The 96,101-nt window shown below is 52.0% G+C and carries 109 protein-coding genes, 10 tRNA genes and 3 pseudogenes; 72 read left to right on the top strand and 50 right to left on the bottom strand.

The window, feature by feature from the left end:
• Nucleotides 1–181: 181 nt before the first annotated feature.
• Nucleotides 182–592 carry a translation initiation factor IF-5A gene (locus MV421_RS05395; RefSeq protein WP_297419803.1) on the bottom strand — a complete coding sequence of 137 codons (411 nt, stop codon included), beginning with the start codon at nt 590–592 and terminating at the stop codon, nt 182–184.
• Nucleotides 593–662: 70 nt separating this feature from the next.
• Complete coding sequence (locus MV421_RS05390; RefSeq protein WP_297503284.1) at nt 663–2,042, bottom strand: sodium-dependent transporter; 1,380 nt, start codon at nt 2,040–2,042, stop codon at nt 663–665.
• A 204-nt stretch (nt 2,043–2,246) separates the two neighbouring features.
• Here MV421_RS05390 and MV421_RS05385 point away from each other — a divergent pair.
• Nucleotides 2,247–3,559, top strand: a pseudogene (locus MV421_RS05385) (RNA-guided endonuclease InsQ/TnpB family protein).
• 20 nt (nt 3,560–3,579) lie between these two features.
• Here the strand turns inward: MV421_RS05385 and MV421_RS05380 are convergent.
• Together MV421_RS05380 and MV421_RS05375 are read right to left on the bottom strand one after the other, a co-directional pair.
• Nucleotides 3,580–4,251, bottom strand: coding sequence for a 16S rRNA methyltransferase (locus tag MV421_RS05380; RefSeq protein WP_297419798.1), 672 nt, complete (start codon nt 4,249–4,251; stop codon nt 3,580–3,582).
• A complete protein-coding gene (locus tag MV421_RS05375) occupies nt 4,229–5,317 on the bottom strand; it encodes a saccharopine dehydrogenase family protein (RefSeq protein ID WP_297419844.1) in 1,089 nt (362 codons plus the stop codon). The genes MV421_RS05380 and MV421_RS05375 overlap by 23 nt, the downstream gene beginning before the upstream one ends.
• A gap of 45 nt (nt 5,318–5,362) precedes the next feature.
• Here MV421_RS05375 and MV421_RS05370 point away from each other — a divergent pair, with 45 nt between their 5' ends.
• Both MV421_RS05370 and MV421_RS05365 read left to right on the top strand, forming a co-directional pair.
• Nucleotides 5,363–5,983 carry a metallophosphoesterase gene (locus MV421_RS05370; RefSeq protein ID WP_297503286.1) on the top strand — a complete coding sequence of 207 codons (621 nt, stop codon included), beginning with the start codon at nt 5,363–5,365 and terminating at the stop codon, nt 5,981–5,983.
• Entirely contained in the window at nt 5,983–6,948 is a 966-nt protein-coding gene (locus tag MV421_RS05365) for a hypothetical protein (protein ID WP_297419795.1), read from the top strand. Before MV421_RS05370 ends, MV421_RS05365 begins: the two co-directional genes overlap by 1 nt.
• On the opposite strand, the gene MV421_RS05360 is transcribed toward MV421_RS05365, so the two are convergent.
• Nucleotides 6,945–7,874, bottom strand: a complete 930-nt coding sequence (locus tag MV421_RS05360) for an RsmB/NOP family class I SAM-dependent RNA methyltransferase (protein WP_297419792.1) — start codon at nt 7,872–7,874, stop codon at nt 6,945–6,947. The genes MV421_RS05365 and MV421_RS05360 overlap by 4 nt on opposite strands.
• Nucleotides 7,875–7,974: 100 nt before the next feature.
• Here MV421_RS05360 and MV421_RS05355 point away from each other — a divergent pair, with 100 nt between their 5' ends.
• Complete coding sequence (locus MV421_RS05355; protein WP_297517975.1) at nt 7,975–8,292, top strand: PH domain-containing protein; 318 nt, start codon at nt 7,975–7,977, stop codon at nt 8,290–8,292.
• Between the two features lie 341 nt (nt 8,293–8,633).
• Here MV421_RS05355 and argF read toward each other — a convergent pair whose 3' ends face one another.
• From argF to MV421_RS05330, 5 genes are all read right to left on the bottom strand, one after another.
• The gene (gene argF / locus MV421_RS05350; RefSeq protein ID WP_297419838.1) at nt 8,634–9,581 is read right to left on the bottom strand and encodes an ornithine carbamoyltransferase; all 948 of its coding nucleotides are present in this window, start codon (nt 9,579–9,581) and stop codon (nt 8,634–8,636) included.
• Nucleotides 9,582–9,856: 275 nt separating this feature from the next.
• Nucleotides 9,857–10,459 (bottom strand): 30S ribosomal protein S3ae, encoded by a 603-nt coding sequence (locus MV421_RS05345; protein WP_297419786.1) that lies wholly within the window; start codon nt 10,457–10,459, stop codon nt 9,857–9,859.
• 15 nt (nt 10,460–10,474) lie between these two features.
• Complete coding sequence (locus MV421_RS05340; protein ID WP_297419784.1) at nt 10,475–10,732, bottom strand: KEOPS complex subunit Pcc1; 258 nt, start codon at nt 10,730–10,732, stop codon at nt 10,475–10,477.
• The gene (locus tag MV421_RS05335) at nt 10,722–12,152 is read right to left on the bottom strand and encodes a DHH family phosphoesterase (protein ID WP_297419781.1); all 1,431 of its coding nucleotides are present in this window, start codon (nt 12,150–12,152) and stop codon (nt 10,722–10,724) included. The genes MV421_RS05340 and MV421_RS05335 overlap by 11 nt, the downstream gene beginning before the upstream one ends.
• A 30-nt stretch (nt 12,153–12,182) precedes the next feature.
• A complete protein-coding gene (locus tag MV421_RS05330; protein WP_297419779.1) occupies nt 12,183–12,638 on the bottom strand; it encodes a 30S ribosomal protein S15 in 456 nt (151 codons plus the stop codon).
• Between the two features lie 148 nt (nt 12,639–12,786).
• Here MV421_RS05330 and MV421_RS05325 point away from each other — a divergent pair, with 148 nt between their 5' ends.
• On the top strand, nt 12,787–12,987 hold the full coding sequence (locus MV421_RS05325; RefSeq protein WP_297419776.1) for a hypothetical protein: 201 nt from the start codon (nt 12,787–12,789) through the stop codon (nt 12,985–12,987).
• A gap of 529 nt (nt 12,988–13,516) precedes the next feature.
• Nucleotides 13,517–13,858 carry an LAGLIDADG family homing endonuclease gene (locus tag MV421_RS11045; RefSeq protein WP_367271114.1) on the top strand — a complete coding sequence of 114 codons (342 nt, stop codon included), beginning with the start codon at nt 13,517–13,519 and terminating at the stop codon, nt 13,856–13,858.
• A gap of 43 nt (nt 13,859–13,901) precedes the next feature.
• On the opposite strand, the gene MV421_RS05320 is transcribed toward MV421_RS11045, so the two are convergent.
• Nucleotides 13,902–13,976: transfer RNA gene (locus MV421_RS05320), tRNA-Met, on the bottom strand.
• A 91-nt stretch (nt 13,977–14,067) separates the two neighbouring features.
• Between MV421_RS05320 and MV421_RS05315 the strand changes: the two genes are divergently transcribed.
• From MV421_RS05315 to MV421_RS05305, 3 genes are read left to right on the top strand one after another with little or no spacing between them, the layout of a single operon-like run.
• Entirely contained in the window at nt 14,068–15,228 is a 1,161-nt protein-coding gene (locus tag MV421_RS05315; RefSeq protein WP_297419773.1) for an aconitase X catalytic domain-containing protein, read from the top strand.
• Between the two features lie 9 nt (nt 15,229–15,237).
• A complete protein-coding gene (locus MV421_RS05310) occupies nt 15,238–15,639 on the top strand; it encodes a DUF126 domain-containing protein (protein WP_297419770.1) in 402 nt (133 codons plus the stop codon).
• Between the two features lie 41 nt (nt 15,640–15,680).
• Nucleotides 15,681–16,949: a site-2 protease family protein gene (locus MV421_RS05305; protein WP_297419768.1), complete on the top strand. Its 1,269-nt coding sequence runs from the start codon at nt 15,681–15,683 to the stop codon at nt 16,947–16,949.
• A gap of 5 nt (nt 16,950–16,954) precedes the next feature.
• Here the strand turns inward: MV421_RS05305 and MV421_RS05300 are convergent, their stop codons facing one another.
• Nucleotides 16,955–17,518, bottom strand: a complete 564-nt coding sequence (locus tag MV421_RS05300; RefSeq protein WP_297419765.1) for a hypothetical protein — start codon at nt 17,516–17,518, stop codon at nt 16,955–16,957.
• A 115-nt stretch (nt 17,519–17,633) separates the two neighbouring features.
• Here MV421_RS05300 and MV421_RS05295 point away from each other — a divergent pair, with 115 nt between their 5' ends.
• The 5 genes from MV421_RS05295 (at nt 17,634) to prf1 (ending at nt 20,326) form a co-directional block, all read left to right on the top strand.
• Nucleotides 17,634–17,810 carry a class III signal peptide-containing protein gene (locus MV421_RS05295; protein WP_297419762.1) on the top strand — a complete coding sequence of 59 codons (177 nt, stop codon included), beginning with the start codon at nt 17,634–17,636 and terminating at the stop codon, nt 17,808–17,810.
• A 72-nt stretch (nt 17,811–17,882) separates the two neighbouring features.
• Complete coding sequence (locus MV421_RS05290) at nt 17,883–18,077, top strand: hypothetical protein (RefSeq protein ID WP_297419759.1); 195 nt, start codon at nt 17,883–17,885, stop codon at nt 18,075–18,077.
• 33 nt (nt 18,078–18,110) lie between these two features.
• A complete protein-coding gene (locus MV421_RS05285) occupies nt 18,111–18,671 on the top strand; it encodes a hypothetical protein (protein WP_297419757.1) in 561 nt (186 codons plus the stop codon).
• 95 nt (nt 18,672–18,766) lie between these two features.
• On the top strand, nt 18,767–19,003 hold the full coding sequence (locus MV421_RS05280) for a pro-sigmaK processing inhibitor BofA family protein (protein WP_297419754.1): 237 nt from the start codon (nt 18,767–18,769) through the stop codon (nt 19,001–19,003).
• Nucleotides 19,004–19,078: 75 nt separating this feature from the next.
• A complete protein-coding gene (gene prf1, locus MV421_RS05275; protein ID WP_297517979.1) occupies nt 19,079–20,326 on the top strand; it encodes a peptide chain release factor aRF-1 in 1,248 nt (415 codons plus the stop codon).
• A 2-nt stretch (nt 20,327–20,328) separates the two neighbouring features.
• Here the strand turns inward: prf1 and MV421_RS05270 are convergent.
• Nucleotides 20,329–20,586, bottom strand: a pseudogene (locus tag MV421_RS05270) (dihydrodipicolinate synthase family protein); the annotation flags it as partial.
• A gap of 138 nt (nt 20,587–20,724) precedes the next feature.
• Between MV421_RS05270 and MV421_RS05265 the strand changes: the two are divergent.
• Nucleotides 20,725–21,120 carry an ATP-binding protein gene (locus MV421_RS05265; protein WP_366938854.1) on the top strand — a complete coding sequence of 132 codons (396 nt, stop codon included), beginning with the start codon at nt 20,725–20,727 and terminating at the stop codon, nt 21,118–21,120.
• Here MV421_RS05265 and MV421_RS05260 read toward each other — a convergent pair whose 3' ends face one another.
• The gene (locus MV421_RS05260) at nt 21,121–23,049 is read right to left on the bottom strand and encodes an arginine--tRNA ligase (protein ID WP_297419748.1); all 1,929 of its coding nucleotides are present in this window, start codon (nt 23,047–23,049) and stop codon (nt 21,121–21,123) included.
• 70 nt (nt 23,050–23,119) lie between these two features.
• On the opposite strand from MV421_RS05260, the gene MV421_RS05255 reads away from it, so the two are divergent.
• Nucleotides 23,120–23,398 (top strand): lipoate protein ligase C-terminal domain-containing protein, encoded by a 279-nt coding sequence (locus MV421_RS05255; RefSeq protein WP_297419745.1) that lies wholly within the window; start codon nt 23,120–23,122, stop codon nt 23,396–23,398.
• Nucleotides 23,399–23,403: 5 nt separating this feature from the next.
• On the top strand, nt 23,404–23,976 hold the full coding sequence (locus MV421_RS05250; RefSeq protein ID WP_297419741.1) for a stage II sporulation protein M: 573 nt from the start codon (nt 23,404–23,406) through the stop codon (nt 23,974–23,976).
• Here the strand turns inward: MV421_RS05250 and MV421_RS05245 are convergent.
• Entirely contained in the window at nt 23,908–25,038 is a 1,131-nt protein-coding gene (locus tag MV421_RS05245) for a DUF354 domain-containing protein (protein ID WP_297419832.1), read from the bottom strand. The genes MV421_RS05250 and MV421_RS05245 overlap by 69 nt on opposite strands.
• 283 nt (nt 25,039–25,321) lie before the next feature.
• Between MV421_RS05245 and MV421_RS05240 the strand changes: the two genes are divergently transcribed.
• Both MV421_RS05240 and wecB read left to right on the top strand, forming a co-directional pair.
• Nucleotides 25,322–26,614 carry a UDP-N-acetyl-D-mannosamine dehydrogenase gene (locus tag MV421_RS05240; protein ID WP_297419829.1) on the top strand — a complete coding sequence of 431 codons (1,293 nt, stop codon included), beginning with the start codon at nt 25,322–25,324 and terminating at the stop codon, nt 26,612–26,614.
• Nucleotides 26,611–27,744 carry a non-hydrolyzing UDP-N-acetylglucosamine 2-epimerase gene (gene wecB / locus MV421_RS05235; RefSeq protein WP_297419737.1) on the top strand — a complete coding sequence of 378 codons (1,134 nt, stop codon included), beginning with the start codon at nt 26,611–26,613 and terminating at the stop codon, nt 27,742–27,744. Before MV421_RS05240 ends, wecB begins: the two co-directional genes overlap by 4 nt.
• On the opposite strand, the gene MV421_RS05230 is transcribed toward wecB, so the two are convergent.
• Nucleotides 27,730–28,287, bottom strand: coding sequence for a hypothetical protein (locus MV421_RS05230; protein WP_297419734.1), 558 nt, complete (start codon nt 28,285–28,287; stop codon nt 27,730–27,732). The genes wecB and MV421_RS05230 overlap by 15 nt on opposite strands.
• A gap of 138 nt (nt 28,288–28,425) precedes the next feature.
• Entirely contained in the window at nt 28,426–29,685 is a 1,260-nt protein-coding gene (locus MV421_RS05225; RefSeq protein ID WP_297419732.1) for a radical SAM protein, read from the bottom strand.
• A 185-nt stretch (nt 29,686–29,870) separates the two neighbouring features.
• On the opposite strand from MV421_RS05225, the gene MV421_RS05220 reads away from it, so the two are divergent.
• The 16 genes from MV421_RS05220 (at nt 29,871) to MV421_RS05145 (ending at nt 41,822) form a co-directional block, all read left to right on the top strand.
• Nucleotides 29,871–30,371, top strand: coding sequence for a regulator (locus MV421_RS05220; protein WP_297419826.1), 501 nt, complete (start codon nt 29,871–29,873; stop codon nt 30,369–30,371).
• 285 nt (nt 30,372–30,656) lie between these two features.
• Entirely contained in the window at nt 30,657–31,187 is a 531-nt protein-coding gene (locus tag MV421_RS05215; protein WP_297419729.1) for a Na+/H+ antiporter subunit E, read from the top strand.
• Nucleotides 31,184–31,438, top strand: a complete 255-nt coding sequence (locus MV421_RS05210; RefSeq protein WP_297419727.1) for a monovalent cation/H+ antiporter complex subunit F — start codon at nt 31,184–31,186, stop codon at nt 31,436–31,438. Before MV421_RS05215 ends, MV421_RS05210 begins: the two co-directional genes overlap by 4 nt.
• Complete coding sequence (mnhG, locus tag MV421_RS05205; RefSeq protein ID WP_297419724.1) at nt 31,435–31,839, top strand: monovalent cation/H(+) antiporter subunit G; 405 nt, start codon at nt 31,435–31,437, stop codon at nt 31,837–31,839. The genes MV421_RS05210 and mnhG overlap by 4 nt, the downstream gene beginning before the upstream one ends.
• On the top strand, nt 31,836–32,120 hold the full coding sequence (locus MV421_RS05200; protein WP_297419721.1) for a DUF4040 domain-containing protein: 285 nt from the start codon (nt 31,836–31,838) through the stop codon (nt 32,118–32,120). Before mnhG ends, MV421_RS05200 begins: the two co-directional genes overlap by 4 nt.
• A gap of 2 nt (nt 32,121–32,122) precedes the next feature.
• Complete coding sequence (locus tag MV421_RS05195; RefSeq protein ID WP_297419822.1) at nt 32,123–32,830, top strand: Na(+)/H(+) antiporter subunit B; 708 nt, start codon at nt 32,123–32,125, stop codon at nt 32,828–32,830.
• A complete protein-coding gene (locus MV421_RS05190; RefSeq protein ID WP_297419718.1) occupies nt 32,827–33,171 on the top strand; it encodes an NADH-quinone oxidoreductase subunit K in 345 nt (114 codons plus the stop codon). The genes MV421_RS05195 and MV421_RS05190 overlap by 4 nt, the downstream gene beginning before the upstream one ends.
• Nucleotides 33,168–34,655 (top strand): proton-conducting transporter membrane subunit, encoded by a 1,488-nt coding sequence (locus MV421_RS05185; RefSeq protein WP_297419715.1) that lies wholly within the window; start codon nt 33,168–33,170, stop codon nt 34,653–34,655. The genes MV421_RS05190 and MV421_RS05185 overlap by 4 nt, the downstream gene beginning before the upstream one ends.
• Nucleotides 34,652–36,493 carry a proton-conducting transporter membrane subunit gene (locus MV421_RS05180; RefSeq protein ID WP_297419712.1) on the top strand — a complete coding sequence of 614 codons (1,842 nt, stop codon included), beginning with the start codon at nt 34,652–34,654 and terminating at the stop codon, nt 36,491–36,493. The genes MV421_RS05185 and MV421_RS05180 overlap by 4 nt, the downstream gene beginning before the upstream one ends.
• Complete coding sequence (locus MV421_RS05175) at nt 36,494–37,387, top strand: respiratory chain complex I subunit 1 family protein (protein ID WP_297503288.1); 894 nt, start codon at nt 36,494–36,496, stop codon at nt 37,385–37,387. It abuts the gene before it with no gap.
• Nucleotides 37,388–37,397: 10 nt separating this feature from the next.
• Nucleotides 37,398–38,000 (top strand): NADH-quinone oxidoreductase subunit B family protein, encoded by a 603-nt coding sequence (locus MV421_RS05170; RefSeq protein ID WP_297419706.1) that lies wholly within the window; start codon nt 37,398–37,400, stop codon nt 37,998–38,000.
• The gene (locus tag MV421_RS05165) at nt 37,991–38,578 is read left to right on the top strand and encodes an NADH-quinone oxidoreductase subunit C (protein WP_297419703.1); all 588 of its coding nucleotides are present in this window, start codon (nt 37,991–37,993) and stop codon (nt 38,576–38,578) included. The genes MV421_RS05170 and MV421_RS05165 overlap by 10 nt, the downstream gene beginning before the upstream one ends.
• 10 nt (nt 38,579–38,588) lie before the next feature.
• Complete coding sequence (locus tag MV421_RS05160) at nt 38,589–39,773, top strand: NADH-quinone oxidoreductase subunit D (protein WP_297419819.1); 1,185 nt, start codon at nt 38,589–38,591, stop codon at nt 39,771–39,773.
• Entirely contained in the window at nt 39,773–40,456 is a 684-nt protein-coding gene (gene nuoI / locus MV421_RS05155; RefSeq protein ID WP_366938850.1) for an NADH-quinone oxidoreductase subunit NuoI, read from the top strand. Before MV421_RS05160 ends, nuoI begins: the two co-directional genes overlap by 1 nt.
• Before the next feature lie 81 nt (nt 40,457–40,537).
• Nucleotides 40,538–41,122, top strand: a complete 585-nt coding sequence (locus tag MV421_RS05150; protein WP_297419699.1) for a DUF996 domain-containing protein — start codon at nt 40,538–40,540, stop codon at nt 41,120–41,122.
• 61 nt (nt 41,123–41,183) lie between these two features.
• Entirely contained in the window at nt 41,184–41,822 is a 639-nt protein-coding gene (locus MV421_RS05145) for a DUF996 domain-containing protein (RefSeq protein ID WP_297419813.1), read from the top strand.
• Here MV421_RS05145 and MV421_RS05140 read toward each other — a convergent pair whose 3' ends face one another.
• Nucleotides 41,823–43,166 carry a leucine/methionine racemase gene (locus tag MV421_RS05140; protein ID WP_297419696.1) on the bottom strand — a complete coding sequence of 448 codons (1,344 nt, stop codon included), beginning with the start codon at nt 43,164–43,166 and terminating at the stop codon, nt 41,823–41,825.
• A 118-nt stretch (nt 43,167–43,284) separates the two neighbouring features.
• Between MV421_RS05140 and MV421_RS05135 the strand changes: the two genes are divergently transcribed.
• Nucleotides 43,285–43,746: an Lrp/AsnC family transcriptional regulator gene (locus MV421_RS05135; RefSeq protein WP_297419693.1), complete on the top strand. Its 462-nt coding sequence runs from the start codon at nt 43,285–43,287 to the stop codon at nt 43,744–43,746.
• On the opposite strand, the gene MV421_RS05130 is transcribed toward MV421_RS05135, so the two are convergent.
• The gene (locus MV421_RS05130; RefSeq protein ID WP_297419690.1) at nt 43,728–44,462 is read right to left on the bottom strand and encodes a cytochrome c biogenesis protein CcdA; all 735 of its coding nucleotides are present in this window, start codon (nt 44,460–44,462) and stop codon (nt 43,728–43,730) included. The genes MV421_RS05135 and MV421_RS05130 overlap by 19 nt on opposite strands.
• Nucleotides 44,463–44,532: 70 nt before the next feature.
• Nucleotides 44,533–45,114, bottom strand: a complete 582-nt coding sequence (locus MV421_RS05125; protein ID WP_297419687.1) for a glutaredoxin — start codon at nt 45,112–45,114, stop codon at nt 44,533–44,535.
• Between the two features lie 201 nt (nt 45,115–45,315).
• On the opposite strand from MV421_RS05125, the gene MV421_RS05120 reads away from it, so the two are divergent.
• Together MV421_RS05120 and MV421_RS05115 are read left to right on the top strand one after the other, a co-directional pair.
• Nucleotides 45,316–45,696, top strand: coding sequence for a hypothetical protein (locus MV421_RS05120; protein ID WP_367271112.1), 381 nt, complete (start codon nt 45,316–45,318; stop codon nt 45,694–45,696).
• Nucleotides 45,697–45,795: 99 nt separating this feature from the next.
• Nucleotides 45,796–46,062, top strand: coding sequence for a hypothetical protein (locus MV421_RS05115; RefSeq protein WP_297419684.1), 267 nt, complete (start codon nt 45,796–45,798; stop codon nt 46,060–46,062).
• 16 nt (nt 46,063–46,078) lie between these two features.
• Here MV421_RS05115 and MV421_RS05110 read toward each other — a convergent pair whose 3' ends face one another.
• Nucleotides 46,079–46,558, bottom strand: coding sequence for a YbhB/YbcL family Raf kinase inhibitor-like protein (locus MV421_RS05110; RefSeq protein WP_297503290.1), 480 nt, complete (start codon nt 46,556–46,558; stop codon nt 46,079–46,081).
• Between the two features lie 143 nt (nt 46,559–46,701).
• On the opposite strand from MV421_RS05110, the gene MV421_RS05105 reads away from it, so the two are divergent.
• Genes MV421_RS05105 through MV421_RS05095 form a run of 3 tightly spaced genes read left to right on the top strand, consistent with a single transcriptional unit; the run spans nt 46,702 to nt 48,637 of the window.
• The gene (locus MV421_RS05105) at nt 46,702–47,163 is read left to right on the top strand and encodes a DUF2284 domain-containing protein (RefSeq protein ID WP_297419678.1); all 462 of its coding nucleotides are present in this window, start codon (nt 46,702–46,704) and stop codon (nt 47,161–47,163) included.
• A 9-nt stretch (nt 47,164–47,172) separates the two neighbouring features.
• Nucleotides 47,173–47,655, top strand: a complete 483-nt coding sequence (locus MV421_RS05100) for a hypothetical protein (RefSeq protein ID WP_297419675.1) — start codon at nt 47,173–47,175, stop codon at nt 47,653–47,655.
• On the top strand, nt 47,642–48,637 hold the full coding sequence (locus tag MV421_RS05095) for a PIN domain-containing protein (protein ID WP_297419672.1): 996 nt from the start codon (nt 47,642–47,644) through the stop codon (nt 48,635–48,637). Before MV421_RS05100 ends, MV421_RS05095 begins: the two co-directional genes overlap by 14 nt.
• Here the strand turns inward: MV421_RS05095 and MV421_RS05090 are convergent.
• The 3 genes from MV421_RS05090 to MV421_RS05080 all read right to left on the bottom strand — a co-directional run bounded on the left by MV421_RS05090 (nt 48,634) and on the right by MV421_RS05080 (nt 50,986).
• Nucleotides 48,634–48,927 carry a hypothetical protein gene (locus tag MV421_RS05090; protein ID WP_297419670.1) on the bottom strand — a complete coding sequence of 98 codons (294 nt, stop codon included), beginning with the start codon at nt 48,925–48,927 and terminating at the stop codon, nt 48,634–48,636. The two genes, MV421_RS05095 and MV421_RS05090, sit on opposite strands and share 4 nt — an antisense overlap.
• The gene (locus tag MV421_RS05085) at nt 48,927–49,595 is read right to left on the bottom strand and encodes a hypothetical protein (RefSeq protein WP_297419668.1); all 669 of its coding nucleotides are present in this window, start codon (nt 49,593–49,595) and stop codon (nt 48,927–48,929) included. The genes MV421_RS05090 and MV421_RS05085 overlap by 1 nt, the downstream gene beginning before the upstream one ends.
• Before the next feature lie 68 nt (nt 49,596–49,663).
• The gene (locus tag MV421_RS05080; RefSeq protein ID WP_297419664.1) at nt 49,664–50,986 is read right to left on the bottom strand and encodes a RuvB-like helicase; all 1,323 of its coding nucleotides are present in this window, start codon (nt 50,984–50,986) and stop codon (nt 49,664–49,666) included.
• A 170-nt stretch (nt 50,987–51,156) separates the two neighbouring features.
• Between MV421_RS05080 and MV421_RS05075 the strand changes: the two genes are divergently transcribed.
• Nucleotides 51,157–52,899: a hypothetical protein gene (locus tag MV421_RS05075; protein WP_297419661.1), complete on the top strand. Its 1,743-nt coding sequence runs from the start codon at nt 51,157–51,159 to the stop codon at nt 52,897–52,899.
• On the opposite strand, the gene MV421_RS05070 is transcribed toward MV421_RS05075, so the two are convergent.
• The 3 genes from MV421_RS05070 to MV421_RS05060 are packed head-to-tail and all read right to left on the bottom strand — an operon-like array spanning nt 52,886 to nt 54,468.
• Nucleotides 52,886–53,647 (bottom strand): 7-carboxy-7-deazaguanine synthase QueE, encoded by a 762-nt coding sequence (locus tag MV421_RS05070; protein ID WP_297419658.1) that lies wholly within the window; start codon nt 53,645–53,647, stop codon nt 52,886–52,888. The genes MV421_RS05075 and MV421_RS05070 overlap by 14 nt on opposite strands.
• A 4-nt stretch (nt 53,648–53,651) precedes the next feature.
• Nucleotides 53,652–53,912: a hypothetical protein gene (locus MV421_RS05065; protein WP_297419655.1), complete on the bottom strand. Its 261-nt coding sequence runs from the start codon at nt 53,910–53,912 to the stop codon at nt 53,652–53,654.
• 55 nt (nt 53,913–53,967) lie between these two features.
• Nucleotides 53,968–54,468, bottom strand: a complete 501-nt coding sequence (locus MV421_RS05060) for a hypothetical protein (RefSeq protein WP_297419810.1) — start codon at nt 54,466–54,468, stop codon at nt 53,968–53,970.
• A 553-nt stretch (nt 54,469–55,021) separates the two neighbouring features.
• Here MV421_RS05060 and MV421_RS05055 point away from each other — a divergent pair.
• Nucleotides 55,022–55,099, top strand: a tRNA-Pro gene (locus MV421_RS05055).
• A gap of 339 nt (nt 55,100–55,438) precedes the next feature.
• On the opposite strand, the gene MV421_RS05050 is transcribed toward MV421_RS05055, so the two are convergent.
• The 3 genes from MV421_RS05050 to MV421_RS05040 all read right to left on the bottom strand — a co-directional run bounded on the left by MV421_RS05050 (nt 55,439) and on the right by MV421_RS05040 (nt 56,202).
• Nucleotides 55,439–55,516 (bottom strand) — tRNA-Ile (locus MV421_RS05050).
• Nucleotides 55,517–55,521: 5 nt separating this feature from the next.
• Nucleotides 55,522–55,597: transfer RNA gene (locus MV421_RS05045), tRNA-Asn, on the bottom strand.
• 527 nt (nt 55,598–56,124) lie between these two features.
• Nucleotides 56,125–56,202: transfer RNA gene (locus MV421_RS05040), tRNA-Arg, on the bottom strand.
• 69 nt (nt 56,203–56,271) lie between these two features.
• On the opposite strand from MV421_RS05040, the gene MV421_RS05035 reads away from it, so the two are divergent.
• Entirely contained in the window at nt 56,272–56,718 is a 447-nt protein-coding gene (locus MV421_RS05035; protein ID WP_297419652.1) for an Lrp/AsnC family transcriptional regulator, read from the top strand.
• On the opposite strand, the gene MV421_RS05030 is transcribed toward MV421_RS05035, so the two are convergent.
• From MV421_RS05030 to MV421_RS05010, 5 genes are read right to left on the bottom strand one after another with little or no spacing between them, the layout of a single operon-like run.
• Complete coding sequence (locus MV421_RS05030) at nt 56,701–57,036, bottom strand: hypothetical protein (RefSeq protein WP_366938848.1); 336 nt, start codon at nt 57,034–57,036, stop codon at nt 56,701–56,703. The two genes, MV421_RS05035 and MV421_RS05030, sit on opposite strands and share 18 nt — an antisense overlap.
• Complete coding sequence (locus MV421_RS05025) at nt 57,036–57,752, bottom strand: phosphoribosyltransferase family protein (protein ID WP_297419650.1); 717 nt, start codon at nt 57,750–57,752, stop codon at nt 57,036–57,038. The genes MV421_RS05030 and MV421_RS05025 overlap by 1 nt, the downstream gene beginning before the upstream one ends.
• Before the next feature lie 54 nt (nt 57,753–57,806).
• Nucleotides 57,807–58,307, bottom strand: a complete 501-nt coding sequence (locus MV421_RS05020) for a YkgJ family cysteine cluster protein (protein WP_297419647.1) — start codon at nt 58,305–58,307, stop codon at nt 57,807–57,809.
• 4 nt (nt 58,308–58,311) lie between these two features.
• Nucleotides 58,312–58,551, bottom strand: coding sequence for an Lrp/AsnC ligand binding domain-containing protein (locus MV421_RS05015; RefSeq protein ID WP_297419644.1), 240 nt, complete (start codon nt 58,549–58,551; stop codon nt 58,312–58,314).
• A complete protein-coding gene (locus MV421_RS05010; protein ID WP_297419641.1) occupies nt 58,548–59,894 on the bottom strand; it encodes a signal recognition particle protein Srp54 in 1,347 nt (448 codons plus the stop codon). The genes MV421_RS05015 and MV421_RS05010 overlap by 4 nt, the downstream gene beginning before the upstream one ends.
• A 484-nt stretch (nt 59,895–60,378) precedes the next feature.
• Here MV421_RS05010 and MV421_RS05005 point away from each other — a divergent pair, with 484 nt between their 5' ends.
• From MV421_RS05005 to rpsG, 15 genes are all read left to right on the top strand, one after another.
• Nucleotides 60,379–60,588 (top strand): hypothetical protein, encoded by a 210-nt coding sequence (locus MV421_RS05005; RefSeq protein WP_297419806.1) that lies wholly within the window; start codon nt 60,379–60,381, stop codon nt 60,586–60,588.
• A 180-nt stretch (nt 60,589–60,768) separates the two neighbouring features.
• Entirely contained in the window at nt 60,769–62,070 is a 1,302-nt protein-coding gene (locus tag MV421_RS05000) for a hypothetical protein (protein ID WP_297503297.1), read from the top strand.
• Nucleotides 62,071–62,110: 40 nt separating this feature from the next.
• Entirely contained in the window at nt 62,111–62,914 is an 804-nt protein-coding gene (gene mtnP / locus MV421_RS04995) for an S-methyl-5'-thioadenosine phosphorylase (protein WP_297517971.1), read from the top strand.
• Between the two features lie 103 nt (nt 62,915–63,017).
• The gene (locus tag MV421_RS04990) at nt 63,018–64,355 is read left to right on the top strand and encodes an FAD-dependent oxidoreductase (RefSeq protein WP_297503301.1); all 1,338 of its coding nucleotides are present in this window, start codon (nt 63,018–63,020) and stop codon (nt 64,353–64,355) included.
• A gap of 741 nt (nt 64,356–65,096) precedes the next feature.
• Nucleotides 65,097–65,173: transfer RNA gene (locus MV421_RS04985), tRNA-Thr, on the top strand.
• Between the two features lie 322 nt (nt 65,174–65,495).
• Nucleotides 65,496–65,966 (top strand): dCTP deaminase, encoded by a 471-nt coding sequence (gene dcd / locus MV421_RS04980; RefSeq protein WP_297418414.1) that lies wholly within the window; start codon nt 65,496–65,498, stop codon nt 65,964–65,966.
• A gap of 84 nt (nt 65,967–66,050) precedes the next feature.
• Entirely contained in the window at nt 66,051–66,719 is a 669-nt protein-coding gene (gene upp, locus MV421_RS04975) for a uracil phosphoribosyltransferase (protein WP_297418338.1), read from the top strand.
• A gap of 358 nt (nt 66,720–67,077) precedes the next feature.
• The gene (locus tag MV421_RS04970) at nt 67,078–67,326 is read left to right on the top strand and encodes a DNA-directed RNA polymerase subunit H (RefSeq protein WP_297418341.1); all 249 of its coding nucleotides are present in this window, start codon (nt 67,078–67,080) and stop codon (nt 67,324–67,326) included.
• 15 nt (nt 67,327–67,341) lie between these two features.
• Nucleotides 67,342–70,710 carry a DNA-directed RNA polymerase subunit B gene (locus MV421_RS04965; RefSeq protein WP_297418344.1) on the top strand — a complete coding sequence of 1,123 codons (3,369 nt, stop codon included), beginning with the start codon at nt 67,342–67,344 and terminating at the stop codon, nt 70,708–70,710.
• Between the two features lie 4 nt (nt 70,711–70,714).
• Nucleotides 70,715–73,429: a DNA-directed RNA polymerase subunit A' gene (locus MV421_RS04960; RefSeq protein ID WP_297503303.1), complete on the top strand. Its 2,715-nt coding sequence runs from the start codon at nt 70,715–70,717 to the stop codon at nt 73,427–73,429.
• A gap of 1 nt (nt 73,430) precedes the next feature.
• Complete coding sequence (gene rpoA2, locus MV421_RS04955; RefSeq protein WP_297418350.1) at nt 73,431–74,606, top strand: DNA-directed RNA polymerase subunit A''; 1,176 nt, start codon at nt 73,431–73,433, stop codon at nt 74,604–74,606.
• A gap of 14 nt (nt 74,607–74,620) precedes the next feature.
• Nucleotides 74,621–74,926 carry a 50S ribosomal protein L30e gene (locus MV421_RS04950; protein ID WP_297418353.1) on the top strand — a complete coding sequence of 102 codons (306 nt, stop codon included), beginning with the start codon at nt 74,621–74,623 and terminating at the stop codon, nt 74,924–74,926.
• Complete coding sequence (locus MV421_RS04945; protein ID WP_297418356.1) at nt 74,926–75,363, top strand: NusA-like transcription termination signal-binding factor; 438 nt, start codon at nt 74,926–74,928, stop codon at nt 75,361–75,363. Before MV421_RS04950 ends, MV421_RS04945 begins: the two co-directional genes overlap by 1 nt.
• 10 nt (nt 75,364–75,373) lie before the next feature.
• A complete protein-coding gene (locus tag MV421_RS04940) occupies nt 75,374–75,817 on the top strand; it encodes a 30S ribosomal protein S12 (RefSeq protein WP_297418359.1) in 444 nt (147 codons plus the stop codon).
• A 5-nt stretch (nt 75,818–75,822) separates the two neighbouring features.
• Complete coding sequence (rpsG, locus tag MV421_RS04935) at nt 75,823–76,470, top strand: 30S ribosomal protein S7 (protein ID WP_297418362.1); 648 nt, start codon at nt 75,823–75,825, stop codon at nt 76,468–76,470.
• Nucleotides 76,471–76,564: 94 nt separating this feature from the next.
• On the opposite strand, the gene MV421_RS04930 is transcribed toward rpsG, so the two are convergent.
• The 4 genes and pseudogenes from MV421_RS04930 to MV421_RS04915 form a co-directional block, all read right to left on the bottom strand.
• The gene (locus MV421_RS04930) at nt 76,565–77,683 is read right to left on the bottom strand and encodes an alkaline phosphatase family protein (RefSeq protein ID WP_297418364.1); all 1,119 of its coding nucleotides are present in this window, start codon (nt 77,681–77,683) and stop codon (nt 76,565–76,567) included.
• Between the two features lie 60 nt (nt 77,684–77,743).
• Entirely contained in the window at nt 77,744–79,012 is a 1,269-nt protein-coding gene (locus tag MV421_RS04925; protein WP_297517968.1) for an Nre family DNA repair protein, read from the bottom strand.
• A gap of 216 nt (nt 79,013–79,228) precedes the next feature.
• Nucleotides 79,229–80,522: pseudogene (locus MV421_RS04920) on the bottom strand (RNA-guided endonuclease InsQ/TnpB family protein).
• A gap of 229 nt (nt 80,523–80,751) precedes the next feature.
• Nucleotides 80,752–80,829: transfer RNA gene (locus MV421_RS04915), tRNA-Arg, on the bottom strand.
• Nucleotides 80,830–80,932: 103 nt separating this feature from the next.
• On the opposite strand from MV421_RS04915, the gene MV421_RS04910 reads away from it, so the two are divergent.
• A tRNA-Gly gene (locus MV421_RS04910) sits at nt 80,933–81,010 on the top strand.
• Nucleotides 81,011–81,338: 328 nt separating this feature from the next.
• On the opposite strand, the gene MV421_RS04905 is transcribed toward MV421_RS04910, so the two are convergent.
• Both MV421_RS04905 and MV421_RS04900 read right to left on the bottom strand, forming a co-directional pair.
• Nucleotides 81,339–81,413: transfer RNA gene (locus tag MV421_RS04905), tRNA-Cys, on the bottom strand.
• 19 nt (nt 81,414–81,432) lie between these two features.
• Nucleotides 81,433–81,518 (bottom strand) — tRNA-Ser (locus tag MV421_RS04900).
• A 104-nt stretch (nt 81,519–81,622) separates the two neighbouring features.
• Here MV421_RS04900 and MV421_RS04895 point away from each other — a divergent pair.
• Nucleotides 81,623–81,826 carry a MoaD/ThiS family protein gene (locus MV421_RS04895; protein WP_297418417.1) on the top strand — a complete coding sequence of 68 codons (204 nt, stop codon included), beginning with the start codon at nt 81,623–81,625 and terminating at the stop codon, nt 81,824–81,826.
• Nucleotides 81,827–81,871: 45 nt separating this feature from the next.
• Here the strand turns inward: MV421_RS04895 and MV421_RS04890 are convergent, their stop codons facing one another.
• The gene (locus MV421_RS04890; RefSeq protein WP_297418420.1) at nt 81,872–83,071 is read right to left on the bottom strand and encodes a pyridoxal phosphate-dependent aminotransferase; all 1,200 of its coding nucleotides are present in this window, start codon (nt 83,069–83,071) and stop codon (nt 81,872–81,874) included.
• A 184-nt stretch (nt 83,072–83,255) separates the two neighbouring features.
• Here MV421_RS04890 and MV421_RS04885 point away from each other — a divergent pair, with 184 nt between their 5' ends.
• From MV421_RS04885 to MV421_RS04835, 11 genes are all read left to right on the top strand, one after another.
• Nucleotides 83,256–83,501, top strand: a complete 246-nt coding sequence (locus tag MV421_RS04885) for a hypothetical protein (protein ID WP_297418370.1) — start codon at nt 83,256–83,258, stop codon at nt 83,499–83,501.
• Nucleotides 83,498–84,079: a lysine exporter LysO family protein gene (locus tag MV421_RS04880; RefSeq protein ID WP_297418373.1), complete on the top strand. Its 582-nt coding sequence runs from the start codon at nt 83,498–83,500 to the stop codon at nt 84,077–84,079. Before MV421_RS04885 ends, MV421_RS04880 begins: the two co-directional genes overlap by 4 nt.
• Before the next feature lie 119 nt (nt 84,080–84,198).
• The gene (locus MV421_RS04875) at nt 84,199–84,483 is read left to right on the top strand and encodes a 50S ribosomal protein L44e (protein ID WP_088858315.1); all 285 of its coding nucleotides are present in this window, start codon (nt 84,199–84,201) and stop codon (nt 84,481–84,483) included.
• A 3-nt stretch (nt 84,484–84,486) separates the two neighbouring features.
• Complete coding sequence (locus MV421_RS04870; protein WP_297418379.1) at nt 84,487–84,684, top strand: 30S ribosomal protein S27e; 198 nt, start codon at nt 84,487–84,489, stop codon at nt 84,682–84,684.
• An 83-nt stretch (nt 84,685–84,767) separates the two neighbouring features.
• Entirely contained in the window at nt 84,768–85,595 is an 828-nt protein-coding gene (locus MV421_RS04865; RefSeq protein WP_297418382.1) for a translation initiation factor IF-2 subunit alpha, read from the top strand.
• On the top strand, nt 85,595–85,771 hold the full coding sequence (locus MV421_RS04860; RefSeq protein WP_297418385.1) for an RNA-protein complex protein Nop10: 177 nt from the start codon (nt 85,595–85,597) through the stop codon (nt 85,769–85,771). The genes MV421_RS04865 and MV421_RS04860 overlap by 1 nt, the downstream gene beginning before the upstream one ends.
• Before the next feature lies 1 nt (nt 85,772).
• Nucleotides 85,773–86,573: a proteasome assembly chaperone family protein gene (locus MV421_RS04855; protein WP_297418389.1), complete on the top strand. Its 801-nt coding sequence runs from the start codon at nt 85,773–85,775 to the stop codon at nt 86,571–86,573.
• Between the two features lie 131 nt (nt 86,574–86,704).
• Complete coding sequence (gene cbiM, locus MV421_RS04850) at nt 86,705–87,376, top strand: cobalt transporter CbiM (protein ID WP_297503310.1); 672 nt, start codon at nt 86,705–86,707, stop codon at nt 87,374–87,376.
• A 4-nt stretch (nt 87,377–87,380) separates the two neighbouring features.
• A complete protein-coding gene (locus MV421_RS04845) occupies nt 87,381–87,713 on the top strand; it encodes a PDGLE domain-containing protein (RefSeq protein WP_297418395.1) in 333 nt (110 codons plus the stop codon).
• 19 nt (nt 87,714–87,732) lie between these two features.
• The gene (gene cbiQ / locus MV421_RS04840; protein ID WP_297418398.1) at nt 87,733–88,551 is read left to right on the top strand and encodes a cobalt ECF transporter T component CbiQ; all 819 of its coding nucleotides are present in this window, start codon (nt 87,733–87,735) and stop codon (nt 88,549–88,551) included.
• Nucleotides 88,548–89,366 (top strand): energy-coupling factor ABC transporter ATP-binding protein, encoded by an 819-nt coding sequence (locus MV421_RS04835; protein WP_297418400.1) that lies wholly within the window; start codon nt 88,548–88,550, stop codon nt 89,364–89,366. The genes cbiQ and MV421_RS04835 overlap by 4 nt, the downstream gene beginning before the upstream one ends.
• On the opposite strand, the gene MV421_RS04830 is transcribed toward MV421_RS04835, so the two are convergent.
• From MV421_RS04830 to MV421_RS04795, 8 genes are all read right to left on the bottom strand, one after another.
• On the bottom strand, nt 89,349–90,026 hold the full coding sequence (locus MV421_RS04830; RefSeq protein WP_297503312.1) for an ABC transporter ATP-binding protein: 678 nt from the start codon (nt 90,024–90,026) through the stop codon (nt 89,349–89,351). The two genes, MV421_RS04835 and MV421_RS04830, sit on opposite strands and share 18 nt — an antisense overlap.
• Entirely contained in the window at nt 90,023–90,463 is a 441-nt protein-coding gene (locus tag MV421_RS04825) for a hypothetical protein (RefSeq protein ID WP_297503314.1), read from the bottom strand. The genes MV421_RS04830 and MV421_RS04825 overlap by 4 nt, the downstream gene beginning before the upstream one ends.
• Nucleotides 90,460–91,233, bottom strand: coding sequence for a hypothetical protein (locus tag MV421_RS04820; RefSeq protein WP_297503316.1), 774 nt, complete (start codon nt 91,231–91,233; stop codon nt 90,460–90,462). Before MV421_RS04820 ends, MV421_RS04825 begins: the two co-directional genes overlap by 4 nt.
• 4 nt (nt 91,234–91,237) lie before the next feature.
• Entirely contained in the window at nt 91,238–92,260 is a 1,023-nt protein-coding gene (locus MV421_RS04815) for a hypothetical protein (protein WP_297418408.1), read from the bottom strand.
• A gap of 7 nt (nt 92,261–92,267) precedes the next feature.
• Nucleotides 92,268–92,669, bottom strand: a complete 402-nt coding sequence (locus MV421_RS04810) for a hypothetical protein (protein WP_297503318.1) — start codon at nt 92,667–92,669, stop codon at nt 92,268–92,270.
• Between the two features lie 108 nt (nt 92,670–92,777).
• Nucleotides 92,778–94,148, bottom strand: coding sequence for a phosphoglucosamine mutase (gene glmM, locus MV421_RS04805; protein ID WP_297418811.1), 1,371 nt, complete (start codon nt 94,146–94,148; stop codon nt 92,778–92,780).
• Between the two features lie 10 nt (nt 94,149–94,158).
• Nucleotides 94,159–94,569 carry a hypothetical protein gene (locus MV421_RS04800; RefSeq protein WP_297517965.1) on the bottom strand — a complete coding sequence of 137 codons (411 nt, stop codon included), beginning with the start codon at nt 94,567–94,569 and terminating at the stop codon, nt 94,159–94,161.
• 1 nt (nt 94,570) lies between these two features.
• Nucleotides 94,571–95,965: a mannose-1-phosphate guanylyltransferase/mannose-6-phosphate isomerase gene (locus MV421_RS04795; protein WP_297503325.1), complete on the bottom strand. Its 1,395-nt coding sequence runs from the start codon at nt 95,963–95,965 to the stop codon at nt 94,571–94,573.
• Nucleotides 95,966–96,101: the final 136 nt, after the last annotated feature.

The raw sequence follows: 96,101 nt of genomic DNA, 5'->3' as shown, positions 1-96,101 counted from the left end.
GCTTTGGCCGGTAGGGGTAACGGGCCCAAGACCGGGCCTTCGGGCTGAACCGAAACCGGCAACGGGAGTAGGTGATGGGCCCGTAAACCGAACCACCCTTAGCGAGGGGTTAACTCGAACCCTCGCCGTTCACGACGAGGAGGAAGTCAGCCCACCAGGACAGAAGAGCAAAAGAAAGGGCTCACTCGCCCTTGAGTTTCATTATCTTTATCCTGCCTAAGGTCTCCCAGTACTCGACGTTTATGCCCTCCCTGAGCTGGTCCTTGATCTCGTCCGCGACGCCACCTTCAAGGGGCACGTCGTAGAGCTCGTAGGTCTCCATGTCCATAATCTGGACTGTGTCCGGGGTCATAGCTATAATCTGAGCCGTTCTCTTGTCAATGATCGGAACCTCAACCTCGGCGCTCGTCGGCTTAACAATACTCCTGACCTTCTTGTCGAAGATTCCAACTGCCTCAATCCTCGCCTTGGCCGAACCATGCTTGCCAGGTGAGGAAACGGTTATGTTGCCTATTCTGCACGGCTCGCCGTCGATGAGGATGTACCTTCCCGGCTTGAGCTTGCTGACCTGGACCTTGGTCTTGTCTCCCATTTCTCAAACCTCCTATAAGCGTTCTAAGACCGATTGGGAAGGGTCTTTAAAAAATTTTTGAAGATGGAAATCAGCGACGGGATTTAAGTAGCATGCCATTCATGGTCAGTGGGACGAAGAGGACGAGTCCGAGCAGGGCACCGACCTTTACCGCCGCCGAAGGAGAGGTGAAAGCATAGTAAAGGGTCAATAATCCAGTTCCAAGGAGGATAATCACCGAGACCCAGACCCCAGCCTTACTGTAGGCAAGCTCCGAGGAAAGCAACGGATATGCCTCAGCGGCTGCAACGAGGGCACCCACCGCAAAGGGAACCACGAGGAACATCACCCTGATGTCCTTAATGGCCATCGCCCCCGAGACCACCATACCAAAGAGAGAAACAAAGCCGAGGCTCTGGGTTCTGCCGATTTGCACTACCTCTGAGAGCATCTGGTTGCCCATCTCCATGAGGACGATTATTGTCGTTAGACCCGCAAGGTAAAGTGAGAGCATTAGGAGGACTATCAGGGTTACATCACCGTGGACATTACCGTGGAGAACCTGTGGAATAGCATAGAAGACGTTTATCGAGTGGATTGGACTCTGGGTGCTGTTGGTGGTGTATGCTTTGAGGTCACCGAAGAGGATGGAGAGCTGTATCGTTTCCTCCGCCGAGATGTTCGGACTGTGGAATGCCCTCTGGACAGCTTCATGGGCAACGCCGATGGAGTAAGCAACAGTAAACGCGGCCGCAAAACTCAGGATTATCTGGAGGATAAAAACCCCCGCTAGAACCTTTTTGAGATTGAGATCCTCCGGTGTGAAGCTTCCGATAACGTAGTAAACGCCTGCACCGAGGCCAAAGGAGACAAACGTCGAAATTAGAAGGTATAGGATTCCCTTCAAGCTGAGAGGCTGACTGAAGGAGGTTATGGACGATACTGCCTCGTGCATGTAGTGGAGTGCCTGCTCGGACGTAACCGTGGTGAGGGCCTGTTCTCTGACAAGGAAAACAGCCGCGATTGCAAAGAGGACGAAGAGGATCGAAACGACAGATATGAACTCCAGTGTGTGTCCTTTGGCCATAACGAGAAGGAGCATCACGAGGAGAATCGTTGCAACCGCCACAACGGGGGTATAGGAACCACTGAGTCCCAGCATGAGGGTGAGGCCGTAGGACGCGTAGTATGTTGTGATGCCAAGAATGATCATCAGAAACATCAGCAGAACGAAGGTCAGAGCGGGAATCCTAGCGACCTTGAACAGGAGTTCGTGTATAAGGTAGCGCGTCCGCTTGGTGCTCTCAGCCTCGCTGTATATGATGAATATGGCTACAATCGATGGAACGAGGGATATTAGAAAGCCCTTTAGGCCGAACGTTATGTAATACTTGGGTAGTATCAGGAAGTTCCAAATGCCTAGGATGTACCCAGTTATCAAAAAAGCCATAAGGAAGCTTACCCTTCTCATTTTCACCACCTAGTGATTACTCGGGTGGTGTTCTTAGGAATGAGAAATATAAAAGCATTGTGTGACTAAGTTGATCCTAAGAAATTACCTTTTTCTCTTTCGAAAGCCTCGCCCTTTAGGGCGGGGGTGCAGTAAACCAATCAATAAGCCATTAAGCGGAAAAGCAAACCATTTTAAAGCCTAAGAACAATACCATACTTTGAAATGAAGCGGACAATGACGGTAAAACTCCAACCCTCAAAAACCCAAGAAAAAACCCTTTCCGAGTTAGCCAACCTCGTGGCTAAAGTCTGGAACCGGGTGAATTATCTAAGACGACAAGAATTCTTTGAGGGCAAACCAGTGGACTTCAACAAAACCGAAAAGATAGTCTATGAGGAATTCAAAAAGGAAATCGGCTCCGCAACAGTCCAGCAAATAGCCAGAAAAAACACTGAAGCATGGCGCTCATTCTTCTCCCTCCTTCGGAGCAAAAGAAACGGAGAATTGCCAGAATGGCTCAAACCAAAACCACCAAACTACTTGAAAGACGATGGGAAGAGAAAACCCTTAATCGTCCTCAGGAACGACCAATACGAAATCAAAAACAACAAGCTAATCCTCAAAGGCCTTGGAAAATTCAAACGCCTTGAAGTCCAGTTTAAAGGCAGAATACACTTGAGAGGCAAGCAAGGAAGATTAGAAATAACCTATGACGACGTTAAGCGAAAATGGTATGCCCACATCTCATACACGGTTAAGGAGAAGCTAACCAATGGTGAATGGGTTGAAGTTCCAAGGAAACCATTGGGCGATTTTTCAGCGGGCATAGACTTGGGAGTAAACAATTTAATGGCCGTTTACGTGGAAAACGGTGAGAGTTTCTTAGTCAATGGGAGACCGTTAAAAGCCATTGCCTTCTACTTTAGAAAGGTTATCGCTGATTACCAGTCCAAACTCAACAAGAACGGAGTTAGAACGAGTAGGAAACTCAGAAGACTGCACGAGAAGGCTAAACTCCAAGCGAGGTACTACATCAACATGGCAGTAAGACAAACTGTGGAGAAACTTTACCGTCTCGGAGTTTCGAGGATTATCGTGGGTTATCCGAAAGGAATAGCGAGAAACTCTGATAAGGGCAGAAAGCAGAATTTTATTCTCTCTCACGTCTGGCGGTTAAATTACGTTATTAAGCGTCTCAAGGAAGTCTCGGAAGAGTATGGTGTTGAGGTTGTGGTTGTGGATGAGGCTTTCACTTCGAAGACGTGTCCCGTTTGCGGGAAGCCCCACTATGGGGCGAGGCTTGTTAGGGGTTTGTTTAAGTGTCCCGCAATGGGGCTTGTGTTTAACGCTGACCTTGTTGGTGCTTTTAACATTTTGAAGAAGGTTGTGAAAACCATAACCCCAAATCTGAGCGGTCTTTACGCTCAGAGGAGGGGTAACTGGCCGAAGACCCGGCCAGAGGGGTCGAAGACCCGCGCTTTATTTTGGGTCTAAATGAGACCCCTCAAACCTCCCCGCACTTGGCAGGGGGTTAACTCGTTGGAACCCTCGCCGTTCACGGCGGGAAGGAGGTCAGCCATTGCTCAAAACTTGCCGTTATCTCGTTAACAACTGCCCAAGCAACCAATGGCTCCTTGTAAATACTTATTTTCTCCCATGGTACTCTACTTTTGAAGTCCCCATGCGGAAAGCCGCCGATTATCACCACTGAATTCTCGAGATCTACCAGCCTCCTCCCGAGGTCCATGGGTCGGGTGAGCTCCCCCAGTTCATGCATTACGAAAACTCCATCAGGCCCAATTTCATCCACGAGCTCGGCTAGGCCCTTCTCCTCGAGCCTCAGGAGCTTTAGGTCCTTCGGCACAGCCCTGTTCTGGAAGAGGCTCTCCATAAGGCCAACGAAGCGGTTGTAATTCCTTGGAAGCCGCGTCTCAGGTTTAACGTATATTACCCCATTGTTTCTCGTGTGAACATATACCCGGAGCAGGCCTTCTTTGTTAGCTATGCTCTCCAGTGCGTTCAGAAGGCAGAGATGAACTATGTCGGGTCGCCCACGCCTCTCCCCATCCTGGAGCCTTTTGAGAGCCGCATGGTGGTAGGTGCTGTCGAGGAGCATCTCCTCCGGCTTCTTCTTCCTCCGTCTCGCGTAGTTGATAACTGCGGGATGATCAGCTATCTCAGGAGGAATGGTCTCAAGCTCCGCATCAGCTATCACCAGATGGAGCATTCTCCCACCCCTCTATCTTTATTCCCCTGTCGGCCAGCTCGTCGCTTATCCTTGTGAAGGTATCTATCCTCATGCCCAGTATCTCCGGAGGTATGACGCCGTATATGCAGGTCTGCTCCGCCACAAGCCTCGCCACTATCGCCGCCGTGAATCCTGTGACGCGCGCCATTGAAGTGAGACCGTCCCTCTCTTCGTCGTAGAGTAGATAACCTACCTCCCTTGGTTTCCCATCGATGGTTCCCCTTCCAAAGACCTGCATTATCGAAAAGTCTGGGCTGTCGTAGGTCATCAGTGGGGTTACCACCTCGAGAGTATTGTCCACGTGCTCTGGCTTGAAGAAGCCGAGTTCCCTTAGAACCCTCATCTTCTCAAGGTGCCCGGGCCAGCGAAGTGTCCATTCCTCCAGTGTATCAGCCCTGACACTCTCCAGCAAGCTTCTGAGACCATCACTCAGGAAGGCTTCGAACTCAAAGCCTCTGATTTCAACTCTTTCTATACTCTCCAGAGGATCAACGGTTTTGATTTCACCGTTCAGTATTGCCCTCGCGGGTCTGATGTACTCTTCAATTAGGTCTTTAGGTGACCATGTAATTCTGTAATAAAGTGGCGGCTTGGGTTCCTTCGGCAGGCCCCCGACGTAAATCCTGCCCAAGGCCATCGTGTCAAGCTCATTCCAGATTCTACCCATGAGGATGTGGCTCAGCCCAGGGGCAAAGCCGGCGTCGAAAATAACGGTTACCTGTGCTTTTTCTGCTTCCTCGCGAAGCTCAAGGGGATTCTCGGGCATGAAGGATACGTCGACCATATCCACCCCCGCCTTTATCGCCGCCTTGACCACTTGGTAGCCGAACCTGCCGGGCAGTGCCCCCACGACCATCTCAAAACCCGTCATGACCTCAATGAGTTCGTCAAAGTTGGACGCGTCCACCCTAACCGGTGTGGCAAACTCAGAAACGACCTTCAACCTTTCTTCGCTGACGTCGCCGACGTAGACCTCAAACTCGTCCTTCAAATCCCACGCCACAGCCCTCCCAACGTTTCCGGCACCGAGAACGAGAACCTTCATCGCCAACACCGAAGTGATTAGGTGTAAGGCCTTTTAAGCGCTCCCATGCCAAAGGTAATATACACCTTTTACCAAGATAACCTAGTGGGTTCCATGCTCGGTTTCCTTCGAAGGAGAAAGCTCAGAGAGCTCCGCGAGTCCTTGAACGAAGAGCTCCTCATGCATATAGGGGATACACCGGAGAGCGTTTATGGCTTCTTGGAGGGGCTTATAGACAGATATCGGCCGGACTTTATAGTCCACACCGGTGACCTAGTTGACAACGTGAAGCTGGAAAGGCGGTCTGATTTAAGCCCACTCTACCTCTCGGGACTTAGGAGGCTTGCCAAGATTCTAAAAAATTCTAGAGCAAGGCTTTTTATCGTCCCTGGAAACGAGGATGACCCCAAACTCCTGCGGGAGTTCTTTGGAGATTCCGTTGTGGAGCCGGGAACAGTCGTTGAGATAGGTGGCAGGAGGTTCGCCCTCGGGCACACTTGGAAGGAAGTGAGAGGTCTGAAGGTGGACTTCAGGCTCTACGGCCATAACTTCAAGGAGATTCCCAACGGGTTGAATGCAGTTCTCGGTGTTAACTTCGTCTTTCTGCCGAGTGGTAGGGTTGTTAGGGTTGGTTATCCGGTTGGAACCGACACAATGAGGGGATACAAACTTTGGAGGGGTCTGTGATGAGACTGATTCGTTTTGGACCTTCCATGGTCTTCCTGATGGGGGACGTGGAAGCGATAAAAAAAGGCATCGAAGAAGCCTTTAACGTGGAGGAGATTTCCACTAATGAAGCTATAAGGCTTAGCAATGAGTTCGAGACAGTCCTCTTCGTTACGCCTCTGAGCGAGACGACCGTGCCCTCCAATACGGGCTTCTTGATATGCAAGGACGCGAAGGTTGTTATGTCAGAGATTGTGAACAAAAAACTCCCAATTGAGAGGGTCAAAGCGGAGAGCACGATAATCCTGCTCCATGTCCCTGAAAAGGTCGAAGACGCACTAAAGCTGATTGCGGATAGATTCGGCGGCCAGGTAATGGGGCAGATGGACGCTCTAAAAGTGGGGAAAGCCGGGGACACCGTTGTATCCCTGACCAGAAAGAAGTTGAACTCCCCAATAGGCCCAGAGGACATTGAGGGGGCAGTCCTCGTCAGGAGGTACTTCTTGGACGTCTACAGAGAGCTTCTCATCGACCTACCGGCCATGCTCTTCAAGCTCCTACCGGAATGGAACGAACTGACGATAAAGGTTTACGATATTGAAAAGCGCTACGAGGAGAACATAGAGCGGCTGATGACGGTAATTGAGGACCTTGACCTCGGCTTCATCGTTGGAGAGGGCTGGGACTGGGACTATCCAAGACCCTTCATGCGCGTCCCGGTCTACAAGCTCAAGCTCTTAACGTGGGAGAAGCCCGAGCGCGTGAAGTTCCTACTGAAAGGCATTGAATACGTCGGATACAAGCGTCTGTGCGACATAGACGTCTTCGTCGGCGGGAAGAAGATAGACTGGGTCGAGCTGGGAAAGTACAAGTCAAAGTTCGACCTTGCCAAGGCTGCGAGGGAGGAACTTGAGAAGCACTTAAGTGAGGACGTTTTGAGAAGGCTGGAGGAAACGGAGAGGAGGCTCGTTCCCAAGGAGGGTTAGGTCTTCCGAATCTTCGCTACAAAAAAGCCGCTCGTGCCGTGCCGGTCCGGGTAGAAGCGCCTTGCGTTCCCTACCTCTTCACTTAGTTCGATTCCAAAGGGCTTGATAAGGGCAGGCTCGCCGTAGCGGAGAGGGAGCAGCTCCACCTCAAAGTTGTCAATGACCCACTGGACTACGAACTCGTTCTCCTCGGGCTCGAGGGAGCAGGTGGAATAGACGAGGATTCCGCCCTTCTTGAGGACACTTAAGCCTTTCTCAATGAGCTTTATCTGTAAACCTTGGCAGAACTTGACATCATCCATCGTTCTGCTGGTTTTCCTCTCCGGATTCTTGTGTATCGTTCCAGAACCGGTGCACGGCGCATCGAGGAGTATCCCGTCGAACTCAACACCGAGCTCATCTATGTGGAGGGATGAGTCATGAATTAGAACGGTGTTCGTAACGCCAAGGCGGGAGAGGTTAAGGCGAGTTTCCTTTAAGCGTTCCTCGCCAACGTCGAAGGCATAAATAATGCCCCCGTTCTCCATCAGCTGGGCGAGGTAGCTCGTCTTCCCGCCTGGTGCCGCCGCCATGTCTGCAACGGTCTCGCCGGGCTTCGGCTCAAGGATAACCGGGGGATACATTGAGCTTGCCTCCTGGATGTAGAGGAGGCCACTGAGATACTCGGGCGTTGAGGTTATCGAGAAAGGCTCCCTTGTGAGACAGAAGCCTTCCCTCGCCCAGGGAACACGTTTAAATTGAAAGCCCTTCTTGTTGAGGAGCTTTGTGAGCTTTGAAACCTCTATCCTGAGCGTGTTTGCGCGAAAGCACCTCGGTAGCGGTTTTTCCATTGCTTTGGCTATGGTTAATGCCCTCTCGCCCCAGAGCTGGTAATACCTTTCGGCGAAGGTCCTGGAGTAGCCGAGGCTGAAGAGCTTTTCGAGCATGGTTGGGAGTTTGGGGAGGGGTTTAAAACAATTTGCTGGGGGTTGCCGTGATACTCTCTGACTTACCTACAGCGAAAGGTATTTAAGGGGGGTTGCCATGGTGGGGCTGGATGACTATCTTCTTCCAAAAGAGGAAGTTAAATTCCAGAGCAAAAACAATGTTCAGTATGGTGGAAAGAACTATCAAGTGATAGTTACAGACAGAAGGATAATCCTATATGCTAGGAGGGGAGCTATTTTCAAGAGTGATGACGTAGTCACGTTTAAGCTCTCGGATGTAGAGGGTATCAAATACAAAGAAGAGGGACTCATAGGAAAGAGGGGCATAATCGAAATACAGGGAAAGACCAAAGCTAAACTTATGGGTTCTACTTCGGAGATGAAAACACTCTACCAGCAACTTTTGCAATTCTTGTAATTGTGTAAAACCTCCAGTTTTCTTTTTATTCATTCATGGTAGATGATAGAGGTTTCCGCGTTAGGTAGATGCCTCTCTTTGCCATGTATCTATCTAAACTGAGTTGTTCTTATTGGTAGTTCGTGGGTTTTGAGCTAAATCAGCTGAGAAAAACAACCTTTCGAGCATGGTTACGAGGGGGAGAGAGGTTTAGAAGGTTCTTTGTCTGTGAAACCCTACTTTCACAAAAGGGCCGATTTGTGAAAATTTAAATGGACTTTCATAAACCGGACCCTCTATGAAAGTAGGCTTTCACATCAAGCCCGATGTTGGAAGGAAAACAAAGTGAAGGGGAAAGATCCTCAAACCTTTATCCCGCCCATAACGAGCGCTAGCAGGGCTTTCTGAGCGTGTAGGCGGTTCTCAGCCTCGTCGAAAACAACGCTGTTCGGGCTGTCGACCACATCGTCCGTGACCTCTTCACCTCTGTGGGCCGGGAGGCAGTGCATGAAGATGTAGTCCGGCTTGGCGTGCTTGACGAGTTCCCTGTTGACCTGGAAGGGTCTAAAGATCTTCCTTCTCTCCTCGGCTTCTGCTTCCTGTCCCATGCTGGCCCAGACATCGGTGTATATGACATCGGCATCCTTGACAGCTTTAACAGGATCGTGGAGGAGTTCAAAGCTTCCGCCACTCTCGGCCGCGTTTTCCTCCGCCCACTTGATGACCCTCTCGTCCGGCTCGTAGCCTTCCGGTGTGGCAACGACAACGTTTGCACCGAGCTTAGTTCCGGCTATCATGAGTGAGTGTGCCACGTTGTTACCATCGCCTACGTAGGCGATTTTAATGCCGGCAATCCTGCCCTTCTTCTCGAGTATTGTCTGGTAATCAGCGAGGGCCTGACATGGGTGGCTGAAGTCGCTGAGGGCGTTTATCACCGGAACGCTGCCATACTTGGCTAGATCCTCAACGTCCTTGTGGGTGTATACCCTCGCGACGATTCCGTCAACGTATCTGCTCAGAACGCGCGCGGTGTCCGCTATCGTCTCCCCCCTCCTCAGCTGGAGGTCGTTGGCGCTGAAGTAGAGTCCAAGGCCGCCGAGCTGGTAAATCCCAACTTCAAAGGAGACCCTAGTCCTAGTTGACGGCTTCTGGAATATCATTCCGAGAGTCTTCCCTTCAAGAACGCGGTGCGGATTTCCAATCTTGTTCCATACCTTCATCATCTCGGCCGTTTTGAGGATGGTCTCAATCTCCTCCCTCGTGTAGTTCTGGAGGCAGAGCATATCCCTTCCTGCAAGGCTAACCACCATGTGCATCACCGAAAATTTCTCGACGGCGGTTTTAATAACCCTTTCGTCGGAACCGGACGATGAAAAGCGAAGGCTTTTGAGGGTTGGGAGGAACGGACTTTCTAAACGTAATGCTCATCCATGAACCTTTTTATACTAATTTGAACAAGTTTGTGTTGCAATAACATGGACAGAGGGGGATGAGTTCCCACGTCATGATACGCGTTATCAATTTTGGATTCTGCATGTTTATAAAACTCCACGGAAACTCCAACAGAATAGGAACTGAGAGGCCGTCAGGCCTCCGGCTCGGCGAGGACCTTTATCTTCCTTATCTCGGCCCTCTTGATCGGGTATACCTTCCTGGCTTCCTTGGCTATCTCCGCGCCCATCTTGCCACTGACTGCCTCAAGGACGAAGTCCTTGTAGCTGAGCTCCCCGGCCTTCTTGTAGATGATTTCCTTGATTATCTCGCGGATAGCCCTTTCTTGGCTGGTCTGTATCCTTCTGTAGGCGATGACCATGCCCATGACGCGGAGCTTGTAGCCGTCCTTGGTGGTGACGTTGAATATGCCGTCTATCCTCGTGGTCCTTCTCCTGACGAGGGAGCGGATGTAGCTCCTCGCGAGGGTGTGCCCCTTAAACTTGGTGTAGGCGTTCTGACCCTTGACATCATATATCTTGAAGTAGAGCTTGACCTGACCCTTGGTGAAGTCGCCGGTGACGTCCTTCAAGGTCGTCTCGATAACCCTCCCAGTAACTTTCTCCGGTTCGTCAGCCGGCGTGAGGCCTATCTCCTTGCTCCCGAAGAAGTCCGGAGCGTAAACGATGTACCACTCCTTGCTCTTCCACTTATCCTTGGTAGCGGCAGCCCTCTTTCTCGGATTACCTTTCGCCATCTTAACACCTCCAGTTCACACGTTCAACGCTTCTTCAGCGATTTTGACCGCAAACACCAAATCGTCCAGCGCTTTGATGAGTGTTTCAATCTCACCCGAGTATTTAACCTTTGTTATGAGGTTCCCATCTTCCGATAGGGACACTACATTTAAACTTTTCTTAAGACCCGGCGGGATGCCCTCGTTGTCCACCTGAATGGAGCGGGCGATCGCCTCGGCAACTCCATTGTCCTCGTAGTGCCAGACTATCTCAGCCCTAGCCTTAATCCTCACCGCTCTTATCCTCCTTCACCTGTATTTCTAGCGCCTCATTGAAGAGCCTGATGAACTCCTCTATCTTATCCTTTGGAAAGCGGATTCCGGCCGCTATTGCGTGTCCGCCACCTTCCCCACCGACTTTCTCCGCTACTTCCCTCAAAGCCTCGCCGAGGTGGTAACCCTTTGCAAGGGCTTTCTCCGTAGTCCTTGCGGAGCCTTTGACAAGGTTTTCATCCTCCTCGCTGTCCGCTATAACCACGACCGGTTTCTCGGGGTTAGCGAGGCCGGTGTTTATGGCTATGTTCGCCGCTATGCCCACGAGCGTGTCGCGGATGTTCTTCCCAGCATAGAACACATAGGCGTGCTCACCCTCATCCACCATGCTCCAGTTCTGGACTATGAACTTCCTTGCCTCGATCTGCTCCCTCTTGTAGTTGTCTAGCATCTTCCTGGCCCTTTTGTAGGCGTCCTCGTCGCCGAGGCAGATGGCGACGCCGAGCGTTCCGGCGTTTAAGCGACCTGTAGCGTTGAGCAGTGTGGCGAACTCACGAGCCTCGTGCCTCGGGTCACCCTCCGGGTAGAGCGGGCTTACGACGACGTCGCCGATGAGCCTGTCTATTGCCTCCTTTGGGGCACCGTGCTTTATGAGGTGGATTACGAGGGCATCGTGGAGCTTCCGCTTTTCTTCCTCACGGAGCTGCCAGTAGTGAACGTCAGGATCAAAGCCTCTCGAGCGGAGCCACTCTATCGCGTTCCTCTCATCACCGGTTATGCCGGGGAGTTCGGGGTTGGTGGAGTAGGCCAGCATCTGTCTGAGCGGTCTGCTCTCCCTACCGAAGAGGCGAAGCTCTTTCCTGACATCGACGATTCCAAGTCTCTTACCTTCTTCTATGATGTCAATGTTCATGCCGTGGAAGGTGCCATCTATCTCTTGCATGTCCCCGACGGAGCCAACGAGGGCGATGTAGGCCAAATCCCCGTTTTTCTCATTCATCTCCCGTGCAACGAAGTACGCAACGCCCGAGCCACTTAAATCGCGAACGCTGTTGGCCCCAAAGGGCACCGGGTTGATGAGGAGATGAGAGTCACTGAAAAAGCCCTCCTTCTCCGGTGGATGGTGGTCTGCAACGACGACCGTCGCGAAGTCAAGATGCTTCTCAATGAGTTCCATGGAGCCGCTTCCAAGATCGCTGAAGACGTAGATCTCTCGCCTCTCCTCCGCCAGTTCCTTGATGAGATCCTCACTGACCTGCTTGACGATGCTGAGCTGGAAGCTCCCGCCTTCCCTGGTAACGGCCTTGGCTAAAATCGCTCCCGCAGTTATCCCATCGGCGTCGCGGTGGGAGATGAGCCGTATGGTGTGGCCTAACTCAATGTGCATCTTGATTAACTCAGTTCCTTCCTTGGCCTGCGCTAAGAAGGCTTCCTTATCCACAGGGCATCACCGATAAGAAGAGGGAAAGGGTCAGCGAACCAGGAGCTTGGCCTGCTCCGGGTCGTAGCGCCACTTTGCGGGCAGCTTGCCGGTTCTGCGGTAGTACTTGACGAGCCTGCGAATCTTGCTCTCGGTGAGCTGGAGGCCCCTCTTGGAGTGTCTATCCTTAGGGTGCATCTCGAGGTGCTTCCTGAGGTTGACGGCCTTCTTGATGAGCGCCATAAGGTCCTCCGGGATCTGCGGGGCTAAGCCGTTCTCCTCGAGGATATTGGTTATCTTCTTTCCGGTTATCAGCTTGACGCTCGGGATTCCGTACTGGTCCCTGAGGATCGTTCCTATCATGGCCGTGCTATAACCCTCTTTCCTGAGCTTGATAACGAGTCCTTCAACCTCCTCCGCCGTGTACTCAACCCAAGTCGGCGGAGTGGTCCTCGGCGGCTTCTTTGAGCCAGATTTACCCCTCTTTCTAGCATGTATTCTCGCCATACGAACACCTCCGGGTGACGGCCAGCTCTCGCCAGCCGCCCCTTCGCGTTGAGAATTGGGGAGGGATTTAAAAAGGTTTGCCTGGGATTTCACCCCCGTATTGTTACCATTTAGAAACGTTTTTAAGAAACAAATTCAAATAGTCATCATGCGAACCCTCAAAGAACTCTTCTCCCAAGATGAAATTGAAGTAATACAGAAAAGGGTTGAAGAGCTCAGGAAGAGTGAACTGAGCTATCGGGGAATTTCAGAACAGATTAGCAGGGAGTTTGACGTCAAACTCTCCAAGGCAATGGTTCTCCGCTGGTGTAAGGCACGAACAACACGTTTAACAAGACAAAGCGAGTAAATTTGAACCCCTCCCCAGAGCTGGCACATATAGTTGGGCCTATTTTGGGGCGCCTCGGCAACCAAAAGGGCTGTTTCGTAGATGGTAACAGGTGGGGGGTTTGGGTCTTTTTGTTTTGCGTGATTTTTAAATACTTTAGGGCGTATTTTGTGTTGGTGTGGTAGTCTCCGATATGTGGGGTTGTTAAGCCCGAATGGAGACTGCTGAAAAGCCCCGAAAATGTGGGGAGTCACCGTTCCCCCCGAAAGCCAGCCGATGAAGACGGGAGGCTGGAAGGTTAGCCGTAACGAGGCTTACAAACTTTACACAAATTACGACTAACCAGAACGACAACTACCACTACAATGTTAAGCTCAAGGTCATTGACAGGGAGTTTGCGGAGGCCTTCAGGAGGGCACTCAGAGGAATAGGCATTAACCCCAGGATAGGCTTTGAAAACGATAGAACAAGGAGCGGGAGGTGGTACGTCGAAGCCACCAGCAAAAGCCTCTTTAGATTTCTAACCGGGCCAAGAGAACGGCTCTTTGAAGTGGCAAAGGTGTATCCGAGGGAGTTCCTCAGGGGCTTTTTCGACAGTGAAGGGAGCACAATTGTGTCAGGAAGCTATGTTAGAGTAAAAGTGTACAATTATAACCTTGACATCCTTAAACTCTGTCAAGAACTTCTGACGGGCTTGAATATCCATTCGAAGATATATCAAACAAAGCGAAAAGGACAACTTGTGATGATACGAGGAAAGCAATACCAATACAATTCGGATCTGTTTACACTGACGATATACCGCAGGGGAGTGTCTACGCATATACCCATGAGATTGGATTCAGTATCCCAAGAAAACAGAACAAAGTACTCATGTATTTCGGACTACTAAAACACAACAGACAAAATTTTAAAGAAACTATAACAAAGCGGAATAGCGGGGGGCCGATTTGAACGGCCGACCTCCGGGTTATGAGCCCGGCGGGCACTCCTAGCTGCCCCACCCCGCTGCTCAATTCAGTTCTTAGTGTTTGAGAGAGGTTTATAAATCTTTCGGGGTGGGCTTTATATTCTCCCGCACGAACTGATAACGGTGGTGGAATGTACCTGACTAAGGAGGAGGAGCTTATTCTTGCCGGTGAATACGGCTACGCCCTCCAGAAAGCCATGGAGATACTCGTTGCCCTCGGGGAAATCTACGGGGCCGATAGACTCATACCAATCAAAAGCGCACAGGTTGCGGGCGTCTCCTACAAGAACATAGGTGAAGCGGGACTTGAGTTCCTGAGGGATTTCGCCGACGCCGGCGCAAAAGTCTCCGTTTACACGACCTTAAACCCTGCTGGAATAGGAGACGATATATTTATGGAGAAGCAGAGTGAAGTCCTCAACCTCTACCGCGAGATGGGCATCGAGGTTACCTCGACCTGTACGCCATACTACGGCGCGAACCTCCCGAAGTTCGGCGACCACATAGCTTGGAGCGAGAGCTCAGCGGTGGTCTTCGCCAACTCGATAATCGGGGCGAGGACCAACAGGGAGGGCGGCCCCTCAAGTCTGGCGGCAGCGATAGTGGGCAAAACTCCGAACTACGGACTCCACCTCGATGAGAACCGGAAGGCGACGGTGATCGTTGACGTTAAAGCCAAAGTCAGGACGTTCGTTGACTACGCGGCCTTAGGCTACCACCTCGGCAGAACCCTTGGCAACGACGTGCCATACCTCAGGGGTATAAAACCAAAACAGACCGAGTTCCTCAAGGAGATGGGGGCCGCGATGGCGGCGAGCGGTTCGATAGCGCTCTACCACGTTGAAGGGGAAACCCCTGAATACAGGAAAGCGATAGCCGATAAACTGGAAACGATAACCGTCAAAAACGACGACATCAAAGCTGTTAAAGAGCAGTTCAGAGACGACTGGAGCGGGATAGATATGATCCTCGTCGGTTGCCCTCATGCCTCCTTGCCAGAGGTGAAGGAGGTAGCCGAGCTTCTGGCGATGCGCGGAAGACCTCTCAAAATACCCCTTTCCATAACCGCCAGCAGGGCTGTAAAAGCTCTGGCAGATGCACTTGGCTACACAGAAACCATAGAGCGCTACAACGGGAGGATAGTTCCAGATGTGTGCTTCGTCGTCTCGCCGATAAAAGGATGGTACAGAGGCATAGCGACCAACAGCGGGAAATCAGCTTTCTACTTCCGCTCCTTCGGATTCAACGTGAGGTTAGATGACGCTGAAAACCTCATCAAGGAGGCCCCATGAGGTGAGAGGATGAGACTCAAGGGGAGGAAGATAGTCGGAGGGAAGGCCGAGGGCGAGCTTATCGTATCTCAAAAGCCCCTCTCTTTCCTCGGCGGTGTTGACCCGGAGACAGGGGTCGTCACCGACGCGGAGAGCGACATACGCGGGCAGAGTATAGCCGGGAAGATACTCGCGTTTCCACGGGGAAAAGGTTCAACCGTCGGTTCATACATCATCTACGCCCTTAAGAAGAACGGCAAAGCTCCAAAGGCAATAATCGCAGGTGAAGCCGAGACGATAGTAGCAACCGGGGCGATAATCTCAAGCATTCCGATGGTTGATGGCGTAGATATTTCAAAGCTGAAGAGTGGTGTCAAGGCCAGGGTCAACGCCGAGGACGGTGAAGTGGAGGTTCCCGAATCTGGGGAGTAGGTTTTTTAACCTCCTTTCTACTTTTCACTCTGGGAGAGAAAATGCCGAGGGGAATCTACGAGTGTGTAAACTGCGGTCACAGGGAAATCATTGACTCTAATGAGCCTCTTCTTGAGGGAGCCTGTCCCAGATGTGGAGGCGACATGATCCTGGTGGGGTTTGAAACCGAAAGAATGCCCTCTCCTGAGCTGAATAAGAGGGACATGGTGATAAGCCCAACGCCCATCAAACCCACCGATGAAGTGGAAGATGTTATAAAGAAATTCTACAGGGCGAACTTCCGTGGCAGGGACGGAAACGTTTTTGTGTTCACTGTCGATGAAACCCTCTCAGCCAATTTTGAGGAATTCCTAAGAGAGCTTGAGGAGCACGGCTACTGGGCGGCTCTAAAAAAGAGGAGTGGAGAGGTCTTTCTCTACGTCTTCCCCGCGGGGGAGATCAAACCCGACAACCCCTGGCTCCCGTGGGTTTTCCTGATTTCGACCATAGCCACGACGTTTTTGGCCGGCTACCTCCTGTCCATGGGGTACATACAACTCCTTGACCGCTATGGCATTCCGGGCATCAGAAACCCCTATCTCAACGCCCTGGCATTTTCCATCAGTGTCATGGGGATCTTAGGAACCCATGAGCTGGGACATAAGATAGCAGCCGCTTACCACGGTGTTCGCGCCACGATGCCTTACTTCATCCCGTTCCCAAGCATACTCGGAACTTTAGGGGCGGTTATACGCGTTAAATCCCCCCTGCCAACAAAGGATGCAGCCATAGACCTCGGCGTCAGTGGACCCCTTGCAGGCTTCCTCGTGGCCCTCCCAGTAAGCATAATCGGATTGAAGCTCTCGGTTTCAGTCCCGGCAAACCTCATCCCCCCAGGACAGGGAGGGATAACATTCGGTGAGAATCTCTTATTCATGCTCATTGAAAAGTACATGTTCTCCCAATCTGGAAACACGGTTCTCTTCCTCCACCCCATCGCCATAGCCGGCTGGGTTGGGATACTTGTAACATTCCTCAACCTCATTCCCGCAGCCCAGCTCGACGGAGGGCACATAGCAAGGGCGCTCCTGTCAGAAAAGGCACACCGCTACATGACGATTGTTCTGGCATTTGCACTGATGGCCATGAGTTACCTGTGGATTGGGTGGATGATCTGGGGGCTGCTCGTGCTCATGATGGGTATGGCCGGAAATCCTGGAGCGCTCGACGAAGTGACCCCCCTATCCAAGAAGAGGATCCTCCTAGCTGTCATTGCTGTGGTGCTATTCGTTCTCTCCGCGACACCAGCACCGATAAGTGCATCTGGATGAGGACGTCAGCCCTTTTTCATTGCCTCCTTCAGTATCTGCTCAATGTCGTAGTAGATTGAATCCCTCGAGACCCCGAACACCCTGGCGATTTCCGAGATATTGAGGACCTTGGGGTTGTAGTCAAACTCCCGTAGGACCCTCTTCAGAAGGCTCCGTCGTTCCCCAAGGCTATACTCACTGAGGTCACGCTTCTGGAGGGGGGCGTTATAAACGGCAACGACAACGGCATAGGTTCTCCTAGTTACTGGGGTGATGTAAGTCCCAACGTCGAAAGCCACCACGCGCGCTCCATCCGGCAGGGAACCGTTCACCTTTACCACGGCATTGTTTATGGCATCTTCTCTGTTCTTACCGGTTGAATGCTCCACCACAACCCCCTTTTCCATGTTGTGACGGTCATCTATCACCAGAGTTACGGTGAGGTTCATAAAAGCTCCAAAGGACATGTCAATCTTTGCAGATGATATGAAACCTTGACGATGTGAGAGGATTTCTCTTGATTTGAGTACGATGTTTGTTGCAACATCCTCAACACTTGCAGAGTCATGTTGGAAAGTTAGCAACTGCACATGACCACCCCTGTAGTTTCCACAATATTGGGTAGCTCCCCCTTAAATTTGAGTAGAAAATTATATAAGCTTTTTTGGTCTAACTGGGTTGAAGTAACCCTTTGGAGGTGTTAAAGTGAAGAGAAAAGCCCAGGGTGCTATCGAGTACCTGTTTATGATTGCGGCCGCCCTGATTATAATATTGGTTGTTGTAAGACAGCTCAGCGGAAGGACCAAGAATGCCGCGACTACAATAAACAGCACATCCAAGGAGCTTAACAACACACTCAACCAGCTTAACCAGAGTGGCTGATGGTTCTTTTTCCATATATTGTTTTTATATTTTAAAAATATTTCTCGGATTTTTATTTTAATAAATGCGGTGGTGCGGCCGATGTTCAGAAGAGGGCAGTCTTCGTTAGAGTACATTACTGTAATGGCAATAGGGATGATTATAGCGGCGATTATCATATATAGACTGATCGGGGTTAAAGGACTGGCCAGAGAGGTAGGAAACAAAATGAATCAAACGGAAAAGGAGTTAAGTAGGAGCCTAGAGAATTTAGGCAACAGAACATAAGTGTAAGTCAAGCCCGCAACTAGGGGTGATACAATGGGCTTCCTTTCATTCGGCTCAAAGAAGGATAAAATGAAAAAACTCATCGAAGAGGAGCGCTTTGACGAGGCCACCGTGCAGGCGATAAAGGACAAGAAGTCACTCCAGGGGCTCTTTGAACTCCTCGAAGACAGCAACCCTGGGATAGTAGGTGACGCGCTGCTCCTGTTAACCGACGTGGTCAGGGAAAGCCCGGATTCAATAGGTAAGCATATGTCATCAAAAACATTTGAAAAGCTTGTTTCACTTATGGAAAACGGGAATCCCTACGTTAGGGAAAACGCCATGCTCCTGGCGTATGAAACCATTAGGAGGTTCCCCGAGCTTGTCACCCAGAGCAGGGAATGGATCGTGGACACCATCGCAAGGGGACTCCGGGAGGGAAACAAGGACCAAAAGGGGTTCCTTCTCATAGTCATAGGGGAGCTTGGACTCCACGAACTCAGGGGAGAGGTCAGTGAACTGGTTAACGTTGAGGACAAGGTGGTACTGCCCTTTGAAGGAAAGAAGTGGGTGAGACTTGGAGACATAGCCAGAGAGGCCCTGACAAAACTCTAGTCCCATTTGATCTTCATGCACCCATTCATTTGTTAGTACCAACTTGCGAGAAAACTTAAAAAGACGGTTCGCTTTATACACACCTCGGTGGTACCATGTTAGCTGAACTGTTGTTCCTGTTTTTCCTGTTTCTGGTCTTTCTGCTGGTGGTCAGGATTGGGCTTGCCATATTAAGGTATCTCGTGGCCAACGCGGTCATAGGTTTGATAATACTCTGGTTCACTAATTGGGTAGGCATCTCGAACGTGCCGTTTACCTGGCTGAACGTCCTCGTGGTCGCCATAGGTGGGGTTCTAGGGGCTATAGCACTTATAATAATCTCGTGGTTCTAGTGTCTAAATCCCTAAACTTTTATAAATTCGCCTTTTCTTCATCTTTCAGCGAAAAAAATCCTGGGAGTGATGCTCATGTCTCACAAGTCTGCCGATATGTATGAACTCAAGAAGAAGGTGGAGGAGCTGAAGGATTATCGAGGTCGAGCAACCGAGCTTGTCAGCCTGTACATACCAGATGGATACGATGTAAACAAGGTCATGCAGCAACTTCGCGAGGAGTACGGGACAGCCCAAAACATAAAGAGCAAATCAACGCGAAAGAACGTTCTGGGGGCACTTGAAAGGGCGATGCAACATCTCAAGCTCTACCGACAGACGCCGAAAAACGGCCTAGCGCTCTTCGTAGGAAACGTCAGCGAGCAGGAGGGAGTGAGCGATATACGACTCTGGGCGATAGTCCCCCCGGAGCCGCTCAAAGTTAGGCTCTATCGATGTGACCAGACATTTGTCACCGAGCCGCTTGAGGAGATGCTCCGAGTTAAAGACGCCTATGGCCTCATAACCGTCGAGAAAAACGAGGCGACTATAGGCCTGCTTAGGGGCAAGAGGATAGAGGTGATAGATGAACTCACATCCAATGTCCCCGGAAAGACGAGGGCTGGTGGTCAGTCTGCAAGGCGTTACGAGAGGATTCGCGAGCAGGAAACACACGAGTTTATGAAGCGCATAGCGGAGCATGCAGCCAAGGTCTTCCTCCCGCTCCTTGAGAAGGGCGAGCTCAGGGGCATAATCATAGGTGGCCCCGGCCCGACCAAGGAGGACTTCATCGAGAAGGAGTACCTCCACCACGAGCTCAGGAAGAAGATAATAGGCGTCGTCGACATAAGCTACAGCGGTGAATACGGCCTCAAGGAGCTCGTCGAAAAGGCCAGTGACATCCTCAGGGACCACGAGGCCATCAAGGAGCGCCACCTCATCCAGAACTTCTTCAAGCACCTCGTCAAGGACACCGGAATGATAACTTACGGTGAGAAGGAAGTCAGGAAGGCCCTTGAGCTTGGGGCCGTCGAGACCCTCCTCATCAGCGAGGGATACGACCGCGTCAGGGTTCACGCGAAGTGCAACAACTGCGGCTGGGAAGAAACAAAGACGATGAGCGAGCAGGAGTTCCACATCTATAGGAAGAGGCTCACCCACTGCCCGAAGTGTGGCAGCCAGAACATCAGCTTCGATAAATGGGATGTGGCTGAGGAGCTCATAAAAATGGCTGAGGAAGCCGGCTCAGACGTCGAGGTCATATCTCTCGACACGGAGGAAGGCCAGCAGTTCTACAAGGCCTTCGGAGGAATCGCCGCCTTTCTGAGGTACAAGATAAGGTGAAGTCAGCCAAGAACCTCTGTCAGTAGCTTCCCTATCCCTTCTTTCGTTTCCTCACCATCCATGACGTAGGGCGGCCTCAGGACAGGCTTTATCGAGAAGCCCCTTAGGGACATTGCCAGCTTTATCGCCGAGCCGAAGGAGGATGCAAGGTTGTAGACCCCGGAGAGCTTCGCCAGCCTGCGCGCGCCCTCAAAGGCGTCCTTGAAGCGCTTCTCCTGGAAGGCCTTCCACACGCTGAGGTGGAGCTCCGGGGCGAAGTTGGGCTTCTCCATGACTTCCTGGGCCTCGATGACTACTCCAGCCCGCTCTACGGAAGGATATACGAGGAGGTTGAGGTCAAGCCTTTCAGCAGGGAACTTTCCAGGGAGTTCCTCAGGAGGGGTTTTAATGAGGTTGACATGAGCGTTTCCAAGGAAGAAATAGAAACCGCCGTTGAGGAACTCGACGGAATCCCCGGCTGGCTGGTCGAGTTCGGCTTCCACTACTGGAAGAGGGGGGACTTCGAGCGGGCCCTCGACATGACGATGAGAAAGGCTAGGGCGCTCATCAGGGAGGAACTCCTGGAGCTCGAGAAAAGGAGCAGAAGATATTCGCTCATACTCCACGCCGTGGCGATGGGGCTGACCAGCTGGAGCATGATTAAGGAATACGTGGAGGCCAAAGCTGGACCCGTAACAAACGCGAGGCTAAGCGAACTTCTTAGGAACCTGAAAAAGATGGGGTGGATAACCAGGGAAAACAGAAAATACAGAATTATAGACCCCGTTGTGGAAAGAGTGTTGAGGGAGGGATGATCACATCCTCTCAGGCGCCTCGATGCCGAGGAGTTCCAAGGCGTTCCTGAGAACCTGCTTGGTGGCCAAGACAAGGAGCAGGCGCTCCTCTATAATGCCTTCCTTTGCCTTGAGCACAGGGTGGTCCATGTAGAACTTGTTGAAGAGCGAAGCGAGCTCGTTGGCGTACCACGGGATGAGGTGCGGCTTGATGTCCCTCCCGGCCTGTTCCACAATCTCCGGGAACTTGGCGAGGAGCTTTACCAGCTCCTTCTCGCGGTTGGTGAGCTTTGAGAAGTCTGCCCTTTCGATGAGGACCTTCCAGTCAGTCTTAATGTCCCTGTCCGCGGCCTTCCTGAGAATCGATGCACAGCGAGCGTGGGAGTACTGAATGTAGGGGGCGCTCTCGCCCTCGAAGTTGAGGACGTCATCCCAGCGGAAGGTGATTATCTTGTCCGGGCTGTACTTGACGAGGTTGAAGCGGACGGCTCCAACCCCAACGGTCTCCGCTATCTCGTCTTTCTTGGCATCGCCCAGGCTCGGGTTCTTCTGCTCGACTAATTCCCTGGCCCTCTGGACGGCCTCGTTGAGAACCTCGTCGACGGTGAAGCCTACCCATGTTCCTTTCCTGCCGGAGAACTTGCCCTCCTCGCGAACAACGTGCTCGTAGGCCAAGTGGTGGAAGTTCTCCGCGCTGTCCTCGAAGCCGAGGAGCTGGAGGGCGTATTTTACAGCCATCTGCGGGTGCCTCTGCTCCACACCGATTACGTTTATGACTATATTGGCTCCTCCGAACTTCCCCGGCATCTCCTTCCCGTCCGGCGCGGTCGTCCAAGTCTCATGATCTCCGCGCCTGTCCCAAGGCTTGTAGAGCATATCGGCGCTGACCTTACCGAACTTCCAGAGGTGATAGGCTATGTCCTTGCCGGTATAGGTCGCCGTCCCGTCGCTCCTCTTGAGGACGAGGAAGGGGTTCGTCATATCAGGAAGGAGCTTCCTGAGGTCCATCACGAAGGCTCCTTTATACTTACCCTCCTCAGCCCAGAAGAAGTTCTCGTCACCTTCGATGAGCTTGTAGGCCTCGCCGAAGATCCCGCTCTTCATTATGTCGCTTTCCCAGCTGAGGAGGTCGTAGGTTATTCCCATGCGATAAGTGGTGAGCATCTGGGCCTTGACGACACGCTCCGCAAGCTTTCTGCCGGTTTCCGCTATCTCATTATCCCCTTCTTCGAGTTTCTTCATCAGCTCGCGGACTTCCCTATCTATCTCGGGGTTCTCCTCAAGCTGCCTGTTCACCTCGACATAGAGCAGGCCCATGACGTGGTCTATAAAGTCCTCCTTGAGGCCCTTCTCACGGAGCTCGGCCTCAATTCTCTCGAACTTTTCCTTCAGGTTGAGATAACCCCAGAGAACCTGGGCAAACTGAACTCCGAGGTCGTCTATGTAGTTCTGAACCTCGACGGTGTAGCCGAGCTTCCGCATTATTCTCGCCATCGTGTCGCCGAGGACGGAGTTCCTCGCATGCCCCATGTGAAGGGGCTTCGTAGGGTTCACGGATGTGTGCTCAACTACCACCCTCTTCCCCTTTCCGATCTCGCTCTCGCCATAGGCGGAGCCCTTTTCGATTATCTCATCAACAATCTCCCTCCCAAAGCGGTCGTAGTCAAGGTAGAAGTTTATGTAGCCGTTCACCGCTTTGATCTCGGCTATCTCCTCCGGAAGCCTCCCCTTAAGGCGCGCTACGACCTCCTCGGCTATGAACTTCGGCGCCTTACGAAAAACCCTCGCGAGCTGGAATGACACCGTCGTCGCGAAGTCACCCAGCTCGATACTCGGCGTTTCATCGAAGGTTATCTCACCGTCCCACTCCTTACCAGCCTCGTTCAGCATTTCATCGAGAACTTTCCCAAGGATGAGCATAACACGCTCCTTAACCTCTCCATAGCTCATTCACATCACCGCCACCAGTTGGGCCCAACCTTTAAAAACTTCCCCGCTTACTTCGTAGGGGGGTGACGACATGGGGCACCACATAGGAGAGCACAAGGCCAGGAAGGGACTCATAAGAATAGAGTTCGACGAAGAGAACGGTGTTGCCGAACACATCAGGATCACCGGCGACTTCTTCATGCATCCTGAAGATGTAGTGCACGAGCTTGAAGAAACGCTGGAAGGACACAAAATTGAGGAGCTTGATGGCATCCTAGAGGAGTTCTTCGCGGTGAGGATGGACGTGGAAATGCCCTATGTCAACGTTGAGGACTTTAAAATCGCCCTCAAGAACGCCCTAAAGGAGTGATATAGATGGAACGCGGGAGTGGAATCAAAATCCCCTGGAAGAGCTTTTGGCTACTGCTTGCGGTGTTTATAGTGTTCTCCTTCGTGGGATACGCCGTAGGCTCCCACAGTCCGGGGGAGGCACTCCAGGCGGTAAAGCGCCTCATCGAACACATAGGACCCCCCTCGGATTCAAGCTTCCACAACTTCATGAAGATATTCACAAACAACTCCATGGTGGCACTGCTGATGCTCCTCTCGGGACTGTTCTTCGGCCTCGGGCCTTGGTTCATAATGGCCTTCAACGGTCTGATGGTAGGTCTGGTGGTCTTTGTCGCCCACAGGACAGGCGGACTCCCCATGTTCAAGATAATCCTAGCGCTCGTTCCCCACGGAATCATAGAGATACCCGCCATAGCCATCGCGGGCGTTGCAGGGATAACCTGGTACCTCGAAATCGCTAGGGGGGAGGGGAACGCTGGAGGAAGGTTCAAAAGAGGGATGGTAGAGGGCTTCAAACTCTACCTACTCTCAGTGGCGCTTCTCTTCATAGCGGCCCTGGTGGAAGCCTACGTAACCCCCAAGGTTGCCGGTCTCTGACCCTCCCTCCAGCCCAGCCATGAACCGTCCCGATTCCTCGTAGGTCTCTATCTCCTCCAGGATAACGTTCATGGGGTTCTCAAAACCACCCACAACGGAGCGGATGTACGAGCGGTAGCTCCCGTTCATCTCCATCATGCGCTCGGCCATGGCGGCAACTTTTACTGGGTCGGTGGAGTGGAACTTGACCCCTTTCTCCACGAGCCACCTTGTTACAGCGAGGAGCTTTCCTGGGTAGGTCGAGATTGTAGGCGTTCCAAGGGCTATTGCCTCCCTGTTCATCGTCCCGCCGGCACCTATCATGAGTCGGGCATAGTAGAGGAGGCTGAGGCTGTCAACGGGCTTCTCTGGCATTATGATGTTTGAAAAGCGTTCAAAACTTCTCCTTTGCTCCTCCGTGCGCGGGAAGAGAACTATGGGCACATCCGGCAGGAGGGGGATGACATCCTCAAGGACACTCTTCTCAGGCCCGTTGAAGTAGTTGGCCTTAACCGGCTCGGTGCGCATTACTATGTAGCTATTTCTCTTAATCCCGAGCTCGCGAAGAACCCTTTTATCAGGTACAAAGCCGTAGAGATGGGCAAGCTCGGAGAAGCCGTTGACAGGCCTCATACCGTTCGGGTCGGCGCCACACTTGAGCAGGTCGTAGGCGTCTATGGCCTTGGGAAAGAGGAGGAGCTTGGTATAAGGAAGGATGAGCTTGTTCTGGCCTACAGCGGTCTCGTTGTCGACAAAACCTATGGATGGAATCTGGAGGCCGAACGCAACACGCGGTGCCTCTGCGGAGTGCTTGTAAAGGGTCAAATCCGGTTTCTCTTCTACGATGAGCTTACTCAACTTGTACATCCTCTCTGTTCCTGCTATGAGCTTCCCTTCGAGTGTGGCTCCGCCGTGCCTTCCAACAACGTAGTAATCAAAGCCATACATGTCGAGGATTCCGGTGAGGCCGTCGAACTCCCTCGTGGTTATGAGAACCTCGTGACCTGCTTTCTCAAGTTCCCTGATTATACCCTTGAAGAAGTGAACGTGAGGCGCGTTTGTTATGTCGACCCATACCTTCATTCTACCCACCGTATCAGTGGACACCTTTGTTCCATATAAGGGTTTCCCAAAAACGGTTGTGGTACCTTCTTTTTATTAGGTGAATCAACCGTTTTTTTTTAGCAGAACGTTTATAACGATTTCTCTCATTAAAACAGGATCACTAATTGTCGTGTCCCCTTCCAAACGCCTTCTCCTTACTCAAGGGAGATAGACCCATTAAAGAGACCTAGAAATCCCTACGGAAACCGTTTTCTGGAAAAGACTTTTATTGAACTGGAGTAACCATCCAAAGGTGACTGGAATGAATCTAGAAAGCAGGATAAAAGACAAAACCGCGGAGATAGCCGTGGTCGGTCTCGGATACATAGGTCTCCCCACAGCCATAATGTTCGCCAACTCAGGATTTAGTGTTACCGGTTACGAGATCCGAGAGAGAGTCGTTGATAAAATAAACTCTGGAAAGGCCCACATAGTGGAGCCAGAGATAAATGAACTTCTCAGAAAGGCAGTTGAAAGTGGGCGGCTCAGAGCTACGTCCAACCCCAAAGAGCTGGGGAACAGGGACGTTTACATAATCTGCGTTCAGACCCCCCTCAAGGGGGACAGAACCCCAGACCTAAGCTACCTTGAGGGTGCGGTTAAAACCGTGGCCAATGTTATGAAGAAAGGTTCACTAGTCGTCATCGAGAGCACCGTTCCACCGCTCACCACGGTTAAAATGGCGAAGCTGTTTGAGGAACTCACGGGTTTCAAAGCTGGAAGGGACTTCTACATGGTGCACGCCCCAGAGAGGGTGATGCCAGGTAGGATTTTCAAGGAGCTGGTCTACAACTCGCGTATCTTCGGTGGAATCACCCCGGAGAGTGCTGAACTCGCTGAAAAGCTCTACCGCTCATTTGTCAAGGGGAGGACGTTCAAAACCGGCTCCACTGTCAGTGAGGTCGTTAAGCTCATGGAAAACACCTTCCGCGATGTGAACATAGCCCTCGCCAACGAGTTCGCCTATCTCGCCCACCAGTACGACATAGACGTCTTCGAGGCGATAGAGCTGGCCAACACACACCCTAGGGTTAGAATCCACACGCCGGGGATAGGTGTCGGCGGCCACTGTCTGCCGAAGGATCCGCACCTCCTCATCTGGCCGGCAAAGGATGACTTTGGGCTGATACGGCTTGCCAGGGATATAAACGATGGCATGCCCCTCCTAGCTAAAGATTTGCTCTTCGAGGCACTTTCCCTGATCAACCTTCCACCAGAGAATGCCGTTGTGACTGTGCTAGGATTAGCTTACAAGGGGGACAGCGACGACACTAGGAACTCCCCAGCCAAAGCTTTTATAGAGGCTATCGAGGGGGACGTTGGCGAGGTGAGAACCTACGACCCCTTTGCTGGAGGAACTCACGGAAGCATCGAAGGAGCACTGGAAGGTGCAGACGCGGTCGTTATAGCAACCGACCACTCGGAGTTCAAATCGCTCGACTGGAAAATGGTTGGAAGGCTAATGCGCACCAGAATCCTCATTGACGGAAGGCACGTGATCAACGAACCACCGGAAGGCTTCGTCTTCAAAGGAATAGGGAGGGGTGGGTATTGAAGCCAGCATTAGTCTTCGGCACCAGGCCCGAGATAATCAAGCTCACTCCAGTCATAAGGGCGTTCCTCAAGAGGGGCGTAGAGCCGCTACTGATTCACACAGGTCAACACTACGACTACGAGATGAGCGCGGTGTTTCTTGAGGAGCTTAAACTGCCCGAGATCAATCACCACCTTGAGGTCGGCTCTGGAAGCCAAGCGGAGCAGACGGGAACCGCTATGATTAAAATCGAGAAGATTCTGATGGAGGAGAAACCCGATGTGACCCTCGTCCAAGGTGACACCAACACAGTCTTAGCTGGGGCATTGGCGAGCGTCAAGCTCAGGATTCCAGTGGCACACGTCGAGGCAGGTCTAAGGAGCTTCGACAGGACAATGCCTGAGGAGATAAACAGGATCCTGGCTGATCACGCGAGTGAGGTTCTCTTTCCCCCGACAGAGGAAGCGAGGAGGAACCTAGAGCGCGAGGGGATAACTGAGAAAGTCTACGTGACCGGGAACACGGTGGTGGATGCAGTAACTCAGAACGCCGAAGTTGCCGAGGGGAAGAGTGATGTACTGAAGCGCTTGGGGCTGGAATCGAAGGGATACATACTGATAACGGCCCACCGTGCGGAGAATACTGACAATAAGGAGAACCTGGAAAAACTCGTGGAGATACTGGAGAGCCTTCCAATGAGGGCAATCTATCCGATGCACCCGAGGACAAGGAAGAGAATGGAGGAATTCGGACTGCTAGAGAGGGTAGAGGAGATTGAGAACTTAATCGTGACGAAGCCTCTCGGATACCTCGACTTCCTCAGGTTAGAAAGGAATGCCTTCGCGATAATGACCGACTCCGGCGGAATTCAGGAGGAGGCAATAATTCTGGACGTGCCGTGCTTAACACTCCGTTACAACACGGAGAGACCGGAGACGGTTGAAGTCGGGGGAAACATGCTAGTGGGTCTGGAAAAGGAGAGGGCACTTGGGTATATCAATAGACTAATGAACGACGCTGAATTCTACAGGAAGATGGCGAGTGCGCCGAACCCCTTCGGCGATGGGAGGGCCGGCGAGAGAATAGCCAAAATACTGCTGGAACTTTATGAGAGGGAAGAGTTGGGGGTCAGGAGCTCAAGATTTATCTGAGGATGCCTCCCCTTCAGTTTTTTCTATTAATTTCTTGGCACCTTCAAGGAATTTCTCAACCGAGTTCATGGCGTCCCCTAAAACTGAACTGTTCCCAGAATCGCCACCGAACAGTCCCAGAAATCTATCAATAATTGAATTAGAGGTCTCAGTTGCGTTCTTCACAACTTTCAGAGTATCTTTGTAGACCTTAAACGCGTATTCTGGGCTGAGGGAGGTGTTTCCAACATACCACTTTGAAGGATTTAATATATCGTTCTTTAACGAACCATTGAGCTGGCTTAAGTTGTAAACTCCACTCTGAAGATTGACACCTAAAGCATCCTCCGAGACATTCACCGAGTGAGATGACGGAAGCAGATTCCTCCCACTGGATTGATCAATGGAATAGTTCAGAGTTCCCACTGTGGGGCTCTTGAGTTCCTTGGATGACATTGTGAATGTCTTTGAAACATCCGCAAGTGATGCAGGGATGACATAAAATGTCACTACTGCCACGATAACTATTACTATTAGTTTTTTAAACACTCCCATGTCACCCACCCATATACATGTTATGCCCAATATTTTATAGCTTTTTCGACTTCAATTGCTCATACTGCAATAAAAGTTAAGTAACATAGCAAGATATACAACAGATAACTGAGAACCTTTAGAATTACTAAGAAGCTCACACTCCAATTAAACAGGTGTTGCTATGTAAATCCCGTGCCGCGTCCTGACTATCCTGACGGTTATCCTATCCCCTATTTCTGCGTCGGTGTTTATGACCTCTATGAGCCTATTCCTAGCCTTGGCGAGCATCTCACCATTTATCCTCCCGGGGAGGACTACATCCGCCTTAATAACCTCTCCTGGCCTGAAAGCGAGCGGGATAAACTCTCTCCGCTCCATGCCAAAATGCTTCGGCTTTAAAACGAGCGGCCTCATCCCGGTCTTTTCCTCGAGCCCCTTCAGCCAAGCGTAGAAGTCCTTAAAAGAGATAACCTTGGCTACCGTCGGGTTCCTGCCGAACTTGTAGGGGACATAATTCTGGAAGCCCAAGGCAGGCCAGCGCTTTCCTGCGCCTATTTTTCGAGCAAATTCTATTAGAGCCTCTGCCTCATCATCATTTATTCCAAAGATTATCACCGGTGCGATGAGGACATCAACTCCAGCGTTCACCAACGCCTCTGCCATCTCCAAAACGTGCTCGAGGTTGTAGCTCTTCATTCCCATGAGCATCCTAGCCTTGTCGGGGTCAAGGGAGTGTATTGAGAGGTTCACCCTGTCGAGGCCTGCCTCCGCCATCTCCTCAACAAGCTTGTCCGTCAAAAGCGTTCCGTTGCTCTGCATCGAGATGACCGAAACGTTCGGGTGCTCACGAAGGGCCTGGATGAGCTCAGTCTTAAAGGGGTAAATCAGCGGCTCGCCCTGGCCATCAAGGTGGGCCTCGAGGCCCTTACCCTTCATCCTTGCAACATCATCAAACCACCTCATTAGGTAGTCGATGTCCACCACGTAGTCGAGCTTCCGGGTTCTGGAATAAGGACCTTCGTCAACCGAGCAGAATATACAGCTTAGATTACAGCCACTTATTCCCCTTATTTGAATGAGGTTAGTCCCACGGTCTATCAAACCAAAAGCATTGTAGCCGAGGAGCGGAACGTCTAGACCCTCGTGGATGTAAAGAACCCTCCTGTTGGTATAGCGGTTTCTAAGGAGGGCGCCGAGGTTGTTTTGGATGTAGAGGGCTATGTAGCCTTCAACTTTATCGTAGTTCGTGTCAATGAAAAGGGCGCCGTCTTTAACGGTTATCTCGGGGGAGACCCTAAACTTCCTTGTGATAATCCTCTCAAGCTCATCCTTTTCGAAGTCCGCGTAGAGAGTGTTGCGCCAGATGAGCCTGATCGTTTCTCCAATGTCCTGAAAAGTGACGTGGGGAAGGCGAACCCAGACCATATTCGGGCGTTTTCTACAACCCTTAAAAAGCCGCCGATGGATAAAAAATCCGAGCTGGGGAAGTTTGGAGTGAGGTTTTGCCTAAAGATTTATAAATGAGCGTCTTTTGCCACCATGTGGGCATGGAAACATTTTAATATCATTGGATTAAAGAGTCTAGTGATGAACTGATATTGGTGAGGGATATGTGGGGAAAGATAGAGCATTACTTTGATGAATATCCAGTTCGGAAGCAGATAGCCAAGACACTCCTCAAGTACGGCCTGAAGGTTTCAGAAGACCTCAAGATCAAAGCCGGGGACATAGAGGTCCCATACACGAAGATAGCCAAGGCCCTCGACGTGGACAGGCGCGTCGTGAAGGAGACCGTTGGAATGATACTTAAAATTCCAGAGCTTAAGGAGATATACATGAACCTCGAGCCTACCGTTCACATGAAGTACGTGGGAAGGCACATTGGATACGGCGTCATTGAGATAGAACCCGAGCCGAGGGCAGTGGGGATACTGGCGAAGATAGCCCACAAGATAGCTGAGCGGGACATAAACATTGTCCAGGTTGTTGCCGAGGACCCAGAGCTTTACCCGGAAGCCACTCTCACAATAATCACGGAGAAGCCGATCCCCGGAGACCTCATCAACGAGCTTTCCAAGCTTGAGGGTGTCAAGAGGATTTCAATTTACTGAGGTTTTTCTGTTCTCCTTTTATCTGAAGCTGGAGGTTTGTTGATCATCTTTTGTCGTCCGAGCTGACCGATGCAAACATTTCTCTGAACTAAGAAGAAATGAAACACTCAAGGACTATGGAGAACCCCCCGTATCATCAAAGGACAAATCTGACGCCCCTATTTTAACTATAGGTTTTAAACCTTTGCCTTCGGTAGGTAACGTTTATAAGTCTTCGTTTTAAACCAGCGATTAGCTTCACCTTGCCTGTCTGAAGGTGTCCACTAACCACCGGAGGTTGATGATATGGGGGAAGCGAGCAAAATTAGCAGGTACCTGTACACTGTTATCGTGCTATTCTTGATATGGATACTGCTAACGTCCAGTTTGGACCCGCAGGAGCTTGAATTTGGATTTTTGCTGTCGCTGGTGGTGGCGGCTTTCACCTACGAGATATTCACGACCGCGGGGCTTTCAAACTTCCATCCAAAGAAGGTCGCCTACGCAATAGCGTATATCCCGTACTTCCTGTGGGCCATGATAGTTGCGAACCTAGACGTTGCCTACAGGGTTCTTCACCCGAAGAGGCCGATAAGACCCGGAATCGTCAAGTGCAGGACCATTCTCAACACAGACACGGGGAAGCTCTCCCTGGCCAATTCGATAACGCTAACACCTGGAACCATAACCCTCGACGTTGACGACGATGAGTACTTCATCCACTGGATATGGGTTCCAGATGAAGCCCTCACCGAAAACGAGGAGGAGCACGTTAAGGTTGCATCCGCCAGCATAACCGAACCCTTTGAAAAATTCTTGAAGGTGATCTTCGGATGATAGCACTGAGTGTTTATCTCATACTCATAGCGATAGCGACGTTGCTCAGCACGTACAGGGTGTTCAGGGGTCCAACGACCGTCGACAGGCTCGTGGCAGTTGACATCATGACGACGATAACCACCGGACTGATGGTGCTCTTCTCGCTCTACTACGGCAGGATGATATACATCAGCGTGGCCCTCGTTTATGCAATCCTGGCCTTTGGTGGGGTTATAGCCTTCGCTAGGTATCTGGAGGGAGGCCTATGAACGTACTCTCAGCCACAGGCGAGGTTCTAGTGCTCATGGGAACGTTCTTCTACTTCCTGTCGGCGCTGGGCCTCATCAGGATGCCGGATGTTTACAACAGGATGCAAACGTCAACGAAGAGCGCAACACTAGGAAGTCTTGGAGTCATGGTCGGAACCGGCCTCTGGGCCGTTGGAAAGGGCTATTCATGGGCATGGATTGTGCAGACCCTCGTGGTGGCAACCTTCCTCCTGCTGACCAATCCCATAAGCGCCCACGCGCTCATTAGAGCCGCGTACAAGAGAGGAATCCCCCTGTGGCAGGGAAGCGTTATGGACAAGTACGCGGAGCACCTCGCTAAATCTAGCGCGGATGAGGTCGAAGAAGCAGGAGAAACCCAGAACGGGGGTGGTGAGGAATGAACTGCATAGCCTGCATTGGGTACATAATCATCGGACTCATGATACTCTCGGCAATCTTGGCGGTCGAATGGAAGGATCTTTTAGCGGCGGCCGTGGGAATGGCAGCGGTAAGCCTGTTCGCGTCGCTGCTGTTCTTCATACTGCAGGCACCAGACGTTGCGATGACCGAAGCGGCGATAGGAGCGGCCCTCAGCGGGGCAGTGTTTATATTCGCAATAAAGAGAACCCAGCGCTACGAGACAGAGGATGAAGAAAAGCCTGGCTGGTGGGTGAGGTGGTGAAGATGCTCAAGCGCGCACTCGCGATAATCACCCTCCTGATAATCGGATACTGGATAGCTCAGGGACTTGCTGGAGTCCCCTTCGGCCAGGACAGAATGTTGGTGGGTCAGTATTACCTCGACCACGTTAAGGCACAGACCGGCGCGATCAACGTGGTTACAGCAATAGTCGTTAACTACCGTGGTTTCGATACGCTCGGTGAGGTTACGGTTCTGTTCATAGCCTCAACCGGCGTTGGAGCGCTTCTCTGGAGGAGAAAGAAGGAGAGGACAGCCAAAACTAAAGGCTCAATCGTCCTGACAACCGGAACGAGGCTTCTCGTGCCGTTCATAATAGTCTTCGGCGCCTACATATTCATCCACGGACACCTCACCCCGGGTGGAGGATTCCCGGGTGGAGCGACAATAGCAACCGCGTTCCTGCTTCTCTACCTGGCGTTCACCCAGTACGAGATACCACACAAGGCGTTCGAGCAGACAGAGGGAGTTGCGGGGATGAGCTACGTTTTAGTTGGCCTCATCGGTCTTGTTCTGGGTAGCTACTTCCTCTACGACTGGATATGGCAGCAGTGGCACTGGGGGATCAACAACGTAGGAAGACTCTTCAGCGGCGGATTCATACCGATAATCTACACCCTAATCGCCATAAAGGTCGGCACCGAGCTTAGCGGCATCATCGACAACATGCTCAAGGAGGAGGTGAGGGAATGATTAGCGCATACTACTTCGGGGCCATCTCACTCGTGCTCATAGGCCTCTACGCTGTGCTCGTTAAGAAGAACGTACTCAAAATCCTCATCGGGTTGAGCATAATGGAGAGCGGCGTCAACCTCCTCCTGGTGAGCATTGGCTACATATCAGGAAGGAGCGCGCCAATCCTGAGCGAGGGGATCGGTCCAAACCAGGCAGTTGACCCGATTCCGCAGGCACTTGTCCTCACGGCAATCGTCATAGGCGTCGCGACCACTGCCCTCGCCCTCAGCGCGGCCATAATCCTGTATGAGAAATACGGAACTCTCAACGTTGAGGAAATAAGGAGGTTGAGAGGATGAACGTTCAGTACGCTTCACTCCTCATAGCCCTGCCCCTCATCAGCGCGTTCTTTGTACCCCTCATTAAGAGGGCCGGTGAAAAGGGCATTAAAGCCTATTTGGTAATAATAACCGCCATCCAAGCAGGAATAGCCGGCTGGGTCTTCAACACGGTTTACACAACCGGCAAGCCCATTATAGTCATGGCCGGCGCATGGAAGCCGCCAGTCGGCATAGACCTATACATCGGCCACTTCGCGGCCCTCTTCGTGCTGATAGTTGCGGTGATAAGCTTCTTTACCGCCGTGTTCAGCATCTGGTCAATGAAGGTGCAGCCAATAGACAAGTACGCGATGCTCCTCCTCCTGCTGATGCTCGGAGCGACGGGAATGATAGCAACCGGCGATATCTTCAACCTCTTCGTCTTCATGGAGATAACGTCAATAACGGCCTACGCGCTCACTGCATACAACAAGACAGGGGAAGCGGCCGAGGCCTCGCTCAAGTACATGATCCTCGGAGGAATTGGCTCAAGCTTCTTCCTCATCGGCCTGACACTCATCTACGGCTCCCTCGGAACCCTCAACATGGCCCAGATAGCCCAGCTCGCTGGGAACATGAATCCCATGGTTGCACAGGTTGGTCTGGCCCTCATAATCTTCGGACTTGCAGTTGAGGCAGAGCTGTTCCCACTCAACGCCTGGGCACCGGATGCTTACCAGGCAGCACCGCACGCGATAACCGTCATGTTCTCGGCTTTCGTCGTCAAGGCGGGGCTCTACGCCATCGCAAGGCTCCTCTACCTCATGCAGGCTGTTGAAAGCTGGCACAACGTCCTAAAACTGCTCATTGCAATGGCCACCCTGACCGTCGTGGTGGCAGAATTCGCCGCATTGAGGCAGAGAGACGTCAAGAGGATGATATCCTACTCATCAATAAGCCAGGTTGGAATGATAGCCTTCGCCCTAGCCCTTGGAACTCAGGCAGGGGTTGATGCGGGAGTGTTCCATATGATAAACCACGCAATAGTCAAAGCCCTCCTGTTCCTCGGCGTCGGCTACGTTGGGGTAAAGCTCGGCGGAACGGCCATAGAGGACTTCCAGGGACTGGGGAGGAGGATGCCCCTGACCGCGTTCACGCTGACCGTCGGTTCGCTCGCCGCCGTCGGAATCCCGCTGTTCAACATATTCTGGAGTAAGATCAGGATACTCATAGCGGGCGTTCAGGCCGGTTACACTTGGGGTGTCGCACTGATCCTCGGCGCGAGCGTCGTGGAGGCGGTCTATTACCTCCGCTTCATACACACCATGTGGTTCGTTGGCGAGGGTGAGAGAGTGCGCGAGGGTTTGGCGATAAGCCTCATACTGCTCTTCCTCGCGGCGCTCGTGATAGTAATAGGCGTTTACCCGAACTACGCATGGAATCTAGCCCAAAAAGCGGGTAGCGACATCTTCAACGTCGGGCAGTACATCAAGAACGTTCCCTTAATGGGGGTGGGAGCATGAACGGGATCCCGATTATCCTATTTACCCCCCTGCTCGCAGGGGTTCTCGCGTGGGTCTTTGACTTCAAGGGGGTTAGGGAGACGATAGGACTAATCGGTGCCGCGGTGCCCTTAGCCTACCTCGCCAAGCTCTACACCGAAGTTACGACCAACCCCCTGAACTACTCGATTACGGTGGGCGGGTTTACCCTCCACTTCCAGCTGAGCACTATGAGCTGGTACTTCACCGCGGTGGCCTCAACGGTAGCCCTAGCCATGGCCTTCGGAATGGTTTCCACATCAAGACGGGGCTACGAGTGGCTCTTCGCCCTCATGAGCTTCACCGGTGTGCTGGGTGTTTTCCTGAGCCAGGACTTCATCAGCTTCTTCCTGCTCTGGGAGCTGATGACCTTCGCGAGCTTCATGATGGTCTTGAGGAGGAACCGGCACGAATCGCTCAAGTACTTCGTGCTCAGCGTTATAGGTGCGTACTCAATGCTCCTTGCCATAGGCATCCTCTACGCCAAAACCGGCTCCTTTGACTTCAACACGATAAGACAGGCCCTCCTAATGGACGTCTCCCTCGGAACCATCGGAAAGGGCGAGACGATACTGCTCTTCACGCTGTTCCTCACGGCATTTGGCGTCAAGGCCGGGGCATTTCCACTCCACGTCTGGGCGCCGGGAGCGTACAGTGAGACCGACCAGAGCTACACCAGCTTCTTCAGCGGGGCTTTAAGCAAGGCGGGTGTTTATGGAATACTGCTCATCTACATCCTGATGGGCTATAAACTCTACGCCGAACTTGGGACCTTCCACGGCCACCTGACCTTCGCCTATATAATAGCCTGGATAGGTGCCATCACCGTCGTGGTCGCAAGCTTCCTCGCGGTTCTGCAAGAGGACATACGGAAGCTCTTTGCCTACTCATCAGTTGGGCAGGTGGGTTACATCCTCCTCGCCTTCGGAACCGGCACGAGCCTCGGACTCATGGGAGGACTCTTCCACGTGCTCAGCCATGCGGTCTTCAAGGGTCTGTTCTGGCTCGTCACTGCCGCAATAATTCTCCGGACAGGGAAGACCCAGTTTAAAGACATGGGGGGCCTTGCAAGGAAGATGCCCTACACCTTTGCGATGGGTCTCATAGCGGTGCTCAGCCTCGCAGGAATACCCCCAATGGCCGGCTTCGCGAGCAAGTGGCTCATATATGAAGCAGCTATAAGCGCTCACATGCCGCTCGTCGCTGGTGCGATATTCCTCGGAAGCGGCCTGGCCTTTGCCTACGTGGTCAGGTTCCTCTACGGAGTCTGGTACGGTCAGACCCCGAGCGACCTTAAGGATGTTAAAGAGGCTCCCGTCTCGCTCCTTATAGCAATGACCATACTTGCAATACCGAACGTCCTCTTCGGTGTGGCACCCGGCCTTGTGACGAAGTACCTCAACAAGGTTCTCGGCGGCCAGGTAATCGGCGGAACCTATACCAAGCTGATAACACCACACGGAACATACAACGCCCTGCTGGTTACGGTAATACTGCTCTTCGGTCTCTCCGTGGCTGGCCTGATATACGTCTACGGAGCAAGGGCGAGGAAGATAGCGGTTACAGACACCTACCAGTCGGGTAACCCCGTTACGGAGGACTACAACCTCTCCATCAGGAAGAACTTCTACAGGCCGCTCGCGGAAGCACTCGACTTCTGGCTCAAGTACAGTTGGGACCGCTTCTATGAGAGGCTTGCCAGGCTCTTCGAGGACTTCGCCGACTGGCTCAGGGAGGGCTTCTACAACGGAAACGTCCAGAGCTACTCCTGGTATCTGGCAATAATACTCCTTATACTCGCGCTGTGGGGGGTGCTGTGAATGATATACTGGAAACTCATCCTTGAGGCGATTGGAATACTCATCTACGCGACGCTGGTGGGCTTCCTGTTCATGGGCATCGAGAGAAAGGCTATAGCAAGGATACAAAGGAGGGTGGGTCCTCCAATATACCAGCCGCTCATAGATACCCTCAAGCTCCTCGGGAAGAAGGAGAGCGTCAGCCACGGCTTAATCTACGACTTTGGACCGGTGTTCGCCCTCGGAGCCACCATAACGGCGCTCCTCTTCATCCCGGTAGCAAACTTCAGGCTCTTCAGCACCAACGCCGATTTAATCGTAGTTGCCTACCTACTCGAGGTGCCGATGCTTGGAATAATGCTTGGTGCGATGAGTTCGGGCAACCCGTTTTCAGCGTTGGGTGTCCAGCGTGGCCTACTTACAATGGTGGCGATGCAGTTACCTTACGGACTGGCGATAATAGCGCTCGTTCAGCACTGGGGAACCTTCAAGCTCAACGAGATAGTGGCCCTACAAGGAATCCACGGATGGAGCATCTTTGTCCCGGCGCTCCTCCTGGCGATGATAGTCTTTGACATAGTCTTCCAGGCGATGCTAGGTTTGGAGCCGTTCGACATCATAAGTGCTCCAGCGGAAATATCCATGGGTCCGATGCTGGAGTACGGTGGCAAGCAGGCGGCGATACTCTTCACCCAGCACGCGATACAGCTCTTCGCGGAGACGACATTCTTCACAATACTCTTCCTTGGCGGGGCGAGCAACCTACTGACCCTCTTCATCAAGCAACTCGCGGTGCTCTTCATAGCGATATTCGTCGCCAGCATCTACCCGAGGTTCACCATCGACCAAGCGGCCAAGTTCTTCTGGAAGTGGCCGACCATACTGGGAATAATAGCCGTTTTGCTCACGGTGTGAGGTGATGTGGATGAGCGAGATGAAAGGGGTTAACGAAAACGACGGCGTCATACACTACGAACTCCAGGAGTTCAAGCTCTTCGAGCCGCTGTTCAGGTGGGCTAGGAAGAAGAGCCTCTGGATAGTGGCGTTCTGTACCGGATGCGGCGGTATCGAGATGCCGCCGCTGGCCAACGCCAGGTACGACTTTGAACGCTTTGGCGTCATGGTCAACCCATCGCCGAGGATGGCCGACCTGTTCCTCATAACGGGCTATGTAACGCCTAAAACCCTCAAAAGGATAATCGTGACGTATGAGATGATGCAGGGGCCGAAGTACATCCTCGCCCACGGTTCATGCCCGATAAACGGCGGCGTTTACTGGGATTCCTACAACGTCGTCAAGCAACTTGACAGATACATACCCATCGACGTGGCCATAGCAGGGTGCATGCCGAGGGCCGAGGCTGTCATGGATGGGATACTGGAGGTAATGCGCAGGATAGAGAAAGGAAAAGCGGACGGCTGGAAACGCTATCATGATAACTACGAGTGGTACAAGAAGAATCAGGACGAACTGTTCGGTGAGGGATGGCGCGAGAAGGAGGCAAAGAGGTGGTTGGCATGGATATGAACGAGAAAAAGGCGGGAGAGAGTAAAGTCGAGGAAGCAAAACCCGTTGAAGAGGCCAAGCCAGTTCCCGACACCAAGGAGGGGAGACTCATTAAGGCACTCACCGAGAAGGCACCGTACGCCGAGGGCAACGTCAGACGCGAGAGAAGGGTCGAATTCAAGGTCCCGGCGGGGAGGTTACACGACTTCCTCGAGCTTGCAAGCGAGGAGTTTGAGATGCTCATGCAGATAAGCACCGTGGACTGGCTGAAGGAGGGGGAGTTTGAACTCATCTACCAGCTCTGGAGCGTGAGCGAAGGAATCCACGCCTTCATCAGGACGAGGATTTCAAGGGACAACGCAAAACTGCCCACCGTCATGGACATCTGGCCGGTTGCCGAGACATACGAGAGAGAATCCCATGAGTTCTTTGGGGTAATCTTCGAGGGCAACCCACGCCTCGGACCGTTCATCCTCGAACCTAGGGAGTACGAGAAGCATCCACTCAGGAAAGACTTCAACACACTCGGCTACGCCAAGACCATCTATGGGGAAGACTTCGACAGGTATGATGAGAGCAAGACGAACTACGTGATATGAGGTGGTGAACATGGCAAACGTCGAGGTTCCAAAAGAGTTGAGAGAAGAGGCAAAGCAACATGATATGTACCTCCACCCCATAGACAAGGACGTCTATGAGCTTTTCTTCGGCCCACAGCATATGGCAACCGAAAACTTCAGCATAATCCTCAAAATGGACGGCAACAGGATAGAGAAGGCGATAGTCAATCCCGGCTTCCTCCACAGGGGCTTTGAGAAGCTCGCCGAGGGTAGGCCCTACTTCAGCAACATCGCTTTAATCCTGCGTATCTGCGTTCCGGAAAGCGACGTTCCCGAGAACATTTACTCGATGGCAGTTGACGAGATAGTCGGCTGGGAGGTTCCAGACAGAGCTATATGGATAAGGAACGTCGTCCTTGAGATGGCAAGGATGAGCTCCTGGATGTTCTGGATAATGGGCTTTGGAAACGAGATAGGCCTCTACACCGCCGGCCAGTGGGCGGCAGCATACCGTGAGAGGTTCATGCGCCTCTTTGAGGAACTCACTGGAGGAAGGGTATACCACATCTACACCGTGCCTGGTGGCGTTAGAAGGGACATCCCCGGCGACCACTGGTTGAGGCAACTCCGCGACACGGTGGAGTACATAAAGAGCAAGATGAAAGATTTCGACGAGATACTCTTCGACAACTACATTACCTTCGAGAGGACTGAGGGAGTAGGGGTAATGGACAAAAGGTTTGCCCTCAAGCACGCCGTAACCGGTCCGAACCTGAGGGCCGTTGGCATCCCGTACGACGTCAGGAAGGACGACCCGTACTATCTCTACGACCAGCTCGACTTCGAGATTCCTGTCCTCAAGGAGGGTGACAGCCTCGCGAGAACCCTCGTCAGAAGGTACGAGATAGAGCAGGATCTCTACATCCTCGAGCAGCTCCTCGACATGGGGCCGCCAAGCGGACCGTATATGGTTCAGGACGCACGCTTAAAGGCCCTTCCAAGGTTCAAGCCACCCAAAGGAGACGCCTACGCCCACGTCGAGAGCACGAAGGGTGACTTCGGGGCCTACGTAGTGAGTGACGGAAGCCACAAGCCCTACAGAGCGCACTTCCGCGGACCAAGCCAGAGCCACGGAGTTACTGTGCTTGAGGAGCTCTTGAAGGGGGCACGCATTGCGGACGTACCGGTCATATTGAAGACCCTTGACAACTGCCCGCCGGACATAGACAGGTGATGAAGATGCCCGCGAGAGTCGTTGGAGAAGAGAAAGTCAAGATCAAGAAGTCCTTCGTCAAGCCCTGGATGGGGATAAAGTACCTGTTCAAGAAGCCGGTAACCATCAAGATACCCTTCGAGAAGATAGAGCCCGCACCGAAGTACAGGGGATTCCACACGCTGAACTGGAAGACCTGTGTCGGCTGTAACTTCTGCGGCCAGATATGCCCGGCTAGGGCCATAGAGATGACCTGGATAGAAGGGGAGAAGAGACCCCACCCAAAGGTGGACTACGGTCGCTGTACCTTCTGCCAGTTCTGCGTCGACGTCTGCCCAACGGGAGCGCTTGGCTTCAGTGAGAACTTCTATCTCACTACCAGTGGACTGGAAGAGGATCTCGAGCTTTACGATTGGGTGCCGATACACCCGGACAAAGTCAGGGAACTCAACGAGAAGTTCGGGGACTACCGCTTCCCCGTTGAGAAGATAGAAAAGAAGGGCGATGGAATTTACGTCTACCATCTCCGCGACGGAGACAAGCTGGAGTTCAAGATACTCGGCTACGGTCTGAGGCCTCCTGCGGCGGCCAGACCAAAGCCAGCGGCAAAACCCGTCGCAAAGTCTCCTGCGAAGAAGGAAGAGCCCGGCGCAGGCAAGCCTGCCGAGAAGAAGACCTCCACCGCCGAAGATAAGCCCCAATGAAGGGACCTCTTTTTTTCATTTCCCTCGTACCTTCCGATAATTTTTTAAGGTGATATATCTACCACAGGTCGAGGTGATTCTGTGGACGTTCGAAGAGAGAAGAGCCTCGGACTTGTGGGATCTATTCTCGTGCTGATCGGAGGGTTCCTTGGGATTATTCCCTACGTTGGGGTGTTCCTGGGAACGACTTCGTTGATAGGCCAGGTGCTCATCCTCATAGCCCTCAAAGGCCTCGGGGACAAACTTGGAGATGAGAGGCCGTTCAGGTATTACCTCTACGCAGTCGTCGTTAGCATAGGCATCGCCGCCGTTGCTGTGGTGTTCATGCTGATCGGGATAGTCTCTGCACCTGGGTTCGTTGACCACCCAACGGGCACGAACACCATTGGAATCGGCCTGCTCGGGACGGCCATACTCCTCCTGCTTGCGGGGGCAATAATCGGGATATACTTCACGATAAAGACCTGGAGAGCAGCGTACGAGATTACAAAAATTGAGGAGTTCAAAAAAACCGCGAACTTCCTGATGTGGGGAGCGATAACACTCATAATCCTCGTTGGGCTTATACTGCTCTTCGTGGCGGCGATCTACCAGATACTCGCCTTTGCAAACATGCCGGAGGAGATCGAAACCGGGCAGGATGATGAGATGGTGGCCGTCTTCTAAATTTCTTACTTTTTAGTGTAAACTTTTTAAGCTAAAAGTTAATTTGTACGTGGTGGTTTTCATGGTCAACGTAGCAGGTGAGAAAAACCTTGGCATGTGGGGTGCGGTTATAGCGCTCGTCGGCAGTTTCATTCCCTATGTGGGCATCGTCATCTCACTCGTTGGCTTCATACTCGTCCTCGTGGCCCTGCACAGGGTAGGGGAGGCAGTTGAAGACGGCAGACCCTTCAGAAACTATCTCTACGCGGTCATAACCTTAATGTCGGTGCTGATCCTGGTCTTGGTGGTCTCGTTGAGCCTCACGGGTCTCGCCAGTATGGGTGTCCAGACGAGCGAGAGTTTCTCCGGTTCCACTACGGTAACCCCAGGCGAAAACGTCGTAATAACACAGAACTACGGTGGATCGAACACGGGCATCGTAATGTCGATCTTTGGAATGTTGCTCCTCGTCGTCGCGGTGGCCATCGTCAGCGCGTACTTTGAGATGAAGGCCTGGAGTGCGATGTACGAGATAACCGGGACGAAGGAGTTCAAAGACGCCGCCAGCTGGTTCAAGTGGGGGGCCATCACCACAATAATACTGGTGGGGCTCCTGTTGATACTGGTGGCTAGGATATTCGTCATCCTTGGGTTCAACAACATGCCCGAGGAGCTGAACGTCGAAGGGGAGAAAGGAGGGCAAGACATCTCGGTCTTCTGACTACCATCCCTCCACTTTTTTCAAAACTTCGTCCGAGACTTTTCCCTCCTCAACATCCTCGATGGCCCCTTCAAGTATATCAAGCCCCTTCTCAAGAAGTTCCTCTTCTATCGTCAACGGTGGCTGGATCCTTAGAACGTTGCCCTGAAGAAAGGCAACTATGAGCCCCAGTTCGTAGGCCCTCCAGACTACCTTTCTTGCCTCCTCGTAGGCCCTCTCCTTCGTCTCCCTGTCCTTTACGAGGTCAACACCGAGCATGAGGCCAAGGCCGCGGACGTCTCCTATCATCTCGTGCCGCTTTTTCATCCCCTCCAATCTCCTCTTTGCATATCTACCAAGCCGTTCAGCGCGCTCCAGGAGATCCCGCTCTTCTATTTCCTCGATCACCGCCAAAGCGGCAGCGCTCGTGACGGGGTTTCCGCTCAGGGTGAACGCGTGACCCATCGGAGGAATTGAGTCCATTATCTCCTCCCTGCCGATTATTGCACTTATCGGAAGGCCACCGCCTAGGGGCTTGGCGAGGGTTACTATGTCGGGTTCGACACCGAAATGCCCTATCGCGAACCATTTCCCGGTCCTACCAAGGCCGCTCTGAACCTCGTCCACCGCTAGGAGAATCCCATGCTCGTCTAGGATTCTCTTCAGTCTCTTGAAGTATTCCTCCGGAGGAACCACCATGCCCGCGTCTCCCTGCACAGGTTCAGCCATGAGGACTGCAACACCATCCGCATGAACTTCACCCTCAAACTTCTCTTTCAGGTACTCCAGGCACTCCATGTGGCATTTCCCGGGCTCCTTCCCAAAGGGACAGCGGTAGCAGTTGGGATATGGAATGAAATGAACATCACTAAGCTGACCGACCTTGGAGCGCACCTCAAAATCGAGACCGGTGATGCTCATGGCCCCATATGTTGAGCCGTAGTAGCTTCGAAGGTAGCTTAAAACAGCCCTTCTGCCCGTGTATGCCCTCGCGAACTTTATGGCACCGTCGTTGGCATCGCTCCCGCTGAGGCCGAGGGAAACCTTTACACCCTCCATCGGAGCAATCTCCGCAAGTTTCTCCGCAAGAAGGAGTGGCTCTATCGGGAACCCGTAGATGAACGTGAAGTGAAGCAGTCTGTCGGCGGTTCTCTTCACCGCTTCAACCACCCGCGGGTTGTTGTGGCCGACGTTTTGAACGGCCGCATCGCTTAGAAAGTCTATGTACTCCCTCCCCTCAAAATCCCAAACACGGGCGTTCTCGGCCCTCAACGGGACTATTGGGGAGTATGTAACTCTAGATGCCCTGGAAAAAATCTTAGAATATCTCTCAAGGACTTCATCTTTGTTATCCGGGTATCCCATGCTCCCACCCATACTGCTATACGCGTTTGGAACTAATAGGAATTTCGGTGATATTCTACGTATTCAGCTAAAAAACTTAAAAATAGTAGAAGTGATTAATAGAAAATAAGGTGATAATATGCGAAGTAACGAAAAGATTGACAGCCTTGACAGGATGATACTAAACGTCCTTCAGGATGACGGGAGGGCGAGCTACTCCAAGATAGCCAGAAGGTTGAAGGTACCGGAATCCACGGTGAGGCTTAGGGTAAAGAGGCTGGCGGAGCGCGGGATCATCAGGAAGTTCGCGGCGCTGATAAATCCTTTCAAGGCAGGTTATTCAATAGTCGCCTTCATAGCAGTTGACGTTGAGCCAAGTAGAGTGAAGAAGGCCGCCGAGGAGCTGGAAAAGCTGCCGGAGGTTGACGTTCTCGGCATAGCGACCGGTGCTCACGACATACTCATGCAGGTTACCGTGAGGGACTTGCACGAGCTTGAGAACTTCCTCATCGAGAAGCTCGGAAGGGTGGATGGGATAAGGAGCACGGAAACATCAATCCTGACCAGCGTCCGCAAGTGGGGCTACGCGAGGGTGTTCTGAGCGAAGAGCACCCAGATGCCTATGGCGATGAGGAGGATTCCCGCTATGACAGAAAGTCCGGCACTGTGCCTCACCATGGCCTGCGAAAACCGCTTGCTCTCGCTCACACCCCCCATTGCCAGAAGGATGATGACCAGCGGTAGGACAAAGATGACGTTGTATAAGGCAAGAAGTAGGAAGGCCAGGGCCCTGCTTCCGCGGGCTATTATGGTGGTGTAAACAAGGTAGCTACCAGCGGAACAAGGCAAAAGGGTCGTGGAAACAACCATACCTAGGGTAAAAGACCCCAGAAAGGTTGCATCGGAAGAGAAAATCCTCCTCCGGATTTTCCCCTTGTCGCCTATGCGGGACCTCTCAAGAAGTCCTGTGGCAATCGTGTACGCACCGAAGGCGACTGCGAAGACACCCGCTGCCCAGAGTGGGATGTACTGCCCCAAGAATAGAAGACCCACACCGAGTAGATAGTACGAAACATAGACAGCCAAGATGAAGGCCGAGCCTATGACGTAGAGCCGCTTCCTTGAAACTTCTCTGACCGAGACTGCTATCAGGAGCATGGTGTATATCACAAAGGTGCAGGGATTGATTGAATCACTCATCGCTAGGGCGTAGAACTTGGGTATAAATCCCGGAATGCCAAGGACCCAGAGAACCGCGGCGCTGATGAAGAAGGACAGTCCAATTATCAGTCCAAAAGCTTTGATTTCACCCCTCATAAGGGGAACTTTGGAGAAAACCTTTTGACTTTTTCCAGAACAAAAGGTTTAAAATAAGAAGTTAATTGAATCAGCCGCCCTGAGATGTGGTGTTGGTTGGCATCTCATGCTTCACGAAGAGGTCGTAGAGCTCTTTAATGGCCTTTTGCGCCTTGGGATCTTTGTGGGGGAGTATATACGCCCTGCCAACGAAGAGAAGTGTGCCGTTGTTGACCATTGCCGCATGGATTATCTGGGGTGTTGCGGTGACGTTGAACTCTCCCTCCATTATGGCCATCAGGCTACCGTTGTATGTAATCGCAATGGCTGGAACTCCGTTTATGCCCGTAAGCTTTGATATCTGGGCAAAGAGCTTCATGTTTGTCTCGTTGTTCAGGAGTTCATAGTAGGTGAGGGAAGAGTTGCCGTATTCCTTGGGAATCCACTCGTGCATGTGTCTGCAGTGGGGGCAGGTCTTAAGGCCGTACATGTAGAAGTGGATCTCGTTGAGGTAAATCTTGGTGCCGTTGACCACAACGTAGTTCGTTGGCTGAGCTTTGGAGGTTGTTGAAGTCGTGGAAGTCGTGTGGGTTCCGCCAGAGGGGGTTGATATACACCCCGCGGCGAAGCCGATGAGGAGTGCAACTATTAGAACCAACCCAACCTTTTTCATTCAATCACCCGTTTACAGTTTAGCCCAGGGGTTATAAACCCTGCCGCCCCTTTGATAAAAACTGCAGTGAGTAGGGAACGTTTAAATCTTCAAGTGCCGAAGTAATGGGGGGATGAACATGCAGGAGTGGTACCGCTCCAGGGGCCTCTACGAGGCGGTTCAAAAGCTCATCAATTCGGGAAGGTGAACGAGGCTTTAAATATGGCAGAGGAAATAACCGACGATGTGATACGCTCCAAAGCGATATCCCAGATAGCGGTTGAAGCGGCCAAGAGAAACGACGACTACTCCGAGTTTCTCAACAGGGCAATTAAAGCGGCACTCGACATAAAGAAGCCCGAAGAATCGACGAAGGCCCTCATGAGCCTGGCCTTTGAGTTCCTGAACCTCGGGAAATCAGAAGAGGCCTTGAAGATCGCCGGGTACATAAGGGAACTTCCCGGGCGCGCAAAGGTGGAAGCGGAGGTAGCCCTCTCTTTGGCGAAGGAGGGCAAAATCTCGGAGGCCATGGGGATAATCAACGGCATAATGGACGAGGACGTTAAAACATGGGCTATGTCTAGGCTTGCCAGCCAGCTTTAGCGCCGGACTGTTTATAATCTCCTTCTTGAGGGAAAAAGTTAACAGAAAGGAATCCACAAGCCTTTTTTAGGTTCCCTCTTTCCCCAACAAGGTGAGAAAATGAACGGTGGAGAGATAATCGGACTACTTGGAATGCTACTCCTCGTCGGCTCTTGGGTTCCACAGACGGTGGAGACGATTAAGAAAAGGCACTGCCCCCTCAACTTGGGGTTCATAATAATCTACGTCACTGCCGCGAGCCTCCTCACAGCCTACTCCTACATAATCGGTGACTGGATATTCTTCACGCTGAACTTCCTGTCGGCCCTTCAGAGCGCCATAAACCTCGTAGTGAAACTCATGGAACCTAAGGGCAAAGGAAGATAACGAGAACTTTGTGATCTCATTTCCTCTCATAGATGCCTATAAGTTCTCCCCACTGGATAACGTGCCCTTCTATGACTCTCTCCAGTTCTTTTCTTGCCACCCCAGTAGGGAGACCAAGCTCGGTATCGAGGGCGTAGACTTTGAAGTGGTAGTGGTGGATTCCATGTCCCTTGGGGGGACAAGGTCCGCCGTAGCCTACCCTTCCAAAGTCGTTCCTACCTTGGATCATTCTAACCGGTGCCTCAACAACATCATCCTTTGGGACACCCTTTGGAATCTCTCCTAGGGGTGGTATGTTCCACGCTATCCAATGGGTGAACGTGCCCATCGGAGCATCGGGGTCGTCCACGATTATGGCCAGGCTCTTCACGGTTGGGTCTATACGTCCAATGAAGATCGGTGGGTTCACATCGTCGCCGTCGCAGGTGAACTCCACCGGAATGTGGTCGTTGTTATGGAAGATGGAACCAATCTCAAGGGTCTTTGGGGTGTTCAAGTTTTCACCTCCAGAGATGCATTCGCTCCCGATTATAAGGACAGTTAGTATGGGGGCTTAGCCCCCTCATGGTTTAAGCTACGCACTTTCCCCGTAAAAGAGTTTTGCCAAAGGTTAAATACTGGATGCCATTTTGGACTATCATGCACGTCATATGGGAAAGGGAGATCCCTGCGGAGGATATAGTTGTTTCACCTCGGCCTATGTGGAAGTGTCGCACCTGCTCTATGTATGGGAAGAGACCGAGCTGTCCGCCTCACGTGCCCGACTGGAAGGAAGCGCGGGAGTGGATAGGACACTTCAGAAAAGCCATCCTAATAAAGTTCTCCATAGACATGGATGACTTCGAGAACGAAAAACGAAGGGCTATTCTATACCTCCTAAAGAGAGAGACAGAGCTTTTCAGAGAGGGCAACCTCTACGCTATGGCGCTCTTTCCAGGCTCATGCAATCTCTGCGACGACTGTCCATTCGAGCGCGGCGAACCCTGTAGGTTTCCAACGAAAGTCAGGCCAAGCATAGACGCAATTGGGATAGAAATAGGAAGGCTCGTGAAAATCAACTTCTCCGAAAGCGTTTTGTACGGGATGGTGCTAGTAGATTAGGGCTTAAAAATGCCAAAGGTCGCGTACATAACCCTGCTTGGAAGGTCACCTTGGGCGGTCGTTAACGCATACTACAAACTCCTAACGATGGGCAAAAAAGCAGACCTGATATACATCTTTACTGAGGAGCGCTACAGGAACAGCCTGCCAAAGGTCGTCCGAGCGCTGAAGGCCATCTCCAAGGCGTACAACTCGGACCCTGAGATAAAAACGGACGTGATACCAGACTACGGTTTCTTCGTTGCCGACAGGAAGTTCAGAGGACTGTTCTCGGAGCTGGAGAGAGGGGGTTACAGGATGGGTCTCGACATAACCTCCGGCAGGAAGGCCCTAGTAGCGGCCGCGATAGTCCAAATAAGGGCTTTTCCAGTGGCGTTCATTGTCTACATGGGTCTGCTGGACCTGGATTTTCCTGACAGACCTTACATGATGATACCCACGCACATGCAGCCGATAAGAAACTTCATGGGGGATGAGAATGAGGGGAACTAGTGAAGTCATTGAGAAGCCCGAGCTTCAGATACTTATGAACGTCTTGGGTGAGATGCACGTGAGTTATCCCCTCTACGGAATCGAACTCCTTAAGGCCCTTCCTTTGGAAAATGGGTACCGGATTGAGGTAACCGTCGACAGAAGGTCATTCAGCGAGCGTGTTCCAGAACACCTGAGGAACGAGCTTCCCACCTACGTAGACTTCTACGAGACCTTTATCTCCTCGGGCATAATCCGCTACGAGAACGCTGATGAGTTCGCACAGAACCTTGAACTTTACGAGAGGTTGAAGAAGGGTGTTGCCTTCGCTCCGGACACGAACGTGCTCTACCACCGCTTCATATCATCCTTTAAACCGCTCGATGGGTACCAGATAGTCATTGCGGAGGGCGTGAAGAAGGAGATAGAGAACGCCATGAACTATAAGTACAGAAACAGACAGCTGGAGGAAATCGGCCGGGAGGTTCAGAACAGAGGTTTGTTGAGGGAATTCAGCAACAGGAGGACGAAGAAGAGCAGAAAAGCCGCATACGTAGCCCTCAAGGAGTTTGAAGCGCTTAAGAGTAGGATAATCATAGCCGAGAGCGTGAGGGAAGACACGCACAACAACGATGAGCTTATAATAAAGAGCCTGAAGCGCTATGACAACATGACACCGACGTTGCTAGTCTTTCTCACCGCTGACGTGGCTATTACCGATGTTGCCGAGATGGAGGGATTGGAATACTTCCTTTTCAAGTATCCACACGGGGAACTTGGCAGGCACAGTGTCTCTCCTTACCAACTAAGAACTCTCCTCTTCAACCTCGCCTCGGTACTCGGTGTCATTGAGGTCAACGGGATTCTAGTGTTCGGAGAGTTCGGTGGAAAGGAGGGGCTGAACGAGCTGAAATTGTTATTCCCAGAGGAGAACAGGACCTACCACGAGTTCGGCTTCCACCTTAAGCTGAGCAGAAAGTTGATGGAGATAATGGACGGTTAACCCCGGTGGGTTTTAACGAAGGCCCCTGCAAGCTCAAGGGAGAACATGAAAGCCGTGAGGACCTCCGCGAACATCGTCACGTATCCTCCAAGGGGTAGAATGACAAGCGCCGCCGCCACCCCGAAGACCGTCAGCTCCTCTCCCTCCTTTGATTCCCCCCCGTAACGGTATTCTATCAGGAAAGCCAGCCAGTCCAAAACCACGAAAAACGCGATGGTGGGCTGGAACTCCCAGAGCAGATAGGCAATGGAGTACACCATGAAGGGAACGGCCCAGTAAAGTCTCCTCATTATCCAACCTCCAGGCCGCCTGAGGAAACCTCGGTGCCGTTGTGGAGGACAATGAGGGTATAGCTTCCCGGTTTGGAAACTTGAACGACAAAGCGAAGCCCATTAACGGTTAAAATCGTCGAGCCGTTGAGGTTATCGAGTTCGGACTTCTTTAGTGCTCCAGTGGCCCTCACAACGTTCTCTGGGTGAACGTCAAGATAAGAAGTTGTTTTGAAGTTGCCGACCTCGACGGAAACGGGGATTCCCTGGGTGTATGGAACGAAGACAGTTCCGTTAATCAGATGAGCGTTTACGGTGACGTTGAACTTTCTGGGTATAAATGGAGGGACGAGCTTCAGGACGTAAACGATAACGCTCACGTTGGACTTCTCACTGATTATCCTAGCCTCAAAGGCGTAGAGAGTTGCATTCGTTCCCTCAAAAAACTCCTCAACTTCTCCCAAAATGTTCATAGGTACCGTCAGATTGCCAGAGAAGGTGCCGTTTATCCCAACGGTGCCAATCTCAGGAGTTACCAGAGGGGTCTGCCCTTCGGAGGTAAGATGCAGAGTGCTCAGAGCGGTCTCGAAAGTACTGGAGGTACTGTGGGATGGACCCACGCTTGAAATGCACCCCCCACCGAACACACTAACGAGGATCAACACTATGATAATGACCCAACCCCGCATACTCCCGCCTAGAGTGTTAAGAAGTTAATGTTTAAAAGTGTTTTGAAAAGAATACCAAAATAGAAAAATTAGCTCAGCATTCCTTCGAGCTTTTCAACGAATTCCGTGCTCCTCTTGAGGTCGGCAAAGTATTCTTTGGCTTTTTCAACGTGCTCCCTCTCTACTCTTCCGCCTTTGGCCAAGACACTCGCCGGTGCCAGCAGCTGGACGGCGTAGCGGAGGCTGGTCTTCTCACCGAGTTCCGCTAAGTACTCTACGGCTTCATCGCTGACCTCTATCTTTTCCTCCTTCGCGCGGATTTTGACTATCTCCTTGATCTCTTCCCCCTTGTATGGTTTGGTGTTGATGATAAGCAGGCGGTCGAGCATGTCGATGGGCATACCGTGCGGCGCTTCAATGTCGGTTCCCCTTATCGTGGTTCTGCCGCGGTTGGTGGCCATGATTAAGATTGGAGCAAGCTCGCCCTCCATCGCCCTTGCGAGGAAGGAGAACGCTTCAATGTCGAGCATGTGAACCTCGTCAATGAAGAGCACTCCCGGGACGAGTGTTGCCTTGCCCTCCTCTATCCACTGCTTGACGGTCCCATCAACGCGCTGTCTTATCTCGTCGCTTATCTCCGCGCCAGTGCTGAAGAGCAGGCCAAAGATGTTTCCACGGGCATTGGCAACATCTAGATCGTGAAGCGTAACGGTGTAAGTAAACTCCTTTATTTTGAGAACCGGTCCGCTCGGGAGGTCAACCTTTTTCTTGAAGAACAGTCCCTCCTCCTCCTTTGTGGTGCCGACCTTTGAAATTCTCCCGGTTTCGGCGTCGATCTGTATGACATCGCCCTCTTCAACCCCCATATCCAGGAGCTGGTGGGCTATCTCCCTGCCGGCCCTAACGGTCTTCTCGTCGTCCTTCGTGCGGAGGGTTATGAGAACGCTCTCTGGAACCTCCACGTAGGGGTTGAAGGGGTGCTTAGTCTTATTAATTTTAACCTCCTTGATCTCGCCCTCGTAGACTTTCCTCTCCTCGCTTATCCTTACACCTATCGCCCTTCTAAGGGTCTCCTTGAGGAACTCGGTCTTGTTTATCTCGGCGGAGTAGATTTCACTGCCCGCTATCTGGACGAAGGGAACATCCTCTCCAAGTTCCCTTGCTATACCCATCGCTATGGCCGTCTTACCGCTTCCGGTCGGACCGACGAGCAGGATCCCCTTCCCGGCAAGCTTGCCGCGTTTGATGAGTTCGACGGCTATGCCGGCCGCTTCCCTGGCCTTAACCTGCCCAACCATTCCATCGGCCATGAAGAGGGCCTTTCCGTTCTCATCTAAACCGAGACCCCTTATGTGGGAATGCATTCCAACCCTTTCAAAGGTTCCCTTCGCGACCTCCTCGATTACCGCCATGCACTCCCCCCCTTAATCTTTCTAGGAGTTACTAAAAGAGGAGAATTTAAAAATTTGACGGAGGCTCAGACCGTCGATCCCGGGCATCGCTCACCCCAAAGGCCAATGTCATCATCGCCAGCAGAGAGTTCCAAAACCTTTTTAAAAAGGTTTGGTTAAGAACAACTTTGGTGAGTAACACGATGAAAAACATGGAGTTTATGCTGATAATCGTTCTCATTGTTTCTCTGGCGTATCCTTTCCACCCGGTTTCGGGAAGGGGGGGTTGTCCTCCTGAAATTGAACTCCCTGACCCGGTCCTCTTTGAGGTAACTCCTTATGTGTCCAATGGCAGTCTCGTTTTCGGCCTTGATGTTTACTACTTCTACCAATCCTACGAGGGAATGTGTCCGATTTCCTCGGAAACCGACAGGTTGGAGTGCCTGAATGCCGATGCCCTTGATTTTACCGTTCATTACAGAGTTATGGGCGGGAACCTTACTGGGAAACTCGGTGAAGCCCAGGGGATTCCCCTCGAAACGTATCCTCTGAACCTGACGAAGGGTACGGTTGTAATTGACCTCAACGGCTCCAAGGTTTCCTTCTCCTTCAACCTTCTCCGGCGGTATCTCTCTTCCCTCAATATCTCCGGCATGCTGGCGGATCACATATATTCGAACGACCTGAAGCCCCTAGTTGGGAGGTTCAACATCTCCGGCGTTGTCAAGAGAATGCGGGCGTTCTCATACGGGGGCAGGATCTACGTATACTTTCCCCAGGTTCAACTTGTGGATTGCAGGGATTTCATACCGGAGCGATTCTACTCTGGGGGACGCTACGTCTCCCCGATAATCCCCCTGAGGTTCAGCAACTCCACCCCTGTTATTCCCCCGCTGATTCTGGAATACCGGAACGGAACGATGAAATCTGCCTTAAAGCTCAAAACGAAGAGGATGAAGGGTGAATACGGAGGTTACTACTACAAGTGCTCCCTTCCAAACCTCAAACTTCCAAAAATCGTGGAACCACCTGCGATGTCTTTTGGCGGAAGGAACTACACCTACGTGAACATTGAACCGGGGAAAGTTGAGGTTTCAATGGGTAGCTTTACGAACGGAACCATCACTCTCTTCCTAATGAACATGACCGTGGGTGGAATCTTGATCCCAGGCGCACCCAACGAGTATGGCGATATGGGTTACACCCTCCTCTTTGGGTACAATGGAAGTCTTTTCCAAGTGGATCTTAGGTCAATACTCAGGCAGTTCAACCCTCCAGCGAGGGACGAATACGGAAATCCCACGTTCTACTTCGGAGGGGCAGACGATGAGATATTCCACCTCGGCGTTGCCTTCATAGACAGAAAACCATACCTGGGCGTCCGAGAGGATGGTTCCCAAAATGTCACGCTGATACGCTTCTTTCCTGAAAAGGGTGAGTGGATAAAGAACGGCTCAGTATCGCCTAAAATATGGGACGAGTTTGTGGCCGGCTCGGTAAAGGGAAAAAGGCTCACAAATATCTCAACTTATTCAAAGTACTTCCTTTCGGTTCCCACTCTGAACTACGTCCATGTAAAGGGAGGAACGTTCGTGTATCCGCGGAAGTATTCGGTTGATTTCAGTGGACTTCCCCATGGATACGCGAGGGTTGGGGATAGAATACTCCCCACTTGTTCTCTTTGGCCCATTTATTCCTTCTCAGGCAACGGGACGGTTTACGGGCTCTTCAGGGTCCAGGGCAACTTCACGGTCTATCCTGAACTCGTAAAATATCGGAAGGCACCGACTAAAACGAGCACACCCCCAATGACAAAAACTGCCACCTCAAGCACTAAACCACCCAAATCCACAGCGGGAGAACAAAAATCAATCTGCGGACCGGGGGTAATCGTCCTCATTGCCCTCTCGGCTCGGGGATTCAAAGCACGTTGAGGTATTTGTGCACCTGAAAGCTCAGGCCGACGTTTTTCCTGCCCATTACAAGCGAAGCCTCGCGGTAGAACTCCATGAGTCTTTCCTGAGGAATGTCAATCGGCTCCCTCGGCTGGATGACGAGAGGAGCTAAGCCTTTCAAAAGTTCCGCGTACCAGCGGACGTTTTCGGGCATTGTCTCGGAGGTAACGACGAGCTTGGCGTAGGTCTTCGCGCCGGCTTCCTTTAGGATCCTGATGCTCTCCACCTCCCTGAGGACGAGATCCTTCCAATCAGCTGTGGCATTGGCGGTTTCGTCCTTTATGTCCACGCTCGCGTAGTCCGTCAGGGGGGCGACCTTCTTAATAAGCCCCGGCAGGCCGCCGTGGGTTTCGAGGAAGTTATCGAAGCCGAGGCCTTTAATCCGCTCCATCAGGGCCTTTAAGGCCTCTATCTGAAGGGTAGGCTCGCCACCGGTGTAGCTTATCGAGTGTATGTCCTCTGTATCTAGCCTCAAAACGGCATCAACAACATCCTCAACCGAGGCAGGATTTGGTCTATACTCAAACTTCCCGGTGAAGGGTTTGACTTCGTAACGCCAACGGGAAACCCTTGAGGCGTCTATGTACCCCCTGGAGTCACACCAGACACAATGAAGGTCACAACCCGCGAACCTGATGAAAATCTGTCTTCTGCCGAAGGCGGAACCATCAACACTCCCGCCTTCACCCTGCCAGCTATTGAAGACCTCGGCCATTACAAGCTTCATGGTCTCACAACTCCTTCACGTTCAGCCCCTTCACCTTCTCGCTCACGAAACCCTCGAGTATTTCAACCCGAACACTCCTGTCCTCACCGGTCATGTCTGCCATGAGCTGAACTGCCCTCGCGTAGTCCCAGAGCCTCCTCTTAGCCTCACTGGTAATACCTTCGGCCATGACGATCAGCTCTTTCTCCTCCGGGTGAGAGCTCATCCACTCAACGACTTTTCTCGCGTCCTCCTCATTAAAAATACCTTGCTTCTTGAAGAGCACATCCCCACCCCCACGCGGTAGAATTAAATAATTACATAATTAATCTATTACTTAATTACACGTATTTCATGAGTATTCCAACGGCCTCTTCAAATACTTCCCGGTCCCGGCCTTCTAAGATGCCGTCCAGATAGTGGAGGTTAGCGATGTTGAGAATTACGTAAGCAGTGTTACGGTCAAGGCCAAGGGAGTAGGCCTCGTAGTAAACCATCTCCCCCCCAAGGGTCTCGTTTAACGCCTCGACGAAGTAGTTTATCTCCTCCACCGTTAGCTCGTCCCATCTGCTTTCAAGCTCATCGAAGTAGCGCTCCATGATGCGGAGGGTCTCTAGGTCAACCTTCAATGTCCCCTCGAAGTAGGGGAACTCTCCAACGCGGAATATCTTCACTCCTTCTTCATCCTGGACTCCAACATAGTCCCACAGGAGAACCCCCCCAATAGGATTATGGCCATACTTGCTCGCCAAGTACGAGAAGTGCTCCATGGCTTCACTTATCTCGTCAAGGAACTCCTCCTCATCCTGAAAGTGAATTATCTTGCTTACTGTTCCAGTCATCTTTTGCACCGTTAGTGGGTTGAAGTGAAGGTTATAAGGCTTTTGAGTTCGTTGAGATGGCGACAGGGACTTAAAAATTGTCCTCGGTGGCGTTTCCGCTTTCCCATTGGAACATCATGCTGAGGGCACAGCACTCATTCAGTTTGGAGTAAGCTTCGAAGGAGACTTCCTCCACTGAGAGAAGTTTGGATCTGTGAGGTTGAAAGCCACCTAGTAAAATGTGGCCATTAACGTCCGAACAGTCATATCCCTTGCAAGCTTTGATTCATTGTAAAGTGCCGCAGAGATTAGGCCAAAGAGAGAGGGTCAAAAAGAGGGAGACCTTCCATTCCATAGATATCCCCTGTATCCCGATAATCAACAGTTAATACCTGAAGAATACAAAACTGTTTCTATTCTTAGGATAAAACAGCACTTATATCTCGCGATCTTTTCATACAGACATCCGGCGAGCGTTGGGTTGCGATGATGTCAGACCTCGAGGGGGTGATCCTTACCAGCCAAAGATCATCGAAAAACTTAATAAGGAATGATATTCACCTAACGTGGGCATGGGGCCGTGGGGTAGCTTGGTCCATCCTGCGGGCTTTGGGAGCCCGTGACCCGGGTTCGAATCCCGGCGGCCCCACCATTCAGCCCTTTCTGATGAAAGTGGTGCTGAAGCTTTTTCCAAAAGTTTCACCGAAAGTTTGTAGTTCTCCAAGTTATTCGTTTGGGAAAGTTTGGTTTTTCTCTTCTCGAGAAACCCTCGCTTTCAACGAGAACAACAAATGAAATGGCGGGCTTGACATTGGGTTTGCTTTCCTCCGACGCCCGGAGGGTGTCTTTTTAGTGTAAACCCCTTCACAAGGAGCCACTCACAAGAGTTCTCGTCCAAAATGAGTGAATTCAAGCAGAAAACCATCACGAGTGACACTTAAATAAGGAGCTATGAACTTTGATGAAACTTTTGCCAAGCAAAAGTTTCTTATGGTGGGCCCGGGGGGCTTCGAACCCCCGACCACGCGGTTATGAGCCGCGCGCTCTGACCAGGCTGAGCTACGGGCCCACAGCTGGCGCCGCCGCCCGGACTCGAACCGGGGACCGCCGGATTAACAGTCCGGCGCTCTACCAACTAAGCTACGGCGGCACAACCCACTTTAGGGAATACTAAGTGCATTTATAAATCTTACGGTGGAGTGACTTCAAAAAGCCCTTTTAGATCACTCATTTTATTCTCTGCACTTTGGTGAAGCTTTTGGAAAAAGCTTCAGTATCTCTCACCCTCGTTCAAGTGTCCTTAACGGATGGCGGAAAGAACGCGTGCTTTTCTAAAAATCCAAATTCTTGAGTAGGTTTAGTCTACTCGTCATTTGTAGTTTTATGAGTTTGCTCCTCAAGGCGTTTCCAAGTCCATTATTTCCTCCCAAGATCAACAAGTTTTGGGTTTCCACCTCCCTAAACAATAGAGCAGGGATTCATGGAAGGGGCTCCTTGTGGGGGGTTCATTTCCACTGCGTTCTTTCGGAGCATTAAAAAAAGTTAAACTTCAATTAGAAAAACCTCCTCACCGTAATATACATTACAGTGCAAGTTAAACAGTGAAATCCAGTTGAAATTGTATTCCTAAATAAGTTAAACACTTTTGATCAGAATTCTCACCAGAAAAGTTTGCTGTGGCGGACCGGCGGGGATTTGAACCCCGGACCTGCGGCTTAGGAGGCCGCCGCCCTGTCCTAGCTAGGCTACCGGTCCACTGCCCGCTATTTCCTCCCGGAGAAGGATATTTAAAGTTTACGGTTCATTGTGTTCGGGGGTGAGAGGGTGGATGAACTTGACAGAAAGATATTGAACCTCCTCCAGAAGAACGCCCGTCTTTCGTATAGGGAAATAGCGAGAGAGCTTAGGGTGGCTGTTGGAACCGTCTACAACAGGATTAAGCGGATGGAAGAGGGAGGAATACTACTGGGCTTCGCTCCCGTGCTTGACTATGAGAAGCTCGGCTTCGGTCTCACCGCAGTCATTGGAGTAAAGGCCCAGGGGAGGAGGATAGTGGAGATAGAGCGGGAGATAGCAAAAAGCAAAAGGGTCATGTTGGTCTATGACACGACCGGAGAGTACGACATCTTTGTCGTGGCGAAGTTCAGGGACAGGGCCGATATGAACTCCTTCGTTAAGTGGCTCCTCTCCCTTGAGGGTGTGGAGAAGACCAACACGAGCGTGGCCATGCAGGTGGTAAAGGAGGATATGAGACTAAGACTTGAGGATTAAAACCTCGTCGAGAAAGCGTTTCGCGAAGTCGTCGAAGCTCTCAACCGGGAGGGTTATCTCCTTTCCGTTGACAATCCCCTCAAAAATCAGGTTCCTCGACGTTATCTCCCGTATCTTCCCAAAATCAGGATTTGCCTTAACAGTTTCCTCCAGTACTCCGGTGAACTCTCCCTCTTCGACGTGCCTCACAACGCCCTCTATCACAATCTCCCTCCCGCACTCTTCCTTACTGCACCGGAATTTGAAGGGGAGGCCTGGTTCGACCTCCACCGGTATTGTCAGGCCGTCTGCGTTGTATATAAAAACCTTCATCCCCATCACTCCAGCTTTATGAGGCTCTCCACCGGTATGCTGTACTCCTTCTTGAGGCGATCCACGATATCGCCGACGCTTATGAGGAAGAACATGCCGACTGACCTCGCACCTGCCTGCCTGCACATCTCAAGAAGTGCCCCCTGTGTTTCCCCGCTCCTTATGACGTCATCCACAATGAGAACACCCTCCCCCTTTCTGAGTGCCCACTGTGGCAAGTAGAGCGTTGTAACGCTTCCTGAGGCACTCGGGACGTAACTGACTTCGTAGAACTTCTCGACACCAACTTCCTTTTTCTTTTTGGCGTAAACGACGTCAACTCCCAGTTCTCTCGCAACGTGGACGCCAAGGGATATACCGTCTGTTGCCGCTGTTAGGACTTTATCAACGTTCTTATCAAGGTATTTCCCAGCAACTTCCTCCGCTATGAGGCTCATGAGGGAGGTGTCGCTGAGAACGGGCATGTTGTCGAAGAACCCGTACTCGTCAAACTTTATCCTCTTTTTTACTTCTTCCTCAATGTCTATGTAGGGTAAGAGCAGGTTGAGGAGTTCCTTCGTCCTCTCGGAACTTGGGAGAACCTTCCCGCGGACGTACCTGTTGAGCACTGTTATGGGAAGACCCGTTACCCTCGATAGTTCCTCGTACGTGTAGGTCTTTTTGAGCAGCCTCAGGACCCTGACCAGTCTTAGCTTCTCCTGCACTGACTTCAGCTGGCTCATGCCATCACCTCCGGTGCCCCAAAGTTAACAAAAAAATGTATAAATAGGTTTCGGTCAGCTGGAACCGTTCACAACTTTCGCATGGTACTCCTCTATAATGTCCCCATACTCCCTCAAGAGGAGCTCCTTCGTGATGGGCTCACCATCGGGATGGTTCAGGCCGGGGCAGAAAGAGTCCATTTTGACATATATCTTCATCTTCTTTCCGTGTTTGATGAATACAAAAGGATACAGCCTGCAGGCAAGGGGTCGGTGCTGGTAGATGCGGCATTTGTTGGTCTCGGGATCGAGGAATACGCAGGCATCGTCGAAGGGTCTCTTCTTTATCGCGTAGCCAATGAATTTATCCCCCCTGTAGAAGGCCTTGTCGTAGTCCACGAACTCCCAAGCATTGTAACCTAGCTCCTCGATTTCTTCTATGTCCTCGTCCCTTAGGGGAACCTCAAGCTCCCTGCAACACCTTCCGCAGTCCTCAACGCACTTAAATTTGAAGGTAGGGTCTGTCTCAACTTCTAAGGTTTCAAGGTCAATCGTGGCCACCCACCGTTTCCCCAACCCCTCACCTCCCATGGGCGCTCGCTATCAGGGTCTCCGTCATCTCGATGTTCTTTATCTTTCTTAACACTTCATCATGGAACTTGTCAAGCTCCTCAACGTTCGGAACCTCCACGCGGAGGAGGATGTCGTACTCACCGTAGACCCTGTATATCTCCTTAACGCGGCCGTCCTTCATGAGGGCGTTGTAGACCTCATCCTCGTGTCCGGGCCTGACGACCACCATGATAAACGTCTCTATCATATTCCCAATCCTCCGAGGTTGAACTTCTTGGCCATCTTGGCCAGTTTTCTCTTGTCCATGCTCTTAAACATTTTCTTCATCTGATTATACTGGGCGAGGAGCTCCTTGACTTCAGCTGTGCTCGTCCCGGAGCCCCTGGCGATGCGCCTTATCCTCGAGTAGTTGATTATCTCCGGGTTCTCAAGCTCCTCATCCGTCATGGAGTCCATTATTATGCGGTACTTCTTCAGCTTCTCTTCCCCGACTTTCACCATGTCGTCCGGAAGGGAGTAGCCCAGTCCCGGTATCATCTGGAGCACCTGCTTAAGCGGCCCCATGTTCCGCATGGCCTCGAGCTGAGCGTACATGTCCTTCAGGTTGAACTTGCCCTTGAGGAACTTCTCCATGTCTTCTTCCTTGAACTCCTGTTGTCTCTGGAGTTCCTCAAGCTTTTCGAGGAGTCCCTCTATGTCGCCCATGCCGAGAAGTCTGGAGACGAAGCGCTTGGGGTCGAAGGCCTCCAAATCGTCGATTCTCTCGCCAACGCCTATGAACTTAATTGGGGCACCCGTTGCCGCGACGGCCGAGAGCGCACCACCTCCCTTCGCGCTTCCGTCAAGTTTAGTAACGATTATTGAGCCTATAGGGGTGGCTTCCTTGAACGCCAGTGCCTGATTGTAAGCCTGCTGACCAATGGTTCCGTCTATGACAAGTATGACCTCGTGGGGTTTTATTGCCCTGCTTATCTGTTTCATCTCTTCTATCAGGCCGGACTCCTCCTTGTGCCTGCCCGCGGAGTCAACTATTATGACATCTACCCCTTTCTCCTCGAAGTATTCAACGCCCTCCCTAGCGAGCTTCACTGCGTCCTTCTCACTTGGGTCACCAAAAACCTCTATTCCGAGGGATTCGACTAACTGTTTGAGCTGATAGTAGGCCCCCGGGCGCCATGTGTCGGAGCAGACGAGGCCGACCTTATAGCCTCTCTTTTGAAGGTGCCTCGCGAGCTTGGCAATACTCGTGGTCTTTCCAGAACCTTGTATACCAACAGTGAGCAGGATAGTTGGCTTTTCCCTTATATCAAGGGGCTTTGCCTCCTTTCCTAGGAACTTGGTCAGCTCCTCGTAGACAATCTGAATTATATGCTCCTTCTTCGACGCTCCCGCCGGAGGCTCCTCTTCGAGGGCACGCTTCTCTATCCTCTTCGTGAGCTGAAGGACGAGTCTGACGTTCACATCCGCCTGAATGAGCGCCCTCTGTATGTCCCTCACTACTTCTTTTATCATCGCCTCGTCAACGGCCCTCGAACGAGCGAGCTTTCTGAGGGCGTTATTGAGTGCCTTCCCGAGTTTCTCTAAGGCCATTTTCTCTCACCGTAGTGAAGAATCCTTCAAACTTTATAAACAGTTGGGTCTGAAGTTAATGTTCTAGTGTATTCTTTTTAGTGAAACAAGCGTAGTATCGCCAAGTTCTCTGTTCAAAAATATTCATCAAACCACAAGTCAGGATTTCCATGCTGTTTTAAAGGAGAGGGGATTTAATCGGACATTCCTGAAAATTTGGCGTCAGGAAACTCTTTAAACCCAAAGAAGAACCATATAACGTCGGAAATATAGTGGGAGGTGAGAGAGATGATGTGGATGTCGGCGTTTTATGAGTACATGGTCGCCCGCGAGATGGAGAGGAAGAGGAGAAGGGCCTACCCAGAGGAGCTTGAACGTTGAGATGCTGGATGGCTGAAGTACCTCTAACGGGCGGGTTTTAAGGCGATTGTCGATATTATTTTTAACGAATGTCTATTAGAAACCTTTTTATATTTCTAAATAGTATATACTGCTGGTGATATCCATGACAACGGTACTGAAAAGAGATACTGGAAGGTTTTTAAAGGAACTTAAGAGAAATTACAGCGATGTCTGGAGGATTCCGGGCAGTGAGTACCTGTCAAAGCCGGACTTTGTTGTGGTAGACCCGCGCAGCGGGAAGAAAACCCGGGTCAGTTTCGTTTCCCTCGATGACGGCGAGATCGTTGGTGTGATTTACGACGAGCTTGGTTGAAATTTCGTTCTTTGTCTAAAATCTGTGCGTTTGGAGTTTTTACAAAACGCAACGTCTTCTCTATGGGCCGTACTAACGGTCATCTGTTAGGAAATCAGTAAACTATTCCGCCCTTTCGGACGGGGACTTCCAGCCCAATAAGTTAAATACCTTGATGTGGTATTCTCAATGGTGGATCCCATGCCCACTGATGTTTATGACGAGGCCCTCAATCTCGCTGCAAACATTCAGGACCGGTACCTACGGGCCGTAACCTACGCTAAAATCGGCTATTATATGTACAGGGCAAAAAAGAAGAGGTACAAGGACGCGTTTAAGTACTCTCTGAGTGCGGTTTCTGCCATTGACAACCCTGCAATGACGGCGAAGGCCCTGATGGAGATAGCAACTTACATCCACGGTGTCAACTCCGGGACTGCCAAAAAGGTCTTCCAGCAGGCCCAAGAGGCAATTTCCCTGTTCCCACAGCCCCTCAGGGATGACCTCACCGTGGAGCTTTCAAGACGCCTCCTTGAAGTTGGTTTGAAGGACGACGCCCTCTTCTACGCCAGCGATATCGAGGACTCCGTTAAGAGGAACGATGTTCTTCTAAAGATACTCGGGGCATATCTCTCAGAGGGCAACATGCGGAAGGCCCGGATTATAATTGAGAACATTGAGGAGGAGCCATGGAGGTCGATAGCGGCGGTTGAAGCTGTAAAGGAACACCTGAAGCGTGAGGAGTTTGGAAGTGCAATTCGTGTCCTCAAGGAAATGAAGAGTGAGTACTGGATAGGAGAGGCCATGAAGGAAGTGGCCGTTTACCTCAAAAGCTCTGAGGTTCCAAAGGCAACGTATGAGAAGTTTGTTGACATAGCCCTCTCACTCTCCAGTAAAACCGGTTCAGACGTCCTGAAGTCCCTTCTCATCGGACTTGGCAGTCAGGGCGAGCTTGAGTTCGTTATGGAGATAACTTCCAGACTCTCACCGGGGCAGCGGGAAGAGATTTTTGAGGGCATCGTGAGCACTTCCGCTGACAGGCCAGAAATACTGGGAAAGCTCGTTGATCTCCTGAGCGGTGAGGAGTTCGAGAGGATTTCTGCCTTCACGATGGACAAGCTTCTCTCAGGATCAACCCAAGGGTCTTTCTCAAGCGTTATCAAGGATATAGGGGAGAAAACGACTGAGGACTCAGTCCTGGTCAAGGTTGCGACTTATCTCTCGAAGCTTGGGGACTTTGATGTCGCATGGGATTTTGCCTCCCGCGTCCGCGGCCACTACCTCCGCTCGCTGGCCTTCGGGAGCATAGCCGTGGCAAAGCTCAAGGTCGGAGACATCGACGGAGCCATAGATGCTGCTCTTGAAGTTAAGGACCCCATGTGGGGCTCTTGGCTCCTCAGTGAGATATTGACGAAGATACTGGAGCTTCAGACGGAGGGACAGATAAATGAAGACATAGAAGAAAGGGCTGAGTCCCAGCGTGCCCTATGGGGGAAGGGCTAACGTTTTAAGCCTCCCACCTTTTCCCCTTCCAGGTGATACCATGCCAAGGATAGCAGTTATTGGAGGTTCCGGCGTCTACGACCCAAACCTGCTCCAAAACGTCAGGGAAGAGTTCGTGAGCACACCCTACGGGAAGGTCAGGATGAAAGTAGGGGAATACGACGGCGAGGAGATAGCTTTTCTAGCCAGGCACGGTGAGGGTCATAGCGTCCCACCGCACAGGATAAACTACCGCGCCAACATCTGGGCACTCCATGAAATGGGCGTTGAGAGGATACTCTCCACCTCCGCCGTTGGTTCACTCAATGAAGTCATGAAGCCGGGTGACTTTGTAATACTCGACCAGCTCATGGACTTCACGAAAACCAGGAACTATACATTCTACGACGGTGAGGAGAGTCCGCACGAAAGGAAGTTCGTTGCTCACGTTGATTTCACCGACCCATACTGTCCGGAGCTTAGAAAGGCTTTGATAACGGCGGCGAGGGAGTTGGGCTTTGACTACCATCCCACCGGTACTTACGCCTGCATGGAGGGACCGCGCTTTGAGACGAGGGCCGAGATAAGGGCCTTGAAGATACTCGGTGCCGACGTCGTTGGAATGACTCAGTGCCCGGAGGCGGCCCTAGCGAGGGAGCTTGAGATGTGCTATGCCAGCGTTGCTATCATCACGAACTTTGCGGCCGGAATAAATACTGAGAAGCTCACCCATACCGAGGTCGTCAAGCTGATGGCCAAGAAGGGCGGGGAGATAAAGTACCTCCTCATGAAGTCCATCAAGTACATACCAAAGGAGAGGAAATGCCCCTGTAAAGATGCCCTCAAGGGTGCCACCGGGGAGTGATGTCCACTCCCGTTCTCTTCTTCCCTCGTGTGTTCCCGCGTTTTAAACCCCCGGTTTAAGAAACGGTTTAATAGCCCCGCGTTCAACCTCCACTGGTGATACAATGAGGTACGACGTTGTTGTTATAGGTGCGAGCGCCGGGGGGCTAACGACCGCGGTAGCGGCCAATCGCTTCTACCCCGACAAAAGTGTCCTCGTCATAAAGAAGGAGGATGTAAGCTTGATACCCTGCGGGATTCCCTACATCTTTGGAACCCTCGGGAGCATTGATGATGACATACTGCCCGTGGAGAAGTTCCTCGAGCCCCTTGGCGTTGGGGTTCTGACGGATGAAGTAAGTAGGATAAGCCCCAACTCCAAGACCCTCAAAACCAAGTCTGGAAAGGAGATTGCCTGGGATAAGCTCGTCCTTGCGACAGGTTCGAAGCCAGTGAAGCCTGAATTCCCCGGAGCCGAGCTTGAGGGAGTTTACACCGTTCCCAAGGATTACCACTACCTTAAGGAGTTCCACAAAAAGGTAGGAGAAGCTAAGAAGGTGGTAATAATCGGCGGCGGTTTCATATCCCTCGAGGTTGGGGAGGGGATAAGGAAGCTCGGAAGGGATGTCACGATAGTAGTGAGGAGCAGGCTCCTCCGGAACTCCTTCGATCCGGAGTTCAGTGAAAGGATTGAAGAAAAGTTAAAGGAGGTGGGCATCAAGGTAGTACACGGAGAGGCAGAAAGACTTCTTGGCGATAGGAATGTCGAGAAGGTCAAGCTGGTGGATGGGAGAGAGCTTCCAGCCGATTTGGTAATCTTTTCGATAGGTTACCGCCCCAACGTTGAACTCGCTGTTAAAGCGGGTCTGAAGGTTACCCGCTACGGTATCTGGACTGATGAGTACATGAGAACGTCACATCCAGACATCTTCGCCGTCGGTGACTGCGTCGAGCACCGTGACTTCTTTACGGGCAGGCCCCACCCACTCATGCTAGCATCGACAGCAACTTTTGAGGCCAGAATCGCCGGTGCGAACCTGTTCAAGCTCCAGATAGTCAGAGAGAACAGGAGAACGATAGGTGTTTATTCCACCCGCGTGGCGGGTTTGACCCTGGCAGCGGCAGGTCTCACTGAAGAGGCAACCAGAAGGGAAGGGTTTGAGGTAATAGTTGGTTATGGAGGGGGCCCCAACAGGCATCCGGCGAAGTTCCCCGACACCTCAACTGTTACCGTTAAGCTCATATTCTCACGCGATAGGGGCGCTATCCTGGGGGCTCAGGTAGCGGGTGGAAAGAGCGTCGGCGAGATGGTAAACATCCTCGCGCTAGCGATACAGAAAAGATTGACGGCGAGTGAACTCTACACGCTCCAGATAGCAACGCACCCGCTCTTGACGGCCTCACCAGTGGGTTATCAGATATATCAGGCCGCGGGGGACGCACTGGCGAAGCTGAGGGCTTAAAAGCTTTATTTTTATCTTTTTAACAAACTTTGCAAACAAGCTTTTAGAAAAAGCTTGACCAAAAGTTCGTGGCTCCCCTCAGTTCTGCAATTAGAGGGTCAGGTTTTTCCCTGAGAACAGTTCCTAAGGAGAACAATGGACAAAATGCCAATTTATCAAGGGGGTTACTTTCCCCCTGACGCCCTACTGGCGTCGATTTTAGAATTAAACCCCTTCACAAGGAGCACTCACAAGAGTCCTCGTCCAAAACAATTGAATTCAAGCAGAAAGCCATTACGAGTGACACTTAAAGAAGGAGCTACGAACTTTGATGAAACTTTGCGAAGGCAAACAAACTTTACAAAACAAAGTTTGATCAAAGAGCGCCCCTCTCCTCAAAGAGCAAAAAGCCAGTCGTGCACTGTCCAAAAGGCAAGTTTTGAGGGGGTTTAATATTAAATCACCCTCTCCAATCAGTTCTTCCATTATCAGTGCCCGAAGGCGCTTTGTCAGTGAAACACTCACCAAAGGAGCAAGCGAATAAAACCCTTTCAGAATCTGAACCGTATAGAAAAGGCACCTCGTCTTCCGTCAACGCTTTGCGCCAACAAAGGGTTGTTGTGGTGCGGTGGCCGGGATTTGAACCCGGGCCAGCGGCGTGGCAGGCCGCTGTCCTAGACCAGGCTAGATACATATAGGTTTTTAGATGGCAGCATAACGGTTAAATTTATAAAGCGTTCAAGAGAGGGATTAGCTGGCGGTGCCCCGGTAGCCTAGCCTGGCGGGGCGGCGGACTTGTAATCCGCCGGTCGCGGGTTCAAATCCCGCCCGGGGCTCCACAAGAAACTTCTGCTAGGCAAAGTTTCGTCAAAGTTTATATGTGTTTTTTTGGAGATCTCAGGGGTCCGGGAGGTTTGTTATTGCATCTGCTGGTTTTGTAGTGTTCCGCTGCGAGGATAACTGCCCTTGGTGCAGAAGAGAGAAAACTTAATTAATAACAGACACTCTCCAAAAGAAAACCTGCTAAACTCCCATTACAAAGCACACAGGAACTCTTCGAGGACAGTTTTCACCTACAGCATGCTCGTTTATGATGGAGAGGGTACCGTCCCAATCCGGAACCGTTTTATATCCAACATCCCATTCTCCCCGGTGGTTTGGATGATGCTCCCTGACTGGAAGATCAGAAAGGATATTCTCATAGAACCTTTCAGTGAGAAATCCCTACAACCCGCTGGCTACGACCTTCGAGTTGGCGAGGAAGCTTACCTAGACGGAAGGCTCATCGACGTCGAGAAGGATGGTAACATCATAATCCCACCTAAGGCCCACGCCCTTGTTCTCACCCTTGAGCGCGTGAAGCTCCCGGACGATGTTATGGGTGACATGAAAATCAGGAGTAGCCTTGCAAGGGAGGGTTTGCTCGGTTCCTTTGCTTGGGTAGACCCCGGATGGGATGGCAACTTGACCCTGGCCATTTTTAACTCCTCCTCAGAACCTGTGGAGCTGACCTACGGTGAACGCTTCGTTCAGATAGCGTTTCATCACCTTGAGGGTCCCTCCCAAAAACCATACCGCGGCAACTACCAGGGCAGTCGCCATTTGGCCTTATCAAAGAGGAAGAAACGCTGATTTGTCAAAAAAATAAAAACATAATGACAAAATTGCCGAGCGGAAGTCTAATAAACTCCCCACCAAAGTTTTAATGGTGAGAACATGAAGAGGGATAAACGCTGGGAAGGCGTCTACTCCTTCGAGGACAGCCCGTTCATAATGGAGATACTGAGTGAGCTTCGCAATGAGAGGACGGGGCCGATAGCCTTCAGGAAGGGGCTTGTCAAACTCGGCCGTTACATAGCTTACGAGTTGACTAAGACCATGGCAACCGAGAAGGTCATCGTGAAGACACCCCTTGAGGAGACGGAGGGGATTCTCGTAAAGGACAGGCGCAACATTGTGATAATAACCGTCCTCCGCGCGGCCATACCGCTGATGGAAGGGCTCATCAAAGTTCTCGAACACGCACGCGTTGGAGTCATTTCGGCCTCGCGCGGGAAGGCACCGAAGTTCGAGATTGAGATGAAATACGTCAAGGTGCCGCAGGTGAGGCCCGAAGATACCGTCATCATAGCGGACCCGATGATAGCGACGGGTTCAACGCTCATGAAGGTGCTCAGCGAGGTGAAGCGCTACGGAAAGGCCAAGCGCTACGTTGTGGTTGGCGTTTTAGCGGCTCCCGATGGGATAAGAAGGATAAAAGAGATCTATCCTGACGTCGAGGTTTTTGTGGCCGCAGTAGACAGGGAGCTGAACGAAAAGGGTTACATTCTACCCGGCCTTGGGGATGCAGGTGACAGAGCCTTTGGCGCGCCGATTAAGCTTTAGATCCTGACGATTTACTCCCAATATTTTTGTTAAAACAACACTATCTTTTTAATCTACTTTGGATTTGGTACGTCTTTGTATTATAATCAACGTTGATTAGACAGCCAACTTACCCAGTATTGAAGCTTCCCTCGAGAAAAGGAGTCCGGGGGGTCATCTGAGGTTTATAAATTTTGTGGAGCATGATGAACCATCCAGTACATTAAAGCCCCTTAACCGGCTTAAAAAAGATTCTTAAACTTTACGCAACCGATATAAACCCGTTCTGCCGAGATAGCACTCGAAAAGCTTATATACCGAAACCCGCAGGGGGAGGTAGTGGTATCGTTCTTAAAAAAGGTTAAGGGGGCAATTCTCGGTGGCGACGAAAAAAGAGTTTGATGTATTCACCCATGAGCTGGTTCCCGAGCACAGAATCCTCAGCGAGGAGGAGCGGGAGGCGCTTCTCAAGAAGTACAGAATAAAGATATCCCAGCTCCCGCAGATTAGGGTTTCAGACCCTGCCGTGGTGGCACTCGGTGCAAAGCCCGGTGATGTTCTAGAGATAAAAAGAAAAAGCCCAACGGCGGGCTACTATTATTACTACCGTCTTGTGGTGGAGGATTGATTCTGAGGTGAGATTATGGCATCGAGGGGACCTACCGTTGTTGATGTTACTCAAGATGGCCTTTGGGTTGTTATGGAAGCCTATTGGAAGGAAAACGGCCTTGTGAGGCAGCATCTTGATTCTTACAACGCGTTCATCGATTATGGGATGCAAGGAGTTATAGACGAGTTCGGCGGCCTCAAACCGGATATACCCGACTTTGAGGTCAAGTTCGGGAAGATACGCCTTGGAGAACCCGAGTTTCAGGAGGCCCAGGGACAGAGAAAGCCGCTCTACCCGATGGATGCACGCATAAGGAACCTCACCTATTCTGCACCGCTCTACCTTGAGCTTATACCCGTTATCAAGGGCATTGAACAGGAGCCGGTTGAGGTTCGCATCGGTGAGCTTCCGATAATGCTAAAATCGAAAGCATGCCGCCTCTACGGCCTCAACGATGAGGAACTTGAGAAGCTCGGCGAGGATCCCCGCGACTCAGGTGGATACTTCATCATAAACGGTTCTGAGAGGGTTATAGTTTCTATCGAGGACCTCGCCCCGAACAAGACCCTTGTCGAGAAGGACGAAAGGCAGAACAGGATAATCGCGAAGGTTTTCTCCTACAGGCACGGCTACCGCGCCCTCATCACCGTCGAGAGGAGGAAGGACGGCATCCTCTACGTCAACATTCCGAACGTTCCGAGACCGGTTAAGTTTGTCTACGTCATGCGCGCCCTTGGGCTTCTCAGTGACAGGGAGATAGTTGAGGCTGTAAGCGACGACCCGAGGATACAGCAGGTTCTCTTCGACAACCTTGAGGACGCGAGCGACATAACAACCCAAGAGGAGGCCCTAGACTACATTGGGAAGCTCTCCCTACCTGGTCAGCCTAAAGAGTACAGGCTCAAGAGGGCCAACAACATAACCGACAATAACCTCCTACCCCACATGGGCGTCGAGGAGAAGGACAGACGTGCAAAGGCTTACTACCTCGGCATGATGGCCCTTAAGGTTCTTGAGCTTTCACTCGGCCTCCGCGGCGAGGACGACAAGGACCACTACGCCAACAAGAGGCTCAAACTGGCGGGAGACCTCCTCAGGGATCTCTTCAGGGTTGCCTTCGGCCAGCTCGTCAAGGACATGCAGTATCAGATGACCAAGACCTACCAGAGGAAGGGCGAGCGCTACACCTTCGAGAACATTCAAAGGTTTGTTAGAAACTCGATAAGACCCGACGTTCTAAGCGAGAGGATTGAGCACGCCCTTGCTACCGGTGCCTGGCCCGGCGGGAGAACCGGTGTCAGCCAGCTCCTGGATAGGACGAACTACATGTCAACCCTATCGCACCTTAGACGCGTTACATCGCCGCTCAGCAGGGATCAGCCCCACTTTGAGGCGCGTGATTTGCACGGAACTCATTGGGGTAGAATCTGCCCAACGGAAACGCCCGAAGGTCCAAACTGTGGTCTTGTCAAGAACCTCGCCCTGATGTCTCAGATAACCACCGGCATTCCCGAAGAGGAGGTCAGGGAGTACCTGAGCAGGCTTGGCATCGTTCCGATAGAGGAGCGCAGGCCAAATCCCGAGCTGTGGCGCGTTTACCTCAACGGTGTTCTTATGGGAACAATTGAAGACGGTCGGGCTCTTGTCAGCAGGATAAGGTCCGACAGGAGAAGTGGCAGGATAAGCGACGTTATCAACGTGGCAATCTACCATGACCAGGACGTTAAGGAAATCTACGTCAACAGCGACGACGGCAGGGTCAGAAGGCCTCTCATCATAGTGGAGAACGGCCAGCCAAAGCTCACGAGAGAGCACGTCGAGGGGGTGAAGAATGGAACGCTCTCCTGGAGCGACCTCGTCGGGATGGGAGTTATAGAGTATCTGGATGCCGACGAGGAGGAGAATGCCTACGTCGCTACTTGGCCCTGGGAGGTAACGGAAGAGCACACTCACCTAGAGCTTATGCCAGCCGCAATACTCGGTATTCCAGCCTCGCTCGTCCCTTATCCTGAGCACAACGCGGCACCGCGTAACACCTACGGAGCGGGCATGGCCAAGCAGAGCCTCGGCTTTGGAAGTGCGAACTTCCGCATAAGGGTCGACACCCGCGGACACCTCATGCACTACCCCGAGGTTCCGCTCGTTAACTCGAGAATAATGAAGGCCGTGGGTTTCGAGGACAGGCCAGCTGGCCAGAACTTCGTCGTTGCGGTTCTCAGCTACGCCGGATATAACATGGAAGATGCCATCATAATGAACAAGGCCTCAATCGAGCGCGGCCTCGGGAGGAGCACCTTCTTCAGGACATACGAGGCGGAAGAAAAGCGCTACCTCGGAGGCCAGACCGACCGCTTTGAGGTTCCGGATCCAACAATACAGGGTTACCTTGGCGAGAGATACTACCGCCACCTCGACGAGGACGGCCTCATCTTCCCGGAATCAAAGGTTACCGGTAAGGACGTTCTCGTTGGGAGGACCTCACCGCCAAGGTTCCTTGAGGAGCAGAGTGGTCTTGGAGGTATAATCCTTCAGGAGAGGCGCGAGACGAGCGTTTCAGTGAGGCCAAGCGAGAGGGGCACAGTCGACAAGGTCATCATAACCGAGACCGGCGACGGAACCAAGCTCGTCAAGGTGACCACGAGAGACCTGCGCATTCCAGAGTTCGGCGACAAGTTCGCGAGCAGACACGGCCAGAAGGGTGTCATTGGACTCATCGTCCCGCAGGAGGATATGCCCTGGACGGAGAGCGGGATCGTTCCAGACCTTATCGTCAACCCACACGGTATCCCGAGCCGTATGACCGTCGGACAGCTCCTCGAGGCCATCGGCGGAAAGGTCGCCGCGCTCAAGGGCAGACGTGTTGACGGCACTGCTTTCATAGGCGAGCCGGAGGAGAGACTCAGGAAGGAACTTGAGGAGCTTGGCTTCAAGCACAACGGAAGGGAGGTAATGTATGACGGCATAACCGGCAGAAGGCTTGAGGCGGACGTATTCGTTGGCGTCATCTACTACCAGAGACTCCACCACATGGTCGCAGACAAGATGCACGCACGCTCTCGCGGCCCTGTTCAGGTGCTCACCAAGCAACCGACGGAAGGAAGGGCTCGCGAAGGCGGCCTGAGGTTTGGTGAGATGGAGCGTGACGTCCTCATAGGACACGGCGCCGCAATGCTCCTTATAGAGAGACTGCTGGAGGAGAGCGACAAGTCAGAGGTCTGGGTCTGTGAGAACTGCGGACACATTGCCATCGAGGATAAACGCCGCGGTAAGGTCTACTGCCCGGTCTGCGGCGAAGAGGAGAGGATAAGTAAAGTGGAAATGAGCTACGCGTTCAAACTCCTGCTTGACGAGCTTAAGGCGATGGTGATAAGACCCTCCTTGAAGTTAAAGGATAGGGTGTGATAACATGCATATGAAAAAGGTCATCGGGAGTATCGATTTTGGAATCCTCTCACCGCAGGAAATCAGGAAGATGAGCGCGGCCGAGATAACCGTTCCAGATACCTACGACGACGACGGTTATCCAATAGAAGGAGGTCTCATGGACAAGCGCCTTGGTGTCGTCGACCCGGGGCTCCGCTGTGAGACCTGTGGAGCCAGAGCCGGCGAGTGCCCTGGCCACTTTGGTCACGTCGAACTCGCGAGACCGATAGTTCACGTCGGCTTTGCCAAGACAATCCAGCGCGTCCTCGAGAGCACCTGCCGCGAGTGCGGAAGGATAAAGCTCACCGATGAGGAGATTGAGGAGTACATGAAGAAGTTTGAGGTTATGGGGGACAGAAAGAAGGCTAGAGACAGCCTCATCAAGGAGATACACAAGAAGGCCAAGGAGAGGATGGTCTGCCCGCACTGCGGTGCCCCACAGTTCCCAATCAAGTTTGAGAGACCAACCGTTTACTATGAGCTTAGGAAGGATGAGGAAGGCAACGAGTACAAGCACAGGATGATGCCCAGTGAGATACGGGACAGGCTTGAGAAGGTGCCCGACAAGGATCTGCCACTCCTTGGACTCCACCCGGAGAAGGCCCGTCCAGAGTGGATGATCCTGACAGTCCTTCCAGTCCCACCGGTTACCATGAGGCCATCCATCACCCTTGAGAGTGGTATAAGGGCGGAGGACGACCTCACCCACAAGCTCGTTGACATCATCAGGATAAACAACCGCCTTAAGAGCAACATAGAGGCCGGCGCTCCGCAACTTATCATAGAAGACCTCTGGGACCTTTTACAGTACCATGTTACAACCTACATAAACAACGAGACCTCTGGTATTCCGCCGGCGAAGCACAAGAGCGGAAGGCCCCTTAAGACCCTTTCCCAGAGGCTTAAGGGTAAGGAGGGTCGCTTTAGGGGGAACCTCAGTGGTAAGCGTGTCAACTTTTCAGCGAGAACCGTCATCAGCCCCGACCCGATGATAAGCATCAACGAAGTCGGCGTTCCACTCGCGGTTGCCATGGAACTGACCGTTCCCGAAAAGGTCACGGAGTTCAACTTCGAGAAGCTCAAGAAGATGGTCCTCAACGGACCTGAAAAGTATCCAGGAGCCAACTACGTCATAGATCCCGAGGGAAGAAGGATACGTCTTATGGAGAACAACCTTGAGCGGATAGCGGAGAAGCTCGAAATCGGCTGGATTGTCGAGAGGCACCTAATGGATGGGGATGTGGTCCTATTTAACAGACAGCCTTCGCTTCACAGGATGTCCATCATGGCCCATCGCGTCCGTGTCATGCCTTATAGGACGTTCAGGCTGAACCTATCGGTCTGCCCGCCCTACAACGCGGACTTCGACGGGGATGAGATGAACCTCCACGTCCCGCAGACGGAGGAGGCCCAGGCGGAAGCAAAGATACTTATGGAGGTTCAGAACCACATCATATCTCCAAGATACGGTGGCCCGCTCATCGCCGGAATACAGGATCACATCTCCGGCGGCTACCTGCTCACCCGTGAGGGTGCCTACTTTACCAGGAGTGAAGTTGAACAGATGCTTATGTTCGCAGGAATAGATGTCAAAGAGCTCCCCGAGCCGGACAAGATTGAGAATGGTGTCGAGATGTGGAGTGGAAAGACAATATTCTCGCTTGTCCTTCCCGAGGATTTGACCATCTGGTATCGTAACAAGCTCTGCGATGAGCCTGAGCGTTGCGAGACTCTGGAGAACCTTATAAAAGAAAAACTCACCCCAGAGCCCAAGGAGGTTAAGAAACTAGCCTACGACGGCTTCGTCTACATCCAAAACGGAAAACTCCTCAGCGGTGCGGTGGATAAGAAGGCCTATGGTAGAGAGGACGGAAAGCTCCTCGACATCATGGTAAGGGAGTACGGGGTTGATAGAGCTAGGCAGTTCCTCGACCAAGTTACAAAGCTCGCCATATGGGCAATAACCCACAAGGGATTCACCACTGCCATAGACGATGAGGATCTTCCAAAAGAGGCCCTTGACAGGATACACGAGATAATCCGGGAGGCTGAGGAGAGGGTCAACAGGCTCATTAAGGCTTATAAGAACGGGGAGCTTGAGCCCCTGCCAGGCAAGACCCTTGAGGAGACCCTTGAGAGCAACATCATGGCAGTTCTCGCGGAGGCGCGTGACGACGCAGGTAACGTGGCTGAGAGGTATCTAGGTATGGGCAATCACGCGGTTATTATGGCCAAAACTGGGGCAAGGGGTAAGATACTCAACATCACCCAGATGGCGGCGATGCTCGGCCAGCAGTCTATACGTGGAAAGCGTCTCTACCGCGGTTACCGTGGAAGGGTTCTGACACACTTCAAGCCTGGTGACCTCGGAGCGAGGGCAAAGGGATTCGTCACAAACTCGTATAAGAGTGGACTTACCCCCCAGGAGTACTTCTTCCACGCAATGGGTGGACGCGAGGGACTGGTCGACACCGCGGTCAGGACTGCGCAGAGCGGTTACATGCAGAGAAGACTCATCAACGCCCTTCAGGACCTCAAGGTCAACTACGACGGAACAGTGAGGGACCCGACCGGAATCATCGTCCAGTTCAAATACGGTGAGGATGGGATAGACCCCATGAAGAGTTGGGGAGGGAAAACCCTCGACGTCAATAGGGTTATTCTCAGAACCCTTGTCAAGATGAGGAGAGGTGAGTGAGATGGTTGCAGCGAAGACCATTAAGAGCATGGTTGACAAGGCAGAGTTGCCAAGGAACATCCAGGAAGAGCTTTACAGCAAGCTCGTTGAGTACAACAAGAAGTACAAGCTTAAGAAGGCAGAGATCGAAGCGATAATCAAGGAAGCAGTCAGAGAGTACAAGAAGGCAAGGATAGAGCCAGGGGAGTCGATTGGAACCGTTGCGGCACAGTCAATAGGCGAGCCATCGACTCAGATGACTCTCAATACATTTCACTACGCGGGTGTCGCTGAGATAAACGTTACACTCGGTCTGCCCAGGATCATCGAGATCGTTGATGCAAGGAAGAACCCGTCAACGCCTATTATGACAGTTTACCTCGACGAAAAGAACCGCTACGACCGCGAGAATGCCCTTGAGGTGGCGAGAAGAATAGAGGGAACCACCCTTGAGAACCTCGCTAGGGAGACCAGCATAGACATCCTCAACTTTGAGTTTGTTGTGGAAATTGATCCTGAAAGACTTGAAAAGGCAGGCCTCGACATGGAAAAAGTCCAGAGGAAGCTTGAGGGCTCCTTCAAGAGCGCCGAGTTCGAGACGGACGGTTATACCCTTATCGTGAGACCCAAAAAAGTCGGAAAGCTCTCAGACCTCAGAAGGCTCTCCGAAAAAGTTAAAAAGCACCGCCTTAAGGGTCTCTCTGGCGTCGGGAAGACTATCATAAGGAAGGAAGGCGACGAGTACGTCATCTACACAGAGGGTTCCAACTTCAAGCAGGTTCTGAAGGTTCCCGGCGTCGACCCGACGAGGACAAGGACCAACAACATCTGGGAGATCGCCGAGGTTCTAGGTATTGAGGCGGCAAGGAACGCCATCATAGAGGAAATCGTCAACACGATGCGCGAGCAGGGTCTTGAGGTGGACGTTAGACACATCATGCTCGTCGCCGACATGATGACGCTCGACGGCGTCATAATGCCCATCGGCAGGCACGGCATAGTTGGGGAGAAGGCCAGCGTGCTTGCCAGGGCCGCTTTCGAGATTACCACACAGCACCTCTTCGAGGCCGCTGAGAGGGGTGAAGTTGATCCGCTCAACGGCGTCGTGGAGAACGTCCTGATAGGACAGCCTGTGCCCGTCGGTACGGGAACCGTCAGACTGGCAATGGATCTCCCCCTGAGACCGAAAAGGGAGTAGGGAGGTGTGGATAAATGGTCGACTTCACATTTGAACTGAGGAAGGCCCAGGACACTGGAAAGATAGTTATGGGAGCCAAGAAGGCCGTTCAGTACGCCAAGATGGGTGGCGCGAAGCTCATCATCGTGGCGAAGAACGCAAGGCCCGACATCAGGGAGGACATAGCCTACTACGCCAAGCTCAGCAAGATACCTGTCTATGAGTTTGGGGGAACCAGCGTTGAGCTTGGAACCCTCCTCGGGAGGCCGCACACCGTCTCGGCAATCTCGATAATAGACCCAGGTGAGAGCAGAATACTCGCCCTTGGGGGTAAGGAGTAATGCCGCTGAAGCTCAACACAGACCAGATTAAGTTCATAGCGCTCTTCGAGAGCATGACAGGAGCAACCGTCTTAGATTGCCTCGTTGATAGCGGCAGGAACAGACTCATATTCGTCATTAAGAGGGGAGAGATGGGATTGGCCCTCGGGAAGAAAGGGGCCAACGTCAAGCGCGTTCAGGAGATGCTCGGCAAGGACATCGAGCTGATAGAACACTCAAACAACCCGGAGGAGTTCCTGAGGAACATTTATAAGAGCCTCGGGGTTAAGGTTAAAAAGGTCCACATCACTGAGAAGCGTGATGGTAAAAAGGTCGCCCTCCTCGATATTGGCCCGCGCGACAAGCCCCGCGCGATAGGTAAGGGCGGCCAGAACATCAACCTCGTGAAAGAGTTGATGGAGAGACACCACGGCATTCACGATGTGGTCATAATCTGAGGTGATGATCATGGCTGGTAAGAAGGCCCCGTATGGAGAATTCGCGGGAAGAAAGCTCAAACTCAAGAGGAAGAAGTTCCGCTGGAGTGACATAACCTACAAGAGGAGAGTCCTCCGCCTTAAGGAGAAGAGCGACCCACTTGGAGGAGCTCCGCAGGCAAAGGGAATAGTCCTCGAGAAGATCGCGGTTGAGGCAAAGCAACCGAACTCAGCTATGCGTAAGGCCGTCAGGGTTCAGCTCATCAAGAACGGCAAAGTCGTTACCGCGTTCACCCCAGGTGACGGTGCCATTAACCATATAGACGAGCACGACGAGGTCGTCATCGAAGGAATTGGCGGTCCTAAGGGCGGTTCCGTTGGTGATATCCCGGGAATCAGGTACAAGGTCGTCAAGGTCAACAGGGTCTCCCTCAAGGAGCTTGTCAAGGGGAGGAAGGAGAAACCGAGGAGGTGAAATCTATGAGCAAGGCACTCACCGAGCGCTTTTTCATCCCTGATGAGCCGAAGGTCATGGGCAGATGGAGTGTTGAGGACGTTACCGTCAACGATCCATCACTCAAACCTTACATTAACCTCGATGCCCGCATACTCCCGCACAGTCACGGAAGACACGCCAAGAAGTCCTTTGGAAAGGCCAACGTCCATATCGTTGAGCGCCTGATAAACAAGGTCATGAGGAGCGGCTCAAGCGGCCACAAGGTCGGTGGCCACTTCATGAGAAGGGAGCACCGCTCCCTCATGAGCAAGAAGATGAAGGCCTATGAGGTCGTTAAGGATGCTTTCGTGATCATTGAGCGCAGGACGAAGCAGAACCCAATCCAGGTTCTTGTAAGAGCCATTGAGAACTCAGCTCCAAGGGAGGACACCACAACCATTGCCTTCGGTGGAATCCGCTACCACATGGCCGTTGATGTCTCCCCGCTCAGGAGGCTCGACATAGCACTCAAAAACATCTCCCTCGGCGCCTCGGCCAAGTGCTACAGGAACAAGACCAGTTACGCCCAAGCCCTCGCGGAGGAGATCATAGCCGCCGCCAATGGAGATCCAAAGAGCTTCGCCTACAGCAAGAAGGAAGAGACCGAGAGGATCGCCCAGTCCTCGCGCTGAGATTGAGGATTCTCTCCTTTATCTCTGCTTTTCTCTGTTTCTCGTGTGCAAGATCATCATTGGTGAGTTCTTGAATTCATGAAACCCGTGGTCGTTAAATTAGACTCTTTCCCACCATGTTAGCAGGTTTTTCAACACCGAAGAATCTCAGAACCGTCGGGGCTATGTCCATAAGGCCCGTTTCTTTGAGGTTTACTCTCCCAAAGCCCCACAGAATCAGCGGAACCTTGACAACAGGTTCGTTCATCGAGCCATGCATGCCCTTGATCCAGTGGCTCACCCCTTTAACTCCCTTGCACATTCTGTGGGAACAGAACCAGTAGCCGGATTTGGCCGATACTATAAGCTCGCCGCTGTTGGGAGTGTCTAAGTAGGGGAGCTCATCGCGAAGGAAGACATTCCCAACCCCCGGCGCCCTCCTCAAAACTTCAAACGCTTCCCCGCTCTGATTTGGATCCTTCAGATAGACGTGAACGCCACCGCCCGAGGAAACCCTGAACGTTTCAATTCCGTGCTTTCTTAGGTAAGTCCTTAGGTTCACCCAAGTGTGCACTTTTTCCTGTCCGTGGTCAGCAAAGATTATGAATGCGTATTCTTCATTAAGACGCCCCCACAGTGTTCTAACGGCTGTGTCAACGGTTTCGACCGCTTTAAGTACACCTTCACTCAGAGGTCCGTGGTCGTGGCTCATACCATCTATCGAGGCGAAGTGAACGAGGAGCAAATCCGGCCTGCACTCCTCGTAGAGATAAAGTGCTGAATTTAAAACCCATACATCCTTTCTCCAGTCCCTCCCGTGCTCCCGGTACATCTTATCGTTCGCGAAGAACGGCGGGAAAATTCTGATGTCGGCCCCACTGAATGGCGGCATGATGTAGCCGCTCACCGCCGCTGTTCTAACGCCTCTTCTCCTGAGGATATCCACGATGGTAGGGGCCTTTATGACCCTATGGGGGTTAAAAGCCACCTCATAATCATAGAAGTTCACCTTCCTGTCGCTTAGCCTGTCGTAGTAGCCATTCTCAACGACGCCATGATCTTTCGGCCACACACCGGTCATAACACTCGTGTGAACCAAGTCGGTGAGCGTTGGGAAGATCGAATCAACCACCGCAAAGTCGCCGCTTTCTGTAAGCTCACTCAGGAAGGGCATGTGTTTGAGGTTGTAGATTCCGTTGCCATCGAGGCTTATTAAGGCAAGCTTCTTTCTCATTTTAACCACCAGGGTCCAGCCTGACGTGCACTCATCACCTTCAGCGGAGGGGAGCCGTTATCATCCATCCGCTCTCCCTCCACCAAGACGGTATATATCTCTTCCGAGCCACTGGTCGAGGGTCTTCTGCTTCGCGAGACTTCCAAGGATGTAACTCCTCTGAAGATACTTCCCAAATGGGTGTTCAAGACGCCTTCTGATGACCTCAAGGGCCTCATTGAGGGTCCCAAAGTGACCTATGGGGTTGCCTATAGCTTTCTTGACACCGAGCCTTATCTGCCACACCCCAACGGGGGCGTAGTACTCAGGGGTAACCTCACGGAAGACCACCGCCCTAGCCTGCCTCTTCCTCTTGCGTAGAACTTCAAGGACGCTCAGCCGAGCGGCATGGTAAGCCCCAGCCGTTTCTTTGACGTACTCCCTCCTTCCACGAAAGTCCTCATAGTCGTGGATTACGCTCGGTTCACTCGCCCCAAAGAGGGAACCTTTTAACCAGATCTCCAAAAGCTCGAAGGCGTAAGTTTCGGGCATCAGAAGAACGGCGTAGCGGTTGCCCATGAAGCGGTAGAAGTAGACCTCGTAGTCGTTGATGAGGGGATAATGGAGAATCTCCTTCCTCACGTTCTTGCCTATTGTATCCTGAACTGCGGTGATGCTCCACCTTGTTGGAACGAGCTTCTTGTCAACGCCGAGGAGTCCCGCTGAAAGGAGCCTTATAATGTAGTATTCGTCGAAACCCCAGTTGTAGAGGCGCATTACCGCCCCCTCTGCTTTAAGCTCGTCGCCCACAACGTAGTCGGTTCTGCGGGGGATTTTTGGGTTCTCAGTCAGTTCAAAGTCGAGGAGTTCAGCCTTTGGCCCCAACGGAGGGGCGAACTCGCTTGGGAGAACCTTTAGGACGGGCTTCCTTTTGAGGAGTATCTCGCTATCGACGGATTTAACGCTCATCGCCAGCTCTTGGACCTCGCTTAGAATCCTACCACTCTTTCTCACATGGATATCAGCCATGGTCTCGCCCATGACGAGTAACGAGCGGTAGTAGAGGATGTCCTTTATGGTTTTGTTCTCCCATTTGAGCGGACTGTCGAGGTAATCCGTTTTCCCTTCAATGGGGGGGACAAGGGGCCCTATTCTAACCTTGGGATAGCCATACTCTCCAACAAAGACACTTGGCGGGGAGGAGCCAAAGAGGTGGCGCTTGTTCAGTTTTCGCTCCACGGTACGAGCTACCCTAAAGCGTTCGAGTATAGGACAAGTTGATCTGCCGCAGAGGAGCTTTCTACCCTTGCAGATGGCACAGAGTTTCGAGTTGAACACAGGGGCGCTCATCAATTCTACTTGGGATAACAGTATTTATGGATAGCGCCGGGGGAACTCTGGCGGGCAAGCAAACTTTGCAAAACAAATTTGATCAAAGTGTGCATCCTTCTCCTTAAAGGGCAAGAGGTCAGTCATGCCCTCGTCAAGGAGCAAGTTTCAAGAGGTTCAACCTTAAAGCGACTGACTTCCTCCCCCCTGAAGGGCGAGGGTTCCAACGAGGACCCCCTAACCCAACTGCGGGGAAGTTTGAGGGGTCTCATTAAAACCCAAACTAAAACAGGTCTTCAACCCCTCTGGCCGGGTCTCCGGCCAATTACCCCTCACTTGGGCATAGAGACCAACCCAAGTTCGGGGTTATCGTTTTTGCCACCTTCTTTAAAATGTTAAACGCTCCAACTAAGTCCGCGTTAAACACAAGCCCCGTCGCGGGACACTTAAATAATCCACGAACAAACCTCGCCCCATAATGAGGCTTCCCGCAAACGGGACAAACCTTAGACGTGAAAGCCTCATCAACAACCACGACACTAATACCATACTCTTCGGAGACTTCTTTGAGCCGTTGAATCACCGTGTTAAACCGCCAAACGTGAGAGAGGAGGAAATTCTGCCTCGTTCCCTTATCGGAGTTCCTACTAATACCTTTGGGGTAGCCAACCACAATTCTCGAAATTCCGAGGCGGTAGAGCCTCTCGAGGGTCTGCCTCACGGTAGTGTTAATGTAGTGCTTGGCTTGGAGTTTGGCCTTCTCGTGCAGTCTTCTGAGTTTTCTACTCGTTTTCGCTCCAGACTTGTTGAGTTTTGACTGATAATCAGCGATAACCTTCCTGAAGTAGAAGTCTATGGCTTTCAAGGGTCTTCCGTTCACGAGGAAGCTTTCACCGTTTTCCACGTAGACCGCCATTAAATTGTTCACTCCGAGGTCAATGCCAGCAGAGAAGTTGCCCAAGGGTTGCCTTGGGACTTCAACCCACTCGTCGTTGATTAACTCTTCTTCAACGGTGAGGCTAACGTGAGCATACCATTTCCGCTTTACCTCATCATAAGTTATTTCTAAGCGTCTTTGCTTGCCCCTCAAGTGTATTCGGCCTTTAAACTGGACTTCCAAGTGTTGGAATTTTCCAAGGCCTTTGAGAATTAACTTGTTACCCTCAATTTTGTATTGGTCGTTTCTGAGGACGATTAAACCTTCTTTCTTGGTGTAGTTTGGTGGTTTGGGTTTGAACCATTCTGGTAGTTCTTTGTTTCTTTTGCTCCTTAAGAGTGAGAAGAATGAACGCCAAGCTTCGGTGTTCTTTCTGCAAATTTGCTGGACTGTTGCGGAACCGATTTCTTTTTTGAATTCTTCATAAACGGTTTTCTCTGTTGAATTAAAGTCCACGATTTGTTCTTTGAAGAATTCTTGCCTGCGGAGGTAGTTCACTCGATTCCAGACTCTGGCGCCAGTATCGGCTAACTTGAAGAGGGTTTTCTCTTGTTCTTTTGAGGGTTGGAGTTTGATTGTTACTGTTCTCTTCATTTCAAAGTATGGTATTGTTCTTAGGTTTTAAAATAGTTTGCTTTCCCGTTTAAGGGCCGTTGGGCGGTTTACTGCATCCCCATCCTAAAGGACGAGGCTTTCGGGAAGAAAAAAGTAAAACGCCTTTCAGAACCCAAAGCTTGTGGAAGAGGCACTTCATTTTCCGCCATCCGTAAGGACGCTTGAACGACAGTGAGAGCGGCGCTTTGCGAAGCAAAAGTTGTTAGAATGGCGCCCCGGCGGGGATTTGAACCCCGGACCTCAAGGTCCGCAGCCTTGCGCCCTATCCAGACTAGGCCACCGGGGCATCTGCCAGCTAACCATTCTCGGGAACGCTTTATAAATTTAACCGTCTCAGAATACCGAAAAATTTATAAAGCGGCCGGAGGTGAGTATGTAACGGGTCGAACGCGGTGGTAGTCTAGCCTGGTCTAGGACAGCGGCCTGCCACGCCGCTGGCCCGGGTTCAAATCCCGGCCACCGCACCATTGAAATTTTGCCCCGCAAAGTTTCGTCAAAGTCCATACGTGTTTTTAAGCGCTTAATTGTGAGGGCTTTCACTCTTAACTGAACATTTAAACGGGGTTTTACTTTGAATAGTGTCCTTCAGACACTACTGAGAGTAATCCATTTAGTAGAAAAGCCGAACTTGGGTAAAAAATCGCTCAGAGTCATAACACCTGAAAAAGTCCAAAGAGGTTTAAACCAAAATCCATGGTTAAAACAGTTTCAACTTACTCTTAGCGCCCAAAGCGTTATTCTTTCGATGAAACACTGCAAAGCTTCGCTTCAACATCGCACAGGCGAAGTTTGTTATGGAGCCGGGAGGGGGATTTGAACCCCCGTAAAGCGGATCTGCAGTCCACCGCCTCACCTCTAGGCTATCCCGGCGTTTGGACCGGAGAAGATTTGGCGCCGCGGAGGGGATTTGAACCCCTGTGGCCAGCGGCCACCGGCTTAGCAGGCCGGCGCCCTACCAGGCTAGGCTACCGCGGCACTCACACCAGGTTATATGAACCGAGGGGGGTTTTTAAGTTTTTTGGAGAGAGCGTCGGGTGGACTTTATAAGGGGAGGGAGGTACATCGAGGTGGTGGTTAGGGTGATACACGTAAGGATCCTCGGTAGAGGTATTGAGAAGGAGCTTGAATGGAGGAAAGGTCTAACCGTGGCAGACGTCCTGAGGGAAGTTGGCTTCAACACCGAGAGCGCCATAGCGAGGATTAACGGAAGGGTCGTACTGGAAGATGAGAGGATAGAAGATGGGACCCCTGTGGAGGTAATTCCTGTTGTTTCGGGTGGATGAACCTTCTTCTTTAACTTAGACAGGAGTGAAAAAGAAAAAGCGGGCCTACTCTGAAAGTCTCTTTCTCATAAAGGCTTCAAACCTGTCCATGGCTTCATCCAGTATCTCGACCGGCGGCAGGAAGACTATGCGGAAGTGCCAGTCACCGGCGTGACCGAAGCCAGAACCGTGGACGAAGAGCACGTGCGCCTCGTGGAGTACGTCCATAACGAAATCGAAGTCGCTCTTCCACTTCGAGCGCTCGTCGATGCGCGGGAATATGTAGAACGCACCCTGCGGTTTCTGAGCGCTTATCCCGGGAATCTCCTGGACGCGCTTGTAGATGTAGTCCCTCCTCTCGCGGAGTTTTTTCATATACTTCTCAAGGTAGTCCATCGGACCTGTAAGGCCGGCTATGGCAGCAAACTGTGCCGGCGTGTTTGGACAGACCCTTATCCTCGTGAGCTTGTCTATTGCCTCCCTAACCTCGGCGAGCTTGTTCTCTGGATCAACGTAGTAGAAGTAGCCTAGGCGCCAGCCAGTGGCGAAGTAGATCTTCGAGAGGCCGTTCATCACTATAACCGGAACGTCCTTGGTGAGCGAGCCTGGAGAGACATGCTTCCCCTCGTAGGTCATGAGGTCGTATATCTCGTCGCTTATGACCGGGAGGTCGTACTCACCAGCCAGGGCAAGGATAGCCTTCACCGTCTTCTTCTCATAGAGCGCACCGGTCGGGTTGTTGGGGTTTATCAGGGCTATAGCCTTGGTTCTTTCGTCAATTAATTTCCTCATATCATCTAGGTCCGGTTGCCAGCCGTTTTCCTCAACGGTGAGGTATTCGTGCGGCTCTGCTCCGTAGAACTTGACGAGACCAACGTAGGGTGGATAACTCGGACTTGGAACGAGAATGTTATCGCCGGGATCGAGGAGGCCACCAAATATGAGCTGAAGTGCCTCAGTGACGGCGGTGGTGACGCGGACGTCATCTGCGGTTATATCAACGCCGTTCTTCCTCCGCTCGCGCTGGACGACCGCCTCTCTCATCTTGGGCAGGCCCTCGCTCGGTCCGTAGTAGTTGTGACCCTCCTTTATGGCGCGACAGTAGGCCTCCTGCATGTGTTCCGGTGGCTGGAAGTCGTACTTCCCCGGGTCACCTATGTTGAGCCTTATAACCTTGATCCCCTTTTTCTCAAGCTCCCTTGCCGGGAGGACAACATCCCTTATGGCATACTTAATGGCCATCGCCTTCTTCGATGGGCTTATCATTGGAATCACCATTTGAATGGTGAGAGTTTCATCATAAAAACCTTCTCCCACACATTTAAAAGGAACCTGCTGAAGGGAAACGGGGCGATGACGATTAGCAAGCAAACTGAATGCTCACGGATGATGACGTGAACACCCTCCGAGCCCTCGATAATTTTATTAGCCTTTAGAGCAATCTCGATGCATGAACATATTCATTCCACTGATAGTGGGGGTTCTCATCGGCTACATTCTCAGGATTAAGAACAGGAAGATTAACCTTGAAGTCCCAATAAGCGCCGCTCTGCTCCTGCTGATATTCTTCATGGGCATTAAGACCGGGAATGTCAAGATAAGCGCCGGCTGGCTCCTTGGCTCCTCTATTGTTTTCGCGGTTCTCACAATAACGGGGAGCATTGGAATTGCACTACTCATGGAGGGGAGAAAATGAGGTTTGTCCTCTACGTTTTAGCGGCGCTCCTCATAGGAATAGCCGCCGGCCACTTCTACTCCCCCGACTTCGGAAACCTCTACGAGATTATGCTCTACATCCTCATTTTCGTCATCGGGATTGATCTTGGAATGAACTTTCAACTTGGGGAGCTCAAAAAACTCGGGAGGAATGCACTCATCTTACCAGCTGGAACACTCATCGGCTCGGTGCTCGGCGGCTTGGCCGCGTCTCTCCTCCTTGGGATAGGACTGAGATGGGGGCTTGCCATCTCCGCCGGATGTGGATGGTATTCCCTTACTGGCCCGTTAATAGGACAGTATTCGGCAGTCTATGGTGCTCTTGGCTTTCTTGCCAACCTAACGAGGGAGATACTCACCATCGTGTTTTACCCCCTCCTCTCACGCAGATTTCCGGGGAATGTGGTGGTAACGATGGGCGGCGCGACAACGATGGACACAACCCTTGCAGTCATGACGAAGTTCGGCGGAAGGGAAGTGGCTGTTGTTGCATTCGTTCACGGCTTCATTCTAACCGCGGCCGTGCCTTTCATCCTTCCCCTGATACTAAGTCTCTGACGCGAAAACTTTTTTAAAGCCTCTCGGCTACCGAGAGCGAAGGCACTGTCATGCCTCACGGCTCGGGGGTATCTGAAGAGTTAGTAAGAGCCTACCGGGCCCTCTCTGGAGGTGAGAGAATGAAGTACCCAAAGAAGATAAGAACCTACTGTCCTTACTGCAAGAAACACACGATTCACAAAGTCGAGAAGGTCAAGAAGAGGCCGAGGAGCGAGCTCAGCCAGGGCCAGAGGCGCTTCAGGAGGATCATGAAGGGCTACCGCGGTTTCCCGAGGCCTAACCCGGCCGGAAGGGAGAAGCCGGTCAAGAAGCTCGACCTCCGCTTCCGCTGTACGGTCTGCGGCAAGGCCCACACCAGGGGACAGGGCTTCCGCGTTAAGAAGTTTGAGCTGGTGGAGGTGTGAAGAATGGCTCTCCCTAAGAACCTCATCCCAATGCCGAAGAGCAGGTTCCTCCGCGTCAAGTGCATCGACTGCGGCAACGAGCAGATAGTCTTCAGCAACCCATCGACCCCAGTTCGCTGCCTCGTCTGCGGTGCGACCCTCGTTGAACCGACCGGCGGGAAGGGAATCATCAAAGCCAAGATACTCGAGGTTCTCGAGTGAACCTCTCTTCTTTTCGTTCTGCTAAACTTTAAATACCTCTTTTCGTAACCTAACCCGGCAGAGAAAATTTTGAGGTGGTTGTAATGCCGAGGAAAGCCAAGCAGTATCCTGAAGAGGGAGAGTTTGTGGTCGCTACCGTCAAGAACATTCACAATTACGGTGCATTCCTCAAGCTCGATGAGTATCCCGGAAAGGAAGGCTTCATGCACATAAGTGAGGTCGCCTCGAGCTGGGTGAGGAACATAAGGGACTACATAAAGGAAGGCCAGAAGATAGTTGCCAAAGTCATCCGCGTTGATCCGAGCAAGGGACACATCGACCTGAGTCTCAAGCGCGTCAACCAGCAACAGAGAAAGGCCAAGCTCCAGGAGTACAAGCGCGCCCAGAAGGCTGAGAATCTGCTTAAGATGGCCGCTGAGAAGGTTGGGAAGAACTTCGAGACCGCTTGGCGCGAGGTCTGGGTTCCTCTCGAGGAAGAGTACGGAGAGGTTTATGCAGCGTTTGAAGATGCGGCCCAGAACGGTGTTGAGGTTCTAAATGGCCTGATCCCGGACGAGTGGATAGAAGCTCTCAGGCCGATAATAGAGGCCTACGTTGAGATTCCGACTGTTACGATTGATGCAGAGTTCGAGATAACAGTCCCGAAACCGAACGGCGTCGAGATAATCAGGGAGGCCCTCATTAGAGCGCGCGACAGGGCCAACGAGGAGAAGGAGATTGACGTCAAGTTCTCATACCAGGGTGCGCCGAGGTATAGAATAGACATAAACGCGCCGGACTACTACAAGGCCGAGGAGATCCTCGAGAACATAGCGGAGGAAATTCTACGTGTTATCAAAGATGCCGGCGGAGAGGCGGCCCTCATAAGGAAAGAGAAGCGCATAAAGAAGGTCAAGAAGAGGGGTAGCTGATGCACTTCAGGATAAGGAAGTGCCCAGAGTGTGGGCGCTACACACTGAAGGAGATCTGCCCGGTCTGTGGGGCGAAGACAAAGGTAGCCCACCCGCCGCGCTTCTCTCCGGAGGACCCCTACGGTGAGTACCGGAGGAGACTGAAGCGCGAGCAGCTTGGTATAGGGGGGAAGTAAAATGAAGGAGACTGTCATCCATGTTCTTGAGAGACCCGAGCTTAAGGATCCTGTTTTCATCGAGGGGCTTCCCGGAATAGGCCTCGTCGGCAAGCTCGCCGCCGACCACCTGATTCAGGAACTCAATGCGGTTAAGTTTGCCGAGCTCTACTCACCGCACTTCATGCACCAGGTTCTCATCAAGAAGAACTCCGTCGTCGAGCTGATGAAGAACGAGTTCTACTATTGGAAGAACCCCACTGAAAACGGAAGGGACATCATTATCATCACCGGTGACCAGCAGGTTGCCCCAACTGACAGCCCCGGCCACTACGAGGTCGTTGGGAAGATGCTGGACTTTGTGACAGAGTTTGGGGCAAGGGAAATAATCACCATGGGCGGCTACCAGGTTCCTGAACTCAAAGGCGAGCCAAGGGTTCTGGCGGCGGTGACCCATGAGGAACTCGTAGGACACTACCAGGAGAAACTCAAGGACTGCCAGGTTGGAATCCTCTGGAGGGAAGATGAAGGCGGTGCAATAGTCGGTGCCGCAGGACTACTCCTTGGAATGGGCAAACTCCGGTCAATGTACGGGATAAGCCTTCTCGGTGAGAGTCTTGGCTACATAGTCGATCCCAAAGCCGCCAAAGCCGTCCTCTCAGCGGTTGCAAAGATACTCGGAATCGAACTCAACATGTCCGCACTCGACGAGAGGGCCAAGGAGACCGAGGAGATACTCCAGAAGGTCCAGGAGATGCAGAGGGCGATGCTTGAGCAGGGCATGCCCCCTCAGCAGGAGGAAGAGGACAGGGGGTACCTCTGAATCCTCTTCTTATCATGCACTATCCATTCAGTTGTAGTTGTGAACCAAGGGTTAGTAACACTCTTTTCAAAAAAATTTTTATATGATAACACTATCTATATATTTGATAACACCAACCGAGGAGGGAGGTAGTGGAATTGCACATCCCGGATGGATACCTTGGCCCGTACACCTGTGGGTTTTTCTATTTGATTATGATACCCATATGGTATAAAGCCGCTAAGTGGCTTAAGAACATCAAACCAAATCAAGTGCCCCTCTTAGGAGTCCTGACGGCATTCTCGTTTCTGGTTATGATGTATAACATGCCGGTTCCAGGTGGAACAACTGCCCATATGGTTGGAGGAACCATAATAGCGATACTCATTAGCCCTTGGGCGGCAACGATCTCACTAACGATAGTGCTTCTGATAGAGGCACTCTTCTTTGGAGACGGTGGAATAACGACCTACGCAGCCAACGTCTTCAACATGGGTGTTGTTCTACCCTTCGTTGGTTATTACACCTATCGTTTCCTTACTCGGAGGGTAAAGCTTAACGAGATAACCTCAGCGGGAATAGGGGCATACGCTGGCATAGTCACAGCCGCAACAGTGGCGGGAATTGAACTTGGGATCCAGCCGTACATACAGCCGGGCTACTGTCCGTATCCTCTAAGTGTTTCAGTCCCCGCAATGGCAATAGCACACCTTGTGACTGCCGGTCCAGCGGAGGCAGTTGTCACTGCGGTAGTTGTGTGGTATGTAAAGAAGAGCAGACCCGACCTTTTTGGGATGAGGACGATAGCCAAGGCGGGGAGGTAAGCATATGGACAAGGTTGTCAAAACATTATTGTTGGTAATTGGCATCATGATAATCCTCTCCCCGATAGGAATTCTCCTCGTCTGGAACTACAACGGTGCATGGGGGGAGTGGGATGTCAATACTGTTGAACACATGGTAGGCCACAGACTCCCAGGGATGGAGAAGCTTGCGGGGATATGGAATCACGCCATCTTTCCCAACTATGATGTCCCGGGATGGGAGAGCAAACTCAGTGCTTCAATAGGATACATAATCTCCGCAATAGTTGGGACGGCCCTTGTGATTCTCCTCTACTACATCCTCGTGAAGTTCACTGTTGGAAAAGAGCCATCCTAACCCATTTTCATTTTTGGTGATGACAATGGGCTTCCTTGAAGATACTGCGAGAGAGGTCATGGAATTCACGACGGAGGCCGTATTCTCTGAGAGATACGCCCGGAGAGGCGGCCTGTTGCAGAGAATTGACCCAAGGCTTAAAATTGTCTGCTTGGTTGTTTTAGTAGCAACGGTGGTCTCACTTCAGGATATTAGGGTTGTGATTGCCTTTTACTTCTTCGCGCTGGCTTTAGCGATTCTCTCAAAACTCCCTGCTCTCGAGTTTACCAGGAGGGTTTGGGTATTCATCCCAATATTTACGGGGATAATTACTATCCCATCAATTTTCATGATTCCCGGAGAAACTGCGTTTAAACTTCTTGGCCTCGTTGCGACATGGGAAGGGATTCACTGGGGGGTTCTTTTCACCCTGAGGGTTGCAACCGCCGTTTCTTACGCGATACTTTTCACGATGACGAGCAGATGGAACGAGATAGTGTCAGCGTTGGCATCATTCAAGGTTCCAGGCATGGTCATAACTATAACAACCCTTACGTATAGATACATCTTCCTCTTGGCAAAGCTCCTTCTCGATGCGATGCACGCGAGGCGTGCGAGATTGACCGGAGAGCTTGGCATGGTCGAGAGCTGGAAAGAAGCGGGAAAACATATAGGGGCAACGTTTATAAAGGCGAACGCCCTCGGGGAGGAACTCTACTACGCCATGCTCTCAAGGGGCTATGTCAACGAAGTTCAACCGCTCGGGGAGTTCAGGTTTGAGAGGCTCGATTACGCCTTCTTGGCGTTGACGGCCCTCATAGTTGTTCTAACGGTGACTTTCACGAGGGGGTTGTTATGAAGGTCTACGAACTTAGAAACGTCTCATACCGCTATCCAACGGGTGAATGGGCGCTGAAAGGCATCAAAATGGAAGTCAGAAGGGGAGAAACCGTCGCAATAGTCGGACCCAATGGTGCGGGCAAAACGACCCTCCTTAAGCTTATGGATGCCCTTATAATGCCAGCAGAGGGAGAGATACTCTTCGAGGGGAAGCCCATAACGGAGGAGACCATGACAGACCGCGAGTTCCGACGGAAGGTGGGCTTTCTCTTCCAGAGTCCGGACGTTATGCTCTTCAGCGCGACAGTCTTGGAGGATGTGGCCTTCGGCCCTGTTCACCAGTGGGGACGGGAAGAAGGCCTGAGAAGGACCAAAGAAGAGCTCAAAAAACTCGGCATTGAAGGCTTAGCTGACAGGCATCCCTACAGCCTCAGTGGGGGAGAGAAAAAGAAGGCATCCATCGCCTGTGTGACAAGTATGGAGCCCGAAGTTCTGCTCCTCGACGAGCCGACAAGGGATTTGGACTTGAAGAACAGGAATTTTGTACTTGACATGATAAGGGGATGGAAGGCCGAGAAAAGAACGGTTGTCGTTGTAACCCACGACCTCAGGCTCATCCGCCTGGCGGACAGAGCATACGTCGTCAACGGGGAGATCCTCTTTAAGGGGACCCCAAGGGAGCTCTTCTCAAGGCCAGAGTTGATAAAGAAAGCGAACCTTGATATTCCTGAGATAGTCAGACTCTTCCACATGCTCGGGCTAAAGGAGGTACCCCTGAGTGTTGAAGAATCAGTGGAGATATTGAGAAAGAAAGGGCTACATGTCCAGCCTTAGCTTAAAGAGCCTCTTTACTTCATCCTGTACCTCTTCCCTTTCACCGCTGAGGACTAGCCTTCCACCCGCTATCACGTAAATCCTATCAACAACAGGCATCAACGGCTCCCAGATGTGGCTTATTATTAGGAAATTCCTCTTCCCCTGCTCTTTTCGTAGGAGTTTGATGAACTCGCCCATGCTTTCAAAGTCTAGGTTTGAGAGGGGTTCGTCTATCATGACCAGCTCTGGATCTCCAATAAAGGCCTGAGCCACCGCGAGCTTCTTTAGCATCCCGGAGGAGTAGTTCCTCGTCTGCTCGTCCAAGAAATTTATATTGAATAGCTTGTTAACCCTCTCAACCTCATCCTCACTGTAACCCTTCGAGCGTGCAATGAACTCAAGCCACTTCCTTCCTGAAACCAAAGGAGGGAAGGAGACAGGATCATAGGCCACACCGGTCTTCATCCTAACTTTGGCATCTTTCCAGGGATCCTTTCCAAAGACCCTCACCTCACCTGAAGTCGGCCTGTAAACCCCAGTTAAGAGCTTGAAGAACGTGCTCTTTCCCCCACCGTTGGGGCCGAGGATTATGTTCGTTCCATCTGGGATTCCTAGGTTGATGTTATCAAGGGCAACTATTTTGCCAAACCTTTTGGTTAGATTCTTGACAGTTATCATCCCCGCCACCTCCATATAGCGAGTGCAAAGGCCAGGACAGTTATGGACGCGTAGAGGGCTTTCTGGGTTCTGGCGGTGGGATAAACTCCGTTGTAGTATGCAGAAAACGTTAGGGAACCGTTGGGGGTGTACACCGCATAGCTTCCCTCTTCAGGGAACGCTATAGGGCAGTTTAGGTGTCCTCTGACGTTTGAGGAAAAGACCGTCTCATTGGAAAACTGGTTCAGAACGACAACATCTCCATTGCCGTTGAAGCTCGCGTTCAGAACCATCCAGCCTGGAGCGTGAAGGGAAACGTAGCTGATACCCCCCTTTGAACCCGCCATGACCGCGGGCCCTATGAACCCATGGCTCCTCTCAACCGTGATGTATGCCCCCCAGACGCCAAGGAGGGAGAGGGTAAAGGCGAGCAAGAGCACGAACAGAGTTCTCCTCACAGGACATCCCTCCTGGTAAAGATTAGTCCAGACAGGAGCAAGAGAGCCGCCGGCACTGCAACTCCCCAGAAGAGCCAAGTGCTCCCAAAGGGAGAAGCCCAGGATAGGGATCTTGAGAGCATGGGGATAAATGAAAAGGGTGGCCAACTGAGGCCGGCAAAGAACGGAAGGACGAGGAGGAAGAAGGAAGCTATGAAGGCTAAGAACATGTTATCCAAAAGGACCGAGAACAAAACAGAGGTTGAGATGGAAAACAAAACGAAGTACGTGGCAAAAACGAGCAGGTGAAGGTACTGCCCCGTGAAGACTACCCCCCTCACCGCTTCAAGTATATCGGCGTTGGGGAACACGTCCACGGTCAAAAGCGGGATATAAAGCGAGAGGAGGGAAAGCACTAAGGCTGAGATAACCTTCGCCGTGAACATCTCTCCTTTTGTGAAGGGAAGTGCATAAACCGAGAGGGCATAGCCATTCTCCCTGTCGTAGCGGAGCGTCATAACTGAAAAGAGGGTGACGAGAAGGGAAAGGAGAACCCAGAATCCTGCTGAAAGGGGGGGATAGTCAAAGAGATGGATCGCGGTGATGCTCCCGAGGGGCGAACCGGCGGTGTAAACCGGGGGATAGCGAGAGGAGAGTGAACTCACTTCCCACTGAGATTTTAAGTAACCGACCGTCAGCAGGTATGTTAAGGAAGGAACCCCAAGGAGAAAGAGCAGCAGCCTCAGAGAATCGCCAAGCTCCCAACCAAAGAGGTTTTTAAACCGTCCCATGGTTTCACCTCCTCTTCAGCATGAAAGCGGCCGCAAGTACAAGAAGACTGACTACGACCCCGACAACCCACAGTGAAGAAACGGACGGGGCAATCGCAAGCTGAAGGGAACGCTGTGTTACAGAACTCCGAGTCTTGGGAAAGTCAAGGTCGTAAAGGATAATCCCGGTGGCAACGGATTTTTCCAGCTTCCCACCGGAGAACTGGGGCCGGACTTTTATCGCGTTGTCACCTATCGCGAGGACTCCTATTCCAGTGGAAGCCTCCAAGTCGGGAACGACACCTAGAAAACCCAGGGTCACTGCCTGGCCTGGATTGAACACCACTACCGTTCTCAGGAAAGCGGTGGTCCCACCTGGGTCAGTGAGATTGACTGGCTCGCTCATGACAAGAACGTTTGGCCCGGTGAAGTTGCGGTAGTAGGTTACGTATGTCGTCGAGTTCAAAACGCTGACTTGGCTGAAGGGCAGGCGTTTTCTTCCCAGGGCAACGTAGGTGTTGTTAGAGACCGGGTACAGGCCGAAGAGCAGCGTGTGCCCGTAGGACTTGCCGTCCATCGAGTAAACGGTTCCCGTTGGGAGGTATATTTTGTAAACGCCATGGAGGACGAGCTTAGTCCCGTAGTCGGACCATTTTAGGGAGATGTTGTTGCGGGTGTAAGGAGTTGTGCTGAGAGGATTGGGAAACGGTGGACTGCAGGTGGATGGATAGTACGCGTTCACGTCGGAGTAGGGCCATTCAAGGGACTTGTCACCGTAAAGGATTAGCGTCACGTTAATCGTCGCCCACCCCTTGGAAACGCCCACGACCCTGAAAACTAGACGTGCACTCTGGAAACCGACGTTCGAGATACAGCCGTTTTTCATGTAGTAAACCCCACCACCGTAAGCGTTTGGGATTGTTCCGTTGGCAAAGTAAACGAGTTGGGAGCCGGGTTTGAGCCAGTAAGGGGCCGCGGTTGTTAGCGGTTCCAAAAAGAGAAACAGGAAGAGAAGCAACATCAAAAAAGCTTTCTTTTTCATCTTCATCACCTGTTCAGGCGCTTCTAGGTGGCATACCAACGGAGGCAATAACCCTCATTGCAGCACCTTCTACATCAAAATATGTATCCGTCTCTACGGAGTACAACCCGTTTCTTGGCAAGACTGCAATTAGTTCGGCATCTCCAAAGACCCCGCCCCTGTTCTGACCGTTATACCAGTAGTACGGAGTACATGTGTGGAAGTCTGCCGAGGCGTACGCCCAACCTCCCCCCAGAAGAGAGAGGGAGTTGCTCTCGTAGTCTTCTCCATACCATGTGCAGGGTCCCAACTGCCTGTAGTGTACACCTTGTGGACGGGGTATTGGTGTCACTTTGGCTGCTCCTACAAAACTACTTAAAAAACCAAACACAATAACTACACCAAGTAGGCTCAAACTTAGTTTCTTCTTCTGCATTGTCCCCCCCCAAAAGCTTAGTCAAGGGGCAAAATAACATACAAAATTAGTAAATTTAACAATTTTGGTGCAACATTCTAAACATCCAAAGGTAAGGAGAAAAGAAAGTCAGCTCCCGATGGCCTTTTCCAAAAGGTTGAGTCCAAGCTCAAGGTATTCTTTCGCTTTCTCCTCGTCCTTCGCCTCGCTGAAGACCCTTATTATCGGCTCGGTGCCACTGGCCCTCACGAGAACCCAGCCATCGCTGAAGAGGATTTTGGTTCCGTCGGTTGTGTCCGTTCTGTATCTCTTCTCCCGTGCAAGCTCCCCCGCCCTGGCCACCGCCGCCTTCCTGTCGCCTTCAACCTTTCTCTTGGTCTTGAATTGGTAGTACGTTGGCAGTTCATCTATAAGCTCACTGAACCTCTTTCCGCTCCTGGCGAATATCTCGGCTATCTTTGCAGTCGTCATCGCCCCGTCTCTACCCAAGACGAAGTCCGGGAAGATTACCCCACCGTTTTCCTCTCCGCCAATGGTGCCTCCGTGCTCAATGAGGGCGCGGGCGACTATGAGGTCACCGACCTTCGTACGCATAACCCTTGCGTTGTTCTTTCTCGCTATATCGTCGAGGAGGTTTGAGGTGGCAACCGTGGTAACGAGAAGTCCGCCCCCTTTCTCCCTCAGCACAGCATCGGCAACGAGGGCGAAGGTTTTGTCACCCTGGATGAAGCGCCCGTTCTCGTCTATGAAGACTGCCCTGTCGGCGTCTCCGTCTTGAGCGACACCGAAGTCCGCCCCAAGGGCCTTAACGATCTCCTTGAACTCCTTTAGGTTCTCCTCGTTCGGCTCGGGGTTCCTCGCTGGGAAGTGGCCGTCAGGGTGGGCGTTGACGCTGATGACTTTACAACCAAGCTCCCTCAGGAGGTATGGGAGCGTGAGCGAGCCGGCGCCGTTTGAGGGGTCAACGACAACGAATGGCTTCCTCTTCTTGATCGCCTCGACGTCCACCCTGTTTTTTATCGCCTCGATGTAGGGCTTTACGACGTCCTCCTCCCTAACATCGCCGATCTCATCCCATTTTGCCCTGTGGAAGTCCTCGTTGAAGAAGATCTCCTCGACTACCACTTCCCTCTCCTTCTTGAGACCCATACCGTTCGGCTCAAGGAGCTTTATCCCGTTGTACTCCGGGGGGTTGTGGCTGGCGGTTATCACGGCCCCGCCGTCTGCCTTAAAGTGGTCCGTTGCCCACTGGATTGCCGGCGTAGGGGCTATACCGACGTCGATGACATCGCAGCCGACGCTCAGTAAGCCGCTTATTAAAGCATCCTTGAGCATCTCACCGCTGACGCGCGTGTCCCTGCCGATAACGACGAGCGGCCTTTCCCGCCCCTCGCGCTTGAGCACCGTTCCAAAGGCCATGCCCATCTTAAGGGCGAACTCCGGTGTTATCTTCTCGCTGGCTATCCCCCTAACGCCAAAGGTTCCAAAGAGCTTTCCCATCTTAATCACCTCACCTCAGTGAAACCGCAAAGTTCACTATCACCATCACGAAGATGTAGAGCCCGTAGATGAATGCCCCTACCTGGACGAGAGCTATGAGGGCCTTCAGGGGCTTCCACTTTCCGGAGAGGAGCGGAACCGGCAGGCCAATGAGAACCGAACCGAAGAGGTAGAGAACCGCGCTCTCTATGGCGGCGTAGTTCATGGGCACATTTATGCGGGGCAGTTTGAACGATACCTGCTGGCCGTTGACGGTGGCGGTAAAGCTGGCATGCTGGAGTCCAACAACCAGAACATAGGTCATTATAAGCGTAAAGAGGAGCGTCGGCAGAAGGTTGAGAGACAGGGAAGCAACGGATTTGCTGAACCTCTCCCAGCCGTCACCGCACTCCACAACCTTAATCTTTTCATCCTTCCCCAAATCACTCCCTCCCAAAGTCGTCCTCAAAGCGGACTATGTCATCTTCCCCAAGGTACTCTCCAATCTGCGTCTCAATGACCTCCAGAAGGACCTTCCCGGGGTTCTCAAGGCGATGAATGACGCCAGCAGGTATGAACGTGCTCTCCCCAGGCCTCAGCAGTATCTCTTCGTCCCCAACGCGGACCTTTGCCGTCCCCCTGACAACAACCCAGTGTTCGCTCCTGTGGTAGTGCATCTGGAGGGATAGCTTCTTGCCGGGTAGAACAGTCAGGCGCTTTATCTTGTAGCGGTCATTCTCCTCAAGGACGGTGTAGCTTCCCCAGGGGCGGTAGGCGGTCCTGTGAACCAAAGCCCTCTCATCGTTCCTCTTTTTTAACCTCCTATACACCTCCCTAACCCTCTGCCCTTCCCCACGGCGGGCTATCAAGAGGGCGTCGTCGGTGTCGATAATGATTAAATCCTCCACACCAACGGTTGCAGTAAGACGCTCTGTCATTACGAGGTTGTTCTTTGAATTCACACCGATGTGATAGGCTTTCTTGGCCCTTATCACCACTGAATTCCCATTTTCGTCCTTCTTGAGGACGTCATAGATGGCGTCGAAGCTACCGAGGTCATTCCAGTATGCATCGAGTGGGACTACGGCGGCCTTATCCGTTTTCTCCATGACTCCGTAATCAACGCTCAAATCAGGGATAAGCTCGTAGGCCTTACGTATGCTTCCCTCATCGAAGGCCCTGACAATCTCGGGGGCGTGCCTCCCAACCTCTCCAATGAAAATGTCCGTCCTGAAGGCGAACATGCCGCTGTTCCAGAGGTAGTTCTCCTCGACATAGCGCTTCGCGGTTTCGATGTCGGGCTTCTCCTTGAACTCAGCGACGCGGTAGCCAAGGAGGTCATTCCCATCTTTAAGGGTTTTTCCGGGTTTTATGTAGCCATATCCTGTGTGCGGTCTCGTGGGCTTTATCCCAAAGGTGACCAGATATTCCTTGGTCAATTTCTCCGCGTTTCTAAAGGCCCTCTCATAGGCTTCTCCTGTGTTGATGAGATGGTCGCTTGGGAGGACGGCGACGATTGAGTCACCAAAGGTCCCTTCGATTGTCTTTACCCCCCAGTATATTGCCGGAAGGGTGTTCTTTCCGAGCGGTTCGAGGAGGATGTTCTCTTCAGGCACTTCAACACCCAGCTCGTTGAGATCGTCCAGCACGCGGAACTTGTACTTCTTGTTCGTGACTATGAAGATTTCTCCGGGTTTAGAGAATTTAAGCGCTCTCTCTACAGTCTTCTGGAAGAGGCTTTCACCGTCGAGGAAGCGGACGAACTGCTTGGGCATCAACTCCCTGCTGAGGGGCCATAGTCTCGTTCCTTTTCCACCCGCCAAAATCAGCGTCTTCATGGCAATCACCCTGAACACCTGAAACCACTTGGGCATATTGGCTTTTAACGATAGCGAAAAGAAATCAGCGAAGGGCGAACTCGCCCATGAAGGCTGAACTCGAAATCGTGTCGCCGATTCCGACGGTGGATCTAGG

Origin of the sequence: Thermococcus sp. (genome assembly GCF_027023865.1) — an archaeon.
In the GTDB taxonomy this organism is placed as follows: Archaea; Methanobacteriota_B; Thermococci; order Thermococcales; family Thermococcaceae; genus Thermococcus.
The sequence above is the reverse complement of the archived record's forward strand: the minus strand, read 5'-3'. Positions and strand labels throughout refer to the sequence as shown.

Excerpts from the sequence above, each read along its gene's own strand:
- MV421_RS05000 (WP_297503297.1), top strand. The coding sequence starts at position 60,769 with ATGCCCACTGATGTTTATGACGAGGCCCTCAATCTCGCTGCAAACATT.
- MV421_RS05330 (WP_297419779.1), bottom strand. The coding sequence starts at position 12,638 with ATGGCGAGAATACATGCTAGAAAGAGGGGTAAATCTGGCTCAAAGAAG.
- rpsG (WP_297418362.1), top strand. The coding sequence starts at position 75,823 with ATGAGCAAGGCACTCACCGAGCGCTTTTTCATCCCTGATGAGCCGAAG.
- MV421_RS05080 (WP_297419664.1), bottom strand. The coding sequence starts at position 50,986 with ATGGCGGTAATCGAGGAGGTCGCGAAGGGAACCTTTGAAAGGGTTGGA.
- MV421_RS04885 (WP_297418370.1), top strand. The coding sequence starts at position 83,256 with ATGAACATATTCATTCCACTGATAGTGGGGGTTCTCATCGGCTACATT.
- MV421_RS05160 (WP_297419819.1), top strand. The coding sequence starts at position 38,589 with ATGGCAAACGTCGAGGTTCCAAAAGAGTTGAGAGAAGAGGCAAAGCAA.
- dcd (WP_297418414.1), top strand. The coding sequence starts at position 65,496 with ATGATGCTCCCTGACTGGAAGATCAGAAAGGATATTCTCATAGAACCT.
- MV421_RS04880 (WP_297418373.1), top strand. The coding sequence starts at position 83,498 with ATGAGGTTTGTCCTCTACGTTTTAGCGGCGCTCCTCATAGGAATAGCC.
- MV421_RS05215 (WP_297419729.1), top strand. The coding sequence starts at position 30,657 with ATGGGGGAAGCGAGCAAAATTAGCAGGTACCTGTACACTGTTATCGTG.
- MV421_RS05250 (WP_297419741.1), top strand. The coding sequence starts at position 23,404 with ATGGAACGCGGGAGTGGAATCAAAATCCCCTGGAAGAGCTTTTGGCTA.
- cbiQ (WP_297418398.1), top strand. The coding sequence starts at position 87,733 with ATGACAATGGGCTTCCTTGAAGATACTGCGAGAGAGGTCATGGAATTC.
- MV421_RS05105 (WP_297419678.1), top strand. The coding sequence starts at position 46,702 with ATGCACGTCATATGGGAAAGGGAGATCCCTGCGGAGGATATAGTTGTT.
- MV421_RS05285 (WP_297419757.1), top strand. The coding sequence starts at position 18,111 with ATGGGCTTCCTTTCATTCGGCTCAAAGAAGGATAAAATGAAAAAACTC.
- MV421_RS05130 (WP_297419690.1), bottom strand. The coding sequence starts at position 44,462 with ATGAGGGGTGAAATCAAAGCTTTTGGACTGATAATTGGACTGTCCTTC.
- MV421_RS05345 (WP_297419786.1), bottom strand. The coding sequence starts at position 10,459 with ATGGCGAAAGGTAATCCGAGAAAGAGGGCTGCCGCTACCAAGGATAAG.
- MV421_RS05165 (WP_297419703.1), top strand. The coding sequence starts at position 37,991 with ATGGATATGAACGAGAAAAAGGCGGGAGAGAGTAAAGTCGAGGAAGCA.
- MV421_RS05225 (WP_297419732.1), bottom strand. The coding sequence starts at position 29,685 with ATGGTCTGGGTTCGCCTTCCCCACGTCACTTTTCAGGACATTGGAGAA.
- MV421_RS05120 (WP_367271112.1), top strand. The coding sequence starts at position 45,316 with ATGGCAGAGGAAATAACCGACGATGTGATACGCTCCAAAGCGATATCC.
- MV421_RS05185 (WP_297419715.1), top strand. The coding sequence starts at position 33,168 with ATGAACGTTCAGTACGCTTCACTCCTCATAGCCCTGCCCCTCATCAGC.
- MV421_RS05375 (WP_297419844.1), bottom strand. The coding sequence starts at position 5,317 with ATGAAGGTTCTCGTTCTCGGTGCCGGAAACGTTGGGAGGGCTGTGGCG.
- MV421_RS04940 (WP_297418359.1), top strand. The coding sequence starts at position 75,374 with ATGGCTGGTAAGAAGGCCCCGTATGGAGAATTCGCGGGAAGAAAGCTC.
- MV421_RS05145 (WP_297419813.1), top strand. The coding sequence starts at position 41,184 with ATGGTCAACGTAGCAGGTGAGAAAAACCTTGGCATGTGGGGTGCGGTT.
- MV421_RS05380 (WP_297419798.1), bottom strand. The coding sequence starts at position 4,251 with ATGCTCCATCTGGTGATAGCTGATGCGGAGCTTGAGACCATTCCTCCT.
- MV421_RS04835 (WP_297418400.1), top strand. The coding sequence starts at position 88,548 with ATGAAGGTCTACGAACTTAGAAACGTCTCATACCGCTATCCAACGGGT.
- MV421_RS05360 (WP_297419792.1), bottom strand. The coding sequence starts at position 7,874 with ATGCTCGAAAAGCTCTTCAGCCTCGGCTACTCCAGGACCTTCGCCGAA.
- MV421_RS05085 (WP_297419668.1), bottom strand. The coding sequence starts at position 49,595 with ATGCGGGGTTGGGTCATTATCATAGTGTTGATCCTCGTTAGTGTGTTC.
- MV421_RS04865 (WP_297418382.1), top strand. The coding sequence starts at position 84,768 with ATGCCGAGGAAAGCCAAGCAGTATCCTGAAGAGGGAGAGTTTGTGGTC.
- MV421_RS04820 (WP_297503316.1), bottom strand. The coding sequence starts at position 91,233 with ATGGGACGGTTTAAAAACCTCTTTGGTTGGGAGCTTGGCGATTCTCTG.
- MV421_RS04870 (WP_297418379.1), top strand. The coding sequence starts at position 84,487 with ATGGCTCTCCCTAAGAACCTCATCCCAATGCCGAAGAGCAGGTTCCTC.
- MV421_RS05115 (WP_297419684.1), top strand. The coding sequence starts at position 45,796 with ATGAACGGTGGAGAGATAATCGGACTACTTGGAATGCTACTCCTCGTC.
- MV421_RS05390 (WP_297503284.1), bottom strand. The coding sequence starts at position 2,042 with ATGAGAAGGGTAAGCTTCCTTATGGCTTTTTTGATAACTGGGTACATC.
- argF (WP_297419838.1), bottom strand. The coding sequence starts at position 9,581 with ATGGTGGTTAGCCTTGCAGGAAGGGATATGCTCTGCCTCCAGAACTAC.
- MV421_RS05240 (WP_297419829.1), top strand. The coding sequence starts at position 25,322 with ATGAATCTAGAAAGCAGGATAAAAGACAAAACCGCGGAGATAGCCGTG.
- rpoA2 (WP_297418350.1), top strand. The coding sequence starts at position 73,431 with ATGGTTGCAGCGAAGACCATTAAGAGCATGGTTGACAAGGCAGAGTTG.
- mnhG (WP_297419724.1), top strand. The coding sequence starts at position 31,435 with ATGAACGTACTCTCAGCCACAGGCGAGGTTCTAGTGCTCATGGGAACG.
- MV421_RS05010 (WP_297419641.1), bottom strand. The coding sequence starts at position 59,894 with ATGGCCTTAGAGAAACTCGGGAAGGCACTCAATAACGCCCTCAGAAAG.
- MV421_RS04890 (WP_297418420.1), bottom strand. The coding sequence starts at position 83,071 with ATGATAAGCCCATCGAAGAAGGCGATGGCCATTAAGTATGCCATAAGG.
- MV421_RS05210 (WP_297419727.1), top strand. The coding sequence starts at position 31,184 with ATGATAGCACTGAGTGTTTATCTCATACTCATAGCGATAGCGACGTTG.
- MV421_RS05315 (WP_297419773.1), top strand. The coding sequence starts at position 14,068 with ATGTACCTGACTAAGGAGGAGGAGCTTATTCTTGCCGGTGAATACGGC.
- MV421_RS04860 (WP_297418385.1), top strand. The coding sequence starts at position 85,595 with ATGCACTTCAGGATAAGGAAGTGCCCAGAGTGTGGGCGCTACACACTG.
- MV421_RS05090 (WP_297419670.1), bottom strand. The coding sequence starts at position 48,927 with ATGAGGAGACTTTACTGGGCCGTTCCCTTCATGGTGTACTCCATTGCC.
- glmM (WP_297418811.1), bottom strand. The coding sequence starts at position 94,148 with ATGGGAAAGCTCTTTGGAACCTTTGGCGTTAGGGGGATAGCCAGCGAG.
- MV421_RS05030 (WP_366938848.1), bottom strand. The coding sequence starts at position 57,036 with ATGGGGATGAAGGTTTTTATATACAACGCAGACGGCCTGACAATACCG.
- MV421_RS05200 (WP_297419721.1), top strand. The coding sequence starts at position 31,836 with ATGAACTGCATAGCCTGCATTGGGTACATAATCATCGGACTCATGATA.
- MV421_RS04855 (WP_297418389.1), top strand. The coding sequence starts at position 85,773 with ATGAAGGAGACTGTCATCCATGTTCTTGAGAGACCCGAGCTTAAGGAT.
- MV421_RS04990 (WP_297503301.1), top strand. The coding sequence starts at position 63,018 with ATGAGGTACGACGTTGTTGTTATAGGTGCGAGCGCCGGGGGGCTAACG.
- upp (WP_297418338.1), top strand. The coding sequence starts at position 66,051 with ATGAAGAGGGATAAACGCTGGGAAGGCGTCTACTCCTTCGAGGACAGC.
- MV421_RS04945 (WP_297418356.1), top strand. The coding sequence starts at position 74,926 with ATGCCGCTGAAGCTCAACACAGACCAGATTAAGTTCATAGCGCTCTTC.
- MV421_RS05265 (WP_366938854.1), top strand. The coding sequence starts at position 20,725 with ATGAGCGTTTCCAAGGAAGAAATAGAAACCGCCGTTGAGGAACTCGAC.
- MV421_RS05025 (WP_297419650.1), bottom strand. The coding sequence starts at position 57,752 with ATGAGCCAGCTGAAGTCAGTGCAGGAGAAGCTAAGACTGGTCAGGGTC.
- MV421_RS05195 (WP_297419822.1), top strand. The coding sequence starts at position 32,123 with ATGCTCAAGCGCGCACTCGCGATAATCACCCTCCTGATAATCGGATAC.
- MV421_RS05175 (WP_297503288.1), top strand. The coding sequence starts at position 36,494 with ATGATATACTGGAAACTCATCCTTGAGGCGATTGGAATACTCATCTAC.
- MV421_RS04930 (WP_297418364.1), bottom strand. The coding sequence starts at position 77,683 with ATGAGAAAGAAGCTTGCCTTAATAAGCCTCGATGGCAACGGAATCTAC.
- MV421_RS05220 (WP_297419826.1), top strand. The coding sequence starts at position 29,871 with ATGTGGGGAAAGATAGAGCATTACTTTGATGAATATCCAGTTCGGAAG.
- prf1 (WP_297517979.1), top strand. The coding sequence starts at position 19,079 with ATGTCTCACAAGTCTGCCGATATGTATGAACTCAAGAAGAAGGTGGAG.
- MV421_RS05305 (WP_297419768.1), top strand. The coding sequence starts at position 15,681 with ATGCCGAGGGGAATCTACGAGTGTGTAAACTGCGGTCACAGGGAAATC.
- MV421_RS05395 (WP_297419803.1), bottom strand. The coding sequence starts at position 592 with ATGGGAGACAAGACCAAGGTCCAGGTCAGCAAGCTCAAGCCGGGAAGG.
- MV421_RS05060 (WP_297419810.1), bottom strand. The coding sequence starts at position 54,468 with ATGACTGGAACAGTAAGCAAGATAATTCACTTTCAGGATGAGGAGGAG.
- MV421_RS05370 (WP_297503286.1), top strand. The coding sequence starts at position 5,363 with ATGCCAAAGGTAATATACACCTTTTACCAAGATAACCTAGTGGGTTCC.
- MV421_RS05015 (WP_297419644.1), bottom strand. The coding sequence starts at position 58,551 with ATGATAGAGACGTTTATCATGGTGGTCGTCAGGCCCGGACACGAGGAT.
- MV421_RS05260 (WP_297419748.1), bottom strand. The coding sequence starts at position 23,049 with ATGAGCTATGGAGAGGTTAAGGAGCGTGTTATGCTCATCCTTGGGAAA.
- MV421_RS05100 (WP_297419675.1), top strand. The coding sequence starts at position 47,173 with ATGCCAAAGGTCGCGTACATAACCCTGCTTGGAAGGTCACCTTGGGCG.
- MV421_RS04925 (WP_297517968.1), bottom strand. The coding sequence starts at position 79,012 with ATGAGCGCCCCTGTGTTCAACTCGAAACTCTGTGCCATCTGCAAGGGT.
- MV421_RS04830 (WP_297503312.1), bottom strand. The coding sequence starts at position 90,026 with ATGATAACTGTCAAGAATCTAACCAAAAGGTTTGGCAAAATAGTTGCC.
- MV421_RS05180 (WP_297419712.1), top strand. The coding sequence starts at position 34,652 with ATGAACGGGATCCCGATTATCCTATTTACCCCCCTGCTCGCAGGGGTT.
- MV421_RS04795 (WP_297503325.1), bottom strand. The coding sequence starts at position 95,965 with ATGAAGACGCTGATTTTGGCGGGTGGAAAAGGAACGAGACTATGGCCC.
- MV421_RS05170 (WP_297419706.1), top strand. The coding sequence starts at position 37,398 with ATGAGCGAGATGAAAGGGGTTAACGAAAACGACGGCGTCATACACTAC.
- MV421_RS05245 (WP_297419832.1), bottom strand. The coding sequence starts at position 25,038 with ATGAAGGTATGGGTCGACATAACAAACGCGCCTCACGTTCACTTCTTC.
- nuoI (WP_366938850.1), top strand. The coding sequence starts at position 39,773 with ATGAAGATGCCCGCGAGAGTCGTTGGAGAAGAGAAAGTCAAGATCAAG.
- MV421_RS04965 (WP_297418344.1), top strand. The coding sequence starts at position 67,342 with ATGGCATCGAGGGGACCTACCGTTGTTGATGTTACTCAAGATGGCCTT.
- MV421_RS05095 (WP_297419672.1), top strand. The coding sequence starts at position 47,642 with ATGAGGGGAACTAGTGAAGTCATTGAGAAGCCCGAGCTTCAGATACTT.
- MV421_RS05135 (WP_297419693.1), top strand. The coding sequence starts at position 43,285 with ATGCGAAGTAACGAAAAGATTGACAGCCTTGACAGGATGATACTAAAC.
- MV421_RS05005 (WP_297419806.1), top strand. The coding sequence starts at position 60,379 with ATGACAACGGTACTGAAAAGAGATACTGGAAGGTTTTTAAAGGAACTT.
- MV421_RS04875 (WP_088858315.1), top strand. The coding sequence starts at position 84,199 with ATGAAGTACCCAAAGAAGATAAGAACCTACTGTCCTTACTGCAAGAAA.
- MV421_RS05280 (WP_297419754.1), top strand. The coding sequence starts at position 18,767 with ATGTTAGCTGAACTGTTGTTCCTGTTTTTCCTGTTTCTGGTCTTTCTG.
- mtnP (WP_297517971.1), top strand. The coding sequence starts at position 62,111 with ATGCCAAGGATAGCAGTTATTGGAGGTTCCGGCGTCTACGACCCAAAC.
- MV421_RS05365 (WP_297419795.1), top strand. The coding sequence starts at position 5,983 with ATGAGACTGATTCGTTTTGGACCTTCCATGGTCTTCCTGATGGGGGAC.
- MV421_RS05325 (WP_297419776.1), top strand. The coding sequence starts at position 12,787 with ATGCGAACCCTCAAAGAACTCTTCTCCCAAGATGAAATTGAAGTAATA.
- MV421_RS05310 (WP_297419770.1), top strand. The coding sequence starts at position 15,238 with ATGAGACTCAAGGGGAGGAAGATAGTCGGAGGGAAGGCCGAGGGCGAG.
- MV421_RS04845 (WP_297418395.1), top strand. The coding sequence starts at position 87,381 with ATGGACAAGGTTGTCAAAACATTATTGTTGGTAATTGGCATCATGATA.
- MV421_RS05070 (WP_297419658.1), bottom strand. The coding sequence starts at position 53,647 with ATGAAGCTTGTAATGGCCGAGGTCTTCAATAGCTGGCAGGGTGAAGGC.
- MV421_RS04950 (WP_297418353.1), top strand. The coding sequence starts at position 74,621 with ATGGTCGACTTCACATTTGAACTGAGGAAGGCCCAGGACACTGGAAAG.
- MV421_RS04815 (WP_297418408.1), bottom strand. The coding sequence starts at position 92,260 with ATGAAGATGAAAAAGAAAGCTTTTTTGATGTTGCTTCTCTTCCTGTTT.
- MV421_RS04960 (WP_297503303.1), top strand. The coding sequence starts at position 70,715 with ATGCATATGAAAAAGGTCATCGGGAGTATCGATTTTGGAATCCTCTCA.
- MV421_RS05255 (WP_297419745.1), top strand. The coding sequence starts at position 23,120 with ATGGGGCACCACATAGGAGAGCACAAGGCCAGGAAGGGACTCATAAGA.
- MV421_RS05140 (WP_297419696.1), bottom strand. The coding sequence starts at position 43,166 with ATGGGATACCCGGATAACAAAGATGAAGTCCTTGAGAGATATTCTAAG.
- MV421_RS05125 (WP_297419687.1), bottom strand. The coding sequence starts at position 45,114 with ATGAAAAAGGTTGGGTTGGTTCTAATAGTTGCACTCCTCATCGGCTTC.
- MV421_RS04810 (WP_297503318.1), bottom strand. The coding sequence starts at position 92,669 with ATGCAGAAGAAGAAACTAAGTTTGAGCCTACTTGGTGTAGTTATTGTG.
- MV421_RS05190 (WP_297419718.1), top strand. The coding sequence starts at position 32,827 with ATGATTAGCGCATACTACTTCGGGGCCATCTCACTCGTGCTCATAGGC.